This is a genomic window from Pseudomonas sp. P4_C8 (genome assembly GCF_056401975.1).
On record NZ_JBFUIH010000013.1, the window covers coordinates 1 to 112,500 of the forward strand.

General features: G+C 59.9%; 107 protein-coding genes, 3 pseudogenes and 1 riboswitch. Of the genes and pseudogenes, 58 read left to right on the forward strand and 52 right to left on the reverse strand.

Translation table 11 applies throughout. The features are described 5' to 3' along the window. Positions 1–277 precede the first annotated feature (277 nt). The 3 genes and pseudogenes from AC1DWM_RS10385 to AC1DWM_RS10395 all read left to right on the forward strand — a co-directional run. Positions 278–523, forward strand: a pseudogene (locus AC1DWM_RS10385) (thymidylate synthase); the annotation flags it as partial. 163 nt (positions 524–686) lie between these two features. Next, positions 687–947, forward strand: a pseudogene (locus tag AC1DWM_RS10390) (thymidylate synthase); the annotation flags it as partial. A gap of 179 nt (positions 948–1,126) precedes the next feature. Then, positions 1,127–1,966 (forward strand): hypothetical protein, encoded by an 840-nt coding sequence (locus AC1DWM_RS10395; protein WP_223517935.1) that lies wholly within the window; start codon positions 1,127–1,129, stop codon positions 1,964–1,966. A 20-nt stretch (positions 1,967–1,986) separates the two neighbouring features. Here AC1DWM_RS10395 and cadR read toward each other — a convergent pair whose 3' ends face one another. Continuing rightward, positions 1,987–2,436 carry a Cd(II)/Pb(II)-responsive transcriptional regulator gene (gene cadR, locus AC1DWM_RS10400; RefSeq protein ID WP_477795142.1) on the reverse strand — a complete coding sequence of 150 codons (450 nt, stop codon included), beginning with the start codon at positions 2,434–2,436 and terminating at the stop codon, positions 1,987–1,989. 85 nt (positions 2,437–2,521) lie between these two features. On the opposite strand from cadR, the gene AC1DWM_RS10405 reads away from it, so the two are divergent. The 8 genes from AC1DWM_RS10405 to AC1DWM_RS10440 all read left to right on the forward strand — a co-directional run bounded on the left by AC1DWM_RS10405 (position 2,522) and on the right by AC1DWM_RS10440 (position 12,090). Further along, positions 2,522–4,783, forward strand: coding sequence for a heavy metal translocating P-type ATPase (locus AC1DWM_RS10405; protein WP_477795143.1), 2,262 nt, complete (start codon positions 2,522–2,524; stop codon positions 4,781–4,783). A 16-nt stretch (positions 4,784–4,799) separates the two neighbouring features. Next, entirely contained in the window at positions 4,800–5,663 is an 864-nt protein-coding gene (locus tag AC1DWM_RS10410; RefSeq protein ID WP_477795144.1) for a LysR family transcriptional regulator, read from the forward strand. Positions 5,664–5,883: 220 nt separating this feature from the next. After that, positions 5,884–6,960, forward strand: a complete 1,077-nt coding sequence (locus tag AC1DWM_RS10415; protein WP_477795145.1) for a putative 2-aminoethylphosphonate ABC transporter ATP-binding protein — start codon at positions 5,884–5,886, stop codon at positions 6,958–6,960. Further along, positions 6,960–8,684, forward strand: a complete 1,725-nt coding sequence (locus AC1DWM_RS10420; RefSeq protein ID WP_477795146.1) for a putative 2-aminoethylphosphonate ABC transporter permease subunit — start codon at positions 6,960–6,962, stop codon at positions 8,682–8,684. Before AC1DWM_RS10415 ends, AC1DWM_RS10420 begins: the two co-directional genes overlap by 1 nt. 51 nt (positions 8,685–8,735) lie before the next feature. Continuing rightward, positions 8,736–9,761 carry a putative 2-aminoethylphosphonate ABC transporter substrate-binding protein gene (locus tag AC1DWM_RS10425; protein ID WP_477795147.1) on the forward strand — a complete coding sequence of 342 codons (1,026 nt, stop codon included), beginning with the start codon at positions 8,736–8,738 and terminating at the stop codon, positions 9,759–9,761. Positions 9,762–9,880: 119 nt separating this feature from the next. Then, complete coding sequence (locus AC1DWM_RS10430; RefSeq protein WP_477795148.1) at positions 9,881–11,014, forward strand: TIGR03364 family FAD-dependent oxidoreductase; 1,134 nt, start codon at positions 9,881–9,883, stop codon at positions 11,012–11,014. Continuing rightward, positions 11,014–11,580, forward strand: a complete 567-nt coding sequence (locus AC1DWM_RS10435) for a phosphonate degradation HD-domain oxygenase (protein WP_477795149.1) — start codon at positions 11,014–11,016, stop codon at positions 11,578–11,580. Before AC1DWM_RS10430 ends, AC1DWM_RS10435 begins: the two co-directional genes overlap by 1 nt. An 84-nt stretch (positions 11,581–11,664) precedes the next feature. Next, positions 11,665–12,090 carry a hypothetical protein gene (locus AC1DWM_RS10440; protein ID WP_477795150.1) on the forward strand — a complete coding sequence of 142 codons (426 nt, stop codon included), beginning with the start codon at positions 11,665–11,667 and terminating at the stop codon, positions 12,088–12,090. A gap of 128 nt (positions 12,091–12,218) precedes the next feature. On the opposite strand, the gene AC1DWM_RS10445 is transcribed toward AC1DWM_RS10440, so the two are convergent. Together AC1DWM_RS10445 and AC1DWM_RS10450 are read right to left on the reverse strand one after the other, a co-directional pair. Next, positions 12,219–13,595 carry a GTPase/DUF3482 domain-containing protein gene (locus tag AC1DWM_RS10445; protein ID WP_477795151.1) on the reverse strand — a complete coding sequence of 459 codons (1,377 nt, stop codon included), beginning with the start codon at positions 13,593–13,595 and terminating at the stop codon, positions 12,219–12,221. Further along, a complete protein-coding gene (locus AC1DWM_RS10450) occupies positions 13,588–14,967 on the reverse strand; it encodes a DUF2868 domain-containing protein (RefSeq protein ID WP_477795152.1) in 1,380 nt (459 codons plus the stop codon). Before AC1DWM_RS10450 ends, AC1DWM_RS10445 begins: the two co-directional genes overlap by 8 nt. An 85-nt stretch (positions 14,968–15,052) precedes the next feature. On the opposite strand from AC1DWM_RS10450, the gene AC1DWM_RS10455 reads away from it, so the two are divergent. Beyond that, the gene (locus AC1DWM_RS10455) at positions 15,053–15,565 is read left to right on the forward strand and encodes a dihydrofolate reductase (protein ID WP_223517956.1); all 513 of its coding nucleotides are present in this window, start codon (positions 15,053–15,055) and stop codon (positions 15,563–15,565) included. Between the two features lie 123 nt (positions 15,566–15,688). Here the strand turns inward: AC1DWM_RS10455 and AC1DWM_RS10460 are convergent, their stop codons facing one another. Then, positions 15,689–17,080 (reverse strand): L-cystine transporter, encoded by a 1,392-nt coding sequence (locus AC1DWM_RS10460; RefSeq protein WP_477795153.1) that lies wholly within the window; start codon positions 17,078–17,080, stop codon positions 15,689–15,691. Between the two features lie 242 nt (positions 17,081–17,322). Here AC1DWM_RS10460 and AC1DWM_RS10465 point away from each other — a divergent pair, with 242 nt between their 5' ends. Next, positions 17,323–18,378 (forward strand): HAD family hydrolase, encoded by a 1,056-nt coding sequence (locus tag AC1DWM_RS10465; protein WP_223517960.1) that lies wholly within the window; start codon positions 17,323–17,325, stop codon positions 18,376–18,378. A 186-nt stretch (positions 18,379–18,564) separates the two neighbouring features. Here the strand turns inward: AC1DWM_RS10465 and ilvD are convergent, their stop codons facing one another. From ilvD to AC1DWM_RS10490, 5 genes are all read right to left on the reverse strand, one after another. Continuing rightward, positions 18,565–20,406 (reverse strand): dihydroxy-acid dehydratase, encoded by a 1,842-nt coding sequence (gene ilvD, locus AC1DWM_RS10470; protein ID WP_477795154.1) that lies wholly within the window; start codon positions 20,404–20,406, stop codon positions 18,565–18,567. Positions 20,407–20,664: 258 nt separating this feature from the next. Beyond that, complete coding sequence (locus AC1DWM_RS10475) at positions 20,665–21,876, reverse strand: MFS transporter (RefSeq protein ID WP_477795155.1); 1,212 nt, start codon at positions 21,874–21,876, stop codon at positions 20,665–20,667. Beyond that, positions 21,869–22,846 (reverse strand): diiron oxygenase, encoded by a 978-nt coding sequence (locus AC1DWM_RS10480; protein ID WP_477795156.1) that lies wholly within the window; start codon positions 22,844–22,846, stop codon positions 21,869–21,871. The genes AC1DWM_RS10475 and AC1DWM_RS10480 overlap by 8 nt, the downstream gene beginning before the upstream one ends. After that, positions 22,843–23,922: a SagB family peptide dehydrogenase gene (locus tag AC1DWM_RS10485; protein WP_223518206.1), complete on the reverse strand. Its 1,080-nt coding sequence runs from the start codon at positions 23,920–23,922 to the stop codon at positions 22,843–22,845. Before AC1DWM_RS10485 ends, AC1DWM_RS10480 begins: the two co-directional genes overlap by 4 nt. A gap of 423 nt (positions 23,923–24,345) precedes the next feature. After that, positions 24,346–25,542, reverse strand: a complete 1,197-nt coding sequence (locus AC1DWM_RS10490; protein ID WP_223517968.1) for a class I SAM-dependent rRNA methyltransferase — start codon at positions 25,540–25,542, stop codon at positions 24,346–24,348. 230 nt (positions 25,543–25,772) lie between these two features. Between AC1DWM_RS10490 and AC1DWM_RS10495 the strand changes: the two genes are divergently transcribed. Further along, positions 25,773–26,588, forward strand: a complete 816-nt coding sequence (locus AC1DWM_RS10495; protein WP_223518208.1) for an HDOD domain-containing protein — start codon at positions 25,773–25,775, stop codon at positions 26,586–26,588. A gap of 28 nt (positions 26,589–26,616) precedes the next feature. Further along, the gene (gene mutM, locus AC1DWM_RS10500) at positions 26,617–27,429 is read left to right on the forward strand and encodes a bifunctional DNA-formamidopyrimidine glycosylase/DNA-(apurinic or apyrimidinic site) lyase (protein WP_223517970.1); all 813 of its coding nucleotides are present in this window, start codon (positions 26,617–26,619) and stop codon (positions 27,427–27,429) included. A 184-nt stretch (positions 27,430–27,613) separates the two neighbouring features. Here mutM and AC1DWM_RS10505 read toward each other — a convergent pair whose 3' ends face one another. The 5 genes from AC1DWM_RS10505 to AC1DWM_RS10525 form a co-directional block, all read right to left on the reverse strand. After that, positions 27,614–27,865, reverse strand: a complete 252-nt coding sequence (locus AC1DWM_RS10505) for a YfhL family 4Fe-4S dicluster ferredoxin (protein WP_223517972.1) — start codon at positions 27,863–27,865, stop codon at positions 27,614–27,616. 102 nt (positions 27,866–27,967) lie between these two features. Beyond that, entirely contained in the window at positions 27,968–28,447 is a 480-nt protein-coding gene (coaD, locus tag AC1DWM_RS10510; RefSeq protein WP_007945531.1) for a pantetheine-phosphate adenylyltransferase, read from the reverse strand. A gap of 115 nt (positions 28,448–28,562) precedes the next feature. Continuing rightward, positions 28,563–30,158: a GMC family oxidoreductase gene (locus AC1DWM_RS10515; RefSeq protein ID WP_477795157.1), complete on the reverse strand. Its 1,596-nt coding sequence runs from the start codon at positions 30,156–30,158 to the stop codon at positions 28,563–28,565. 126 nt (positions 30,159–30,284) lie between these two features. Continuing rightward, entirely contained in the window at positions 30,285–30,830 is a 546-nt protein-coding gene (locus tag AC1DWM_RS10520; RefSeq protein ID WP_477795158.1) for a twin-arginine translocation pathway signal protein, read from the reverse strand. 28 nt (positions 30,831–30,858) lie between these two features. Continuing rightward, positions 30,859–32,289 carry a coniferyl aldehyde dehydrogenase gene (locus AC1DWM_RS10525; RefSeq protein WP_477795159.1) on the reverse strand — a complete coding sequence of 477 codons (1,431 nt, stop codon included), beginning with the start codon at positions 32,287–32,289 and terminating at the stop codon, positions 30,859–30,861. Positions 32,290–32,435: 146 nt separating this feature from the next. Here AC1DWM_RS10525 and AC1DWM_RS10530 point away from each other — a divergent pair, with 146 nt between their 5' ends. After that, positions 32,436–33,107: a TetR/AcrR family transcriptional regulator gene (locus tag AC1DWM_RS10530; RefSeq protein WP_477795160.1), complete on the forward strand. Its 672-nt coding sequence runs from the start codon at positions 32,436–32,438 to the stop codon at positions 33,105–33,107. Between the two features lie 33 nt (positions 33,108–33,140). Continuing rightward, positions 33,141–33,995, forward strand: coding sequence for a sulfurtransferase (locus tag AC1DWM_RS10535; RefSeq protein ID WP_477795161.1), 855 nt, complete (start codon positions 33,141–33,143; stop codon positions 33,993–33,995). Between the two features lie 144 nt (positions 33,996–34,139). On the opposite strand, the gene AC1DWM_RS10540 is transcribed toward AC1DWM_RS10535, so the two are convergent. The 4 genes from AC1DWM_RS10540 to AC1DWM_RS10555 are packed head-to-tail and all read right to left on the reverse strand — an operon-like array spanning position 34,140 to position 38,640. Continuing rightward, entirely contained in the window at positions 34,140–35,135 is a 996-nt protein-coding gene (locus AC1DWM_RS10540) for a hydrolase (protein WP_477795162.1), read from the reverse strand. A gap of 55 nt (positions 35,136–35,190) precedes the next feature. Further along, a complete protein-coding gene (gene rsmD, locus AC1DWM_RS10545) occupies positions 35,191–35,802 on the reverse strand; it encodes a 16S rRNA (guanine(966)-N(2))-methyltransferase RsmD (protein ID WP_140664229.1) in 612 nt (203 codons plus the stop codon). Further along, positions 35,802–37,292 (reverse strand): M16 family metallopeptidase, encoded by a 1,491-nt coding sequence (locus tag AC1DWM_RS10550; protein WP_223517991.1) that lies wholly within the window; start codon positions 37,290–37,292, stop codon positions 35,802–35,804. The genes rsmD and AC1DWM_RS10550 overlap by 1 nt, the downstream gene beginning before the upstream one ends. Further along, on the reverse strand, positions 37,285–38,640 hold the full coding sequence (locus tag AC1DWM_RS10555; protein ID WP_223517993.1) for a M16 family metallopeptidase: 1,356 nt from the start codon (positions 38,638–38,640) through the stop codon (positions 37,285–37,287). Before AC1DWM_RS10555 ends, AC1DWM_RS10550 begins: the two co-directional genes overlap by 8 nt. Positions 38,641–38,984: 344 nt before the next feature. Here AC1DWM_RS10555 and ftsY point away from each other — a divergent pair, with 344 nt between their 5' ends. From ftsY to rpoH, 4 genes are all read left to right on the forward strand, one after another. Next, complete coding sequence (gene ftsY / locus AC1DWM_RS10560; protein ID WP_477795163.1) at positions 38,985–40,559, forward strand: signal recognition particle-docking protein FtsY; 1,575 nt, start codon at positions 38,985–38,987, stop codon at positions 40,557–40,559. Further along, a complete protein-coding gene (gene ftsE / locus AC1DWM_RS10565) occupies positions 40,556–41,227 on the forward strand; it encodes a cell division ATP-binding protein FtsE (RefSeq protein WP_007945516.1) in 672 nt (223 codons plus the stop codon). The genes ftsY and ftsE overlap by 4 nt, the downstream gene beginning before the upstream one ends. After that, positions 41,224–42,249 (forward strand): permease-like cell division protein FtsX, encoded by a 1,026-nt coding sequence (gene ftsX / locus AC1DWM_RS10570; RefSeq protein WP_223517999.1) that lies wholly within the window; start codon positions 41,224–41,226, stop codon positions 42,247–42,249. Before ftsE ends, ftsX begins: the two co-directional genes overlap by 4 nt. Before the next feature lie 112 nt (positions 42,250–42,361). After that, positions 42,362–43,216: an RNA polymerase sigma factor RpoH gene (rpoH, locus tag AC1DWM_RS10575; RefSeq protein ID WP_007897890.1), complete on the forward strand. Its 855-nt coding sequence runs from the start codon at positions 42,362–42,364 to the stop codon at positions 43,214–43,216. A 101-nt stretch (positions 43,217–43,317) separates the two neighbouring features. On the opposite strand, the gene mtgA is transcribed toward rpoH, so the two are convergent. Further along, the gene (gene mtgA / locus AC1DWM_RS10580; protein ID WP_223518003.1) at positions 43,318–44,040 is read right to left on the reverse strand and encodes a monofunctional biosynthetic peptidoglycan transglycosylase; all 723 of its coding nucleotides are present in this window, start codon (positions 44,038–44,040) and stop codon (positions 43,318–43,320) included. 74 nt (positions 44,041–44,114) lie between these two features. Here mtgA and AC1DWM_RS10585 point away from each other — a divergent pair, with 74 nt between their 5' ends. The 4 genes from AC1DWM_RS10585 (at position 44,115) to trmB (ending at position 46,367) form a co-directional block, all read left to right on the forward strand. Further along, positions 44,115–44,486: a DUF423 domain-containing protein gene (locus AC1DWM_RS10585; protein ID WP_477795164.1), complete on the forward strand. Its 372-nt coding sequence runs from the start codon at positions 44,115–44,117 to the stop codon at positions 44,484–44,486. Between the two features lie 90 nt (positions 44,487–44,576). Then, a complete protein-coding gene (gene thiS, locus AC1DWM_RS10590; protein WP_008026157.1) occupies positions 44,577–44,777 on the forward strand; it encodes a sulfur carrier protein ThiS in 201 nt (66 codons plus the stop codon). Between the two features lie 60 nt (positions 44,778–44,837). Then, positions 44,838–45,632 (forward strand): thiazole synthase, encoded by a 795-nt coding sequence (locus AC1DWM_RS10595; protein ID WP_150767690.1) that lies wholly within the window; start codon positions 44,838–44,840, stop codon positions 45,630–45,632. A 9-nt stretch (positions 45,633–45,641) separates the two neighbouring features. Beyond that, complete coding sequence (gene trmB / locus AC1DWM_RS10600) at positions 45,642–46,367, forward strand: tRNA (guanosine(46)-N7)-methyltransferase TrmB (RefSeq protein ID WP_007945510.1); 726 nt, start codon at positions 45,642–45,644, stop codon at positions 46,365–46,367. Positions 46,368–46,492: 125 nt separating this feature from the next. Here trmB and AC1DWM_RS10605 read toward each other — a convergent pair whose 3' ends face one another. The 10 genes from AC1DWM_RS10605 to AC1DWM_RS10650 form a co-directional block, all read right to left on the reverse strand. Continuing rightward, positions 46,493–46,816, reverse strand: a complete 324-nt coding sequence (locus AC1DWM_RS10605; protein WP_007945509.1) for a DUF3392 domain-containing protein — start codon at positions 46,814–46,816, stop codon at positions 46,493–46,495. A gap of 22 nt (positions 46,817–46,838) precedes the next feature. Beyond that, positions 46,839–48,044 (reverse strand): radical SAM family heme chaperone HemW, encoded by a 1,206-nt coding sequence (gene hemW, locus AC1DWM_RS10610; RefSeq protein WP_223518011.1) that lies wholly within the window; start codon positions 48,042–48,044, stop codon positions 46,839–46,841. Beyond that, positions 48,041–48,637: an RdgB/HAM1 family non-canonical purine NTP pyrophosphatase gene (gene rdgB, locus AC1DWM_RS10615; RefSeq protein WP_477795165.1), complete on the reverse strand. Its 597-nt coding sequence runs from the start codon at positions 48,635–48,637 to the stop codon at positions 48,041–48,043. The genes hemW and rdgB overlap by 4 nt, the downstream gene beginning before the upstream one ends. Beyond that, the gene (locus AC1DWM_RS10620) at positions 48,634–49,068 is read right to left on the reverse strand and encodes a DUF4426 domain-containing protein (protein ID WP_223518017.1); all 435 of its coding nucleotides are present in this window, start codon (positions 49,066–49,068) and stop codon (positions 48,634–48,636) included. The genes rdgB and AC1DWM_RS10620 overlap by 4 nt, the downstream gene beginning before the upstream one ends. Before the next feature lie 26 nt (positions 49,069–49,094). Beyond that, positions 49,095–49,715 carry a methionine biosynthesis protein MetW gene (metW, locus tag AC1DWM_RS10625; protein WP_223518019.1) on the reverse strand — a complete coding sequence of 207 codons (621 nt, stop codon included), beginning with the start codon at positions 49,713–49,715 and terminating at the stop codon, positions 49,095–49,097. 7 nt (positions 49,716–49,722) lie between these two features. After that, positions 49,723–50,862, reverse strand: coding sequence for a homoserine O-succinyltransferase MetX (metX, locus tag AC1DWM_RS10630; protein ID WP_477795166.1), 1,140 nt, complete (start codon positions 50,860–50,862; stop codon positions 49,723–49,725). 183 nt (positions 50,863–51,045) lie between these two features. Next, positions 51,046–51,342 (reverse strand): DUF167 domain-containing protein, encoded by a 297-nt coding sequence (locus AC1DWM_RS10635; protein ID WP_149659730.1) that lies wholly within the window; start codon positions 51,340–51,342, stop codon positions 51,046–51,048. Continuing rightward, positions 51,342–51,929: a YggT family protein gene (locus tag AC1DWM_RS10640; protein WP_223518023.1), complete on the reverse strand. Its 588-nt coding sequence runs from the start codon at positions 51,927–51,929 to the stop codon at positions 51,342–51,344. Before AC1DWM_RS10640 ends, AC1DWM_RS10635 begins: the two co-directional genes overlap by 1 nt. Before the next feature lie 24 nt (positions 51,930–51,953). Continuing rightward, complete coding sequence (gene proC, locus AC1DWM_RS10645; protein ID WP_223518026.1) at positions 51,954–52,772, reverse strand: pyrroline-5-carboxylate reductase; 819 nt, start codon at positions 52,770–52,772, stop codon at positions 51,954–51,956. 35 nt (positions 52,773–52,807) lie between these two features. After that, complete coding sequence (locus AC1DWM_RS10650; protein WP_477795167.1) at positions 52,808–53,494, reverse strand: YggS family pyridoxal phosphate-dependent enzyme; 687 nt, start codon at positions 53,492–53,494, stop codon at positions 52,808–52,810. Between the two features lie 57 nt (positions 53,495–53,551). Between AC1DWM_RS10650 and AC1DWM_RS10655 the strand changes: the two genes are divergently transcribed. Beyond that, positions 53,552–54,586 (forward strand): type IV pilus twitching motility protein PilT, encoded by a 1,035-nt coding sequence (locus AC1DWM_RS10655; protein WP_223518047.1) that lies wholly within the window; start codon positions 53,552–53,554, stop codon positions 54,584–54,586. A gap of 142 nt (positions 54,587–54,728) precedes the next feature. Here AC1DWM_RS10655 and AC1DWM_RS10660 read toward each other — a convergent pair whose 3' ends face one another. After that, positions 54,729–55,346, reverse strand: a complete 618-nt coding sequence (locus AC1DWM_RS10660; protein ID WP_223518210.1) for a C40 family peptidase — start codon at positions 55,344–55,346, stop codon at positions 54,729–54,731. A 250-nt stretch (positions 55,347–55,596) separates the two neighbouring features. Between AC1DWM_RS10660 and AC1DWM_RS10665 the strand changes: the two genes are divergently transcribed. Further along, positions 55,597–56,028 carry an NINE protein gene (locus AC1DWM_RS10665; RefSeq protein WP_223518048.1) on the forward strand — a complete coding sequence of 144 codons (432 nt, stop codon included), beginning with the start codon at positions 55,597–55,599 and terminating at the stop codon, positions 56,026–56,028. Positions 56,029–56,115: 87 nt separating this feature from the next. On the opposite strand, the gene AC1DWM_RS10670 is transcribed toward AC1DWM_RS10665, so the two are convergent. From AC1DWM_RS10670 to gshB, 7 genes are all read right to left on the reverse strand, one after another. Continuing rightward, complete coding sequence (locus tag AC1DWM_RS10670) at positions 56,116–57,387, reverse strand: dihydroorotase (RefSeq protein ID WP_452628506.1); 1,272 nt, start codon at positions 57,385–57,387, stop codon at positions 56,116–56,118. After that, positions 57,384–58,403, reverse strand: a complete 1,020-nt coding sequence (locus AC1DWM_RS10675; RefSeq protein ID WP_223518052.1) for an aspartate carbamoyltransferase catalytic subunit — start codon at positions 58,401–58,403, stop codon at positions 57,384–57,386. Before AC1DWM_RS10675 ends, AC1DWM_RS10670 begins: the two co-directional genes overlap by 4 nt. A 26-nt stretch (positions 58,404–58,429) precedes the next feature. Beyond that, complete coding sequence (pyrR, locus tag AC1DWM_RS10680; protein ID WP_223518055.1) at positions 58,430–58,933, reverse strand: bifunctional pyr operon transcriptional regulator/uracil phosphoribosyltransferase PyrR; 504 nt, start codon at positions 58,931–58,933, stop codon at positions 58,430–58,432. A gap of 98 nt (positions 58,934–59,031) precedes the next feature. Then, positions 59,032–59,469 (reverse strand): Holliday junction resolvase RuvX, encoded by a 438-nt coding sequence (gene ruvX / locus AC1DWM_RS10685; protein ID WP_003195067.1) that lies wholly within the window; start codon positions 59,467–59,469, stop codon positions 59,032–59,034. Then, positions 59,469–60,041: a YqgE/AlgH family protein gene (locus AC1DWM_RS10690; RefSeq protein ID WP_223518058.1), complete on the reverse strand. Its 573-nt coding sequence runs from the start codon at positions 60,039–60,041 to the stop codon at positions 59,469–59,471. The genes ruvX and AC1DWM_RS10690 overlap by 1 nt, the downstream gene beginning before the upstream one ends. Before the next feature lie 150 nt (positions 60,042–60,191). Next, positions 60,192–61,091: a TonB family protein gene (locus tag AC1DWM_RS10695; protein ID WP_477795168.1), complete on the reverse strand. Its 900-nt coding sequence runs from the start codon at positions 61,089–61,091 to the stop codon at positions 60,192–60,194. Positions 61,092–61,168: 77 nt separating this feature from the next. Then, entirely contained in the window at positions 61,169–62,122 is a 954-nt protein-coding gene (gshB, locus tag AC1DWM_RS10700) for a glutathione synthase (protein ID WP_223518061.1), read from the reverse strand. Between the two features lie 223 nt (positions 62,123–62,345). On the opposite strand from gshB, the gene pilG reads away from it, so the two are divergent. From pilG to AC1DWM_RS10730, 6 genes are all read left to right on the forward strand, one after another. Next, complete coding sequence (gene pilG / locus AC1DWM_RS10705) at positions 62,346–62,750, forward strand: twitching motility response regulator PilG (RefSeq protein ID WP_223518062.1); 405 nt, start codon at positions 62,346–62,348, stop codon at positions 62,748–62,750. Between the two features lie 57 nt (positions 62,751–62,807). After that, entirely contained in the window at positions 62,808–63,173 is a 366-nt protein-coding gene (gene pilH, locus AC1DWM_RS10710; protein WP_007897961.1) for a twitching motility response regulator PilH, read from the forward strand. Between the two features lie 10 nt (positions 63,174–63,183). Then, entirely contained in the window at positions 63,184–63,717 is a 534-nt protein-coding gene (locus AC1DWM_RS10715; RefSeq protein WP_477795169.1) for a chemotaxis protein CheW, read from the forward strand. 138 nt (positions 63,718–63,855) lie between these two features. Further along, complete coding sequence (locus AC1DWM_RS10720) at positions 63,856–65,913, forward strand: methyl-accepting chemotaxis protein (protein WP_223518065.1); 2,058 nt, start codon at positions 63,856–63,858, stop codon at positions 65,911–65,913. 49 nt (positions 65,914–65,962) lie between these two features. Continuing rightward, the gene (locus AC1DWM_RS10725; RefSeq protein WP_477795170.1) at positions 65,963–71,860 is read left to right on the forward strand and encodes an Hpt domain-containing protein; all 5,898 of its coding nucleotides are present in this window, start codon (positions 65,963–65,965) and stop codon (positions 71,858–71,860) included. After that, the gene (locus tag AC1DWM_RS10730) at positions 71,853–72,320 is read left to right on the forward strand and encodes a chemotaxis protein CheW (RefSeq protein WP_477795171.1); all 468 of its coding nucleotides are present in this window, start codon (positions 71,853–71,855) and stop codon (positions 72,318–72,320) included. The genes AC1DWM_RS10725 and AC1DWM_RS10730 overlap by 8 nt, the downstream gene beginning before the upstream one ends. A gap of 115 nt (positions 72,321–72,435) precedes the next feature. Here the strand turns inward: AC1DWM_RS10730 and AC1DWM_RS10735 are convergent, their stop codons facing one another. Further along, entirely contained in the window at positions 72,436–72,822 is a 387-nt protein-coding gene (locus AC1DWM_RS10735) for a DUF6124 family protein (protein WP_477795172.1), read from the reverse strand. A gap of 664 nt (positions 72,823–73,486) precedes the next feature. Between AC1DWM_RS10735 and mdcA the strand changes: the two genes are divergently transcribed. The 9 genes from mdcA to madM all read left to right on the forward strand — a co-directional run bounded on the left by mdcA (position 73,487) and on the right by madM (position 80,771). After that, complete coding sequence (gene mdcA, locus AC1DWM_RS10740; protein WP_223518071.1) at positions 73,487–75,157, forward strand: malonate decarboxylase subunit alpha; 1,671 nt, start codon at positions 73,487–73,489, stop codon at positions 75,155–75,157. Next, positions 75,157–76,047, forward strand: coding sequence for a triphosphoribosyl-dephospho-CoA synthase (locus AC1DWM_RS10745; RefSeq protein ID WP_223518074.1), 891 nt, complete (start codon positions 75,157–75,159; stop codon positions 76,045–76,047). Before mdcA ends, AC1DWM_RS10745 begins: the two co-directional genes overlap by 1 nt. Beyond that, positions 76,047–76,346 (forward strand): malonate decarboxylase subunit delta, encoded by a 300-nt coding sequence (locus tag AC1DWM_RS10750; RefSeq protein WP_223518077.1) that lies wholly within the window; start codon positions 76,047–76,049, stop codon positions 76,344–76,346. Before AC1DWM_RS10745 ends, AC1DWM_RS10750 begins: the two co-directional genes overlap by 1 nt. Continuing rightward, positions 76,339–77,202 (forward strand): biotin-independent malonate decarboxylase subunit beta, encoded by an 864-nt coding sequence (locus AC1DWM_RS10755; protein ID WP_477795173.1) that lies wholly within the window; start codon positions 76,339–76,341, stop codon positions 77,200–77,202. The genes AC1DWM_RS10750 and AC1DWM_RS10755 overlap by 8 nt, the downstream gene beginning before the upstream one ends. Then, positions 77,199–78,002: a biotin-independent malonate decarboxylase subunit gamma gene (gene mdcE / locus AC1DWM_RS10760; protein WP_477795174.1), complete on the forward strand. Its 804-nt coding sequence runs from the start codon at positions 77,199–77,201 to the stop codon at positions 78,000–78,002. Before AC1DWM_RS10755 ends, mdcE begins: the two co-directional genes overlap by 4 nt. Next, on the forward strand, positions 77,996–78,616 hold the full coding sequence (locus AC1DWM_RS10765; protein WP_477795175.1) for a malonate decarboxylase holo-ACP synthase: 621 nt from the start codon (positions 77,996–77,998) through the stop codon (positions 78,614–78,616). The genes mdcE and AC1DWM_RS10765 overlap by 7 nt, the downstream gene beginning before the upstream one ends. Then, entirely contained in the window at positions 78,613–79,524 is a 912-nt protein-coding gene (gene mdcH, locus AC1DWM_RS10770; RefSeq protein WP_223518086.1) for a malonate decarboxylase subunit epsilon, read from the forward strand. Before AC1DWM_RS10765 ends, mdcH begins: the two co-directional genes overlap by 4 nt. A 64-nt stretch (positions 79,525–79,588) precedes the next feature. Then, positions 79,589–80,005 (forward strand): malonate transporter subunit MadL, encoded by a 417-nt coding sequence (gene madL, locus AC1DWM_RS10775; RefSeq protein WP_223518088.1) that lies wholly within the window; start codon positions 79,589–79,591, stop codon positions 80,003–80,005. Position 80,006: 1 nt separating this feature from the next. Next, positions 80,007–80,771, forward strand: coding sequence for a malonate transporter subunit MadM (madM, locus tag AC1DWM_RS10780; RefSeq protein ID WP_223518091.1), 765 nt, complete (start codon positions 80,007–80,009; stop codon positions 80,769–80,771). A gap of 113 nt (positions 80,772–80,884) precedes the next feature. Here madM and AC1DWM_RS10785 read toward each other — a convergent pair whose 3' ends face one another. Then, positions 80,885–81,799 (reverse strand): LysR family transcriptional regulator, encoded by a 915-nt coding sequence (locus tag AC1DWM_RS10785; protein WP_477795176.1) that lies wholly within the window; start codon positions 81,797–81,799, stop codon positions 80,885–80,887. A gap of 183 nt (positions 81,800–81,982) precedes the next feature. Between AC1DWM_RS10785 and trhA the strand changes: the two genes are divergently transcribed. After that, positions 81,983–82,600, forward strand: a complete 618-nt coding sequence (gene trhA / locus AC1DWM_RS10790) for a PAQR family membrane homeostasis protein TrhA (protein ID WP_223518097.1) — start codon at positions 81,983–81,985, stop codon at positions 82,598–82,600. Between the two features lie 18 nt (positions 82,601–82,618). Here trhA and AC1DWM_RS10795 read toward each other — a convergent pair whose 3' ends face one another. Beyond that, positions 82,619–83,536, reverse strand: a complete 918-nt coding sequence (locus AC1DWM_RS10795; RefSeq protein WP_477795177.1) for a LysR family transcriptional regulator — start codon at positions 83,534–83,536, stop codon at positions 82,619–82,621. Positions 83,537–83,645: 109 nt separating this feature from the next. Here AC1DWM_RS10795 and AC1DWM_RS10800 point away from each other — a divergent pair, with 109 nt between their 5' ends. Genes AC1DWM_RS10800 through AC1DWM_RS10810 form a run of 3 tightly spaced genes read left to right on the forward strand, consistent with a single transcriptional unit; the run spans position 83,646 to position 86,205 of the window. Further along, a complete protein-coding gene (locus AC1DWM_RS10800) occupies positions 83,646–84,887 on the forward strand; it encodes a D-amino acid dehydrogenase (RefSeq protein ID WP_477795178.1) in 1,242 nt (413 codons plus the stop codon). Between the two features lie 27 nt (positions 84,888–84,914). Next, a complete protein-coding gene (locus AC1DWM_RS10805; RefSeq protein WP_477795179.1) occupies positions 84,915–85,265 on the forward strand; it encodes a RidA family protein in 351 nt (116 codons plus the stop codon). Between the two features lie 37 nt (positions 85,266–85,302). Next, on the forward strand, positions 85,303–86,205 hold the full coding sequence (locus AC1DWM_RS10810; protein WP_477795180.1) for a transporter substrate-binding domain-containing protein: 903 nt from the start codon (positions 85,303–85,305) through the stop codon (positions 86,203–86,205). 4 nt (positions 86,206–86,209) lie between these two features. On the opposite strand, the gene AC1DWM_RS10815 is transcribed toward AC1DWM_RS10810, so the two are convergent. Together AC1DWM_RS10815 and AC1DWM_RS10820 are read right to left on the reverse strand one after the other, a co-directional pair. Beyond that, positions 86,210–86,929 carry a 16S rRNA (uracil(1498)-N(3))-methyltransferase gene (locus AC1DWM_RS10815; RefSeq protein WP_452628485.1) on the reverse strand — a complete coding sequence of 240 codons (720 nt, stop codon included), beginning with the start codon at positions 86,927–86,929 and terminating at the stop codon, positions 86,210–86,212. A 152-nt stretch (positions 86,930–87,081) separates the two neighbouring features. Next, positions 87,082–88,488: an adenosylmethionine--8-amino-7-oxononanoate transaminase gene (locus AC1DWM_RS10820; RefSeq protein WP_223518123.1), complete on the reverse strand. Its 1,407-nt coding sequence runs from the start codon at positions 88,486–88,488 to the stop codon at positions 87,082–87,084. A 223-nt stretch (positions 88,489–88,711) separates the two neighbouring features. Between AC1DWM_RS10820 and AC1DWM_RS10825 the strand changes: the two genes are divergently transcribed. The 3 genes from AC1DWM_RS10825 to AC1DWM_RS10835 all read left to right on the forward strand — a co-directional run bounded on the left by AC1DWM_RS10825 (position 88,712) and on the right by AC1DWM_RS10835 (position 91,880). Beyond that, on the forward strand, positions 88,712–90,436 hold the full coding sequence (locus tag AC1DWM_RS10825; RefSeq protein WP_223518125.1) for a flavin monoamine oxidase family protein: 1,725 nt from the start codon (positions 88,712–88,714) through the stop codon (positions 90,434–90,436). Between the two features lie 263 nt (positions 90,437–90,699). Further along, on the forward strand, positions 90,700–91,251 hold the full coding sequence (locus AC1DWM_RS10830) for a cytochrome b (protein ID WP_223518128.1): 552 nt from the start codon (positions 90,700–90,702) through the stop codon (positions 91,249–91,251). Between the two features lie 32 nt (positions 91,252–91,283). Beyond that, on the forward strand, positions 91,284–91,880 hold the full coding sequence (locus AC1DWM_RS10835; protein WP_223518131.1) for a YceI family protein: 597 nt from the start codon (positions 91,284–91,286) through the stop codon (positions 91,878–91,880). Positions 91,881–92,046: 166 nt separating this feature from the next. On the opposite strand, the gene AC1DWM_RS10840 is transcribed toward AC1DWM_RS10835, so the two are convergent. The 4 genes from AC1DWM_RS10840 to ahcY all read right to left on the reverse strand — a co-directional run bounded on the left by AC1DWM_RS10840 (position 92,047) and on the right by ahcY (position 97,508). Continuing rightward, the gene (locus AC1DWM_RS10840; RefSeq protein WP_223518134.1) at positions 92,047–93,921 is read right to left on the reverse strand and encodes an RNA helicase RhlE2; all 1,875 of its coding nucleotides are present in this window, start codon (positions 93,919–93,921) and stop codon (positions 92,047–92,049) included. A gap of 223 nt (positions 93,922–94,144) precedes the next feature. Then, entirely contained in the window at positions 94,145–94,960 is an 816-nt protein-coding gene (locus tag AC1DWM_RS10845) for a substrate-binding periplasmic protein (protein WP_223518137.1), read from the reverse strand. A 124-nt stretch (positions 94,961–95,084) separates the two neighbouring features. Further along, entirely contained in the window at positions 95,085–95,930 is an 846-nt protein-coding gene (gene metF / locus AC1DWM_RS10850; protein WP_477795181.1) for a methylenetetrahydrofolate reductase [NAD(P)H], read from the reverse strand. 168 nt (positions 95,931–96,098) lie between these two features. Further along, a complete protein-coding gene (ahcY, locus tag AC1DWM_RS10855; protein ID WP_452628479.1) occupies positions 96,099–97,508 on the reverse strand; it encodes an adenosylhomocysteinase in 1,410 nt (469 codons plus the stop codon). 23 nt (positions 97,509–97,531) lie between these two features. Further along, a riboswitch (S-adenosyl-L-homocysteine riboswitch) is annotated at positions 97,532–97,634 on the reverse strand. A 198-nt stretch (positions 97,635–97,832) separates the two neighbouring features. On the opposite strand from ahcY, the gene AC1DWM_RS10860 reads away from it, so the two are divergent. Beyond that, positions 97,833–98,237 (forward strand): acyl-CoA thioesterase, encoded by a 405-nt coding sequence (locus AC1DWM_RS10860; RefSeq protein ID WP_317849413.1) that lies wholly within the window; start codon positions 97,833–97,835, stop codon positions 98,235–98,237. Positions 98,238–98,419: 182 nt separating this feature from the next. Beyond that, entirely contained in the window at positions 98,420–99,304 is an 885-nt protein-coding gene (locus AC1DWM_RS10865) for a formate/nitrite transporter family protein (RefSeq protein WP_223518145.1), read from the forward strand. A 101-nt stretch (positions 99,305–99,405) separates the two neighbouring features. On the opposite strand, the pseudogene AC1DWM_RS10870 reads toward AC1DWM_RS10865, so the two are convergent. Next, a pseudogene (locus tag AC1DWM_RS10870) lies at positions 99,406–99,498 on the reverse strand (hypothetical protein); the annotation flags it as partial. A gap of 182 nt (positions 99,499–99,680) precedes the next feature. Between AC1DWM_RS10870 and AC1DWM_RS10875 the strand changes: the two are divergent. Both AC1DWM_RS10875 and AC1DWM_RS10880 read left to right on the forward strand, forming a co-directional pair. Further along, on the forward strand, positions 99,681–100,514 hold the full coding sequence (locus tag AC1DWM_RS10875) for an EamA family transporter (protein ID WP_477795182.1): 834 nt from the start codon (positions 99,681–99,683) through the stop codon (positions 100,512–100,514). A gap of 40 nt (positions 100,515–100,554) precedes the next feature. Continuing rightward, on the forward strand, positions 100,555–100,938 hold the full coding sequence (locus tag AC1DWM_RS10880; RefSeq protein WP_223518161.1) for an MAPEG family protein: 384 nt from the start codon (positions 100,555–100,557) through the stop codon (positions 100,936–100,938). 127 nt (positions 100,939–101,065) lie between these two features. Here AC1DWM_RS10880 and mltA read toward each other — a convergent pair whose 3' ends face one another. After that, on the reverse strand, positions 101,066–102,250 hold the full coding sequence (gene mltA, locus AC1DWM_RS10885; protein WP_477795183.1) for a murein transglycosylase A: 1,185 nt from the start codon (positions 102,248–102,250) through the stop codon (positions 101,066–101,068). 128 nt (positions 102,251–102,378) lie between these two features. Between mltA and AC1DWM_RS10890 the strand changes: the two genes are divergently transcribed. Then, a complete protein-coding gene (locus AC1DWM_RS10890; RefSeq protein ID WP_223518166.1) occupies positions 102,379–102,828 on the forward strand; it encodes a c-type cytochrome in 450 nt (149 codons plus the stop codon). Between the two features lie 62 nt (positions 102,829–102,890). Here the strand turns inward: AC1DWM_RS10890 and AC1DWM_RS10895 are convergent, their stop codons facing one another. The 4 genes from AC1DWM_RS10895 to AC1DWM_RS10910 form a co-directional block, all read right to left on the reverse strand. Beyond that, complete coding sequence (locus tag AC1DWM_RS10895; RefSeq protein ID WP_223518167.1) at positions 102,891–103,286, reverse strand: DUF1090 domain-containing protein; 396 nt, start codon at positions 103,284–103,286, stop codon at positions 102,891–102,893. 98 nt (positions 103,287–103,384) lie between these two features. Beyond that, positions 103,385–105,058, reverse strand: a complete 1,674-nt coding sequence (ligB, locus tag AC1DWM_RS10900) for an NAD-dependent DNA ligase LigB (protein ID WP_477795184.1) — start codon at positions 105,056–105,058, stop codon at positions 103,385–103,387. 278 nt (positions 105,059–105,336) lie between these two features. Next, the gene (gene metK / locus AC1DWM_RS10905; RefSeq protein WP_223518173.1) at positions 105,337–106,527 is read right to left on the reverse strand and encodes a methionine adenosyltransferase; all 1,191 of its coding nucleotides are present in this window, start codon (positions 106,525–106,527) and stop codon (positions 105,337–105,339) included. An 18-nt stretch (positions 106,528–106,545) separates the two neighbouring features. After that, entirely contained in the window at positions 106,546–107,541 is a 996-nt protein-coding gene (locus tag AC1DWM_RS10910) for an ArsR/SmtB family transcription factor (RefSeq protein WP_223518176.1), read from the reverse strand. A 273-nt stretch (positions 107,542–107,814) separates the two neighbouring features. Here AC1DWM_RS10910 and tkt point away from each other — a divergent pair, with 273 nt between their 5' ends. From tkt to AC1DWM_RS10930, 4 genes are all read left to right on the forward strand, one after another. Then, positions 107,815–109,812, forward strand: a complete 1,998-nt coding sequence (tkt, locus tag AC1DWM_RS10915; RefSeq protein ID WP_223518179.1) for a transketolase — start codon at positions 107,815–107,817, stop codon at positions 109,810–109,812. A 177-nt stretch (positions 109,813–109,989) separates the two neighbouring features. Beyond that, positions 109,990–111,039, forward strand: coding sequence for an erythrose-4-phosphate dehydrogenase (gene epd, locus AC1DWM_RS10920; protein ID WP_477795185.1), 1,050 nt, complete (start codon positions 109,990–109,992; stop codon positions 111,037–111,039). Positions 111,040–111,056: 17 nt separating this feature from the next. Next, a complete protein-coding gene (locus tag AC1DWM_RS10925; protein WP_192416742.1) occupies positions 111,057–112,220 on the forward strand; it encodes a phosphoglycerate kinase in 1,164 nt (387 codons plus the stop codon). A 34-nt stretch (positions 112,221–112,254) separates the two neighbouring features. Beyond that, positions 112,255–112,476: a hypothetical protein gene (locus AC1DWM_RS10930; RefSeq protein ID WP_477795186.1), complete on the forward strand. Its 222-nt coding sequence runs from the start codon at positions 112,255–112,257 to the stop codon at positions 112,474–112,476. The last annotated feature ends 24 nt before the right edge of the window (positions 112,477–112,500 follow it).

Below are 112,500 nucleotides of genomic sequence, written 5' to 3' on the forward strand. Positions count from 1 at the left end.
GTATCAGCCGGAATGGCTGGAGTTGATCGAACCGGGCGATTTCTCGCTTGAGGGTTATCAGCACCATGCGCCGATGACCGCGCCAATGGCGGTCTAAAGAACGACCGCAAATTCTGTAGGAGCCGAGCTTGCTCGCGATGGCGGTTTGTCAGACACATMAATGTTGAATGTGCTGCCTCCATCGCGAGCAAGCTCGGCTCCTACAGGGTTATGTGGTGGTTTTAGTGGCCGTGACTACGGCCAACATGCGAATGCTTAACCTCCGTCGCTACAACCCACGCCGCGCGGGTTCACCTATTTCATTGGTGACGCGCACGTCTACGAAAACCATTTGGACATGCTCAACGAACAGCTCAAGCGCGAGCCGTTCCCGATGCCGAAACTGGTGATCAGTGATCGTGGGCCGGAATTCGCCAAGACCGGTGAGTATCAGCCGGAATGGCTGGAGTTGATCGAACCGGGCGATTTCTCGCTTGAGGGTTATCAGCACCATGCGCCGATGACCGCGCCAATGGCGGTCTAAAGAACGACCGCAAATTCTGTAGGAGCCGAGCTTGCTCGCGATGGCGGTTTGTCAGACACATCAATGTTGAATGTGCTGCCTCCATCGCGAGCAAGCTTGGCTCCTACAGGGTTATGTGGTGGTTTTAGTGGCCATGACTACGGCCAACATGCGAATGCTCAACCTCCGTCGCTACAACCCACGCCGCTGGTTCACCTATTTCATTGGTGATGCCCACGTCTACGAAAACCATTTGGACATGCTCAACGAACAGCTCAAGCGCGAGCCGTTCCCGATGCCGAAACTGGTGATCAGTGATCGAGTGCCGGAGTTTGCCAAGACGGGTGAGTATCAGCCGGAATGGCTGGAGTTGATCGAGCCGGGCGATTTCTCGCTGGAAGGTTATGAGCACCATGCGCCAATGACGGCGCCGATGGCGGTCTGAAGGTCTCTCATGGGGGGCGAGCAAGCCCCCGCATTGGGCCGGTAGAGCTCAACAGATTGGTGCGAGGCGCTTGCCTTCATTTCGAATTGATCTAGTTGAACTGTCATTGTTGACAGTTTTCGATCCTGGCACTGCATGTTCCACTGAGGCCTCGTTTACCAGCCAGTAATGGAGGATTTATGGAAAACACGCGTGCTTCCTCGACTGATGGTTTTGTTTTTTTGGCGCCCGAGCCGTTCAACCCTGAACTGACTCGGACGTCTGTCGATAATCAAAACCCAGCCGCGCTTCAACCCCCTCTGATCATGTATTACCGTAAAAGCGAGGATAAATATTTCGGGTTTGGCGCCTCGCCTGATGCCGTGATTATCCCCCGGGAAATGATCGGGGAGGTCACGTACCGCGATTCGATAACGACTTGGATCAGCCTGTCGCCATCAGAAGTGCAGATCGGTGATGAAATTCGGGTGGACTGGACACCGATGGACGGCTCTCCGGTATTTCGGTCGGAGCCAAGGAAGGTTGATAGCAATGAAGGCTTTATGCGCGTTGCTATACCAGACGACGTGCTCATCGGGTTTGAAGGTAAAAGAGTCGAGGTCATCTACGTCCATCTTCCGCAAGCGGGCGGTGCGTTACCCTCGCCCTCGCGGTACGTCTATGTCGCGCCCGAGCTGGGCGACAAGCCGTATGTGCAGGTGGAGGGTGTGGTTGATGGTGTTCTGGATACGTCCGCTCACCCTAACGGAGTTGAGGTGAGCATTGGTCCGATTGAAAACATGCGTGATTACAATGCAATAGAGGTCTTGTGGGATGTGGACGGTTATTACAGGCAGCGTCTGCGTGGTATGACGGTCAATCCGCAGGAGGTCATGAGCTTTCATATTGCCCCGGCCGTCTATAAGCCCTTTGTTGGCAAGCGCGTAACCGTGGTTTACCAGATTTACCTAGGTGCAGAACTGGCTTCCCACTTTATCTGGACCGTGAATTCGCGCCGCGTGAGCTTCGTATTAAGCTAAACCAACAGCCAGGTTTTCCATCAATGTCCATGACTGCGGCCGACATGGGAGTGCTCCACCTCGGTCGCAGCAACCCCGCCACTCACCTCCAACCGCTGCAAAATCCCGCACTGATCGATCTCCGGCCCTTCGCCACAGCGTTGGCGCAGGTCGAGCAGTTGCGTCTGCAAGGCCAATAACCCATCGATCCGCGCTTTGACGTGATGAATATGCTCGTCGATCAACGCATTCACGCTTTCACACTGATCCTGCGGGCTGTCGCGCAATGCCAGCAGGCTGCGGATTTCTTCCAGGGTCATGTCGAGGGTGCGGCAGTTGCGGATGAAGGTCAGGCGTTCGGCGTGGGCCTGGGTGTAGACGCGGTAGTTGCCGTCGCTGCGGGCCGGCTCCGGCAGCAGGTTTTCGCGCTCGTAGAAGCGGATGGTTTCCACGGCGCAGTCCGTGAGTCTGGCCAGTTCTCCGATCTTCATGATGGCAATCTCCAAATGGGTGCTTGACCCTATAGTGGCTACAGGGTCTTTACTTGGCAACAGGCACTTTCATGGACGCGACCCGATGAGCGATTCCCGACACACCCATACACACGAGGCTGGGCACGATCACAGCCACAAGCTACAGCCTGTGCAGAAGCATGAGCATGGCGGCCACGGCGATTCTTGCTGTTCCGCCAAAGTGGCGGCACCGTCGCTGATCAAGTTGAGCGAAACGCCAACGGCCGGTGCGCGGCTGAGCAGCTTCCGCATCGACGCGATGGACTGCCCGACCGAGCAGACGCTGATCCAGAACAAACTCGGCAAGCTCGCGGGTGTGCAGCAGCTGGAATTCAACCTGATCAACCGGGTGTTGGGCGTGACCCACGATCTGCCGAATACCGCGCCGATCATCGAGGCGATCAAGTCGCTGGGCATGGTTGCCGAGCCGATGGAGCAAGGCGTCGAAGCGCCCGCTCCAGCGCCGGAGAAAAAACCGTGGTGGCCATTGGCGCTGTCCGGTGTGGGAGCGCTGGCCGCCGAAGTGATCCACTTCACCAATGCCGCGCCCAACTGGGTGGTGGCGGTCATCGCGCTGGTCTCGATCCTCAGTGGAGGACTGACCACGTACAAAAAGGGCTGGATCGCCCTGAAAAACCTCAACCTGAACATCAACGCGCTGATGAGCATCGCCGTGACCGGCGCAATCCTGATCGGGCAATGGCCGGAAGCGGCGATGGTGATGTTCCTGTTCACCGTGGCCGAGCTGATCGAAGCCAAATCCCTGGACCGTGCGCGTAACGCCATCAGCGGCTTGATGCAAATGACCCCGGAACAGGCCACGGTGCAGTTGGCCGACGGCAGCTGGGTAGAACAGGACGTCAAAACCATCGAGCTCGGCGCGCGAGTGCGGGTACGGCCCGGTGAGCGGATTGGTCTGGACGGTGAAGTGGTCTCGGGCAGTTCGACCATCGATCAGGCGCCGATCACTGGCGAAAGCCTGCCGGTGGAGAAAACCGTCGGCGACAAGGTGTTCGCCGGCACCATCAATCAGGCTGGGTCTTTGGAATACAGCGTGACCGCAGCGGCCAACAATTCGACGCTGGCGCGGATCATCCATGCCGTGGAACAAGCTCAAGGAGCGCGAGCGCCCACTCAGCGTTTCGTTGACCAGTTTTCGAAAATCTATACACCTGTGGTGTTCGTACTGGCCTTGGCTGTCGCGGTGATTGCGCCGTTGTTCATGGGCGCAGTCTGGTTTGACTGGATCTATCGCGCGCTGGTGTTGCTGGTGGTCGCTTGCCCGTGCGCTTTGGTTATATCCACCCCGGTCACCATCGTCAGCGGCCTCGCGGCAGCGGCGCGCAAAGGGATTTTGGTGAAGGGCGGCGTCTATCTGGAGGGCGGTTACAAGCTCGATTACCTGGCCCTGGACAAGACCGGCACGATCACCCACGGCAAACCGGTGCAGACCGATTATTTATCGCTCGATCCAACGGCTGACGAATCCGCCCCGGCGATTGCCGCAGCACTGGCCGGTCGCTCGGACCACCCGGTGTCGCTGGCCATCGCCAACGCGGCTGTGGATAAACAATTCGCGCCGCTGATTGTGGATAACTTCGAAGCGCTGGCCGGTCGCGGTGTGCGCGGCGACATCAATGGCCAGACTTACCACTTGGGCAACCATCGCCTGGTGGAAGAGCTGAACCTCTGCTCGCCGGCGCTGGAAGAGAAGCTGTTTGCGTTGGAAAAACAGGGCAAGTCTGTGGTGCTGCTGCTCGATACGTCCGGCCCGCTGGCCCTGTTCGCCGTGGCGGACACAGTGAAAGAATCCAGCCGCGAAGCGATCCGGCAATTGCACGACCTGGGCATCAAAACCCTGATGCTCACCGGCGACAACGTCCACACCGCTCAAGCAATTGCCGCGCAAGTCGGCATCGACGAGGCCAAGGGTGACCTGCTGCCGACCGACAAACTGCAAGCCATCGAAGCCCTTTATGCACAGGGTCATCACGTCGGCATGGTCGGCGATGGCATCAACGACGCACCGGCACTGGCGCGGGCCGAAATCGGTTTCGCCATGGCCGCGGCCGGCACTGACACCGCCATCGAAACCGCCGATGTGGCCCTGATGGACGACGACCTGCGCAAGATTCCGGCGTTCATCCGGTTGTCGCGGCAGACCTCCAGCATCCTGAAACAGAACATCGCCCTCGCTTTGGTCATCAAGGCGATCTTTCTTGGGGTAACCTTCGCCGGGATCGCCACCATGTGGATGGCGGTGTTCGCCGACATGGGCGTGAGCCTGTTGGTGGTGTTCAACGGTTTGCGCCTGCTGCGTAAATAGATGAAGAGGGAAGGGTGTGCTGAGTGCCGAGCTGAAGGCGTTTTATATGGTGGCCCGCCTGGGCAGCATTACCCTGGCGGCGAAGAAGCTCGGCCTGAGCCAACCGACGGTGACAACGCAGATCCGCAACCTGGAAAGTCAGTACTCAGTTGAGCTGTTCTACCGTGGCGGTCGTCGACTCAGCGTCAGCGATGAAGGCGCGCGGCTGCTGCCGATGGTCAAGGCGTTGTTGCAGCAGGAATCCGACATCGAGTTTTTTCTGCGCAACAGCGGTCAGGTGCAGGGCACGCTGCGTATCGCGGCCACGGCGCCGTATTACATCCTTGATTTGGTGAAGACCTTCCGCGAGCGTTTGCCGCAGGTGGAAGTGTCGGTAGAAATCGGCAACTCCCAGCAAGTGCTCGAAGCGCTGGAGGATTACCGGGTGGATGTCGCGGCGTCGTCGCAATTGCTCGACGATGCGCGACTGATTCGTCGAGTACTCGGCAGCGATCCGCTGGTGCTGGCGGTGCATCGTAATCATCCGCTGGCGGTGCACGATCATGTGCCGCTCAGTGCGCTGGCCGGGCATACGTTGTTGATGCGGGAGTCGGGATCGACCACTCGGCGATTGACCGAAGAGTTGTTGGCCAGCGCCGGGGTGAGTTTCGGGCCGTTGCTGGAGATTGGCAGCCGTGAATCGATCCGGGAGGCGGTGCTGCGCAACATCGGCATCAGCATCATTGCCCGGCAGGAAGTGCCGCATGATCCGCAATTGCGGGTGCTGACCATCGAAAATGCGCCGCAGATTCCGGAGTATCTGTACTGCCTCAAGGAACGCAAAGGTGCGCGGCTGCCGGCGGCGTTTCTGGGGTTGGCGCAGGAAATGGCTCCGGCCTGAGATCTGCGGTGACGGTGCTGGCCTCTTCGCTGGCAAGCCAGCTCCTACAGGGGAACGCGATACCTGTAGGAGCTGGCTTGCCAGCGAAGAGGCCAGGCCAGACGACACATCACTCAACCAAAATTCCTGAATACCACTATCAGCCATTTTTGCCTCACTGCCACATGACGGACGCATTACATCCCTAGGATGGCCTTCATCTGCTAGATGAGGCCTGTCCATGAACCACTCGAACGCAACTGCCCTGACCAACCCCGGCGCCCCGATGAAGGTGCGCGGCGTGCAGAAACGCTTTGGCGCCTTTACCGCGCTGGATAACGTTTCCCTCGACGTGGCGGCCGGGGAGCTGGTGTGTCTGCTGGGCCCATCGGGTTGTGGCAAAACCACCTTGCTGCGCTGCATCGCCGGTCTGGAAAAGCAGGACAGTGGCGAGTTGTACCTGGGTGATCGCGACGTTTCCCACCTGGCTCCTCAGGCGCGGGACTATGGCATTCTCTTCCAGTCCTACGCGCTGTTCCCCAATCTCACCGTCGAAGCGAACATTGCCTACGGCCTCGCCGGCAGCGGCCGCGATGAAGTGCGCAAGCGTGTCGGTCAGATGCTGGAACTGGTCGGCCTGATCGGCAGTGAGAAAAAGTACCCCGGCCAATTGTCTGGCGGCCAACAGCAGCGTGTTGCACTGGCTCGGGCCTTGGCGCCAGCACCGTCGTTACTGCTGCTGGACGAACCTATGTCGGCACTCGACGCCCGGGTTCGCGAGCATCTGTGTACCGAGTTGCGCCAACTGCAACGCAACCTCGGCATCACCACCCTGATGGTCACGCACAATCAGGACGAAGCCATGCTGATGGCCGACCGCATCGCGGTGATGAACAACGGCAAGGTCGAGCAGTACGCCACGCCGCAGGAAATCTATGACCGCCCGGCGACACCGTTTGTGGCGGAGTTCGTCGGTCAGGGCAACTGGCTGCCATTCCAGCGCAGCAGCGACAGCCACGCCCAAGTCGGCGGGTTGAACATGCGCCTGGCGAATGGCAGCGCGAAAACCGCGTCGGGCCGGTTGTTCTGCCGCCCGGAGGCAATCAACGTCAACCCGCTGGTGCATGAAGAAAACCTGTTCCCGGCCAGGGTTCGCGAAATCACCTTCCTCGGCAATCGCTGCCGCATGAGCTTCGAACTCGACCAATTGCCGGGTCACCCGTTGTTGGCGGAACTGGCGCCGGAAGCCATACCGCGCCTTGGCGCCCAGCAGATCATGGTCGCCTTGCCGCCTCGCAGCTTGCAGGTGTTTGCCTGATGAGCGCGAACATCGCGCTGCCGATACCGCACAAGCAGGTTCGGCAGACCTCCCGCGTTGAAATCGGCGACCGGGTGTTCGTGGTGGGCGGCAAAGTGCTGCTGCTGGTATTGCTCGGCGTCGCTGTGTTGATGCCTTTGCTGGCGATCTTCTGGCGCGGGTTCAGTTCAGAAGCCGGGCAGGGCGGTGGTCTGGTGGCCGCACGGGAGTTGGTGACCAGCGAGAATTTCCACTGGCTGTTGGGTAATAGCCTCAAGGTTTCCCTCAGCGTCGCGTCGATTGTCGTACCGCTGGCTTATCTATTTGCCTACGCCTTGCAACGCACATTGATTCCCGGTAAAGGCATCTGGCGCGGAATTTCGCTGCTGCCATTGATGGCGCCGTCGATGCTGCCGGGTATTGCGCTGGTTTACCTGTTCGGCAATCAGGGCCTGTTGCGCGGTCTGCTCTCGGACAATATCTACGGCTTCTGGGGGATTGTTCTGGGTGAGGTGATCTACACCTTCCCACACGCCTTGATGATTTTACTGTCGGCGCTGTCCTTGGCGGATGCGCGACTGTTCGATGCAGCGTCCAGCATGGGTGCGAGTCCGGCGAAAGCCTTCCGCAGCATCACCTGGCCGGCGACGCGTCAGGCCGTGTTCGCCGCGTTTTGCCTGGTGTTCACGTTGACCATCACCGACTTCGGTGTGCCCGTGGTAGTCGGTGGCGATTATCAAGTGCTGGCGTTGGAAGCCTACAAAGCGGTGGTCGGTCAGCAGCAGTTCGGTCGCGGCGCGTTGATCGGTATGGTCCTGCTGCTGCCGGCGTTGTTCAGCTTCGGCGTCGATGCGTGGTTGCGCCGACGTCACGGCGATTCCATGAGCGGTCGTGCCCAAGTCTTCAAACCCGGGCCATCGAAACTGCGCGACGGTTGCTACCTGGCCATCGTGTTGCTGATCTGCGCGGCGTTGCTGCTGGTGTTCGGCATGGCGGTGTTCTCATCCTTGGTCAAGTTCTGGCCGTACAACCTGTCGCTGTCGCTCAACCATTACCAGTTCAACGACACGGCGGGTGGCGGCTGGCTGGCCTACGGCAACAGCGTGAAGATGGCCCTGTGCACGGCGCTGATCGGCAGCGTGCTGATCTTCACCGGCGCTTACCTGATGGAAAAAACCAAAGGTCAGCGCAGACTCAATCTAACCCTGCGCATGCTCAGTTTCGTACCGATGGCGGTGCCGGGGCTGGTGTTGGGCCTGGGTTATGTCTTCTTCTTCAACCTCAACGGCAACCCGTTGCATGTGCTCTACGGGACCATGACCCTGCTGGTGGTCTGCACCATTGCTCACTATTTGACCACCGCGCAGATGACCGCGACCACCGCGCTGCGTCAGCTCGACGCCGAGTTCGAAGCCGCCGCGCTGTCGCTCAAGGCGCCGCTGTATCGGCATTACCTGCGGGTCACTGTGCCGATCTGCCTGCCGGCGCTGCTGGACATCGTGCGCTACCTGTTCGTCTCGGCCATGACCACCGTCTCGGCGGCGATCTTCCTTTACAGCCCCGACACCATCCTCGCGGCGGTGGCGGTGCTGAACATGGACGACGCCGGCAATGTCGGCGGTGCGGCAGCGATGTCGACCCTGATTCTGATCACCTCGGCGGGTGTGTCCCTGCTGCTGGCCTGGGCTTCGCGCGGTTTGTTGCGTCGCTCCCAGGCCTGGCGGCAAACGGCGCCCGGCAATTGATTCGCTGCTCCTAAAACCGAAAGCCCTTCAACTCAAAAACAGGAAAAGATCATGTTCAAGCCCCTGGCCCTGGCCGCTGCTGTCCTCACTGCTTTCAGCCTGAACGCCTTCGCGGCGCAAACCGAGTTGACGGTGTACACCGCCCTCGAAGCCGAACAACTGAAGACCTACAAAGAAGCTTTCGAAAAGGCCAACCCGGACGTCGAGATCAAGTGGGTGCGTGATTCCACCGGCATCATCACCGCCAAGTTGCTGGCCGAAAAAGCCCGCCCACAAGCCGACGCAGTCTGGGGGCTGGCCGCTTCGAGCCTGGCGATCCTCGATCAACAAGGCATGCTGCAAAGCTACGCGCCGAAGGACCTGGGCAAGATCGGCGGCAACTATCGCGACGCCGCCAACCCGCCAGCCTGGGTCGGCATGGACGTCTGGGCCGCAACCATTTGCTTCAACACCGTCGAAGCCGAGAAGCAGGGCCTGACCAAACCGGTGAGCTGGCAGGACCTGACCAAGCCTGAGTACAAAGGAAAGATTGTCATGCCCAACCCGGCCTCGTCCGGCACCGGTTTCCTCGACGTCAGCGCCTGGCTGCAAACCTTCGGCGAGAAGCAGGGCTGGGCGTACATGGACGGTCTGCACCAGAACATCGGCCAGTACGTTCACTCCGGTTCCAAACCTTGCAAACTGGCGGCCGCTGGCGAATTCCCGATCGGTATTTCGTTTGAATACCCGGCTGTTCAGTTGAAGCGTCAAGGCGCGCCACTGGACATCATCCTGCCGAAAGAAGGCCTGGGCTGGGAGATCGAAGCGACCGCCGTGATCAAGGGCACACCGCATGAAGAGGCGGCGAAGAAGCTGGCTGACTTCTCTGCAAGCCCGGAGGCCATGGAGCTCTACAAAGAGAACTTCGCTGTTCTCGCCCAACCCGGGATTGCCAAGCCGCAAACCGAATTGCCGGCCGATTATGAGCAGCGTTTGATCAAGAACGACTTTGCCTGGGCCTCGAAAAACCGCGACGAGATCCTGACCGAATGGCGCAAGCGCTATGACGGCAAGTCCGAGAAAGTGGCGGCCAAGTAAGATCTCCATTGGCTGGCAGGGCCCCTTCGCCGGCAAGCCTCGCTCCTACAGGGATACGCGTTCCCCTGTAGGAGCGAGGCTTGCCCGCGAAGGCGGCTTCGAATTCAGGACAATTCTCCATGACAAAACACAACGACATGCTGATCGTCGGCGCCGGCATCCTCGGCCTGTCCCACGCCTACGCCGCCGCCAGACGCGGTCTCAAAGTCACGGTTTTCGAACGCAGCGAAACGCCATTGGGCGCCTCGGTGCGCAATTTCGGCCAGGCCCTCGTCACCGGCCAGCCACCGGGCCAGATGCTCGAACTGGCCAAGGCCAGCCGTGAGATCTGGGGCCAATGGGCGCAACTTGCCGGCCTGCAACTCAAACGCAACGGTTCGTACCTGTTCGCCCGCACCGAAGTGGAAGAACACCTGCTGGAAGCCTTTTGCGCCGGTCGCGCCGTGGAGCACGGTTACCGTGTCGAGCTACTGCGCGGCGCTGCACTGCGTGATCTGTACGGCGGCCAGTTCATCCACCACCGCGCTGCATTGCACGGGATGGACGATCAGCAACTGTATTCCCGCGAGGCGATTCCGGCGCTGATTGATTACCTGCGCCACGAACTCGGCGTCACCTTTCACTTTTCGACCCTGGTCCGCGACATCGAGCCGGGCCGCTTGCACAGCACTGCCGGCACCTTCAGCGCCGAGCAGATCATCCTGTGCTCCGGCCACGATTATCAGACGTTGCTGGCCGAGCCGATTGCCGCACTCAACCCGCAAATCTGCCGTCTGCAAATGCTCCGCGCCCGCCCGCAAATCAACCTCAACCTGCAACATGCGTTGCTCACCGGTTTGAGTTGCGTGCACTACGGCGCTTTCGCCGATCTGCCGGAAGCGGCGGCGGTGCAGGCGCAGATTCTGCGAGACGAGCCACATCTGCATGACAACGGCATTCACTTGCTGATCAGTCCCACGCCCTATGGCGAATTGATCATCGGCGACTCTCACCACTACGGCAGCGATCCCTCGCCGTTCAACGCTGAGCAAGTCGACAACTGGATGATCGAACTGGCCGAGCAGACGCTGGGTTGCAAGTTACAAGTGGTCGAGCGCTGGCAGGGTGTTTATGGATCACGCGGGCCGGGGCCGTTTTCGTTCCTGCGACCGACACCGGGATTGAGCGTGGCGCTGATGCACACCGGAGTCGGCATGAGCGTCGGGCCAGCGATGGCTGAACGTAATGTGGCGACTTTGTTGGGAGAGCGTTGATGAGTAACCACGAACAGGTGATCGCCGAGGTGTTCGGTCTGTACGAACGCTTTGGCGACAGCGACTACATTGGCGAACCAGTGTCACAGATCGAGCACATGTCCCAGGCGGCGCAACTGGCGATGGCCGAAGGCTTCGATGATGAAGTGGTGCTGGCCGCGTTTTTTCACGACATCGGGCACATCTGCGCAGAAAGCGCCAAGAACATGGGCGGCTTCGGCGTGGTCAGCCACGAGCGGCTGGGCGCCGACTACTTGCGCCGAGCCGGTTTCAGCGAGCGCATGGCGCGACTGGTGGAATACCACGTGCAGGCCAAGCGTTACCTGACGTTGAAGGAGCCTGGGTACTACCAGCGCTTGAGTGAAGCCAGCCGCCGCACGCTGGAGTATCAGGGCGGGGTGATGACACCTGCCGAGGCTGAAGCCTTCGAGCAAGATCCGCTGTGCGAGATCAGTTTGCGCATGCGCCAGTGGGATGAGTTGGCCAAAGAGATGCACGTGCCGCTGATTGATCTCGACATTTTGAAGCGCAAGGCTGCCGGTCTGTTGTCCCTCAAAGTGAGTTGACTTGTCCCACGTGCGATAGAGAACGGGCGTATGGACCGTAGGGCCGAGTAGGTCCAGGCTGATCTTTTCGACAGGAGCGCATGGATGCGTTATCTAAAAGTCATCGCACAGGATCAAAGCGGTAGCGGCCGGGCCGATACGCTGCATGTTCACTTTTATGAAGATGAACAGCTGCAGCGCGAAGCAACACAGGCGGACCTGCTGGTGCTCAAGCGCTTGGGCACGACCTATTTGAAATGTGCCTGGTACAACGCAGGCAAAGGTGAGGCGCGGCATCTACGAATTTTTGCTGAAAACACGACTGGCGACAGTACGCCGGAAACGGTGCGTCTGCATTTTCATGAAGGGACGGTCATTGCGTATAAAGCAGCTGTCCGTGATCTTGATAACGATGGGGATTTCGAAGTGATATTGAGTTCGGATGTGGATAACGATGGCCGGGCGGATCGCACGGATCGAAGGCGAGTCAGTTCGTTGGTGCGCGAATTTTTGAAGAGTGGTTGGTGGTGATCTGAAACCGAGTCACGGCCATCGCGAGCAGGCTCGCTCCCACAGGGGGTGTGCGTCGTTGCACAGATCCAATGTAGGAGCGAGCCTGCTCGCGATGGGGCCAGCCCAAACACCACAAGCATCAAGGCTCACAACTGCTGCGCCAACACCTCAATCTGCTCCTGCCGCTCCGCCTGATTCAATTTCGCCTGTGGATTCAGCGACGACCACTGCGGATGCGCCCGAGCCTTGTTCAGGGCCTCGGGCAATTTGCCTTCGCGCCAGGTCTTGTCCTGCGGCGTGGCGACCTGAATGCTGTCCATTGCCGCGTGCCCACGCGCATTCAGGGCCTGTAGCAGTTGGCGCTGACGCAATGCCAACAATCGCAGCACGATGTCATCGATGGTCAGTTCTCGTTGGCCTTTGATCTTGCCCATTAACCGGCTGCCATAGCTGCGCGCGGTTTGCAGTGCGCCACCGGCGATCGCGCCGGCCAGTGCTGCTGCGCCAAGTGTCAGGCCGCCCACCAGCAAGTCGACTCCGGCCCCGGCTGCCGCGCCAGCCGCGATCCCGCTGCCGACCCGCACACCGAGCTGTTTCAGGGTTTCCGGGTTGAACAGATCATTGCCCCAACGGCCATCGAGCAGTGGCAGATCACTGGCCGCTGCATCCTGTGGGCGAAATGCGTAAAGCTTGAGCAGCGCTTCAACGCAACGTTGTTCGCGCTGGCGTACGGCTTTGTGCAGTTCGCTGATGGCGTGCTGTTCCTGCTCCGCATCGCTGGCCACGCTGCGCCGGCAGGCGGCGCAATCAATCAGCAACTCGGCAATCAGCCGCACCGCGCTTTGCTGACGGGCCAGGCGCTGGGCCTGTTGATCTGCGATCAATCGCTCAAGCTGTTCACGGGAATTTTCCAGCAGTAGCGCGAGGCTTTCATAGAGGCGACGTTCGCCATCTTCCGGCGGTGCGACGCTGTCGAAACGCACCAGGGCATGCAAGCCCAGACGCGCCAATGCTTCACGCCAATCTGGCTCACGGTGGTGAGCGCTGCTGACGAAATTCAGCACCGGCAGCAGTGGTTTGCCGCAACTGGCCAGCACCTGTAGTTCGTCGCGGTACTTGGCCAGCACCGGTTCGCGGGCATCGATCACGTAGAGGCCGGCATCGCAGGTGAGCAGTTGCCGCAACACTTTGGCTTCCTGCTCAAAGCGCTGCCGCGCTTCACTGCCCTCAAGAAATCGCGCCAGGCGTGCCGGGCCGTCGAGGCGTTCGCCGGGACGCTCCAGGCGCTCGAGGTAGTCGAGCAGGGCGATGGCGTCTTCCAGGCCAGGCGTGTCATAGAGGTCGAGCAACGGCTCGCCATCCACCGACAAGCGTGCGCCTTCGACGTGGCGCGTGGTACTGGGGCGATGGGACACTTCGCCGAATCCGACATCACGGGTCAGCGTGCGCAGCAATGAGGTTTTGCCGACGTTGGTGTGGCCGACCACGGCCAGCTTCAACGGTGCCTTCCAGGCGTTAGTCATGACCGGTCTCCAGCCAGTTCAGCGGTGCGCAATCGGCGAAAGGCAGCTCCAATTGTTGCAACGCCACATGCCAGTCGCCCAGTCGTTCCGCGTCCAGCGCTTCACCGGGTGGCGCTTGGAGCAGCCAGACGCGGGTGGCGCCAGCATTGCGCGCCAGTTCGGCGATCAGCGCGAGGCTGCCACGGTCCGGCGAGCGACGTGGGTCGCAAGCGATGACCAGACGCGCGGGTGGAAAGCGGCTCAATTGTTCGAGGAGTCGGTTGCGTGATTCGCGGCTGTCGAGAACGCCGGCGTTGCCCACGGTTTTCGGCAGTTGCGGCGGCCATGGAAGTTGATCGTCCAGTTCGATGGCCACCAGCAGGGCGCCGTCGCTTTGCTGGTCGGTGACACCGCGTTCCACGCGATGAAGTTGCTCTGGCGCAGCATCGCTGATGCCCAGGCGTTCGCTGGTGGGCATCAATCGTTCGCGCAGTTGGGCATAGCCGGGCAGGTTCAGATCCAGATGCAATTTCGCTTGGCCGGTTTTCCAGCGCCACCGGCAAAACAGCATCAGCAGCAAACGCGGCAGCACCCCGTAGATCAGCAGGACACCCACCAGCCATGCAGCCCAGGCCTGTCGAGCGCTTTCGATGTTGAGCGCGGCATCGCCGCTGGCGCGGATCATCTCCACGGTGGGCACGCTGAAGCCGAGCACGGCCGGCAACACGCCGAGGGCCTGAGTCATGGCGACGAAGGTGTCAGCGCTCAAAATGGTGGTTTCCCAGACGAAGCCGTAGCGCCGGGTGGCCATCAACGTCAGCAGAATCGCCAGTGCGCTGAGCATCGCCAACAGCCACAGACCGTTGACCAGCATGCCGATGGCCCAGCGATTGAGTTTCTGTCGTTGCAACAACAGCAATAGGGCCGGGGCCAGTTGCGCGGCTTTGGCATCGCGGGCCAGTTTTTCGCTGAGCCACAACCATAAGCGTCCGAGGGTGGCGCCGTTTTCGCCGGCGAAGATCAGGCTCAGCGCCCAGCTCAGCAATAGAATCAGGTTCAGCCCGAGCAGACTGCCCAAGGCCCAGAACACGTTCACCGGGGTCTGCCCGTCGCCCATTGCGGCAAAGGCCAGACCGGCGCCGCTGACCACGGCCAGCACCGCCATCACGATCAGCGCCAGTCGCGCGCCCTGCAGCCAATGTTGCAGGGCGCTGGCCAAACCATCGCGTTCGGCCAGCCATACGGCGCGACGTTGAATCCGTGTCGGCAGGTCACCGCCGGCGCTGCGGGCCAGTCGGTTGGCTTCCAGGTCTTCCAGGGGGCCGGCGTGCTCTTCACGCAGGCGCACGGTTTCGGTCAGCCAGAGATTTTGCAGTCCAGTCAGTTCAGTCACGCGCGATCCCATCGCTCCATAGAGCTGTGAGCATAACCGCTGTGGCGCTTATCGGGGTACGGATGGCTCTGGTATCCTCGTCGGCATGACTAAATCACTCCCCCTCAGCCTGATCGCAGCCCTCGGTGAAAACCGCGTGATCGGCGTCGACAACAGCATGCCCTGGCACTTGCCGGGGGACTTCAAATATTTCAAGGCCACCACCCTCGGCAAGCCGATCATCATGGGTCGCAAGACCTGGGATTCCCTCGGGCGTCCACTGCCGGGCCGGCTGAACATCGTGGTCAGCCGTCAAGTGGATCTGGTGCTGGAAGGCGCCGAGGTTTACCCGTCGCTGGAAGCTGCGGTAGTTCGCGCCGAAGAATGGGCGAAGGAGCAGGGCGTCGATGAGCTGATGTTGATAGGCGGTGCGCAGTTGTATGCGCAGGGGATGGCGCAGGCGGATCGGTTGTATCTGACGCGCGTGGCGCTGAGCCCGGACGGGGATGCGTGGTTTCCGGAGTTTGATTTGACGGAGTGGAAGTTGGTGTCGATCACTGAAAACCCGGCGGTGGATGACAAGCCAGCGTACAACTTCGAAGTCTGGGAAAAAGCCTAAAAGCATCGCGAGCAAGCTCGGCTCCTACAGGGTCAAGTGGTGTTCACACAATGTGTGTTTCACCTCAAAACCCTGTAGGAGCCGGGCTTGCCCGCGAAGAGGCCCGCCCAGCCGCCACAAGACTTAAGCGTGAGCCAACTCCGGATGCTCATCCGCATCCAGCAACTCTTTATCAGTCTGCTGCATGATCTGGCTGGTAATCGCCCCCGCCGTCATCGAACCACTGACATTCAGCGCCGTCCGCCCCATATCAATCAGCGGCTCGACCGAAATCAGCAACGCCACCAGTGACACCGGCAAGCCCATCGCCGGCAGCACGATCAGTGCGGCAAACGTCGCGCCACCGCCCACGCCCGCCACACCGGCCGAGCTCAGCGTCACAATCGCCACCAGCGTCGCAATCCACAGTGGGTCCATGGGGTTAATGCCCACGGTCGGCGCCACCATGACCGCCAACATCGCCGGGTACAGACCGGCACAGCCATTCTGGCCAATGGTCGCGCCGAACGACGCGGCAAAACTGGCGATGGACTGAGGAATGCCCAAACGGCTGGTCTGCGCTTCAATGCTCAACGGAATCGTCGCCGCGCTCGATCGGCTGGTAAAGGCAAACGTCAGCACCGGCCAGACCTTGCGGAAGAACCGCAACGGGTTGATCCCGGCTGCCGACACCAGCACGCCATGGACCACAAACATCAAGCCCAGGCCGATGTAGGACACCACGACAAAACTGCCGAGCTTGATGATGTCTTGCAGGTTGGAGCCGGCAACCACTTTGGTCATCAGTGCCAACACGCCGTACGGGGTCAGCTTCATTACCAGACGCACCAAGCGCATCACCCAGGCTTGCAGGGTGTCGATGGCGTTGATCACTTTCTGACCTTTCTCGACGTCATCCTTCAGCAATTGCAAGGCGGCGACCCCGAGGAACGCAGCAAAAATCACCACGCTGATGATCGAAGTCGGCTTGGCCCGAGCCAGATCGGCAAACGGGTTTTGCGGAATGAACGAGAGCAGCAGTTGCGGCACGTTCAGGTCGGCGACCTTGCCGGCGTAGTCGCTCTGGATGGTTTGCAGGCGCGCCAGTTCCTGGGTGCCGGCCACCAGGCCTTCAGCGGTCAAGCCAAACAGGTTGGTCAAACCGATACCGATCAACGCCGCAAGGGTGGTGGTGAACAGCAGCGTGCCGATGGTCAGGAAGCTGATCTTGCCCAGGGACGACGCGTTGTGCAGACGGGCCACGGCGCTGAGGATCGAGGCGAACACCAGCGGGATTACGATCATTTGCAGCAGCTGCACGTAACCGTTGCCCACCAGATCGAACCAGCCGATCGAGGCTTTCAGTACCGGGTTGCCAGCACCGTAAACGGTGTGCAGAGACACACCGAACACCACGCCCAGCACCAGGGCGAGCAGGACTTTTTTCGCCAGGCTCCAGGTGGTGTGACGGGTTTGTGCCAGGCCAAACAGCAGGGCGAGGAACACCAGCAGATTGAGAATCAGCGGCAGATTCATAAGGACTCCAATAAGACTTGTGCTGGCTGCCTTCCTAGACAGCTGCGAACCGGGAATCCTAACAGCTTGATATCTAATGAATTAATACCGAAAACAGAGGTTAACTGTCGTTTTTGGAATAAGGGCGCGTCGCTTACAGAGATGCAGCTGGCGCAATAGGTACGCTAACGGTCGCTGACAGACGAGGACTGTCACACATATTTGTTAGCGTCGACGTCTTTCACATTCAGGGAGAATCGTCGATGAAACTCGTACCAAAATTACTGGCTGCAGCACTTTGCCTGGGCCTTGCCGGCCAGGTACTCGCCACCGACTTGAAACACTGGCCGGCCGATCAGGCCAAGGCGCTGGACGCAATGATTGCCGCCAACGCCAACAAAGGTAACTACGCGGTGTTCGACATGGACAACACCAGTTACCGCTACGACCTGGAAGAATCGCTGCTGCCGTTCATGGAGAACAAGGGCCTGATCACCCGCGACAAACTGGACCCCTCCCTGAAGCTGATTCCGTTCAAAGACACCGCCGACCACAAGGAAAGCCTGTTCAGCTACTACTACCGTCTCTGTGAAATCGACGACATGGTGTGCTACCCATGGGTCGCCCAGGTGTTCTCCGGTTTCACCCTCAAAGAACTCAAAGGTTATGTCGATGAGTTGATGGCGTCCGGCAAACCGGTGCCGGCCACTTACTACGAAGGCGACGTCGTCAAAAAACTCGACGTCAACCCGCCGAAAATCTTCACCGGCCAGAAAGAGCTGTACAACAAACTGATGGAGAACGGCATCGAGGTCTACGTGATGACCGCCGCCTCTGAAGAGCTGGTGCGCATGGTCGCCTCCGATCCGAAGTACGGCTACAACGTCAAACCGCAGAACGTCATCGGCGTGAGCCTGTTGCTCAAGGACCCGAAGTCCGGCGAACTGACCACCGCGCGCAAACAGATCACTGCTGGCAAGTATGACGAGAAGGCTAACCTCGGTCTCGAACTGACCCCGTACCTGTGGACCCCGGCGACCTGGATGGCCGGTAAACAGGCGGCGATCCTGACCTACATCGATCAGTGGAAAAAACCCGTGCTGGTCGGCGGCGACACCCCGAGCAGCGACGGTTACATGCTGTTCCACAGCGTCGACGTGAACAAGGGCGGCATCCACTTGTGGGTCAATCGCAAAGACAAATACATGACCCAGATTAACGGCATGATGGCCACAAACGCCGCGGCCCAAGCTAAGGAAGGGCTGGAGGTTACGGCGGACAAGAACTGGGTGATCGTGAAGCCGGAAGAAATCCAGTAAGCACCGAAGTCCTAATGTAGGAGTGAGCCTGCTCGCGATAACGGAGTGTCTGTCACCATAGATGTTGCCTGACACTCCGTTATCGCGAGCAGGCTCGCTCCTACAGTTGATCTCCGGTGTTAGGAGGATTTTGGTCAAAAAAATGCCCCGCACTTGGCGGGGCATTTTTTGTTCGAGGGTTAAGTATTACAGCCCGTCGAGCATCGCCTTGTTACGCACGGCACCCTTGTCGGCGCTGGTCGCCAGCAGGGCGTAGGCTTTCAGTGCGGTGGTCACCTTGCGTGGACGTTTTTCCACAGGCTTCCAGCCTTTCTGATCCTGCTCGGCGCGACGGCCAGCCATTTCTTCGTCACTGATCAACAGGTTGATCGAGCGGTTCGGAATGTCGATCAGCACTTTGTCGCCGTCCTGCACCAGACCAATTGCGCCACCGGCAGCTGCTTCTGGCGAAGCGTGGCCGATGGACAGGCCCGAGGTGCCGCCGGAGAAGCGGCCGTCGGTGAGCAGGGCGCAGGCTTTGCCCAGGCCTTTGGATTTCAGGTAGGACGTCGGGTACAGCATTTCCTGCATGCCCGGGCCGCCTTTCGGACCTTCGTAACGAATGATCACGATGTCGCCGGCCTTCACTTCGTCAGCGAGGATGCCGCGCACGGCGCTGTCCTGGCTTTCGAAGATCTTCGCGTTGCCTTCGAAGACGTGGATCGATTCGTCGACGCCAGCGGTTTTCACCACGCAGCCGTCCAGCGCAATGTTGCCGTACAGAACGGCCAGGCCGCCTTCTTTCGAGTAAGCGTGCTCGACACTGCGGATGCAGCCGTTTTCACGGTCGTCATCCAGGGTTTCCCAACGGGTCGACTGGCTGAACGCGGTTTGCGTCGGAATGCCTGCCGGGCCGGCCTTGAAAAAGTGATGCACCGCTTCATCGTTGGTCTGGGTGATGTCCCACTTGGCAATGCCTTCGGCCAGGGTCTTGCTGTGCACGGTCGGCAGGTCGGTGTGCAGCAACCCGCCACGGGCCAGCGAGCCGAGGATGCTGAAGATCCCGCCGGCACGGTGAACGTCTTCCATGTGGTACTTCTGGATGTTCGGCGCGACTTTGCACAGTTGCGGAACGTGACGGGACAGACGGTCGATGTCGCGCAGGTCGAAATCGATCTCGGCTTCCTGGGCCGCGGCCAGCAAGTGCAGGATGGTGTTGGTGGAGCCGCCCATGGCGATGTCCAGCGTCATGGCGTTTTCAAACGCCTTGAAGTTGGCAATGTTGCGCGGCAGTACCGATTCGTCGTTCTCGCCGTAGTAACGCTTGCACAGTTCGACGATGGTGCGGCCAGCTTGCAGGAACAATTGCTCGCGGTCGCTGTGGGTGGCCAGGGTCGAACCGTTGCCCGGCAATGCCAGGCCCAGGGCTTCAACCAGGCAGTTCATCGAGTTTGCGGTGAACATGCCGGAGCACGAACCGCACGTCGGGCAGGCGCTGCGCTCGTACTCAGCGACTTTCTCGTCAGAAGCGCTGGAGTCGGCGGCGATCACCATGGCGTCGACGAGGTCGAGACCGTGGCTGGCCAGTTTGGTCTTGCCGGCTTCCATCGGGCCGCCGGAGACGAAGATCACCGGGATGTTCAGGCGCAGGGACGCCATCAGCATGCCTGGGGTGATCTTGTCGCAGTTGGAGATACAGACGATGGCGTCGGCGCAGTGGGCGTTGACCATGTACTCGACGGAGTCGGCGATGATCTCGCGGCTCGGCAGCGAATACAGCATGCCGTCGTGGCCCATGGCGATGCCGTCATCGACAGCAATGGTGTTGAATTCTTTGGCGACACCGCCAGCGCGCTCGATTTCGCGGGCGACCAGTTGGCCCAGGTCCTTGAGGTGGACGTGGCCCGGTACGAACTGGGTGAAGGAGTTGGCAATGGCGATGATCGGCTTTTTGAAGTCGTCATCTTTCATCCCCGTGGCGCGCCACAATGCGCGGGCACCGGCCATGTTGCGGCCGTGGGTGGATGTTTTCGAGCGGTAATCAGGCATGAAGCACTCCGGGCGGCTAATCAGGTATCAAAAGGGAAGTGAGCTTCTATTGACGTCTGGAACACTCAGAAATGGCCGTGTGTCCGGAAGTTGCCGATAACTTTGCGGGATCGCCGCGCGCTTCAGCTTGAGCTCATAAACCCGCCGGGGGATGACTGGCGATGAATGTCGCGATTCTACACGGCTGGCGTCAGGAGGGAATGCCGGGAAGCGTGTATCCAGTGCAGACGGAGCGTGCGGGATGACGACTGGCACGTATCACCCCGTATTGAGTGCTTGTTGAGTCTTGTGATTGATCACTGCGTTCACTCCAAGCCCTGCAACGCTCAGTGTCAGAAAGCCCAGAGCCAGCGTCGTGGTCAGGTTTTCGGGCATCAAATTGATTACCGAACTGGTCACACCGCCGAACATGAAAATCAGCATGCCCCCGACTGAGGTGGAGGCCCCGGCATTTTCCGGGTAGAGACTCATGGCTATGGAGTTTGCGATTGGTCTGGCAATGGTGGTACCCATGGTGCAAACCAGCATGGAGATCAACACCGTCGCCGCAGAAAGACCGAACTGGCGAGTCAGCCACAGCATGAGCCCGCCTGAAACGACGATCAGGCCCAGGCCGATAACGATCTGGGTGTTGGCTTGCAGGTATCGATGCAACACGCTGGCTAATACCCCTCCGAATACGTACGCCACGCCATATAGCAGCAACGCCCAGGCGAATTCATACGGCGAGAGCGCCAGACGCTCCATGAAGATGATGGGTGAAGAAACGATGAACGAAAAATGGCAGGCGAAGGCCAGAGCCGAAATCAACCAGTAACCCATGAAACGTACATCCGAACATAAGCGCCAATAGGCTCTGAAAAACCCCGTGTGTGCTGCGCTACGGACAGGCGAGACTTGCTTGAGTAACCGGTAGGCGCCGACCCAGGCAACAACCGCCAGTGCAATGAATACATAAAAACTGCCTTGCCAGCCAAGGCACGATTGCAGCCAGGTTCCCAGCAGGGGCGAAATTGAAATGAACACCCCGCCCCCCGTCACCATCCAGATCCTGATGCGCTCCCGTTCACGCCCGACGAACAGATCCTGGATCAGTGCCTGCGACAATGAAAATGACCCGCAACCAATCGCCTGAACCATGCGAAACCCCAGAAACCAGCGGTAGTCGCTGGCGAGCACGCAGCCAACCGTTCCAATTGCCGCGATGGCAATACCCCCCAGCAGCAGTTTCTTGCGTCCCCACGCATCCGACAATGGCCCGACCAGCATCACGGACAGTGCCAGACTGATGGCGAACACGCTGACGGACAGGGAAATCTCGGACGGTGAGGTCTGGAAGTAGCCAGCCAGATCGGGAAAGGACGGGAGCACGACGTCGAGGGGGAAAACACCCAGCAGCGTCATGGTCATCAACAGAATGATGGTGGCCCGCCGTTTTTTGACGTGGGCTATATCGTTTTCTTTATTCATCAAGAAGCCCGGCTCTGGTGAAGAGTTGCCGGTTGTAAGGCAGGTCGAAGAATCCTGCTTTTTTCAGGGCGCTCAGGGTGGCGCTGACGCCCGAGCGGGCCCGTTGCAGGGTGGCTTGCGCGTCGGACAGTCCTTCGATGATTTCCAGGCAGGCTGTCTCGCCGAGGCCGACAAAGCGAAGGCTCGCCCTCAGCCAGCGCTCATCGACTTCAAAGAAAACCCGAATGAGCTCCGGCAGCAGGCCAGCGCAGAACAGGCGTTGTGCGCTGGTCAGGTGCAGCCACAGATAATGGAACACTTCGCAGAAATAGCGACTGTGTCGCGCCTCGTCGGCGAGGTGGTCCCTGAGCATTTCCTGAACGCCGTCCACCAACGCATCGCGACAGATGTCGAGCAGATCCTTGGCGATGATTGTCTCGGAGACGAAGCCGGTGAGGAACCAGGCCAGTGGCTTGTGCCTGTCAGGTGTGCGCTCGAGCAGGGCGTTCAGTCGGATGATTCGCTGCGGCATGACGGGCCGATCGAAAATGCCGTAGAACGCGGCAATCTGTTCGGCGAGGCCATTGGAAACGAGGGCGTGATACCCCTCGTCGGTGTAAAGCTGCAGCGCGGCGTTTTTCATCCGCTGTGGAATGCTCACACCGAGTTCGTCATGGACGATGGTTTCGACAGATCGGTTGACGATGCGGTGTTCGAGCAAGGTGGTGTAGTCGAGGAAATACACCAGATGATTGGCCGATAGTCGATGAGTGATCGACCGGCTGGCGTCTTTGACTGCCGGGTGACTCAAATAAGACAGGAAGGCCGGCGGGAACCAATGCCGGGTTTCCAGTTGCTGTTCAATATCAGGCGGCAATAAATAGGTGTGCTTGCTGGTTCGCACGGCGGCGCGGTTATCCCAGTCGCCGAGGGTGAAGCGATCGGCCCAGCCGGTGGGAAGCGTTGCTTGTTCAAGGAGCGAGTCCGTCATGATTGGGAATCCTGACGGCTTAGCAGCGCTTTCAATTCCTTGCACAGCGCCTCCCCGTCGCTCTTGCCGCAACCGACAAAAAACAAAGGCTGTTCCGGGCTGTCATTGAGGCCCAGCAGCGTTTCGACCCGATCGTCTGTCAGCGCTCCGGTCAGCCAGGTGTTCAATCCCAGCGCGGTGGCCACCAACTGGAAGGTCTGGGAAATATGCCCGGCTTCTACATAGGCCATTCGATAAGCGCGCGAGTGTTCATATTTCCACCATAGTTTGTCGAATCGACTGGTGATGAACAGGCCCACCGGCAGGTTATTAATGAAGTGTTGCCCGCACAGCAGTTGACCCAATGGCCGGCAGGGCAGTGGATTGACGAAGCTCAACGCATGCTCGGTTGGATGGTAGGCATAGAGCCCGGGCTTCAGGCCGCTGACATTTTGTACAAGAAGGAAGCCTTCACAAGCGTTCAGCCCACCCCCGGAAGGACTGGTACGCCGGGCGTCGAGTCCTTCGGCAATGCTTTCGTCGATGTCGTCTTCACGTTCTCGCAAGTAGCCCAGGGACAAGTAAAGCAGCGTGCTGACCGCTTCGAATGAGAGCGTGTCCCCGGTGAAGGTTCGGCAGGTTTTTCGGTCGATCAGGGTGTTAGCCAGAGTGCTTTCCGGCAGCCATGAAGGTTTCGGCAGCGTAATCAACTCGTCTGCCAGGCGTTCCGCCAGTCGCGTGTCTGGGATCGGTGTGGCCAGGACTTCGCTGCAATGATTCAGATATTCTCTGGACCATTCATGAATATCTTGTGGGGTGTGTTGGCAGGGAATGTTCTTGGTGCCGATATGGAATATTTTCGACAGATCATCCCAGCCCCACTCAATAGCAGAAGGTGTTGCTGTGGTCAGTATTCCTGCTTCAAGAAGTTGCATGTCTATGCTGTTTTTATTATTGAATCTGTTCGGTTTGTTGATAAGTTCTGCCAGTCGGATTGAATGCTCAAGATCCAACTCATACTGTTTGTGGTTTTTGTAATCCCACACTATTTGGCCTGGCGTGCGAGGAAGTATGAAGAGGTAAGGGTTTATCTGCATGATGGGTGGTTCACTCTGGAGTTTTCATAGATAACGCTGGGTAGCCGGCACTCCCCAGCGCTTCATTTACTTAACGGGCTTTTGGCGCAACCAGAAAAGCCAGGTTGGCGATGTTGTTAGCTTCCAGAGTAATTGCTTTCATTTTTGGAACTCCTTGTAATTGATAGTGATCGTCACTCCAATGTGACAACTCAATCATAGTTACTAATGCGCTCTTATCAAGGAGAGATTGAGTAGGAATGTTCTAGTAGTTTTGTCGGATGAATCGAGAGTGTGAATGAGTTTTGTAAGGCGTATTCTTTAAAATCAAAAACACAGAGAAACGTCCTGCAAGTCACCAGGACTGCAAGTGTAGGAAGTTGTAGGGTTGAATATCAGATAATAGAACGGGGAGCCGATCGGCTCCCCGTCAAACCGGCGTAATCAGCTGTTTGGCAGCAGGCGGCAGGTGATGCTCTTGATGTAGCGAGTCTCGGCGATGGCCGGGTGAACCGGGTGGTCCGGGCCCTGACCGCCACGCTCCAGTAGCTGGATATTGCGGTCCAGGTGGCGGGCGCTGGTCAGCAGGATGTTTTGCAGGTCATCTTCGGGCAGGTGCATCGAGCACGAAGCACTCACCAGGATGCCGTCCTTGCTGAGCAGGCGCATGGCTTGCTCGTTCAGGCGGCGGTAGGCGCCTTCACCGTTCTTCATGTCTTTCTTGCGTTTGATGAAGGCCGGAGGGTCGGCCACGATCACGTCGAAACGTTCTTCGCTGGCTTTGAGCTCTTTCAGGGCTTCGAACACGTCGCCTTCAATGCAGGTCATTTTGTCGGCGAAACCGTTCAGCGTGGCGTTACGCTCGACGCCGTCGAGGGCGAAGGCTGAAGCATCGACGCAGAATACTTCACTGGCGCCAAACGCGGCAGCTTGCACACCCCAGCCACCGATGTAGCTGTACAGGTCCAGCACGCGTTTGCCTTTGGCATACGGGGCCAGGCGTGCGCGGTTCATGCGGTGGTCGTAGAACCAGCCGGTTTTCTGGCCTTGCATGACCGGTGCTTCGAATTTCACGCCGTTTTCTTCCAGCGCCACCCACTCCGGTACCAGGCCGAACACGGTTTCGACGTAGCGGTTGAGGCCTTCGGCATCACGGGCGGCGGAGTCATTCTTGAACAGAATGCCGCTTGGCTTGAGCACTTGGGTCAACGCGGCAATCACGTCTTCTTTATGGGCTTCCATGGTCGCCGAGGCGATCTGCACCACCAGGATGTCGCCGAAACGGTCGACCACCAGACCTGGCAGCAGGTCGGAGTCGCCGTAGACCAGACGATAGAACGGCTTGTCGAACAGACGATCGCGCAGCGACAGGGCGACGTTGATGCGGTGAACTAGCAACGACTTGTCCAGCGGCAACTTGATGTCGCGCGACAACAGACGGGCGCAGATCAGGTTGTTCGGGCTCATGGCAACGATGCCCAGCGGCTTGCCGCCGGCGGCTTCGAGGATCGCCTGGTCACCAGCCTTGAAACCGTGCAAAGGAGTGGCGGCTACATCGATTTCGTTACTGTAGACCCACAAGTGGCCATTTCGCAGGCGACGGTCGGCGTTGGCTTTGAGGCGCAGGCTAGGCAGGGACATGACGTCGCTCCGGAAAAAAGAGCGGGAGTATAGCGTGTTGCGCAAGGCCACGGTTTGGCGGATAGACATGCGGTGAAGGCCACGGGCGGAGATGAAACTTCAGCAGATGCACCGTCCAAGGTGTCGGATCCAAATTTTAGAAGCTAGAATCTGCGCCTGACCCAGAGTGTGTACATATGTCCCAAGAGCTGACTACCGAACAGATTCAACAGTCCCTGCAAGGCATCAGCGTGCCCGCCCAGCCGCAAATCATGGTGGATTTGCAGATGGAGCAGTACATGCCCGACCCGGACCTGGAAGTGATCGCGAAGCTGATCTCCCAAGACCCGGGCCTCTCTGGCGCTTTGCTGAAAATCGTCAACTCGCCGTATTACGGATTGAGCAACAAGATCGCCTCGATCCAGCGTGCGGTGAACCTGCTGGGCAGCCGTTCAATTATCAACCTGATCAACGCGCAGTCGATCAAGGGTGAGATGAATGACGACACCATTGTCACGTTGAACCGCTTCTGGGATACGGCTCAAGACGTGGCGATGACCTGCCTGACGCTGGCCAAGCGCATTGGCGCTCAGGCCGGCGATGAAGCGTACGCCCTGGGGTTGTTCCACGATTGCGGTGTGCCGTTGATGCTTCAGCGTTTCCCGCAATACATGACGGTTCTGGAAGAGGCGTATGCTAACGCCAGTACCGAATGCCGGGTGGTGGACACTGAGAACCGGGCGTTTAACACCAACCATGCGGTGGTGGGTTACTACACCGCCAAGTCCTGGCGTCTGCCGGATCATGTGACCGCCGCTATCGCCAATCACCACAATGCGTTGGCGATCTTCAGCGATGAGTCGTCGCGCAATGCCCAGCTCAAGAACCTGCTGGCGATCCTCAAGATGGCCGAACACATTTGTGCGTCTTATCGGGTATTGGGTAACCAGGCCGAAGACCACGAGTGGAACAGCATCGGGCATCTGGTGCTCGATTATGTCGGCCTCTCGGACTATGACTTCGAGACGCTCAAGCAAACGATTCGCGACCTCGGCACTCACCGCTGAGTGTTGGATAGCCTGATTCGAGAGCAACATGCCTGAACTGCCAGAAGTCGAAACCACCCGCCGCGGGATTGCGCCGCACCTGGAAGGCCAACGGGTCAGCCGAGTGATCGTGCGTGACCGGCGCTTGCGCTGGCCGATTCCGGAAGACCTTGACGTGCGGCTGTCCGGGCAGCGCATCGTGCTGGTGGAAAGGCGCGCGAAGTACCTGTTGATCAATGCCGAAGTCGGCACGCTGATTAGCCATTTGGGTATGTCGGGGAATTTAAGGCTGGTGGAAGCCGGCCTGCCGGCGGCCAAGCATGAGCATGTGGACATCGAACTGGAGTCCGGCCTGGCGCTGCGTTACACCGACCCGCGACGGTTTGGCGCGATGCTCTGGAGTCTCGACCCGTATAACCACGAATTGCTGATTCGCCTGGGACCGGAACCGTTGACCGACCTGTTCGACGGCGAGCGCTTGTTCCAGCAGTCTCGCGGGCGCTCCATGGCGGTCAAGCCGTTCATCATGGATAACGCGGTGGTGGTGGGCGTCGGCAATATCTACGCGACCGAAGCGCTATTCGCCGCCGGCATCGATCCGCGCCGCGAAGCCAAGAGCATTTCCCGGGCGCGTTATTTGAAACTGGCGATCGAGATCAAACGCATCCTGGCCGCTGCCATCGAGCGCGGCGGCACCACGTTGCGCGACTTTATCGGGGGAGACGGCCAGCCGGGTTACTTCCAGCAGGAACTGTTCGTGTACGGCCGAGGCCATGAGCCCTGCAAGGTCTGCGGCACGGAACTGCGGGATGTGAAACTCGGGCAGCGCGCCAGCGTCTTTTGCCCTCGCTGTCAGAGCTGAGAGTTCCTGCGGTCTATAGTCAGTGTTCTCTCTGCCTGGCGTAAGGACGCAGTTGCATCTTTGGCGTGGCTGATGGCCTCTTCGCTGGCAAGCCAGCTCCTACAAGGGAAATACGGTCTAATGTAGGAGCGAGCYKGCTCCGRGCGGCGTTCCGACGAAGGCGTCAGGWCCGGCAGCTAAAATCTCAAGCCTTACCGGTAATCTTCCGGTACTTCTCCATCAACTCGTCTGCAGTCTCCGGATGCGCTTCGTCCAGAGGAATGCAATCCACCGGGCACACTTGCTGGCACTGAGGTTCGTCGTAGTGGCCGACACACTGCGTGCACAGGTTCGGGTCGATCACGTAGATCTCTTCGCCTTGGGAAATGGCGGCGTTCGGGCACTCGGGTTCGCAGACGTCGCAATTGATGCAATCGTCGGTGATGATCAGGGACATGCTAACTCCAGCCAGGGCGGCAGGCCCAGGCGCAATAAACCAATGCGCACAATTGTGCCGCATTGGCGCCTGTAGTGCACGCAGGCGCCGATTAAGCGGTCGTTACTTCTTGAAGCGTTCGGTGAGGGCGTCGGCCACCGCAGGGTGGACGAACTTGGTGATATCGCCGCCAAGCGCTGCGATTTCACGGACCAGCGTCGAGGAAATGAACGAATAACGCTCGGACGGTGTGAGAAAAAGGCTTTCCACATCCGGTGCCAGTTGGCGGTTCATGTTGGCCAGCTGGAATTCGTATTCGAAGTCCGACACTGCGCGCAAACCACGCAAGAACACGTTGGCATTCTTCTCTTTGGCGAAGTGCGCGAGCAGCGTCGAGAAACCGACGACTTCAACGTTCGGCAGATGTTTAGTGACCTCGCGGGCCAGCTCCACGCGTTGTTCCAGAGGAAACAACGGGTTTTTCTTGGGGCTGGCGGCAACGGCAATGATCACATGATCGAACAGGCGCGCGGCGCGTTCGACCAAGTCGCCATGGCCCTTGGTAATAGGGTCGAAGGTACCTGGGTACAACACTCGGTTCATCGCGTCGTCCTGGCGGGAGTCCGTTGGGGAGTCGGATGGTATCGCAGCCTTCCCGGTCGGCCAAGTCGCCTGTTGGGTAAGAAAGCACTATAGACGATAAGAATATTCCCCCTTTTCATGGATTTTTTAAACGCTCGGCCAGTGAAGTGGCCAGTTGTGCCGTCAGCCCATAGATCGACAATTGCGGGTTTGCGCCAATGCTGGTGGGAAACAGCGAGCCATCATGGACTGACAGGTTGCTGAGCTGGTGATGACGGCCGAGGCTGTCGGTGACGGCGTTTTTCGGGTCTTCACCCATCGCACAACCGCCCATCACGTGGGCGCTGCCCAAGCGAGTGCGATACAACTCAAGGCTCAAACCATCGATCAGCGAGCGCGCTTCGGCCAGGGATTTCACGTAGCGAGCATCGGCGTGCATCGGCATCACCGCTTTGGCGCCACCGGCGAACTGGATCTCGGCCATGCTGTGGAAGGCTCGGCGCAAGCCTTCCCAGGTGTAGGGCGAGACTTGATAGTCGAGCACGGGCGTATTGTCGCTACGCAGTTCGACACTGCCGCCGGGGCTGTCCGGGTGGAAACCGTCGCGCAGCAACGCGAGCATGGCGTGGGTATGGGGTAGATGCTCCATGTGCTGGGCGTTTTCCTTGCCAAAACCGCCGAGCAGGGTTGTTGCCAATGCCGGGTGCAGGGGCGGCACTTCAAGTTTGTAGGACATCTTGCCGGTGGTGCCGTCCTGCCATTGGAAATGGTCGGAATAGATCGACTGCGGCGCGCCGTAGAACGGGTTGATCACCTCGTCGAACAGCCCGGCGGACATGTTCACCAAATGCAGGAACGTGCGTTTGCCCAGGCGTTTGTGCGGATCCGGTGCGTCAGAGCGCAAGAGAAGCCCCGGGCTGTTGATCCCGCCACCGGCCAGTACGTAGTGTCGTGCCTTGACCGTGATCGTGCGGCCGGTCGGCGCGACGCAACGGTCGTCCATCGCCACACAGTGCAAACCAGTGACTTTGCCGTCCTTGATCGACAGTTTTTCCGCGCGGGTCAGATACAACAGCTCGCCGCCTTTTTCCAGCGTTGCCGGAATGGTCGTGACCAGCATCGATTGCTTGGCGTTGGTCGGGCAGCCCATGCCGCAATAGCCGAGGTTCCAGCAACCGCGTACGTTGCGCGGGATGACGTGCCAGCTGTAGCCGAGTTTTTCACAGCCTTTGCGGATCACGTCGTTGTTGGCGTTGGGTGGCACCATCCACGGTGCGACGCCGAGACGTTGTTCCATTTTCTCGAACCACGGCGCCATTTCGGCTGGAGTGTGGCCTTTGACATCGTGTTCCTTGGCCCAGTGTTCAAGCGTTTGGGCTGGCGTGCGAAAGCTGGACGTCCAGTTGATCAGCGTGGTGCCACCCACCGCCCGACCCTGAAGGATGGTAATCGCGCCATCCTTGCTCATCCGCCCGATCCCTTCCTGGTAGAGGCTGGTGTAGGCCGGGCCTTCGAGCATCTTGAAGTCGCTGCTGGTCTTGAGCGGGCCTTCTTCGATCAGCAGCACCTTGTAGCCGGCTGCGCTGAGGATTTCAGCCGTGGTACCACCGCCAGCACCGCTGCCGATGATCGCCACGTCCGCTTCGAGGGTCAGGTCTTGGGTCAGTTGCGAGCCATTGTAGGTTTTCCAGCCACGGGACAGGCCTTCTCGGAACGGATCGGGTACAGGCATTCTCAGGTTCTCTTGTAGTTATTTTTTGGGTGTTCTTCCGGGCGCTATCGCGAGCAGGCTAGCTCCCACAGGGGGTACGCGATCCCTTGTGGGAGCGAGCCTGCTCGCGATAGGGTCGACTCGGTTTCAGACTGTGGGCGGCCCGGGATACCCGCAGTGCGCCCACGATTCCGCCCGGCTGTACCACGCCATCATCACCAGTTGCAGCAACGAGCTATGCCCCATGCGCAACAAGCCCAACGAGCTGTTTTCCCATCGATCAAGGAAGTGCCGGATGTCATCAGCGCTGGCGTTTTCCCAGCTGCCCCAGATGCCGGTCAGCGGTCCGCGAGTCACGGCCATCCCCAGCACATCGAACAATTGCTGGGTCAGCTTGAGCATTTCTGGTGACAGGTGATTCAGGCTGTTATCCAGGCTGTGCAAGGTCTGGTCGACCGAGGCCGACATTTTTTCGGCCGTGACAGCACCTTCGAGCATCACCGGGATCAGTGCCCGCAAAAACAGCAGGTCGCCGCTACGCAGCAGCGTGAAGCCGGTCGCCGGAGTGCTCGACGAGCAGCCGCTGAGGCTCGCGCCCAATCCGGCCGTGGCCAGAAAGGCGCTCGCGCCGAGGCTGAATTTCAGCAGGCCGCGCCGTGACAGCGCGGGTGTGTCGGTCAAGCTTGGGTTCATTATTGTTGTTACCCGGTGTTGGTGATCGTTAGCGGATAAACAGCTTCTGGATCAGTTTCTGAATGGATTTTCCGTACGGCGGGTAGATCAGCTTCGATGCGTTGAAGCGCTGTTTGATCAACACACCTTTGGCCTTGCTGAAGGTGAGGAAGCCTTCGTGGCCGTGGTAATGGCCCATGCCCGAGGCGCCGATGCCACCAAACGGCATGTCGTCCTGAGCGACGTGCAGCAGGGTGTCATTGAGGCAGACACCCCCGGAGTGGGTTTCGTGGAGCACGCGGTTTTGTTCGCGCTTGTCGTAGCCGAAGTAATACAGCGCCAGTGGGCGAGGGCGTTGGTTGATGTAGGCAAACGCCTCGTCCAGATTCTTGTACGGCACGATGGGCAGCAGGGGACCGAAGATTTCGTCCTGCATCACCGTCATGTCGTCAGTGACGTTGAGCAGCAGGCTGTGGCTCATGCGACGGCCCTGCCCCTGATCGAACAGCGGAATCAACTGCGCCCCTTTACTGGTGGCATCTGTGATGTAGCCGTTGAGACGCGCCAGTTGCCGCTCGTTGATGATGGCGGTGTAGTCCGGGTTGTCCGCCAGTGTCGGATAAAAACCGCGAATCACTTGGCGATAGGCGTCGATGAAACCGTCTACACGGTCTTGCGGCACCAGTACGTAATCCGGGGCCACGCAGGTTTGCCCGGCATTCAGGGTCTTGCCGAAGGCGATACGTTCGGCTGCGTCTTTGAGTGGCACATCGTGGGACACGATGGCCGGGGACTTGCCGCCGAGTTCGAGGGTCACCGGGGTGAGGTTCTCGGCCGCCGCACGCATCACGTGTTTGCCGATGCTGGTGGCACCGGTGAATAGCAGGTGATCGAAAGGCAGGCGAGAGAACGCTACGCCGATATCGGCTTCGCCCAGCACGACGCTTACCAGATCTTGTGGGAAGACCCGAGCGAGCAATTCCTTGAGCAGCAAACCGGTGGCCGGAGTCGATTCGCTGAGTTTGAGCATCACCCGATTACCGGCCGACAGCGCGCCCACCAATGGGCCGATGGCCAGATACAGCGGGTAGTTCCACGGCACGATCACGCCGACCACGCCCAACGGTTGGTAAACAACTTTGGCCGCCGCCGGCTGAAAAGCGATGCCCACCTTGCGCCGCGAGTCCTTCATCCAGCCTTTGAGGCGCTGGCTGGCGTAATGAATGCCGTGAAGGCTGGGCATTATCTCGGCTAGCAGTGTTTCATCGGCGCTGCGGTGGCTGAAATCCTGGCTGATGGCCTCGATCAACGCCTGGCGTTCGCTGTTCAACAGGTCGCGCAATGCCTTGAGCCATTGCTGGCGCTGTGCGGCCGGCGGCATCGGGTTGGCGGCGTAAGCGGCGCGTTGTGCGTCGAACAGGGTTTGCAGTTCTTCCAGAGACTGATTCAGGTTCTGAAGGTAGGCGATGTCAGCAGTCATTGTCGGCTCCGGATTAATTGTAATGAAGGCCTTTTTAGAGTCTATACTCTAGAAAGTCAAATGACATCCTCGAACAGCTTTGTTTTATCCACTCGCTGATAGGTCGTAAGATGCCCGTCATCGCACTCTGAATTTAAGCTCAAGCCATGGCCCCTAGGATAAAAACCAGCGAGCGCATCGTGCAGAACAGCCTGGAGCTGTTCAATCAGCAGGGTGAGCGCAGTATCAGCACCAACCACATTGCTGCCCACATGGATATTTCACCGGGCAACCTGTACTACCACTTCCCCAACAAGCAGGCGATCATCGCCGTGCTGTTCAGTGAGTACGAAAGCCTGGTGGACAGCTTTTTGCGCCCACCTCAGGGGCGTGCGTCCACAGTGGACGACAAGCGCTTCTACCTTCAGGAACTGCTGGCGGCCATGTGGCGCTACCGGTTTTTGCACCGCGATCTCGAGCACTTGCTCGACAGCGATCCGGAACTCGCTGCCCGGTATCGGCGGTTTTCCCAGCGTTGCCTGATCCATGGCACGCACATCTACGCGGCCTTCGTCGAAGCAGGCATCCTGCAAATGGACAAGGTGCAGATCGAGTCCCTGACGCTCAATGCGTGGATCATCCTGACGTCCTGGGTGCGGTTTCTGTGCACCACGCGGGAAAACTCCAATCACCTGAGTGAGCAAGCCATCAAACGGGGCGTGTATCAGGTGCTGGTGCTTGAGGCCGGTTTCGTGACGGATCAGTCTCGCGATGCAGTGAACGCGTTGTACGAAGAGTTTTACGTGCCGCTGGCCCAAGCCCTTGAAGAAGTGCATTAGGATTTAAAACCGACTTAGTCACAGGAGCCCGCTATGCCCATTGCGCAACTGATCAGCCCGCAAGCACTGGACCTGAAAAAGGACGAGCCGGGATTGGTGATTCTGGATTGTCGTTTTGCCCTCGAAGACCCGGATTATGGCCAGCGCAGCTATGCCGAAGGGCACATCGCCGGGTCGAAGTTTGCCGATCTTGAGCGTGATTTGAGTGGGCCGGTGGTCAAGGGCGTGACGGGGCGTCATCCGCTGCCTGACGCTGAAGCGTTGGTCGAACGACTGCAAGCCTGGGGCATCAACGGCGACAGCGAAGTGGTTTTGTACGATGACGGCCCGGGTGCCTACGCGGCGCGGGCCTGGTGGTTGCTGGTATGGCTGGGCAAGCGTGACGGTGTGTTTATTTTGGACGGCGGGCTCAAGGCCTGGCACGCGGCAGGTTTGCCGCTGAGCCTGGATGCATGCGACACCAAACGCGGCACCTTTACCGGAACCCCGGACAACGCGCTGATCTTGAGCGCCAAACAACTTCAGTTGCGTCTCGGCCAGCCGGCGCTGACCTTGCTGGACGCCCGCGCCTTGCCGCGTTTCAAAGGCGAAGTGGAGCCGATTGATCCGATTGCCGGGCACATTCCGGGGGCGCAATGTGCGGCGTTCAATGAGAACCTGGGCAGCGATGGACGATTCCTGCCGGCTGATCAGCTCAAGCAGCGATTTGCCACGAAACTCGGTGATCGTTCGCCAACCGATCTGGTGGCGTATTGCGGTTCAGGCGTGACGGCGTGCCATAACCTGTTCGCGCTGTGTCTGGCGGGTTATCCGTTGGGTTCGTTGTATGCCGGATCGTGGAGCGAGTGGATCAACGATCCCGCGCACGGCATCGCCACTGGCGAATAACGCAAATCCCCCACTGTGGGAGCGAGCCTGCTCGCGATAGCGGTGTACCAGTCAACATCTCAGCTGAATGACACATCGCTATCGCGAGCAGGCTCGCTCCCACACTGGTGCTCATCTCCGGCCTTGATCGATGTCTTTGGCCTACTATCGACCCGCGGCTGCCAGCCACTGCGGGATGCGCCGTTCCAGGTAATAACCCGGTTGCCTGAACGAGCCATCGACGAAACCAACATGCCCACCTTTGGCTTGTAATTCGAGTTGCGTGCAGGCGGACAGTTCGTCGGCTTGCGGCAGGCTGTGGGGGAAGACGAAGGGGTCGTCGGCCGCCTGAATGATCAGAGTCGGTGTGCGTATCTCACCAAGGAAATAACGACTTGAGGCGCGGCGATAGTAATCCTCGGCATCGATAAAACCATTCAACGGTGCCGTGACCCGGCCATCGAAATCCCAGAAGGTGCGCATGTTCTCCAGCGAACCGAGTGCCGCCAATGCCGCCAGGCCATCTTCGCGTCCGTCATGTTGAAACTTGCGTTGTTTGTTCTTGATGTAGGCGAGCATCTCGCGCATGAAATGCGCCTGGTAGACCCTGGAAAAGCCCTGGCCGATACGATCGGCACAGTGGTCCAGGCGAAACGGCACAGACACCGCCACCGCACCGGCCACGCCGCTGTCACTGCCGGACTCACCCAAGTACTTGAGCAAGACATTGCCGCCCAGGGAATAGCCCACCACATAAAGTGGCGCTAAGGGGCGTTTGGCCCGCAGGTGCCTGATGACTTCGGCCAGATCTTCGCTGGCACCGGAATGGTAGCTGCGGGCCAACAGGTTCGGCTCGCCCGAACAGCCGCGCCAGTTCAGCGCGACACTGGCCCAGCTTTGGGCGGCGAGTGCCTTTTGCACGCCGGCCACATAAGGTGAATTCGACGACCCCGTCAGTCCGTGCAGCACCAGCACCAACGGTGCCGCCGCGCTGTGTGGGCCATGCCAGTCAAGGTCGAGAAAGTCGCCGTCATCGAGCCACAAGCGTTCGCGCTCGCGTTCAATGTGCGTGGTTTTGCGCCATAGCGGTCCCCACAAGGTTTGCAAGTGCGGGTTGCCCAGGCCCAAGGCGGGGGTGAAGCGGTCTGGCGGATGGGACACGATTACTCTCGATGCAGCGGTGCGCAACGGGTGCGCACCTTTTCAGGCCGGTCGATTAACCGGCGATCTCTGCCATACGTTGCCACAATGCGTAGTAAACCCGCCCGGATTTCTGCTCGCGGTGCAGGCGCCAGTTGCCTGGCAAGCCGAGGGACGACGGCGCGTTCTCGCTTTCGGTGTAGATCCAGGCCTCGTTGGCCAGCCACTGACGCTCTTCCAGCAGCGTGCAGACGCTTGGCAGCAGGTTCTGGTTAAACGGCGGGTCGAGGAACACCAGGTCGTAGGCCGTGGCTGTCTGGGTTTCCAGGTAGCGCAGGGCATCGGCTGTCTGAATCTGGCCGGTAGTGCAGCGCAGTGTGCCCAGATGCTCCTTGATGCTGGCGACCGCGATGTTGCTGGCATCCAGCGCCTGGCCCATGGCCGCGCCACGGGACAGGGCTTCCAGAAACAGTGCGCCGCTGCCGGCGAACGGGTCCAGCACCTTGGCGCCCGCAACATAAGGCGCGAGCCAGTTGAACAGGGTTTCACGCACCCGGTCTGGCGTCGGGCGCAAGCCCGGGGCATCAGGGAAGCTCAGCTTTCGGCTGCCCCATTCGCCGCCAATGATGCGCAGTTGATTCACGCCGTTATGGACGTTGTGAACAGGTTTTTTAGGACGCGTGGCCATTAATGCTCCGGAACCCCGAGCGGCTGCTCGGCAGGTTTATCAGATGGGGCCGGTAACGGCTTTTGTGGCACGGTCGGGCCAGCGCTGACGATGACCATTTTGTCCGTGCTCAAGTGTTTGTTCAGTGCGGTTTTGACCTGCTCGACGGTCAGGCTCTGGGACTCACGCATGAAATCATCCAGATAACTGAGCGGCAGGTTGTAGAACCCCATGGCGCCCAATTGGCCGACGATATCGGCGTTACTGGCGGTGGACAGCGGGAAGCTGCCGGCCAGTTCACGCTTGGCGTCATCGAGTTCTTTTTGCGTCGGGCCGGTTTTAAGGTAGTCGGCCAGCACGTCCTGTACCAGTTTCAGCGTGCCTTCGCTCATTTCGGCGCGAGTCTGCAGGTTGATCATGAACGGGCCGCGCGCCTGCATCGGGGTGAAACCCGAGTACACGCCGTACGCCAGTCCGCGTTTCTCGCGCACTTCGCTCATCAGGCGGGTGCCGAAACCACCGCCGCCGAGGATCTGGTTGCCCATGGACAGTGCGGCGTAGTCCGGATCATCACGGTCGATGCCCAGTTGCGCAAGCATCAGGTTGGTTTGCTTGGACGGGAACTCGATGTGGCCGACGCTGGCTTTGGGGGCTTCCGGCTGCGCGATCTTCGTCAGTGCCGGGCCTTTTGGCAGCGCGCTGGAGACCTGCGCGGCAATCGCCTCCGCCTCGGCGCGGGACAGGTCACCGACCAGCGCAATCACCACGTTGCCAGCCGCATAGGCTTTCTCGTGGAACGCCTTCAACTGAGCTTGGGTGATCGCTGGAACGGATTTCGCCGTACCGTCACTGGCATGGGCGTAAGGGTGATCACCGTACAAACGGTTCATCAGCTCCAGGCTCGCCAGTTTGCCGGGGTTTTGCTTCTGGTATTCGAAGCCGGCGAGCATCTGGTTCTTGATGCGTGCGAAGGAGTCGGCCGGGAAGGTCGGTTTGCCAATGACTTCAGAGAACAACTTCAGGGCCGGTTCACGCTTGTCCACGGCACTGAGGCTACGCAATGAAACCAGTGCCATGTCTTTGAATGCACCGTTGCCAAAGTCAGCGCCCAGGCCTTCGAAGCCCTCAGCGATGGCGCCGGCATCTTTGCCGGCCACACCTTCGTTGAGCATCGCGTTGGTCAACGTGGCGAGGCCCGCTGCATCGCCGTCCTGGCTGCTGCCAGCGGCGAAGATCAGGCGCATGTCGAACATCGGCAGCTCGCGGGCTTCGACGAACATAACCTTGGCGCCTTCGGCGGTGTTCCAGGTCTGTACGTCAAGGGCGCGGTGGCTCGGTGCCTTGCCGTCGAGTTCCGCCAGCGATTGCAGCTTCTGACTGGACTTGGCTTTGTCCAGTGCTTCGCTGGCTTTGGACTCATTGCTTTTGGAAAGGTAAAAGGCAGCGGAGCCGATCAGTGCGACAGTGACCAAGCCGATCAGGGCCAGACGTGGTTTTTTACGCTCACTCATGAGTCGTCTCCAGTGGCAGTACATGGGCGACGCTGAGACGTTCGCGGGTGAAATACAGCTTGGCGGCTTTCTGGATGTCTTGCGGCGTTACGCTTTCCAGGTCGGCCAGTTCGGTGTCCATCAGCTTCCACGACAGGCCGACAGTTTCCAGTTGGCCGATGGAAGTGGCCTGGCTGGTGATCGAGTCGCGCTCGAAGACCAGTCCGGCAATCACCTGAGCCCGTACGCGTTCCAGTTCTTCGGCGGACGGTGCGGTGGTTTTCAACTGTTCAAGCAGCTTCCACAGACCGGCTTCAGCCTGGGCCATGGTTTTCTTTTTCTGGGTGTTGGGTGAAGCCGACAAGGTGAACAGACTGTCGCCGCGGGTGTAGGCGTCGTAGCTCGACGAACCGCCAGACACCAACTCTTCGCCGCGTTCCAGTTGCGTCGGGATACGACCGCTGTAGCCGCCGTCCAGCAGGGCCGAGATCAGGCGCAAGGCGTTTACCGAGCGTTTGTCTTCGGCGGTGGCGATGCTCGGCACGTTGAAGCCCAGCATCAGGCTCGGCAATTGGGTTTGCACATGCAGGGTGATCAGGCGTTCGCCGGGTTCGGCCAGTTCCAGGGGGATTTTCGCCGGGGGTACATCGCGTTTGGCGATGGGACCAAAATAACGCTGGGCCAAGACTTTGACCTCGTCCGGGGTTACGTCACCGACCACCACCAGCGTGGCGTTGTTCGGCACGTACCAGGATTGGTACCAGTGGCGCAGATCTTCAACTTTCATGCGGTCCAGGTCGACCATCCAGCCGATGGTCGGCGTGTGGTAACCGCTGGCCGGGTAAGCCATCGCCTTGAAGCGTTCGTAGGCCTTGGACGTCGGCTTGTCGTCGGTGCGCAGGCGACGTTCTTCTTTAATGACCTCGATTTCGCGGGCGAACTCGTCACTCGGCAGACGCAGGCTGGCCATGCGGTCTGCTTCCAGCTCGAAGGCCACGCCCAGACGATCGCGGGCCAGCACTTGATAGTAAGCCGTGAAGTCGTCGCTGGTGAACGCGTTCTCTTCAGCGCCGAGGTCGCGCAGGATCAGCGAGGCTTCACCGGGGCCGACTTTCTCGCTGCCCTTGAACATCATGTGCTCGAGGGCATGGGAAAGACCGGTCTGCCCCGGTGTTTCGTAGCTGGAACCGACCTTGTACCAGACCTGGGAAACCACCACCGGCGCACGATGGTCTTCGCGCACGATAACTTTCAGGCCGTTATCGAGAGTGAATTCGTGGGTGGGTTGTGGATCGGCAGCGAAGGCTGACAGTGGCAGGCAAACTGTGCTGAGCAGCAGGCCAGCAGCGCGGCGGGCTAGAGCATTCATTCTTTTTTAAACCTGTTGGGCTGCCTGCTTGGTCTTAGCGTCAGCGGGCGAGAGGGTGCTAGGATACTGATCCGTTTTACTGGCGGCCACGCCTATCAGGCCTTTGATCGGTCAGCAGGTTGTTTGGGTTTGCGACGCAAGCTTTGAGTTTGATAGCTAAACTCTGTGTTTTCGCCGACGATGCCGTTCCAGTCCTTCGAATTAGTCGACCTTTGAGGTGCGTTTTTCACCTCGACAAAATGTTGCGGGTGAACAAGCTGGATCAATCGCAGTCTGTTCTGCATCGAATATTTATTTGCCGGGGCGCCCTTGGGCGCGCCGCTACTGTGAGATAGCCGTCCTCCATGTTTGGTTCCAACGACGACAAGAAAGCCCCAGCTGCGGCTGGCGAGAAGAAAAGCCTGTTCGGATGGCTGCGCAAAAAGCCGCAGGAACCCGTCGTCGAACAGCCACAGCCACTTCCTGAGCCCACGCCGGCACCGGTTATAGAAGAAGCGCTCGCGCCGACTGTCTTGCCCATCGCCGAACCGGTGCTGCAACCGGTGGTCGAGCCTGATCTCGTTGCCGAAGTCGTTACCCAAGCGTCCCTGACACCGATTGCCGAACCCTGGCTGACGTTGCCGGTGGCCGAAGAGCCAGTGGCATTCGTTGAAGATGAATTGGCGCCGCACATTACGCCGCCGATTCCTGCTCCGGCCGCGTTTGCGCCTGAGCCCGTTCAGGTTCCGGTGGTTGAACCGGTTGTAGCACCAGTCGTTGTGGCTGCGCCTGAGCCGGTTGTTGCGCCAGTCGTCGTGGCTGCGCCTGAACCGGTTGTAGCACCAGTTGTAGTGGCCGAGCCTGAGCCGGTTGTTGCAGAGCCTGTGGTTCCTGCTTTCATTGCTCCGGTTGCTCCGGTTGCTCCGGTTGCTCCGGTAGTGCAGGCACCTGCACCGGTCGTCGCTCCCGTTGAAACGCCCGTCGAGTCGCCGCGTACAGAAGAATCCAAAGCCGGTTTCTTCGCCCGCCTAAAGCAAGGCCTGTCCAAGACCAGCGCCAGCATCGGCGAAGGCATGGCCAGCTTGTTTCTGGGCAGAAAGGCCATCGATGACGAGCTGCTCGAAGACCTCGAAACCCGTCTGCTGACCGCCGACGTTGGCGTCGAAGCCACGTCGGTGATCATCCAGCGCCTGACCCAAAAGGTCGCACGCAAGGAGCTGGCCGACTCCGATGCACTGTACAAGTCTCTGCAAGCCGAGCTGGCCGCCATGCTCAAACCTGTCGAGCAACCGCTGAAAATCACCTCGCAGAACAAGCCGTTCGTGATTCTGGTGGTGGGCGTCAACGGCGCCGGCAAGACCACCACCATCGGTAAACTGGCGAAGAAGCTGCAGCTTGAAGGCAAGAAAGTCATGCTCGCGGCCGGTGACACCTTCCGCGCCGCAGCGGTCGAGCAATTGCAGGTCTGGGGCGAACGCAACAAGATCCCGGTCATCGCCCAGCACACCGGCGCCGACTCGGCATCGGTTATCTTTGATGCCGTTCAGGCGGCCAAGGCCCGCGGCATTGATGTACTGATCGCCGACACCGCCGGTCGACTGCACACCAAAGACAATTTGATGGAAGAACTGAAAAAAGTTCGCCGGGTCATCGGCAAGCTTGACGCCGACGCGCCGCACGAAGTGCTGTTGGTGCTCGATGCCGGCACCGGCCAGAACGCCATCAACCAGGCCAAACAATTCAACCAGACCGTCGCACTGACTGGCCTGGCGCTGACCAAGCTCGACGGCACCGCCAAGGGTGGGGTGATTTTTGCCCTGGCCAAGCAGTTTGGCCTGCCGATCCGCTATATCGGCGTCGGTGAAGGCATCGACGATTTGCGTACCTTTGAAGCAGAACCCTTTGTCCAGGCACTGTTTGCCGAGCGGGAGCGTTCATGATTCGTTTCGAACAGGTCGGTAAACGCTACCCGAACGGTCACGTCGGCTTGCATGAGCTGAGCTTTCGAGTCCGTCGGGGCGAATTCTTGTTTGTAACCGGGCATTCCGGCGCCGGTAAAAGCACCTTGTTGCGTCTATTGCTGGCGATGGAGCGTCCGACCACTGGAAAATTGCTGTTGGCCGGCCAGGACCTCGCCACCATCAGCAGCGCGCAGATTCCTTATCTTCGCCGGCAGATCGGCGTGGTTTTCCAGAATCACCAATTGCTGTTTGATCGCACGGTGTTCAACAACGTCGCGCTGCCCTTGCAGATCCTTGGCCTGTCGAAGGCCGAGATCGTCAAGCGCGTGGATTCGGCCCTGGAGCGAGTGGCGCTGTCGGACAAAACCGATTTGTACCCCGGCGACCTGTCCACCGGTCAGCAACAGCGCGTCGGCATTGCCCGCGCCATCGTTCATCGGCCGGCCTTGCTGCTGGCGGATGAGCCGACCGGTAACCTCGACCCGCGTCTGGCCGCCGAAATCATGGGCGTGTTCGAAGACATCAATCGCTTGGGTACCAGTGTGCTGATCGCCAGTCACGACCTGGCGCTGATCGCCCGTATGCGCCACCGCATGCTGACGCTGCAGCGTGGTCGATTGATTGGCGACGGGGAGGCTGCCGAATGAGTGCGACACGCAGCCCCAAAGTTTCCGAACGCGTAGCCCCGAAGGCTGCCGATCCGCAACCGCAAAAGAAAAAACACGACGACGATGACGACGGCCCGGACTTCGCCACGTTGTTCCGCGCCTGGGTCGAAAGCCATCGCGCGAGTCTGCTGGACAGCTTGCGTCGCTTGGGCAAGCAGCCCATAGGCAGCTTTTTCACCTGCATGGTGATGGCCGTTGCTCTGAGTTTGCCGATGGGGCTGTCACTTTTGCTGAGTAACGTCGAGCGGCTGGGCGGTTCCTGGCAGCGTGCGGCGCAAATTTCCCTGTACCTGCAATTGGAAGCCAGCCCCGCTGAGGGCGAGTCGTTGCGCGAGCAGATCAAAGGCATGCCGGGCGTAGCGGATGCGCAATATGTCGGTCGCGATCAGGCGCTGGAAGAGTTTCAGCAGCAGTCCGGCTTGGGCGACGCGCTCAAGGAATTGCCGGAAAACCCGTTGCCTGGCGTGGTTCTGGTGACGCCGAAGGAAGTCGACAAGCCTGCGCTTGAAGCATTAAGACAAAAACTTTCCGAGCTGCCGAAGGTACAACAGGCGCAACTTGATCTAGTCTGGGTCGAGCGTCTGGCCGCCATCCTCAAGCTGGGCGACCGTTTTGTCTTCGGTCTGACCGTGCTGCTGGTTTCTGCATTACTTTTGGTGATAGGCAATACCATTCGTCTTCATATTGAAAACCGCCGCACAGAGATAGAAGTGATTAAACTCGTCGGCGGCACTGACAGCTATGTGCGCAGACCCTTTCTGTATATGGGCGCACTTTATGGCTTCGGTGCGGGGATGCTGTCCTGGGGTGTACTGGCGTTTGGCTTGAACTGGCTGAATGAATCGGTGGTTGGGCTGGCCGGTTTGTACGGCAGTGATTTTGCGCTGGCCGGAGTGCCAGCTGCCGACGGTCTGTCTCTCTTGCTTGGCGCGGTGCTGTTGGGGTATATCGGTGCATGGATTGCAGTCGCACGCCACCTGAGGGAGCTTGCGCCTAAGTAGTATCATTTTGCTCGTATTGACCTTTCAGCGTTTATGGGAACTTGTCTTTCGGTTTCCGGTCAATTTTCGCAGTGCTGAACTGCACGAGTTTGTAAGTGGGAGGTTTTTTCGCATGACCAATTCTTTGCAACCTGCATATGCTCTGGTCCCGGGTGCGAACCTGGAGGCCTATGTGCACACCGTGAACAGCATTCCATTGCTGACGCCGGAGCAGGAGCGTGAACTGGCCGAGAGTCTCTATTATGAGCAGGATTTGGGGGCGGCTCGGCAGATGGTGCTCGCCCACCTGCGTTTTGTCGTACATATCGCCCGTAGCTATTCCGGCTACGGTCTGGCTCAGGCTGACCTGATTCAGGAAGGCAACGTCGGCCTGATGAAGGCGGTCAAGCGCTTCAACCCGGAAATGGGTGTGCGTCTGGTTTCGTTCGCGGTGCACTGGATCAAGGCGGAAATCCACGAGTTCATCCTGCGCAACTGGCGCATCGTGAAAGTCGCGACCACCAAGGCTCAGCGCAAGTTGTTCTTCAACCTGCGCAGCCAGAAGAAGCGTCTGGCCTGGTTGAATAACGAGGAAGTCCACCGTGTGGCGGAAAGCCTCGGCGTAGAGCCGCGGGAAGTCCGTGAGATGGAAAGTCGCCTGACTGGCCATGACATGGCCTTCGACCCGGCCGCGGAAGCGGACGACGACAGTGCTTTCCAGTCGCCAGCCAACTATCTGGAAGACCACCGGTACGACCCGGCCCGTCAACTGGAAGATGCTGACTGGAGCGACAACTCCAACCACAACCTGCACGAAGCACTGGAAGTGCTGGACGACCGCAGCCGTGACATCCTTTATCAGCGCTGGTTGGCTGAAGAGAAAGCCACGCTGCACGACCTGGCGCAGAAGTACAACGTGTCGGCCGAGCGTATCCGTCAGCTCGAGAAGAGCGCGATGAACAAGCTCAAGTTGTCGATTGCGGCATAACCTGCGAACCGGCAAAAAAAAACGCCCCGATCATTGATCGGGGCGTTTTTGTGTGTGCCCAATATTTTTGCCACACCACAGCCCCCTGTAGGGGCGTCGAGTTATTGAGACCAAGGTGCCCGGCGCGAATCATTGAGGCCAACCAGATAACTGTCACCCCCCAACTGACTCATCTGCCGCCGAATCCAGCCTGCACGTCGTGCGACGTAGTTGGTCGGATGGCTCGCGCTCCACACTCGCGGGTTGGGCAATACGGCGGCCAGCAAGCTCGATTGCTGACGACTAAGGCTTTTAGCGCTCACACCAAAGTGATGCCGTGCCGCAGCCTCTGCCCCAAACACGCCGTCATCCCACTCGACGCTGTTGAGATACACCTCAAGAATCCGCTGTTTGGGCCAGAACACTTCGATCAATCCGGTAAACCAGGCTTCCAGGCCTTTGCGCAACCAACTGCGGCCAGACCACAGGAACAGATTTTTCGACACTTGCTGGCTCAGCGTGCTGGCACCGCGAATCGAACCGCCCAGTTCGTTATGAGCCAGTGCCGCCTGAATCGCGCCGAAGTCAAAGCCCCAGTGTTCAGGGAATTTCTGATCCTCACCGGCAATCACCGCGACTTTCAGGTCATCGGAGATTTCATCCCATGGCTTCCAGGTCCGTTGCAGGTCAATCGGCTCGCCGTCGAACCAGGATTCGATCTTGCGTTCGACCATCAACGCCGTTCCCGGCGGCGGCACCACGCGAAAAATCAGCACCAGCAATACGCTGCCACCCGCGAACCAGAGCACGGCCTTTGTGAATCGTCGCAAAAATATACGCAGCATAGAGATGGCTTGGCCGAACCCGTTGAGCGGGCCATTATACAGACCCTGTTGATCGAGTCTGACTGGAGTTCTTCATGCTGCGTGGCTTTTTGATGCTGGCCGCTTTCTTCGGTTTCACCGGCGTTGCCTTGGGCGCGTTCGCCGCACATGGCCTGAAAAACCGTCTGACCCCCGAGTACCTGGCGATATTCCACACCGGCGTCACCTACCATCTGGTGCACGCCCTGGCATTGCTGGGCGTGGCGCTGCTGGCTACGCAGATTCCAGGGCGTTTGATCACGTGGGCCGGGGCCTCGTTTGCCATCGGCATCCTGCTGTTTTCCGGCAGTCTGTACCTGCTGACCCTGACCGGCGTCAGCAAGCTGGGGATCGTCACGCCCTTCGGCGGGCTCGCATTCCTGGTGGGCTGGGTGTGCCTGGGGCTTGCCGCTTGGCGGTTGAGCTGACCGGGTGGTCCATTTCATGACGAATGGCTTGGGTCGCCAAGACTGATCGGGCTAGAATGCCAGCCCCTAAAAATGATGGCGGCATTCGGTATGCGCATTCAGTTGAACGGCGAATCCCTTGAACTGCCCGACGGTGAAACCGTTGCGGCCCTGCTGACCCGTCTGGAACTGACCGGACGCCGGGTGGCGGTTGAACTCAATCTGGATATCGTCCCGCGCAGTCAGCATGCCGACACCACGCTGAACGATGGCGACAGCGTCGAAGTGGTCCACGCCATCGGCGGCGGCTAGCCGTGCAGCCCGCCAGGGCACAGAATTCTGCAAGAACCTCACCCCTACAGAGGATTTCCCATGAGCATCGTTCGTAGCGACAAGCCCTTCGTCCTGGCCGGTCGTACTTACCAGTCGCGTTTGCTGGTAGGCACCGGCAAGTACCGCGACATGGAAGAAACCCGCCTGGCTATCGAAGCCTCGGGTGCCGAGATCGTCACGTTCGCGGTGCGCCGCACCAACCTCGGCCAGAACCCGGGCGAACCGAACCTGCTCGAAGTCCTGTCGCCGGATCGCTACACTTTCCTGCCTAACACCGCTGGTTGCTTCGATGCTACCGAGGCTGTGCGCACCTGCCGCCTGGCCCGTGAGCTGCTCGGCGGCCACAATCTGGTGAAGCTGGAAGTGCTGGCCGACCAGAAAACCCTGTTCCCCAACGTGATCGAAACCCTCAAGGCCGCCGAAGTGCTGGTCAAGGAAGGTTTCGATGTGATGGTCTACACCAGCGATGACCCGATCATTGCCCGTCAACTGGCGGAAATCGGCTGCATTGCGGTCATGCCGCTGGCCGGCCTGATCGGCACGGGCCTGGGGATCTGCAACCCGTACAACCTGCAGATCATCCTCGAAGAAGCCAAGATTCCTGTGCTGGTGGATGCCGGTGTCGGCACCGCTTCCGATGCCACCATCGCCATGGAACTGGGCTGCGAAGCGGTGCTGATGAACTCGGCCATCGCCCATGCCCAGCAGCCGGTCATGATGGCTGAAGCCATGAAACACGCCATCGTTGCAGGTCGCCTGGCCTACCTCGCCGGCCGCATGCCGAAAAAACTCTATGCCAGCGCCTCCTCGCCGCTGGATGGTCTGATCAAGTAAGAGCCATTGATGACTGAATCAAACGACACGCCAATCCAGACGGAAGAAGGCGAAGAACGCCAACACCGCCGCATCAAGAGTTTTGTGATGCGCGCCGGGCGCATGACTGAAGGCCAGCAAAAAGGTCTGGAGCAGGGCACGCCGCTGTTCGTGCTGCCGTTGGCCGACGCGCCGGTGGACTTCGATCAGGTGTTCGGCCGTTCGGCGCCGCGCTCGCTGGAAATCGGTTTCGGCATGGGCCATTCGCTGCTGGAAATGGCAGCGGCCTCGCCGGAACAGGATTTCATTGGCGTGGAAGTTCACCGTCCAGGTGTTGGCGCGCTGCTCAATGGTGTGCTGACACAGGGCCTGACTAACCTGCGGGTTTATGATTGCGACGCGATTGAAGTGCTCAATCGCTGCATCGCCGACAACAGCCTCGATCGCCTGATGCTGTTTTTCCCGGACCCGTGGCACAAGAGCCGTCACCACAAGCGCCGTATCGTTCAGGCGTCATTCGCCGAATTGGTGCGCAGCAAGTTGAAGGTCGGCGGTGTGCTGCACATGGCCACCGACTGGGAACCGTACGCCGAGTACATGCTGGAAGTGATGAACGTCGCCCCGGGCTATCGCAACCTTGCCGAAGACGGCAAGTGCGTCCCGCGTCCGACTGAACGCCCGATCACCAAGTTCGAACGCCGCGGCGAACGTCTTGGGCATGGCGTGTGGGACCTGAAGTTCGAAAAACAGTCCTGAGCTTAAAATCTGTAGGAGCCGAGCTTGCTCGCGATGAGGCCATAACATTCAACATGTATGCTGACTGTTAAACCGCCATCGCGAGCAAGCTCGGCTCCTACAGTTGTTTTGGGTGTAGCCAAAGTTCAGCGGCGGTCGGCGACGACACCGATGAGCACCAGCACCACTAACAACACCGGAGCAAGGCTGTAGTTGTTGAACTGACCCAGGCCTTTGACGATCCACGGCGTGGCGTAGATCAACGCGGCGCCGCTGCCGATCAAGCACAGCAGGGCCATCAGCGGGACGCGCAGGGCGCCGGCAATGCTGCCCAGGCGTTGCTCGACCCAGCCTTTGAAATCCGAACCGAACAGCACCAGCAGGCAGCCCACCAAGGCCAGGGCGATTTCCGATAAGTTGCTGCGGCTCCAGCGGGACACAGTGGCGAGCAGGTCGAGTATCAAATCCATTCGTTTTCCCTTAGGGCTGAAATCAGCTCAGAAATTTTTGCAGCAAGTCATTGAGAAACAGCTGTCCGCGCTCGGTGGCCGCCAGACGTGACGGTTCGACCTGCAACAAGCCACTTTGTTCGGCTTCGCGGCGGTGTTCGGCGAGGCTTTCCAGGCTCAGCCCGGTGCGTTCTGGATAGAGCCGCGATTCGACACCCTCGGTCAGGCGCAGCGCGTTCATCAAGAACTCGAACGGCATCTCATCGTTGGTCAGTGCTTTCTCACCCGCCTTGAAGCTTTTGGCCGGGTTGAGGTAATCCTTCGGCAAACGCGTCTTCCAGGTACGCACGATGCGCCCGTCCGGATGGCTGAGTTTGCCGTGGGCGCCGGCGCCAATGCCGATGAAGTCGCCGAAGCTCCAGTAATTGAGGTTGTGCCGCGCCGGGCGACCGGGCTGGGCGTAAGCCGAGACTTCGTATTGCGCGTAACCGTGTTCGGCCAGCAGCGCCTGCCCCGCTTCCTGAATGTCCCACAACGTGTCGTCTTCCGGCAGCGTCGGCGGCTGGTTCCAGAACACCGTGTTCGGCTCCAGCGTCAGCTGATACCAAGACAGATGGGTCGGCTTCAAGGCGATGGCCTGGCGCAGGTCGCTCAGCGCATCGTCCAGCGACTGGTCGGGCAAACCGTGCATCAAGTCCAGATTGAAGTTATCGAACCCGGCCAGACGCGCCATGCCGGCGGCACGCACTGCTTCGTCACCGTTGTGAATCCGCCCCAATGCCTTGAGTTTTTCTTCCTGAAAGCTCTGGATTCCGATCGACAGGCGATTGATACCCAAGGCGCGATAAGCAACAAACTTCTCTTGCTCGAACGTCCCCGGATTGGCTTCCAGGGTGATTTCGATGTCGCTGGCAAACGGAATGCGCTGTTCAACACCTTTGAGCAAACGGCCCAAGGCTTCGGCGCTGAACAGGCTTGGTGTGCCTCCGCCAAAGAAAATCGAACTCAGCTCACGGCCATACACCGCGTGCAGGTCCTGATCGAGGTCGGCCAGTAATGCGTCGACGTACTCCTCTTCCGGCAGCACCGGGCTGGCGGTGTGGGAGTTGAAGTCGCAATAAGGGCATTTGCGCACACACCACGGGATGTGGATGTACAACGCCAAGGGCGGCAACACGGGCAGTGCCGCCCGTGGCGATTGGGCGTCGCCGCCGAAGATCAGCGGTGACGCGGATGAGTCGTGAGTCATTTCAAGCCCAGACGCTGGCGCAGCAGATCCATTGCACGGGCGCGGTGGCTGATGAGGTTCTTGTCGCTCGGGCTCAGTTCGGCGCTGGAGCAATCGCGCTCCGGTACCCAGAACAGCGGATCGTAACCAAACCCGTGTTCGCCACTGGCGGCAGGCAGGATACGCCCGTGCCACAGGCCTTCGCAGAGGATCGGTAGCGGATCGTCGGCGTGACGGACCAGTGCCAGGACGCAGACGAACTGCGCGCCGCGCTCGGTTTCTGGTACGTCTTTCAAGGCGTCGAGCAACTTGGCGTTGTTCGCCGCATCGCCCTGACCATCCGCATAACGAGCCGAATAGATCCCTGGCGCACCGCCGAGGAAATCCACCGCCAGCCCGGAATCGTCAGCCAGCGCCGGCAAGCCGGAAATGCGCGCAGCATTGCGGGCCTTGAGGATGGCATTTTCGACGAACGACAGGCCGGTTTCTTCAGGCTCGACAGTGCTGAACTCGCCGATCGAGCGCAGTTGCACCGAGTTGCCGAGCATGGCCTGGAGTTCCTTGAGTTTGCCGGCGTTATGGCTGGCCAGTACGAGCTGTGTAAAGTTGATCATTGGCCGGGGAAGAGCTCTTGGTTGAAATTGATGGTGTTGATTTTGTCACCGATCTGCACCTTTATGTCGAAGGTGCGGATTTCCGGCTGGTCCACCGGGTATTGGGCGATGTAGTAAATCGCGCCCTGATCGGTGATCTGTCTGAAGTTCAGCGGCACGCTTTGGCTGGTCAGGTCTTTGACCGTGCCGGTCACCGATGCCATCAGTGGTTTGCCTTCTTTGATCACAGACACATTGATTACGCCCTGATTCTTGCTGCGAATCAGCTCGTTCGTTTTGGCGATGTCCGGTGTCAGGTACGTCGAGTTGAAGGTGTTGTAGTACACCTTCACGTCACCAAATGTTTGTTCGCGCTTGGGATTGATCGCGTCAGCGGCAAAAGCGGTGACGCTCAGGCAGGCAGTGAGTAAAAACAGCGCTAGACGAACCATGATCGTTCTCCTCGAAATGTGGCGGGTCAGACCGCGACCTTGTGGTCTGCAAGTCCTGGGCTGCTGACGCGGTAAATACCGATCTCGCCTAACAGATTAGGCCATAGCTTGCTGGCCCACCCGTGCCGATGCTGTTGATCCACGGCCAGCCGATCAATGACCTTGGCTTCACGTTCGCGGCACAAGGCTTCAAAGTCCGCAAAAGTGCAGAAGTGGATGTTCGGCGTGTTGTACCAGGTGTACGGCAGGAACTCGGAAACCGGCATCCGGCCCTTGCTCGCCAGGTACCAGCGGCAGCGCCAGTGACCGAAGTTGGGGAAGGTGATGATGCATTGGCGGCCGACCCGCAACATTTCTTCGAGGATCTTGTCCGGGTAGTGCACCGCTTGCAGTGCCTGGGTCATGACCACGACGTCGAAGCTGTTGCTGGCAAAGTTGCCCAGGCCCTTGTCCAGGTCCTGCTCGATGACGTTGATGCCCTTGGCCACGCACTCGGCAATGTTGTCCGGGTCGTTTTCCAGGCCATAGCCGGTCACTTGCTTGTTGTCGCGCAGCCAGGTCAGCAGTTCACCATCACCGCAGCCGAGGTCAAGCACGCGGCTGCCGGCGGGGATCCATTCCTGGATGATTTCCAGATCAGCTCTCATGGCTTTCTCACAACGTAATGCGGTTCATGTAATTGCTGAACGCCTGCAAGTAACGCGGGATCGGAATCAGGAAGGCGTCATGGCCTTGCGGAGCATCGATCTCGAGGTAGCAGACGTCTTTCTTGGCGGCCATCAACGCGTCCACCAATTCCCGCGAACGGGCAGGGGAGAAGCGCCAGTCGGTGGTGAAAGACATCACGCAGAACTTGGCTTGAGCGTTGGCGAAGGTTTTCGCCAGATCATCGTCGAAGTTCGCTGCCGGGTCGAAGTAGTCCAGCGCTTTGGTCATCAGCAAATAAGTGTTGGCGTCGAACCGCCCGGAGAACTCTTCGCCCTGATAGCGCAGGTAGCTTTCGACCTGGAACTCGACGCTGTGGAAGTCGTAGTTGAGCTTTTCGCTTTTGAGGCCCCGGCCGAATTTCTCGCCCATGGAGTCGTCGGACAGGTAGGTGATGTGCCCGACCATCCGCGCCAGCATCAAGCCGCGCTTGGGGATCACGCCCGCTTCCTGGAACGAACCGCCGTGAAACTCGGGGTCGGTAAGGATGGCCTGGCGTGCCACTTCGTTGAAGGCGATGTTCTGCGCCGACAGCTTGGGGGCCGAGGCGATGGCCAGGCAATGCCGAATGCGCTCCGGGTAGGTGATGCTCCATTGCATCGCCTGCATGCCCCCGAGGCTGCCGCCAATCACCGCTGCCCATTGGCTGATGCCGATGCGGTCGGCCAGACGCGCCTGGCTGTGCACCCAGTCTTCCACGGTCAACACCGGGAAATCGGCGCCGAACGGCTTGCCGGTGTCCGGGTTGATGCTGCTTGGGCCAGTAGAGCCGTTACAACCGCCGAGATTGTTCAGGCTGACCACGAAGAATTTGTTGGTGTCGATCGGTTTGCCGGGGCCGATGCAACTGTCCCACCAACCGGGTTTACGGTCGTCGGGGCTGTGAAAACCGGCAGCGTGATGGTGACCGGACAGCGCGTGGCAAATCAGCACGGCGTTGCTCGCCGTGGCGTTCAGCGTGCCGTAGGTTTCGTAGATCAAGTCATACGCTGGAAGCGAACGCCCGCAGGCCAGGGCCAGGGGGTCGCTGAAGTGCGCCACTTGCGGCGTCACCAGACCAACAGAATCGTGGGGAAAGGCAGTTGGCATCGACCCTGCTCTCGTTGAAATGAGGCGTAAGTCTAAAGACCGGTGGGGTTAGCGGCAAGCAAAGGGCGGGCCTGATTTCATTCAGACAGACCGAGGTGCGGCCATCGCGGGCAAGCCCTGCTCCTACAGGGGAATGCATGCCTCTGTGGGAGCGTGGCTTGCCCGCGATGAACGATGACGCGGTCAGCCTGCGGGACGCACCAGATCAGGCAACTCCGGCAGCTTCTTGGGCGAACAAATCCGCACTCGTTTCTGCCGGTTCAACTCACCGCTGATCAAACTGACCTGGCTCTTGGACACCCCAAAGGCCTTGGCCAGAAACGCCATCAGATACGCATTGGCCTTGCCTTCAACCGGCGGCGCGGTCAGGCGGATCTTCAGGCGATCCCCGTGCAGCCCGCAGAAATCATCACTGCGGGCCGCCGGTTGCAGGTGACACTCCAGAATCAGGTCGTCACCGTCCCAGCGAAAGTAGCTCATCAGATCAAGCCGAGCAGCCCTGGCTGCATGCCGGCGAAGTACGCAAGGCGCGGGATCAGCCAGCTTTGCAGCAGCTGGATCACGATGAACGCAAAGATCGGCGAAATGTCGAGACCGCCCAGGTTCGGGATGATCCGGCGGAACGGCGCGAGTACCGGTTCAGTGATTTGCGCGACCAGCTCTGCGCCCGGATTGTGGCTGCCCGGAGCGACCCAGGACAGAATCACACTGATGATCATCGCGTAGAACAGAATGTTCAAAAACAGCGAGAACAGCGCGATCAGTGCCCAAGGCACGAGTAGCACGAAGTCGACCATGAAGCCTTTGAGCGCCAGGATGACCACGATCAGCACCATCTGCAGGATCAGCGCCAGCACCAGCGACGACATGTCCAGCCCGAACATGCTCGGGATGACCCGGCGCAGTGGCTTGAGCAGCGGTTGCGTGGCTTTGACGATGAACTGACAGAGCGGGTTGTAAAAATTCGCCCGAACCAGTTGCAGGATGAAGCGCATCAGTACGATCAGCAGGTACAGGCTGCCAAGGGTTTTAATGATGAAAATGGCAGCGTCATTGAGTCCGAGCATCTTTGATTCCTTTGTAAGAGCTGATTAGCGACCGAGTTGCTCAGCCATCTCGGCCGAGCGATGCGCGGCAGCGCCGAGTGCTGTTTCGACCAGGGCTTCGAAGCCACCGGCCTGGAACGACTTGATCGCGGCTTCCGTGGTGCCCGCAGGCGACGTTACACGACGACGCAGTTCGGCGGCATCGACATCGCTGGCGACCGCCATGTGTGCGGCGCCCAGCGCGGTTTGCAGGGTCAGTTGTGCGGCGATGTCCGCCGGCAGGCCGAGTTTCACGCCGGCGGCGGTCATGGCTTCGATCAGCAGGAAAAAGTACGCCGGCCCTGAGCCGGACACTGCGGTGACTGCGTCCAGTTGCTGCTCTTCGTTCAGCCACAGCGCAATGCCGACGGCGGACAGCAGCTCTTGCGCCTGTTGGCGCTGCTCGGCGTTCACTTCGGCGGTGGCATACAAACCGCTCACGCCCTGACGCAGCAGCGCCGGGGTGTTGGGCATGCAGCGCACGATCGGCTGGGCGCCGAGCCAGTTGTTCATGCTGGCGCAGGTGATGCCTGCGGCAATCGACACCACCAGTTGATTCGGCTTCAGGCTCGGGCGAATCGCTTCGCACACAGCTTTCATCGCCTGGGGTTTGACCGCCAATACGACGACGTTGGCATCCTGGATGGCGTCGGCGTTGTCGGCGAAGACTTCGATGCCATGTTCGGCTGCCACTTTGGTGCGGGTTTCAACGCCCGGATCGCTGGCGCGGATTTGCGAGGCGTCCAGACCTTTGGCGCGCAGGCCGCCGATCAGGCTGGCGGCCATGTTGCCGGCACCGATAAAGGCAATACGAGTTTTGCTCATGTCAGGTCCTTATAAAGAGAGGTGTCAGCCATTGTTTATGGTTGACCGTAGTCGCGGGCACCAAACAGGGCCGTACCGATGCGGACCCATGTAGCGCCTTGGGCGATGGCCGACTCAAGGTCGTGGCTCATGCCCATGGAAAGTGTGTCGAGCGGCAGGTTCAGGCTGGCTTGCAGGCTTTGCACGGCAGCAAAAGCGGCATCCTGTTCGGCGCGATCATCCGTCGGCTCGGGAATCGCCATCAATCCGCGCAACGTGAGGCGTGGCAATTCGCTGATGGCATTGGCCAGAGCCGGCAGGTCGGCCGGAGTGCAACCGGATTTGCTGGCTTCACCGCTGACGTTGACCTGAATGCAGATGTTCAGGGGCGGCAAATCGGTTGGTCGTTGTTCGGACAGGCGTTGTGCGATTTTCAACCGATCCACGGAGTGCACCCAAGCGAAGTGCTCGGCGATAGCGCGAGTCTTGTTCGATTGAATGGGGCCGATGAAGTGCCAGATCAAGGGCAGGTCGGCCAATTCGAGCTGTTTGCCCAAGGCCTCCTGCAGGTAGTTCTCGCCAAAATCGCGCAAGCCGGCGGCGTACGCTTCACGCAGGGCCTCGGCGGGTTTGGTCTTGCTTACGGCCAGCAGCTGAACGCTGTGCTCATCGCGCTGGGCGGCCAGGGCGGCGGCACGGATGCGTGAACTTACCTGAGCAATGTTGTCTGCTATCGTGGACATTCAATGTGCGCCAGCGGTCTGAAGGTTCGCGGCATTCTACTGGAATTGAGGGGCGCTATGGATATCACTGAGCTGCTGGCTTTCAGCGCTAAACAGGGCGCGTCCGACCTGCACTTGTCCGCCGGCCTGCCCCCGATGATCCGCGTCGATGGCGATGTGCGACGCATCAACGTGCCGGCCCTGGACCACAAACAGGTACAAGCGCTGATCTACGACATCATGAACGACACCCAGCGGGTGGACTTCGAGAAACACCTGGAAACCGATTTCTCCTTTGAAGTGCCCGGTGTGGCGCGTTTCCGGGTTAACGCCTTTAACCAGAATCGTGGCGCAGGCGCCGTGTTCCGGACCATTCCATCGAAGGTCCTGAGCATGGATGACCTCGGTATGGGTGAGGTGTTTCGCAAGATTACCGAGGCGCCGCGCGGGCTGGTGCTGGTGACCGGCCCGACCGGCTCCGGCAAGTCCACCACCCTGGCAGCGATGATCGATTACCTGAACAACCATCGCCATCACCACATCCTCACGATCGAAGACCCGATCGAATTCGTCCACGAATCGCGCAAATGCCTGATCAACCAGCGCGAAGTCCATCGCGATACGCGCAGCTTTGCGACGGCCTTGCGCTCGGCGCTGCGTGAAGACCCGGACGTGATTCTGGTGGGGGAGATGCGTGACCTGGAGACCATTCGCCTGGCGCTGACCGCCGCCGAGACCGGGCATCTGGTGTTCGGCACGCTGCACACCACGTCAGCGGCGAAAACCATCGACCGGGTGGTGGATGTGTTTCCGGGGGATGAAAAGTCGATGGTACGTTCGATGCTTTCCGAGTCGCTACTGGCGGTGGTGTCGCAGACACTGGTGAAAAAGATCGGCGGCGGGCGGATCGCGGCGCACGAGATCATGCTCGGGACATCGGCGATTCGTAACCTGATCCGCGAAGACAAGGTCGCGCAGATGTACTCGTCGATTCAGACCGGTGGGAACCTGGGGATGCAGACGCTGGATATGTGCTTGAAGGAATTGGTGGCCAAGGGCTTGATCAGTCGCGAGCATGCGCGGGAGAAAGCGCGGTCGCCGGATAATTTTTGACGGGGATGTTGATTGATCGTTCCCACGCTCCGCGTGGGAATGCCTCAATGGACGCTCTGCGTCCGCTGTTGGGACGCGGAGCGTCCCGGGCTGCGTTCCCACGCAGAGCGTGGGAACGATCAACAAATATCAGGTACTTAAATCAGCGCTGAGCGACGCGCATCTGGTTCGGCTCTTTAGGCAGAACCCGCTTGGCAACCACGTAATGTTTTTCCCAGTACGGCTTTTTCAGCGTATCGATGCTCACCGACTTGCCACGACGTGGTGCGTGGATGAAGCGGTCGTTGCCCAGGTAGATGGCAACGTGATTGACCCGACGGCTCTTGATGTTGAAGAAAATCAGGTCGCCCGGTTTCAGGTCGTCGCGATCGATTTTCTCGCCATGACCGCTGGCCATGGCATTGGAGGTGCGCGGCAGGTCAAACGTGGTGTCGTTGAACGCATATTTCACCAGGCCACTACAGTCGAACCCTTTACTTGGGCTACTGCCGCCCCAACGATAAGGAGTACCGAGGACGTTTACGGCGCGGCTCAGCACGTTGCTGCTTTCCTTGCTCGCCATTGGCGGTACAAGTTTGCTGTTGTCGCTCAGCTGGGTCGAATCTTGTGCAGTTTTTTTGTTTTTGCTGGAGGGAGCAGAAACATGGGATTTTGGGGTGTAACCATTAACGTTTGGAAGACGTTGCTCACGATTGGTGGCGTGGGCGGCCAGTGGCATCAAAAGGCAAATGGTTAGCCATGTCTTGAAAAATGGACGCATTAGGCAGGGCTCGAATGGGTGAACGCGCAACTTTATAACAGCTTTTTTTGCCCTTCCGAGGCCGTTGGTCGATTCAACATGGTGGCCATTGGAACCAAACAAGCGGCAGATTGCCGCAATTGTCGGACAGAAGTCAGGCGCTATAAGGCTTTGACGGGAGCCACGGTAGCATTTGCCATACGTCGGCAGCCTGTAAAAAAGTCACAAAGATTTAAACAATATTTATCTATCGTGTGAGTCGAGGTCCTTAATGAACAGCTATCAACAGTCCGCCGCACATCACGATACGCACAGCAAAGTGATTGGTTATTTGCTGTGGATTTTCGGTTTTACCGGCGCTCACCGCTTCTATTACGGCAAACCGGTGACTGGGACGATCTGGTTCTTCACCTTTGGCTTGCTGGGGATTGGCTGGCTGATCGACCTGTTTCTGATCCCGGCTATGGACCGTGAAGCTGACCTTCGGTTCACCGCAGGGCCTATCGAATACAACGTGGCTTGGATTCTGCTGACGTTTCTCGGGGTGTTCGGCGTACACCGGATGTATCAGGGGAAGTGGATCAGCGGGTTGCTGTACCTGGTGACGGGCGGGTTGTTCTTTGTCGGGGTGTTGTATGACTTCTGGACGCTGAATGACCAGGTATCCGTGCGCAACGCCCAGAACAGAGGCGCCTTCCAGTAAGCCATCGCTGGCAAGCCATGCTCCTACAGGGTGTTCATACACAATCCTGTAGGAGCAAAGCTTGCTCGCGATTGTAGCGACGCGGTATTACGCCTGGTGGCTAATCCGCCCATCCACCAAGGTGTAACGCACCACACCCGGCAGGGTATGCCCAATAAACGGACAGTTCTCACCCTTGGACAGCCAGTTCTCACCGGCCACAGTCGAAGCCGCCGGGTCGAACAGCACGATGTCCGCCGGCCCACCCACCGCCAGCTTGCCGGCCGGCAAACGCAGCGCCTCGGCAGGTCCTGCGCTCAAACGCGCCAGCAACGTCGGCAGATCCAGCAAACCATCCTCCACCAGCGTCATCGCCAGCGGCAACAGCAATTCAACGCTGCTGATGCCAGGCTCCGTGGCACCGAACGGCGCGAGTTTGGCATCGCGCTCGTGCGGTTGGTGATGGCTGGAGATGGCCGAGATCACGCCCGATTTCACCGCTTCACGCAGGCCGTCGCGGTCGGCGCGGGTACGCAGTGGCGGCTGGACGTGATAGAGGCTGCTGAAGTCGATCAGGGCTTCATCGGTCAGGATCAGCTGATACAACGCCACATCGGCGGTCACCGGCAGCCCACGGGCCTGGGCCTGAGCGATCAGGGCCACACCGCGAGCGCTGGTGAGTTGGCTGAAGTGCGCGCGCACGCCGCTCTGCTCGACCAGCAGCAGGTCCCGGGCCAGGGCCACGGTTTCAGCGGTTTCCGGAATGCCCGGCAAGCCAAGGAAGCTGGCAGTCGGGCCTTCGTGGGCTAAACCACCTTCGGCCAGATCATGGTCCTGCGAGTTGAATATCACCGTCAGGTCGAACGTCGCCGCGTATTCCAGCGCCCGGCATAGGGTGCGGGTGTTGCGGAAGCTCTCCAGGCCGTTGCCGAAGGCCACGCAACCGGCATCGCGCAGGGCAACGAGCTCTGCAAGCTGCTCGCCGTCCAGGCCTTTGCTCAGGGCGCCAATCGGGAACACTTTGGTGTTGCCGGCTTCGCGAGCACGGTCGAGGATCAGTTCGGCCACGGCCGAGGTGTCCAGCACCGGTTTGGTTTTCGGCGGGCAGCACAGGCTGGTGACGCCACCGGCTGCGGCGGCGCGGGTTTCACTGATGATTGAGCCTTTGCGGCTGTAGCCCGGCTCGCGCAGGGCGACGTTCAGGTCAACCAGCCCAGGGGCGGCCACCAGGCCTTGGGCGTCGAGGGTGTCGACGGCGACAAAACCGGCTGGAGCGGCGCCCAGGGCGACGATCTTGCAGGCTTCAATGTGGATGTCAGTCACTTTATCCAGCCCCGTGGCTGGATCAATCACGCGGGCGCCGAGAATACTGAGCTTCACTGGGCGTTCTCCTGCTCGAATTGGCCTTGCTCGAATTGACGTTGCGCAGTCTGCCCGCTCATGGCCATGGACAGCACGGCCATACGAATTGCAATACCGTAGGTGACCTGGTTGAGGATCACCGAGTGCGGACCGTCGGCCACCGCCGACTCAATTTCCACCCCGCGGTTGATCGGCCCCGGGTGCATGACGATGCAATCCGGCTTGGCCCCGGCCAGGCGTGCGGTGGTCAGGCCGAACAGGCGGTAGAACTCGCCTTCGCTTGGCAGCAGGCCGCCGGTCATGCGCTCGCGTTGCAGGCGCAGCATGATCACCACGTCGACGTCTTTCAGGCCTTCGGTCATGTCGGTGTAAACCTTCACGCCGTATTGCTCGATGCCGATCGGCAGCAGGGTTTTCGGCGCGATCACGCGGATGTCCGGGCAACCGAGGGTTTTCAGTGCCAGCATGTTCGAGCGCGCCACCCGCGAGTGCAGGATGTCACCGACGATGGCCACCGAGAGGTTTTCGAAACCGCCCTTGTGTCGACGGATGGTCAGCATGTCGAGCATGCCCTGCGTCGGGTGCGCGTGACGGCCGTCGCCGCCATTGATGATCGCTACTTGCGGGCACACATGCTCGGCGATGAAGTGCGCGGCACCGGAGTCACCGTGGCGCACGACAAACATGTCGGCGGCCATGGCTTCGAGGTTGCGAAGGGTGTCGAGCAGGGTTTCGCCCTTGCTGGCCGACGAGGTCGACACGTTCAGGGTGATCACGTCCGCCGACAACCGCTGGGCCGCCAGTTCAAAGGTGGTGCGGGTGCGGGTGGAGTTTTCGAAGAACACATTGCACACGGTCTTGCCGCGCAGCAACGGGACTTTCTTCACTGCCCGGGCGCCGACTTCGAGGAACGAGTCGGCGGTGTCGAGGATTTCCGTCAACAGCTCGCGGCGCAAACCGTCGAGCGAGAGGAAGTGGCGCAGCTGGCCCTGATCATTGAGCTGCAGCGGGCGCTTGGTATCTAGAGGCGTCATCGCGAGGGGACTCTCAATAGGGCGGATTAAAGGGCGAGGTCTTGCAATTCAAGCTTGAGCTCGGGGCCAGACAGTTTCACCCGCTCGTGGGCGGCCAGCGACAGCGTCGCGCCCACCACGTTCGGGCGGATCGGCAACTCGCTGGCGTCCAGGTCCAGCAGGCAGACCAGGGTTACGCTGGCCGGGCGGCCGTAGTCGAAGAGTTCGTTCAGGGCCGCGCGGATGGTCCGACCGCTCATGAGCACGTCGTCGATCAGTACCAGATGCTGGCCTTCGATTTCGAACGGTAGCGCAGACGGGCGAACCTGCGGGTGCAAGCCGCTCTGGCTGAAATCGTCGCGGTAGAAGGAAACATCCAGGGTGCCGAGCGGCGAGTCGCTGCCCAGTTCCTTGAGCAAGGCCTGGGCGACCCAGACGCCGCCGGTACGAATACCGATATAACGCGGTTCGCTGATGCCTCGTTTGGCCAGATGGGCGTCAAGCCGGATCGCCATCTGGCTGATCAGTTCGGCGGGATTGGGCAGGCTCATGATTGCTCCTTCTTGGGCCCGAGCCGATGCTGCTTGAGGGGTGGCTCGGGTTGTCGCTATAAAGAGTCGCTGGCAGCGGCTCTTGAGGATTCGTTGCTTCAGGACTCGAACAGTGCGGTGTTTTCGTCGAGCCAGCCTTGCAGCAGCAGGGCGGCGGCGATGGCGTCCACCGGGTTGTCGCGGTAACTGCCTTTTTGCCCGCCGCGATCACGTCGCTCGCCTTTGGCTTCAAACGTGGTCAGGCGTTCATCATGGGTATAGAAGGGCAGGTTGTAACGACCATTCAGGCGGCGGGCGAACTTTTCCGCGCGCAGGCACATGTCGCTCGGGGTGCCGTCCATGTTCAAGGGCAGGCCGACCACCACGGCGTCGGGTTTCCACTCTTTAATCAGGGCTTCGACCTGATTCCAGTCGGGAACGCCGTTCTGGGCCTTCAAGGTGCACAACTCGCGAGCCTGGCCGGTAATCACCTGGCCGACCGCGACGCCGATCTGTTTGGTGCCGTAGTCGAAACCCAAAATCAGGCGCAGGGCCATCAGGCGTGCCCCGCCTGGCTGGTGAGCAGGCTGAGGTTGACACCCAAATGCTTGGCCGCTGCTTCCAGGCGCAGCTCGCTGCTGGTGTTGAACAGGATGTCGGCGTCGAACGGGCAGGTCAGCCAGGCGTTCTGGGCCAGTTCGGCATCCAGCTGCCCGGCTTCCCAGCCCGCGTAACCCAAGGCGATCAGGCTTTTCGCCGGACCCACGCCGTCGGCGATGGCGAACAGCACGTCCTGAGAAGTAGACAAGGACAGCTCGTCTTCCAGATCAGCGGTCGCCTGATAGCTCTGCCCTTTGGGGTGCAGGACAAAGCCGCGATCCGTCTGCACCGGACCGCCCATGAAAATCGGCACATGCTGGCACAGCGCTGGCGGCTCGATATCCGGGCGCAGTTGCTCAAGGATGTCGGCCAGACTCAGGTCTAGCGGGCGGTTGATCACCAGCCCCATGGCACCATTGGCCGTGTGCTCGACAATGTAGGTCAATGTGTGCGCAAAGTTCGGGTCGGCCATGTGAGGCATGGCGATCAGGAATTGATGCTTGAGGTAGCTGGGGTCGACGTTTTTCATGAGCGATAGTGTGGCGTTGGAGGGGCGAACTGACAAGCTGGGGAATGGATGTTTGCGTGAGATTGATCTCCTGTAGGAGCTGGCTTGCCAGCGAAAGCGCTGTCGAAAACGCCTTCGCTGGCAAGCCAGCTCCTACAGGTCATATACCAGTCAGTTGCTGGAGAGTCTGTCCCCGCGCGCAAACCTCCACGTGCGGATGATTTCCAGGCGGTCGATGTCCGAAAGATCGCCGGTAAATGGCGCAAACGGTGCCGCGAGCCTCACGATCCGCTGCGCCGCCTGGTCCAGCAGCGGTTGCCCGGACGACTCCAGCACCAGCACTTCATAGAGCGAGCCATCGCTGTTGATCGAAACCATTAACCGCAAATTGCCGTAAATCTGTTTGCGTCGGGCTTCGTCTGGGTAATTGAGGTTGCCGATGCGCTCGACCTTCTTGCGCCATTCGTCCTTATACCAGGCGCCTTTGTCGCGCATGGTCGACGCCGCGCTCAAGCGGTGGATGCGCGGGCGTTTGGCGTACAACTGTTGTTCGTTGGCCAGTTCCGCTTCGAGGCTGGCGATGTCGCTGGACAGCTGGGAACTGTCGAAAGTCGGTGCAGCCACCGCGGGTTTGGTTTGCGGTTTGACCTCTTCATTCTTCGCTGCGGCTTTTTTCGGCTTCGGCGCGACTGTGGTCACGGCAGCCTTGGGTGCGGCTTCCTGAACTTCAGGCTTGGCGGCGGGCGGTGGCGTGACTTTTTGCACCTTGTTGTCCTGGAAGGGCGCAACCTCGGTGGTCTTGGGAATGGCCTTTTTATCCAGGGTGCCGCTACCCTGCTGATTTTCCTGGGCAAGGAAATCGGCTTTTTCGGGCTTCTTTTCGCTTTTGAAGGTGGCGAGGGTGATTTCCAGGGTTTTGCTGATTTGTTTGGGTTCGACCATCGTAAAGCCGACGCCCAACAGCAACGCCAGGTGAATCAACGCCGCAAGAAACAGGGTAAAACCGAGGCGATCGGCCGGGCGCACGCCACGATGGGCGAGTTCAACGGGCAGATCGGACGGGAGGGTCATGACAAAAAAACCAACATCGCGTTTTTCACAGGCCGCGGATGATAACGCAATGTTGGTGATTTCCTGGCTGTTCTATATCAACGAGCCTTGAGCTTCTGATCGATGGCATCCATCAGCAGGCCACCAATGTCGGTGCCAAAGGCATTGTCGATTTCGCGAATGCAGGTCGGGCTGGTGACGTTGATTTCGGTCAGGTGCTCGCCGATCACGTCCAGGCCCACAAACAACAGGCCTTTTTCGCGCAGGGTCGGGCCGACTTGCGCGGCGATCCAGCGATCCTTGTCGGTTAACGGTCGCGCCTCTCCGCGACCACCGGCCGCGAGGTTGCCGCGGGTTTCACCGGCGGCTGGAATCCGCGCCAGACAGTAATCCACCGGCTCGCCGTCGATCATCAGGATGCGTTTGTCACCGTCGACGATGGCCGGCAGATAACCCTGGATCATGATTTGCTGCTTGCCATGCAGAGTCAGGGTTTCGAGGATCACCGACAGGTTTGGATGGCCGGCGGTGTGACGGAAAATCGAGGAGCCGCCCATGCCGTCCAGCGGCTTGAGAATCACATCGCCGTGATGATCGGCGAATTCGCGCAGCACGTCAGGGCGGCGGCTGACCACGGTCGGCGGCGTGCACTGCGGGAACAGCGTGGCGAACAGCTTTTCGTTGCAGTCACGCAGGCTCTGCGGCTTGTTGACCACCAGCACGCCAGCGCGTTCGGCTTGCTCCAGCAGGTAGGTGGAGTAAACGAATTCCATGTCGAACGGCGGATCCTTGCGCATCAGGATCACGTCCAGATCGCTCAGCAGCGCATCGCTCTCGGCGCCCAGTTCGAACCATTTTTCCGGGTTGGCGAACACTTGCAGCGGACGCATCCGCGCGCGGGCCTGACCTTCGGCCTGGTACAAATCGCGCTGTTCCATGTAGAACAGTTCCCAGCCGCGCTTCTGCGCGGCCAGCAGCATGGCCAGCGAGCTATCCTTTTTATAGGAGATGCTGGCAATAGGATCCATGACAATCCCGACGCGAACGCTCATGGGTTTTTCCTCGAAAATGGCTGGTCCGAATGGACATGAAAAAGTGGCGTCAGAGTGGCGCTGAGTGTGTTCCCGGTCAAGGAAAAACCATCGCGCAAGCCGGCCGATAGATTGGTTTTTGAGACTGTGCTAAAAAGGCTGCCATGTCATGCTGGCCCTTGAGTATCAAGGGTTTCAAGCGCAAACGGACAATTTGTTTCGCAAAGGCGACGGTAGAGCATTTATGGATCAGCATTCCAGCGCCTTGAAGGTCATGGTGATCGACGATTCGAAGACGATTCGACGCACCGCCGAAACGCTGTTGAAGAATGTGGGTTGTGAAGTCATTACGGCCATCGACGGTTTCGATGCGCTGGCCAAGATTGCCGATAATCATCCCGGCATTATCTTTGTCGACATCATGATGCCGCGTCTGGATGGCTATCAGACCTGCGCGTTGATCAAGAACAACAGTGCGTTCAAGTCCACGCCAGTGATTATGCTGTCGTCCAAGGACGGGTTGTTCGACAAGGCCAAGGGGCGCATCGTCGGCTCCGACCAGTTTTTGACCAAGCCGTTCAGCAAGGAAGAACTGCTGAGCGCGATCCAGGCCCATGTTCCGGGCTTCGCCGCCGTTTTGCCGCAGTAGGACAAGCACAGTGACGCTCGGCCAGCGGGCCCGGCGTCGACAAGAATGGGGAAGACCATGGCACGTATTCTGATCGTCGATGATTCGCCGACCGAAATGTACAAACTGACCGGCATGCTGGAAAAGCACGGCCACGAAGTGTTGAAAGCCGAAAACGGTGCCGACGGCGTGGCCCTGGCCCGTCAGGAAAAACCCGACGCGGTGCTGATGGACATCGTCATGCCCGGCCTCAACGGTTTTCAGGCGACCCGCCAGCTGACCAAAGACCCGGAAACCGGGCACATCCCGGTGATCATCATCACCACCAAGGATCAGGAAACCGACAAGGTCTGGGGCACCCGCCAGGGCGCCAAGGACTACCTGACCAAGCCGGTTGATGAAGATACCCTGATCAAAACCCTGAACAACGTGTTGGCCGGTTGATCGTCCGGCCATGAGCGAGTCGCTGACGGCTTTCGAACTGCTGCTGCAGATCGACCAGCGTTGTCGTCTGCTGGCGGCGGATCTTCCATCGCAGCCGACCCGGCAGGACAGCTGGAGCGGCATCGGTTTTCGCTTGGGCGAGGATTGGTACGTCGCACCGATGGGCGAAGTCAGCGAAGTCCTGCATGAACCGCGGTTTACCCAGTTGCCGGGCGTCAAACCCTGGGTCAAAGGGGTGGCCAACCTGCGTGGGCGATTGTTGCCAATCATGGATTTGTACGGTTTCTTTGGCCACGAAGTCTCCGCGGCGCGCAAGCAGCGGCGGGTGTTGGTGGTGGAACATGACGAGGTGTTTGCCGGGTTGCTGGTCGACGAAGTCTTTGGCTTGCAGCACTTTGCCCAGGACAGCCTGGAACCGGCAGATCAGTGGAGTGGGCCAATGTCGGCGTTCGTCAAAGGCCGATTCCAGCGTGAGCAGACCTGGCAAGTGTTCAGCCCGTTTGCGTTGGCGCAGTCGCAAAGCTTTAGGCACGTCGCGATTTGACCCCGGCCCCTGTAGGAGCCGGGCTTGCCCGCGATGCAGACGACGCGGTTTTGCAGGCACACCGCGTAATCGTTCATCGCGGGCAAGCCTTGCTCCTACAAGGGCGAGTAGTGAATTGGGTAGGACAGGCGAGGACCGATGATAAAAGCAAAAACAGGTAAGCCAGAAGGAACGCGCAGCCGCTCGCAGATCGTCGCGCTGTTCATCGCGCTGATCGTGTTCATCATGCTGCTGTTCGCCAATTTCGCTTACCTCAACACCCAAGCCATGTACGACAAACAGTACATCGGCCATGCCGGTGAGCTGCGCGTACTGTCCCAGCGCATCGCTAAAAATGCCACCGAAGCCGCCGCCGGCAAAGCGGCTGCGTTCAAGTTGCTCAGCGATGCGCGCAATGACTTTGCGCTGCGTTGGGGTTACCTGAAGAAGGGCGACCCGGCCACTGGCCTGCCACCAGCGCCGTCCACGGTGCGCCCGGAAATGCGCGCCGTGCAGCTCGATTGGGAACGCTTGCTGAAAAACACCGACGCGATCCTCTCCAGCGAGCAGACCGTGCTGTCGCTGCATCAGGTCGCCGCGACCCTGGCCGAAACCGTGCCGCAGTTGCAGGTCGAGTACGAGAAAGTCGTCGAAATCCTCCTGCAACGTGGGGCGCCGGCCGGCCAGGTGGCGGTGGCCCAGCGTCAATCGCTGCTGGCCGAGCGTATTTTGGGCGCGGTGAACACCGTGCTGTCCGGCGATGAAAACTCGCAGCAGGCCGCCGATGCTTTCGGTCGCGATGCCGCGCGTTTCGGCCAGGTACTCAACGGCATGCTTCAGGGCAACGTGGCGCTGAGGATCAGCCAGGTCGAGGACCGCGATGCCCGCGCCCGGTTGAGCGAGATTTCCGAACTGTTCGAATTCGTCTCCGGCTCGGTGGATGAAATCCTCGAAACTTCGCCCGAACTGTTCAAGGTCCGCGAGTCAGCCACCAACATTTTCACCCTGTCGCAAACCCTGCTCGACGAAGCTTCGCACCTGGCCATCGGTTTCGAAAACCTCGCCGACGGGCGCAATGTCGACACCATCGGCGGTTACGTGCTGGGTCTGCTGGCGCTGGCATCGATCATCTTGATCGGCATGGTCATGGTGCGCGAAACCAACCGCCAACTTCGGGAAACTGCCGAGAAAAACGAACGCAACCAGACCGCGATCATGCGGCTTCTGGATGAAATTGCAGACCTGGCCGACGGCGACTTGACCGTTACCGCCTCGGTAACTGAAGACTTCACCGGGACCATCGCCGACTCGATCAACTACTCCGTGGACCAATTGCGCGACCTGGTGGCGACCATCAACCTCACTGCCGGCCAGGTGGCCGCCGCCGTGCAGGAAACCCAGGCCACCGCCATGCACTTGGCGCAGGCCTCTGAGCATCAGGCGCAGCAGATTTCCGAAGCCTCCACGGCTATCAACGACATGGCCCAGTCCATCGACCAAGTGTCGGCCAACGCCGCTGAATCTTCGGCGGTGGCCGAGCGCTCGGTGGAAATTGCCAACAAGGGCAACGAGGTGGTGCACAACACCATCCATGGCATGGACAACATTCGCGAGCAGATTCAGGACACCGCCAAGCGCATCAAGCGTCTGGGTGAGTCCTCGCAGGAAATCGGCGATATTGTCAGCCTGATCGATGACATTGCCGACCAGACCAACATCCTCGCGCTCAACGCGGCCATCCAGGCGTCGATGGCCGGTGACGCCGGGCGCGGTTTTGCGGTGGTGGCCGATGAAGTCCAGCGCCTGGCCGAGCGCTCGTCCGCCGCGACCCGGCAAATCGAAACCCTGGTGCGGGCGATCCAGACGGACACCAACGAAGCGGTGATTTCGATGGAGCAGACCACCACCGAAGTGGTGCGCGGTGCGCGTCTGGCGCAGGATGCCGGTGTGGCCCTGGAAGAAATCGAAGGCGTATCGAAGACCCTCGCCGCGTTGATCCAGAGTATTTCCAACGCGGCGCAGCAGCAAACCTCTTCGGCCGGGCAGATTTCCCTGACGATGAACGTGATTCAACAGATCACCTCGCAGACCTCGTCCGGCTCCACCGCCACTGCCGAGAGCATCGGCAATTTGGCGAAAATGGCCAGTCAGCTGCGGCGTTCGGTGTCTGGCTTCACCTTGCCGACCGTCAAGGCGCAGGCGGCAGACAAAGCGTGAACCGTCCACAGGCGTATGATTTTTGATTGGCGTAGGGACTGGAGTGGTTATGGGTAATCGGCACGACTATGTGGCCCTTGAGTGGGTCAAAGGCGAGATTGCCGAAACGCTGAAGCAGGCCCATCAAGCGATCGAAACCCTGCTTGATGACCCGCAGGCGTTGTACGCCTTGAGTGATTGCCTGGCGTACATCCATCAGGTTCACGGCAGTTTGCAGATGGTCGAATTCTACGGCGCGGCCCTGTTCGCCGAAGAGATGGAGCAGTTGACCCGCGCCTTGCAGCACAACCGCGTCAGCCACCGTGACGAGGCGCTTCACCTGTTGATGCAAGCCCTCGGGCAGCTGCCGATTTACCTCGACCGGGTGCAAGGTGCGCGCCGTGACCTACCCTTGGTGGTGTTGCCGCTGATCAACGATTTGCGCAGTGCCCGGGGAGAAACCCTGCTCTCGGAAACCAGCCTGTTCAGCCCGCAACTGGTGGAGCTGCCACCGCTGGACGAAGCGTCGCTGGCGCTGCTGGAGCCTGCGGACTTAGCCAATGTGCTACGCAAATTGCGCCAGATGTTGCAGATGGCGCTGGTCGGGTTGCTGCGAGAACAGGATGACGACACCCATTTTAATTATCTGGCCAAGGTTTTTTCACGCCTTGAAGGGTTATGCGCTGATGCGCCCCTGAGCCCGCTGTGGCAAGTCGCCTCGGCACTGGTCGAAGGCATGCGCACAGACGTGATCGCCAACAGCCCGGCGCTGCGCAGCCTGTTCAAGGACGCCGACAAAGAACTCAAGCGTTTGCTCGAACAAGGCATCCGCGGGATCAATCAACCGGCACCGCCGGAGCTGCTCAAGAGTTTGCTGTTCTACATTGCCAAGGCCGAACTTCCTACCGGGCAGATGCTGACCATGAAAGATCGCTACTCACTGGACGACGCGTTGCCTGACAGCGCGATGGTCGATGAAGAACGCGCACGTCTGGCCGGCCCCGACCGCGATGCCATGCGCTCGGTGCTGGCTGCGCTTTGTGAAGAGCTGGTGCGAGTCAAGGAGCGCCTGGACCTGTTCGTGCGCAGCGACCGCCAGCACATCTCGGACCTCGATAGCCTGTTGGCGCCGCTGCGGCAAATCGCCGACACCCTGGCGGTGCTGGGGTTTGGCCAGCCGCGCAAAGTCATCATCGATCAACTGGCGGTGGTGCTGAGCCTGGCTCAGGGCCAGCGCGAACCCAACGACGCGATCCTCATGGACGTCGCGGGCGCCTTGCTCTACGTCGAAGCCAATTTGGCCGGCATGATGGGCACGGTAGAGCCCGAGAGCCAGGAAGAAAGTCGCCTGCCGACCACCGACCTGACGCAGATCCATCAGATCGTCATCCGCGAAGCGCGCATCTGCCTGCAACAGGCCAAGGACATGATCGTCGACTACATCGACGCCGACTGGGATCGCCAGCATTTGCAGGCGTTGCCGGCCTTGCTGACCCAGGTGCGCGGCGCGTTGTCGATGATCCCGTTGAGCCGTGCGGCGAGCCTGATCGAAACCTGCAATCACTTCATTCGCGAGCACTTGCTGCTGGAGCTGGACCAGCCCGATTGGCAAGAGCTGGACAGCCTGGCCGACGTGGTCACCAGCATCGAATATTACCTGGAGCGCCTTGGCGACGATCCCGAAGCGCCGGGCGAACAACTGCTCGACGTTGCGGAAAAAAGCCTGGCGTCACTCGGGTTTTTCCCCAGCGAATTCCAGGTGCCAATGCTCGACGATGTGCTTAGCCCGAGTGAAGCCCTGGTCATGCAGGAGATGCAGGAACTCGATGACCCCGAGACCGTGCAGTCGCTGGCCGATGTGCTGGCCAGTCCCGTGTCTTCCGTCAATCCGCCTGCCCTGACCACACCGGGCAGCCTGTTGCCGCCGCCCGCCGGTGAAGAGCCGGTCGACGATGAGCTGCGCGAAGTCTTTCTCGAAGAGACCGATGAAGTCCTGGATATCCTCCAGGACTATTTACCGCGCTGGGCGGCCAACCCCGACGACAAGTCTGCCTTGAGCGAATTGCGCCGAGCCTTTCATACCTTGAAAGGCAGTGGCCGGATGGTCCGGGCGCTGGTGCTGGGCGAGCTGGCCTGGGCGGTGGAAAACCTGCTCAACCGCGTGCTGGAGGACAGCGTCGCGCCTGGGGCGGCCGTGCAACAACTGCTCACCGATGCACTGGATTTACTGCCGGAACTGGTGGCCGAATATGCTGGCAATGCTCAGCGCCAACGCAATGATGTCGACCTGCTGGCCGCACGCGCACATGCGCTAGCCAAGGGCGATGCGCCGGCCAGCGATGAAGATACCCAAGACGTGGCGGCCCTTGACCCGCTGTTGCTGGAGATCTTCCGCAAAGAAGCCGAAACCCATCTGGCCAGCCTCAACCGCTTTCTCGATCAGGCCGCCGAGCATGTGCCACTTCAGGCCAGCGACGAGTTGCAGCGGGCGTTGCACACACTTAAGGGCAGTGCCTCGATGGCCGGGGTCTTGCCGATTGCCGAGCTGGCGACGGCACTGGATCAACTGGCCCGCGAGTACAAGGCGCACCTGATCGCACTGGATTTGGACGAAGTCGAGCTGTTGCTGGAAGCCGAAGGGTTGTTCCGGCTCGGGTTGCGACAGCTCAAGTCGGACCCGTTGGCGCAGATACGCGGCGCCGGCCCATTGATCGAACACACCCGGTCGTTACTCGCCGAGCGTCTGCAAACCCTGTCGAGCACGCCCAATACCGCGCTGCGAACCAAGCGCGATCCGCAGTTGATCAACAACTTCCTGTCCCAGGGCATGGACATCCTGCTGGACGCCGAAAGCCTGTTGCAGCGCTGGCAGCAGCATCCTGGCGAGCGTCAGGAACTGACCGCGCTGCTCGACGAACTGACCACGCTCGGCGAAGTCGCGCACCTCGCCGATTTGCATCCGGTGGATGCGCTCTGCGAAGCCTTGCTCGACCTGTACGGCGCGGTGGAAGAGAGCAGCCTGGCGGTCAGCGAGCGGTTTTTCCATGAGGCGCAAAGTGCTCATGAAGCGCTGATCAACATGCTCGACGAACTGGCCGCCGGCCAGGAAATCACCCCGCAACCGGAACGTATCCGGGCCTTGCGCGGTTTGCTCGACGAAAGTCTGGATCCTTCGTCCATGGGCCTGATTCGCAGTGATGGCAGCCGTACCCTGAGTATCCGGGAGCTGGGCAGCGCCACCGCCGAGCTGGCGCAATCGGCGACCCAGGTTGAACTGGATGACGAAATCGTTTCGATCTTCCTCGAAGAAGCGATGGATATCCTCGAAAGTGCCGGCCACGCGCTGCAACGCTGGTTGAATGACCCGGACAACGCCGCACCGCTGTTGTCCTTGCAGCGGGATTTGCACACCCTCAAGGGCGGTGCGCGGATGGCCGAAGTCCAGCCGGTCGGCGACCTCGCCCATGAATTGGAAAGCCTTTACGAAGACTTGGTGGACCGCCGTTATAACCACAGTGAAACCCTGGTGCAGCTGCTGCAACAGAGCCATGACCGGCTCGCGGTGTTGCTTGAGCAGTTGCAGAATCAGCAATCGCTGGGGAACCCGGGCGAGCTGATCGAGGCGATTCGCGAGTTTCGTCAGGGCAATGCCAACGTCGCCGAAGTGGCGGAGCCCGAGCCGGTCAAGGATTCGCCGGGGCATGATCCCGAGTTGCTGGAGATCTTCCTCGAGGAAGGTTTCGACATCATCGAAAACTCCGGCGCCGCGCTCGTGCGCTGGCAAGCCGAACCGTCGAACCGACAAGAAATGGAAACCCTGCTGCGTGAACTGCACACGCTCAAGGGCGGTGCGCGAATGGTCGAAATCGCGCCTATTGGCGACCTTGCCCATGAGCTGGAGTTTCTCTACGAAAGCCTCTCGGCGGGCGCGCTGCAACCGAGCGAGGCGTTGTTTACGTTGTTGCAAAGCAGCCACGACCGGTTGGCGCAGATGCTCGATGCGACCCGCGCCGGGCAGCCCTTGCCGCCCGCTGACCAACTGATCGACGCGATCAAGAATTTCAGCCATCCGGCCGTGCTGCAACCGGCCGATGTGACGCCCGCTGCCAAGCCAGAGACGCCCGCGATACAAGCGGAAGCGGGCGCCGACATGGTCAAGGTCTCGGCTGAACTGCTCGATGACCTGGTCAACCTGGCCGGTGAAACTTCAATCTTCCGTGGCCGTATCGAACAGCAGGTCAACGATGCGCGGGTCACTCTGAGCGAGATGGAAACCACCATCGAGCGTATGCGCGACCAATTGCGCCGACTTGATACCGAAACCCAGGGCCGCATTCTCAGCCGCCAGCAAGTCGACGCCGAACGCCTGGGCTACGAAGAGTTCGACCCGCTGGAAATGGACCGCCACTCGCAATTGCAGCAACTGTCCCGGGCGCTGTTCGAATCGGCCTCTGATTTGCTCGATTTGAAGGAAACCCTCGACCGGCGCAACCAGGACGCGGAAAACCTGCTGCAACAGCAGGGCCGCATCAATACCGAGTTGCAAGAAGGACTGATGCGCACGCGCATGGTGCCGTTCGAGCGGATGCTGCCGCGTTTGAAGCGCATCGTTCGGCAGGTCTCCAGCGAACTGGGCAAGGACGTGGAGTTCATTGTCGGCAACGCTGAAGGCGAGATGGACCGCAACGTACTTGAACGCATGGCGCCGCCGCTGGAACACATGCTGCGCAATGCCGTGGACCACGGCCTGGAATCGGCCGAGGTGCGAATCGCGGCCGGCAAACCGGCCAAGGGGCGGATCACACTCGACTTGTCCCGCGAGGGCGGCGACATGATTTTCGACATCCGCGACGACGGTGCCGGCGTGCCGCTGGACGCGGTGCGACGCAAGGCGATCAAGCGCGGCTTGCTGGCCGCGGACGCCGATATCAGCGACCACGACGTGCTGCAGTTCATCCTGCAACCGGGGTTTTCCACGGCAGAGAAGATTACCCAGATTTCCGGACGCGGCGTCGGCATGGATGTGGTCCATGAAGAAGTTCGCCAGCTCGGCGGCACGATGGTTATCGACTCGGTGCCGGGGCAGGGCGTGCATTTCCGCATTCGTCTGCCGTTCACCGTCTCGGTCAACCGCGCGCTTATGGTGCAGTGCTTTGAAGATCAATATGCGATCCCGCTGAACACCATCGGCGGTATCGTCCGTGTGCTGCCCAACGAACTCGAAGGGCATTACCGACTCGATCCCCCAAGGTACAAGTACGCCGGGCAGGACTATGAGTTGTGCTACCTCGGCGAGTTGCTGAAAACCAGTTCCCGCCCGAAACTGCTGGGCCAAAGCCTGCCGTTGCCGGTGATGCTGGTGCAATGCAACGAGCGGCACATTGCGGTGCAGGTCGACTCCATGGCCGGCACCCGCGAGATCGTGGTGAAAAGCCTCGGCCCGCAGTTCGCAGCGGTGCAGGGCTTGTCCGGTGCGACGATTCTGGGCGATGGCCGGGTGGTGCTGATTCTTGATTTGCTGGCGCCGATCCGCGCCATGCAGGCGCCTGTGCCGCAGCAGGCGCTAACCCAGGACACCGAGGTCGAGCCACACAAGCCATTGCTAGTGCTGGTGGTCGATGACTCGGTGACCGTGCGCAAGGTCACCAGTCGTTTGCTCGAACGCCACGGCATGAATGTGCTGACCGCCAAGGACGGGGTCGACGCCATGCTGCTGCTCGAAGAACACATGCCGGACGTGATGCTGCTGGACATCGAGATGCCGCGCATGGACGGCTTTGAAGTCGCGACCCAGGTGCGCGCCGACGAGCGATTGCAGCACCTGCCGATCATCATGATCACTTCACGCACCGGCCAGAAACACCGCGACCGCGCAATGGCCATCGGCGTTAACGATTACCTCGGCAAGCCGTACCAGGAATCGGTGCTGCTGGAAAGCATCGCCCTGTGGAGCAAATCCCATGCTTGATGACCATTTTTACCAGCGCACCAACAACCTCACCGGCCTGTTGCTGCCCTTGGCCGACCGCAATCTGATCCTGCCCAACGTCGCGGTGGCGGAGCTGATCGACTATCAGCCGGGGGCGTTCGATCTGGATACGCCACCGTGGTATCTGGGGCTGGTGAAGTGGCGGGACCGGCAGATACCGTTGCTCAGTTTTGAGTCGGCTTGCGGTAATAAAGTCGTCATCGGCGAGCGCGCGAGGATTGTGATTCTCAATGCGCTGGGCGGGCGGCCGGCGTTGAAGTTCATTGCATTGCTGGTGCAGGGGATTCCTCGGTCGCACAAGCTGGACAGTCAGCTGAGCTATGTCGACGTGCCGTTGTGTTCGCTGGAGCAGGCGGCGGTGCAGGTGGGGGAGCAAGTTGCCAAAGTCCCTGACTTATTGGCACTGGAAGAACTGCTTGTAAGTGCTGGGTTGGTCTGACTGGCCCCATCGCGAGCAGGCTCGCTCCCACAGGGGTTTTGTGTACGCCGCAGATCCAATGTGGGAGCGAGCCTGCTCGCGATGGCGGCCTTCAATTCACCTCAAAACCTGACGGCTAAACCTTGGCCTGAGCCCGCATCTGCATCTGCAACGCTTCGTAATGGTCCAACGCCCGCTCCACCAACAACTGCACGCCATCCGCCATTCGGCTGATCGCCAAGGCGACCGAGCGGCGTGAGCCTTCCACATCGTCCGCCAGATCGGCAGCAATCGCGCTGATCGACAGCATGTCTTCGGAGGCGTTGGCCAGCAGGGCTTCGGCGTCGATGTCGGGGCATACAGTGAAGAGCTGGGACTTGTTACGGCGTCTAGATGGTTTGTCGCTAGCAGGGGGGAAGTAATGGGCGAAGGCGCGGTCGGCGGCTTCTTTGAGTTTTTCGGCTTCGAGGGATGCGTCGGAACCGGTGTCGGTTTCCGGGGGGTTGGGAGTGGCTTTGAACATAGTGAATCTCCATACAGGGTTGAAGCTGGCCCATTCGGTTTCCAAGCGAATGGGTGGCAGCTGTACGCGGTTGGAAACCCGGGGTACGGAGACCCGGCAGACCCTAAGGTCTTCCGCGCACAGCCGCCATAACGGAGTGCACACTTTAAAGGTGCGCAAGCATACGTTATGAAGGACGCTTTTGCGCCCCGTACTCATGGGGTTTCCAGCCCCGGTCGCTGAATTGTCAGCGACCCACAAACGATAAAGCTCAGCGCAAAACCCCACCAGTCAGCGGCTTCCGGCATTGCTGTAGGCAGCGCCGTCAGACTGCGTAGCCTCACACCCTTCCTGCGAACAAACTTTTAAACACAAAACCTCAATCGACCGGAAAAGGTTGAAGAGTCCCAAAAAGGGACTGAAAGGTCCTTTTTTGGGACTGATTCGCGTGCATCAGATGACCAGACTGTGATGCTACGGTGAATGTTCTGGCCCCATCGCGAGCAGGCTCACTCCTACAGGTTTTGTGTACGGCGCAAATCCAATGTAGGAGTGAGCCTGCTCGCGATGGCGTCCGCCCGGTCAACCATTACCCTGACCGTAACGATCCACCGCTCAGCTTGATTGATGCCCCCACCCAACACTCCTAAGGTGACTCCCACGAAAGCGAACCCGTGGAGTGGTCATGACAACAACAATATCCCCCGACTCGCGATGGACGCGCCGGCGTAGCGAAAAGCAGCGGCGTCTGGCGTTGGTCAAGGATCTGGCCGACGGTGTGGTCCTGCCCACCGACAAAATAGTCGCGGCGCTGGAGGCGCTTATCCTGCCCGGCGACCGCGTGGTGCTGGAGGGCAATAACCAGAAGCAGGCGGATTTCCTGTCCCGCTCACTGGTCAAGGCCGATCCCGCCAAGCTGCATGACCTGCACATGATCATGCCCAGCGTCGGCCGCGCCGAGCATCTGGACCTGTTCGAACGCGGCATCGCCCGCAAACTCGATTTCTCCTTTGCCGGCACGCAAAGCCTGCGTATCAGCCAGTTGCTGGAAGACGGCCTGTTGGAAATCGGCGCGATCCACACCTACATCGAGCTCTATGCGCGGCTGGTGGTCGACTTGATTCCCAACGTCGTGCTCTCGGCCGGTTTCATGGCCGACCGCGCCGGCAACATCTACACCGGCCCGAGCACCGAAGACACTCCCGCATTGATTGAACCGGCAGCCTTCAGCGATGGCATCGTCATCGTCCAGGTCAATCAATTGGTGGACGACGTGACGGACCTGCCTCGCGTCGACATCCCTGCGTCCTGGGTCGATTTTGTGGTGGTGGCCGACAAGCCGTTCTACATCGAACCGCTGTTCACCCGCGACCCACGGCACATCAAGCCCGTACACGTGCTGATGGCGATGATGGCGATCCGTGGCATCTACGAAAAACACAACGTTCAGTCGCTGAATCACGGTATCGGTTTCAACACCGCCGCCATCGAGTTGATCCTGCCGACCTACGGCGAATCCCTCGGATTGAAAGGCAAAATCTGCCGCAACTGGACGCTCAATCCGCACCCGACCTTGATCCCGGCGATCGAAAGCGGCTGGGTCGAAAGCGTGCATTGCTTCGGCACCGAATTGGGCATGGAAAACTACATCGCCGCCCGGCCAGACGTGTTCTTCACCGGCCGTGACGGCTCGCTGCGTTCCAACCGGATGTTCTGCCAACTGGCCGGGCAATACGCAGTGGATCTGTTCATCGGCGCGACCTTGCAAGTCGATGGCGACGGTCATTCCTCCACCGTGACACGCGGAAGGCTGGCCGGTTTCGGTGGGGCACCTAACATGGGCCACGACCCGCGCGGTCGCCGTCACGGCACGCCGGCCTGGCTCGACATGCGCCACGACGATGCGCCTGAAGCCTTGCTTGAACGCGGCAAAAAACTCGTGGTGCAAATGGTCGAGACGTTCCAGGAGGGTGGCAAACCGACCTTCGTCGAAACCCTCGACGCGATCGACGTGGCGAAGAAAAGCGGTATGCCGCTGGCGCCGATCATGATTTACGGCGACGACGTCACCCACCTGCTGACCGAAGAAGGCATCGCTTACTTGTACAAGGCGCGTTCGCTGGAAGAACGCCAGGCGATGATCGCCGCTGTCGCCGGGGTGACCGCCATTGGCCTGCGTCACAATCCGAAAGACACCGCGCGCATGCGCCGCGAAGGCCTGATCGCGTTGCCCGAAGACCTTGGCATCCGCCGCACCGACGCCACCCGCGAACTGCTTGCGGCCAAAAGCGTGGCTGATCTGGTCGAGTGGTCCGGTGGCCTCTACAACCCGCCCGCCAAGTTCAGGAGCTGGTAATGCACGCACTTAACCTGCAACCGAAAACCTTGACCCTGGCCGAGCGGCTGGCCGACCTGGCAGTGGATGCGCTGATCGACGAAGCGGACCTGTCGCCGAAACCGGCGCTGGTCGATCGTCGCGGCAACGGCGCCCACACCGATTTGCACCTGGGGCTGATGCACGCCTCGGCGCTGTCACTCTGGTCTGCGTTCAAGGAAATGGCCGAATCCGCTATCGAATGTGGCGAAATCGGTTTGCCGCTGCGCGAAGCGGTGGGGCGGATTGGCCGGGAAGGGGAGCAAGCGATGCTCGCCAACACGGGCGGTGTGAATACCCATCGCGGGGCGATCTGGGCCCTGGGCCTGTTGGTCACTGCTGCGGCGCTGGAGCCTGAATGCAGCGCGGCCAGTTCCATCACCTTGCGCGCCGCACGCCTGGCGTTACTCGACGACCGCTATGAGCCACGTTCCTTCAGCCACGGCGCCCAAGTCGCCCAGCGTTACGGCGCCCGTGGTGCCCGTGAAGAAGCGCAACTGGGTTTTCCTTCTGTGGTTCAACGGGCATTGCCGCAACTCAAGCACAGCCGCGCCGCCGGTCACGGTGAACAGAACGCCCGGCTCGATGCCTTGCTGGCAATCATGACCCGACTGGCCGACACCTGCGTGCTCTACCGCGCGGGCGAACAAGGTCTGCAAACCATGCAACTTGGCGCCCAGGCCGTGCTCGACGCGGGTGGCAGCGCCAGCCTCGCCGGTCGCCGCCGTTTGCATGAGTTGGATGAACAATTAATCGCTTTGAATGCCTCGCCCGGTGGTGCTGCCGACTTGCTCGCAGCCTGCCTGTTTATTGACCGTATCGAGTCGGGCGATGGCCTCATCCTCTGCCATTCAAGAAGGGAAGCGTTTTGATGGAAACTTTATCCTTTGAATTCCCCGCCGGGCAGCCGCCACGCGGTCGCACGCTGGTGGGCTGTGTCGGCTCGGGCGATCTGGAAGTGCTGATCGAACCGGGTCAGGCCGGCAAGCTGACCATCAACGTACAGACCTCGGTCAATGGCGCGCAGCAACGCTGGCAACATCTGTTCGCGCGTATGTTCGACGGTCAGACACCGCCAGCGATGGCGATTGATATCCACGATTTCGGCGCGACACCGGGCGTGGTGCGCTTGCGTCTGGAACAAGGCTTTGAGGAGATTGGCCATGACTGACAGCGCAGAACTCTTGCAGCCATACCTACAAAGACGCAGCTTCATCGAACTCGGCGCCCGGCAACGAGCGAAAGCCTTGCTCGACCCCGGCACGTTCCGCGAATTGCTCGACCCATTTCAGCGAGTTATGTCGCCGTGGCTTGAGCGCCAGGGCGTGGTACCGCAAGCCGATGACGGCGTAGTGATCGCCAAGGGCAGCATCGGTGGTTTGCCGATGGTCATCGCCGCCATCGAAGGTGCATTCCAGGGCGGCAGCCTCGGTGAAGTCGGCGGGGCGAAGATTGCTGGTGCGCTGGAATTGGCCGCTGAAGATAATCGCAACGGCATTCCAACCCGCGCCGTGCTGCTGCTGGAAACCGGCGGCGTGCGCTTGCAGGAAGCCAACCTTGGGTTGGCGGCGATTGCCGATATTCATGCAGCGATTGTCGACCTGCGCCAATACCAACCGGTAATTGGTGTGGTGGCCGGCAGCGTCGGCTGCTTTGGCGGGATGTCGATTGCCGCCGGGTTGTGCAGTTATTTGCTGGTGACCCAGGAAGCGCGCCTTGGCTTGAATGGCCCGCAAGTGATCGAACAAGAAGCCGGGCTTGAGGAATACGACTCCCGCGACCGTCCTTTCATCTGGAGCCTGACCGGTGGCGAACAGCGTTTCGCCAGCGGTTTGGTGGATCGTTATGCCGCCGATGATGTGGCGCAGATTCAGCAGCAGGTCAGTGAACTGCTGCAACAAGGTTTGCCGGCGCAACAACGCAGCCGTCAGGCGGATCTGTACCTGCAACGGCTGGCACGGCTGGACGCCACACCACAAATCGAACCGGCGACGGTTCGCGATCTGTATCAAGGAGCGCGCTCATGAGCACCTATTCGCTAAGAGGTTTGAACTGGTTCAACGCCTTGAGCGCAGGGGCCAAGCCGGTCGAAGGTTTGCCGGCTTCATTGAAGGTGGCCGATGGTGTGCTGGGTGATCAGCCTGTCCGGTTTATCGCGGTGGTGGCTGATCCGGACAACCGTTTTGTCCGTGCGCGTAACGGTGAAGTGGGACTGCTGGAAGGCTGGGGTTTGGCCAAGGCTGTGGATGAAGTCATTGCTGCTGACAGTGAAAAACCGCACAAACGCGCCTTGATCGCCATCGTCGATGTGCCGAGTCAGGCTTATGGCCGACGCGAAGAAGCCCTCGGCATTCACCAGGCATTGGCCGGGGCGGCAGACAGTTACGCCCGTGCGCGGTTGGCCGGTCATGCGGTGATTGGTTTGCTGGTGGGCAAGGCGATGTCCGGCGCGTTTCTGGCCCATGGGTATCAGGCCAATCGGCTGATTGCCCTGCGCGATCCAGGTGTAATGGTGCATGCGATGGGCAAGGCCTCGGCGGCGCGAGTGACCTTGCGCAGCGTTGAAGAACTGGAAGTGCTGGCCGCGAGCGTGCCGCCGATGGCCTATGACATCGACAGCTACGCCAGTCTCGGTTTGCTGTGGGAAACCCTGTCGGTGGAACAGATTGAGCAGCCGACTGCAGCCGATCTGGCGCGGGTGGCTGAATGCCTGAATCAGGCGATTGGCGATGTAGCCGCCAGCGGTCGCGATCTGAGCAGCCGCTTGGGTGCGAGCAATCGCGGGGCGTCGAGCAAGGTTCGCCAACTGTTGAGAGCGCAGTGGTGAACACGCTTATGGCCCACGATCTGCTCTGGGGAATGACCCCGGAGCAACTGCCGGTGGATGCGCCTGTGTGGGTGATCGACTCGCTCGGTGCGGGGCAGCCAGTGGTGGTTCGGCGTGCGGTTAGCGCGCCGGGTATGGTCGCGGTCGGCGTGCGTGGGCGCTTGCGTGAACAGCGTTTTGCAACGGTGATGTCGGTCGATGCGATTCAGCGGCGGGTCAAACCGGAAGACCTTTGTCACGTTTCGACGGATCGGGACTTGCCTGCAATACGCGCCCTCAATCGACTGCGGCCGATACTCAACGGCTGTGGTTGGGTGTGGGGTGTCAGCGGTAGCGCCGGGTTTGAATTGGCCAGCGGCTTTGTTGCCTTGCACGAGGGCAGTGATCTCGACTTGATCTTGCGCACCCCGCAAGCGCTGGAGCGTTCTCAGGCGCAGTCATTGGTGAAAATTCTGGATGCGGCTGTGTGCCCGGTGGACATGCAGTTGCAGACGCCGTTCGGCGCTGTGGCCCTGCGCGAATGGGCCGGTTCTGCAGGATGTGTATTGCTGAAAAACGCCACCGAAGCCTGTCTGGTGATCGATCCGTGGAACCCGCAGGAGCAAGCCGCGTGAGCAGTTTGCTGGTATTTCCCGGCCAGGGCGCGCAGCAGCCAGGCATGCTCCAGCGTTTGCCTCGCGAGACGCTGATCGAAGCGAGTGATGTGTTGGGCGAAGACACGTTGTTGCTGGATGGCGCCGAGGCCTTGAAGTCGACCCGTGCGGTTCAGCTTTGCCTGTTGATCGCCGGTGTCGCGGCGGCACGTCAGTTATCCATCGCGCCGGATTACGTGGCCGGATTGTCCATCGGCGCTTACCCGGCAGCGGTGGTGGCCGGTGCCTTGAGTTTCAGCGATGCGCTGCATCTGGTCAGCCTGCGTGGTGAGTTGATGCAGCAGGCTTATCCACAGGGCTACGGCATGACCGCGATCATCGGCCTGGAGTTGTCCACAGTGGAAGGCTTGCTGGCGCAGGTTCACAGCGTCGACACGCCGGTTTACCTGGCCAATATCAATGCCGATAACCAGATAGTGGTTGCCGGCAGCGACGGGGCGATGAACGCGGTGGCGACGCTGGCGAAACGTTGCGGTGCAGGTCTGGCCAAGCGGCTGGCGGTCAGCGTGCCGTCGCATTGTCCGCTGCTGGATGCGCCGGCTAAAACCCTGGCCGAAGCCTTTGCCAGGGTGCCGCTGAAAACGCCAACGTTGGGCTATCTCAGTGGCAGCCGCGCCCGGCCCATCATCAACGTCGAAGCCTTGCGCGACGACCTGGCTTTCAACATGTGCCGCGTCGTTGATTGGCGCGGCACCGTGCAAAGCGCTTACGAGCGCGGTGTACGTCTACAGATCGAACTGCCGCCCGGTGCGGTGCTGACCGGGCTGGCGCGCCGGGTGTTCGAGCAGGGCACCGTGATTGCCTTCGACGGTGCGCGGCTCGATACCTTGCAGGCGCTGTTGCGTGAGGAGGGAAGCCGCCAACCTTAGATCGCGACTCAGGCCTTCGAACAACAAAAACAACATTCGACGATGCATTTTGAGGACTACAACAATGATTATTTACGGTGTGGCGCTGTTGGCGATCTGTACGCTGGCGGGAGTGATCATGGGCGATGCGCTTGGCATGTTGCTGGGCGTTAAATCCAACGTTGGCGGGGTCGGGATCGCGATGATCTTGCTGATTTGCGCGCGGTTGTGGATGCAAAAACGCGGCGGCATGACCAAGGATTGCGAGATGGGCGTCGGCTTCTGGGGCGCCATGTACATTCCGGTGGTGGTCGCCATGGCCGCACAACAAAACGTGGTGACGGCCTTGCATGGCGGGCCAGTGGCGGTGCTCGCGGCGATCGGTTCGGTGGTGATCTGCGGCTGCACCATTGCCTTGATCAGCCGGACGCATAAAGGCGAACCCTTGCCCGATGAACCGGTGGACATTACCCCGGTCGGCACACCTGTAGGAGGTCGCTGATATGTGGGAACTCATCGAGAAAGGCCTGACCACCAACAGTCTGGTCACCGCGTTCGCGTTCGTTGGCGTGATCATGTGGGTGTCGGTTGTCTTGTCGAAGCGCCTGACATTCGGGCGGATTCACGGCTCGGCGATTGCCATTGTCATCGGATTGGTCCTGGCGTGGGTCGGAGGTACCCTGACGGGAGGGCAAAAAGGCCTGGCGGATTTGACCCTGTTTTCTGGCATTGGGTTGATGGGCGGCGCGATGTTGCGCGACTTTGCCATTGTCGCCACTGCATTCGAAGTTCAGGCCAGCGAAGCGAAAAAAGCCGGGTTGATTGGCGTGATCGCGCTACTGCTTGGCACGATATTGCCGTTCATTGTCGGCGCGTGCATGGCCTGGGCGTTTGGTTATCGTGATGCGATCAGCATGACCACCATCGGCGCGGGCGCGGTGACGTACATCGTCGGGCCGGTGACCGGGGCGGCGATTGGCGCCAGTTCCGATGTGATGGCGCTGTCGATTGCCACCGGGTTGATCAAGGCGATTCTGGTGATGGTCGGCACGCCCATGGCGGCACGCTGGATGGGGCTGGATAACCCGCGTTCGGCGATGGTGTTTGGCGGGTTGGCCGGGACGGTCAGCGGCGTGACGGCCGGGCTGGCGGCGACGGATCGGCGGTTGGTGCCTTATGGCGCGTTGACGGCGACGTTCCACACCGGGCTTGGCTGCTTGCTTGGGCCTTCGTTGTTGTACTTCATTGTTCGCGGGATTGTGGGTTAAACCGGTAGATCATCGCTGACTGTTCTGGCGCCTTCGCGGGCAAGCCTCGCTCCTACAGGATTTACGCGATCCCTGTAGGAGCTAGGCTTGCCCGCGATGGTCGCGACGCGGTCTCAGCTCTGCCTATTGGCGTACATCCGGCACTCCGCCAGCAGCGCCAGCAAGTTCGGATCGCGCTCCTTGGCCTTCAAGAACACCACCCCGATGTGCTGCTGCAACCGATAGCGTTCCTGCAACGGTATCAGCTTCACCCGGTTCTCATACACCGCCGCAATCCGCCCCGGCAGCAACGCATAACCCACCCCTGAGCTGACCATGCTCAGCAGGGTAAAGATGTCGTTGACCTGCATCGCCACCTTCGGCTCGAACCCCGCCTGCTTGAACACCCGATTACCGTCCTGGTGCGTGGCAAAGCCCTGGGTCAGGGTAATGAACGTCTCGTCGCGCACTTCGGCCAGGTCGACCTCGGCGCGTTGGGCAAACTTCGAATCCGCTGGCGTCGCGAGGAAGATGTCGTCGGAAAACAGCGGAATCTGCTCGCAGTCCGGGTCATTGACGCTCTCGTCCAGCGACACCAGGATCGCGTCGACTTCCATGTTCTTGAGCTTGTACAACAGGTCGAAGTTCGAACCGAGGATCAAGTCGATGTTGAGTTCGCTGCGGCGGATTTTCAGGCCCATGATCAGCTGCGGCACGGTCTTCACCGTCAGTGAGTACAGCGAGCCGAGCTTGAAGCGTTCAGCGGAAAAACCGGCGGCTTCGCGTGTCAGGCGCACGGTTTCGACCACGTCCTGAATCAGCTTCTGTGCTCGCTCTTCGAGCACATAGGCACTTTCCAGTGGCGTCAGGTTACGGCCCTCGTGTTTGAACAGCGGGCAGCGCAGGGCGCTTTCCAGGGAGTGGATCGCCCGGTGCACGCTGACGTTGCTGGTCTGCAACTCGGCGGCGGCGCGGGCGAGATTGCCGGTGCGCATAAAGGCCAGGAACACCTCGAGTTTTTTCAGGGTCAATTCTTCATCGATCAGCATGGCCCGGACTCTTATTCGAATGGCTCGATTGTGCACGCATGCGATGTTTTGTAGCAGCTATGTAGCAGCTGTCGAGTGAAACGAGGCTGCGATCTTTTGATCTTGAAAAAAGCGCAGCCTCGTTGCACTCGACAGCGCCTACAGTTTGCGCGATGTTGCATCAAATTTTGAGGTGAGCAACGCATGTATCACGGGGAACGATTGAACGCCTGGACGCATTTGGTCGGGGCGGTGGCAGCAACGGTCGGGGTGGTCTGGATGCTGGTCATCGCCAGCATGGACGGCAGTCCGTGGAAGATCGTCAGCGTGGCGATTTACGGTTTCACCTTGATGGTCCTGTACAGCGCCTCGACTGTTTACCACAGCGTGCGCGGGCGCAAGAAAGCGATCATGCAGAAGGTTGATCACTTTTCGATCTATCTGTTGATCGCCGGCAGTTACACACCGTTTTGTCTGGTGACCCTGCGCGGGCCGTGGGGCTGGACGCTGTTCGGAATTGTCTGGGGGCTGGCGCTGATCGGCATCCTGCAAGAGATCAAGCCGCGTTCCGAAGCACGGATTCTGTCGATCGTGATTTACGCGGTGATGGGCTGGATCGTGCTGGTAGCGGTCAAGCCGTTACTCGCGGCGTTGGGCACTGCGGGGTTTGCGTGGTTGGCGGCGGGCGGGATTTTGTACACCGTGGGCATTATCTTTTTTGCCCTGGACCATCGGCTGCGGCATGCGCACGGGATCTGGCATTTGTTTGTGATTGCCGGGAGCTTGCTGCACTTTGTGGCGATTTTCTTTTATGTCCTCTAAACCACCGCACTCCTACATTTAATCCTGCGCAGGGATCAAGCGATCCAGTTGTTCCTGGGCGCGGCGGCTGAACACTTGCAACAGATCATTCAAGGTGTGGGGCGGCGGTTCGGTGGCGCGGGTTACCGCGTACAGAGTGATAGGCAGCGGCGGGGTCAACGGGCGAATCGTCGTCGCGGCGGGGGAGGCGCCGAGTGCCGTGAATGGATCGATCACCGCCAATCCGGCGCCGGATTCCACCATCGCCCGGGCCAGTGAATAGGTCTGCACTGCGATGCGTATCCGGGGCGGCGGCTCCACCGCTTCGAGGTAACTGTCGAGTCGGGCCGCCAACGGGTCGGCGCTGGACAAACCAATCAGCGGAGCATCCGCCAGCGCCATCAACGGCAACGGTGTGCCTGCCTCCGCTGCCGACCAGTAACCGGCGGGCGCCAGCGCCACCAGAACGCCGGACGCTAGCGCCTGGGCCTTGAGCCCTGGATGATCCGGTCGTTGCAGGGTCAGGGCGACATCCACTTCGCGCATCAGCAGGTTCTGCACCAGTTCGCGGCTATGGGCGCTCGACAGTTCACAGGCGATGTCCGGGTAGCGCACGGTCCACTCGTGAATCGCCGGCGGCAGCAATGACAGGGCCAGCGCCGGGGTGGCGCCAATGCGCAGGCTATGGCCCGGCTCGCGGCGCAAGCTCTGGGCCAGGCGCCGCACGCCTTGCAGGCTTTCGGTGACCTTATCGACTTCACGCTCCAGCTCCAGCGCTTCCGGCGTTGCCTGCAATTTGCCGCGAACCCGCAAGAACAGAGGGAAACCCAGTTGCTGCTCGGCGTGCTGCAGCACCTTGGTCACCGCCGGCTGAGAGACGTGCAGCAATTGCGCGGCCGCACTGATCGACCCGGTCTGGCGGATCGCCTGGAAAATTTCGATATGACGAAGACGCATGGCAAGTCCATAACCTTTGTTTATGGGTTCGGCATCTTTATTCATTGTTCGCCGCCTGTCACCTGGCTCTAACCTCGGCCTCGCCTTCACAACGGTTTTAGGGACGGACATGGTTCAGCGTGCGTGCATTATCGGCGGTGGCGTGATTGGCCTTGCAACGGCGTATGCGCTAGTGCGCGACGGCTTCGAGGTGACGGTGGTCGAGGCCCGGGATTCGCTGGGCAGCGAAACCAGTTTCGCCAACGGCGGCCAGTTGTCCTATCGCTACGTGGCGCCACTGGCGGACGCCGGCGTGCCGTTACAGGCGATCGGCTGGATGCTGCGCGGCGACTCGCCATTGAAGCTACGTCCGCGTCTCGACCCGACGCAATGGCGCTGGATGGCATCGTTCCTCGCCGCGTGCCGCCATTCGGTCAACCGTGAGAACGCCGCGCATCTGCTGCGCCTGGCGCTGTTCAGCCAGAGCACACTGAAAACCTGGCGCGAAGACGATGGGCTGAGCGGTTTCCAATGGCGGCGCAATGGCAAACTGGTGACATTCCGCAACCCCGCCAGCTTCGGGAAAGCGCGACAAGGCCTGGCCGATCCGCAGCAACAGCAGGTGTTGTCTGCCGCCGAGTGTACGCAGCTGGAACCGGCGCTGGCCGATGCCCCTTTTGTCGGCGCGATCTATACGCCAGACGAAGAAGTCGGCGATTGCCATGGTTTTTGCCAACAACTGGCGGCGCGACTGAAGGCGTCCGGCCGTTGCGAATTTCGCCTGGGCCACGCCGTGACCGGCATTCACCACCGCAACGGCGCGGTCACCGCCATTGAGTTGGGTGCCGAGCTGTTGCCGGTCGAGCAGCTGGTAATTGCCGCCGGCCATCGCAGTCCGCTGCTGGCGCTGCCTGGCCTGCGGCTACCGCTCTATCCCCTGAAAGGTTACAGCCTGACGCTGCCGATCGGTGCCGAACACCGGGCGCCCGAGCTGAGCATCACCGACTACGACCGCAAGATCGTGTATGCGCGCATTGGTGAGCAATTGCGTGTGGCGGCGATGGTCGACATTGTCGGCTTCGACTCGGCCGTCGATCCCGAACGCTTGAGCCTGATCAAGCGCCAGGCCCGCGACACGTTCCCGAATGCCGGCGATTACGATGCCGCCGTGGAGTGGGCCGGCATGCGTCCAGCGACCCCCAGCGGAGTACCGCTGCTGGGCGCTACGGCCTACCGCAATCTGTGGCTCAATCTCGGTCATGGCGCGCTGGGTTTTACCCTGGCCTGTGGCAGCGGCCAGTTACTCAGTGAGCTGATCAGCCAGCGCCAGACTTCCATCGACCTGCTGGGTTTCAGCCACCCGGTCGCTTGAATTTCCCTGTCAGAAAAGGACCCCGTCATGACCATTGAACGTTTTCACAGCAACCCACGCCTGTCAGGCGCCGTGACCTTCGGCGAGCTGGTGTTTCTCTCCGGTCAGGTGTCGGGCGATGCCCTGGATGCCGCCGGTCAGACCCGCGAAGTACTGGCGAAAATCGACGCGTTGCTGGCCGAGGCCGGTAGCGACAAAGATCATTTGCTGAGCGCGACGATTTATCTGAAAGACATCAATGCCGATTTCTCGGCGATGAATGAAGCCTGGTCGGCCTGGCTGTCACCGGGACAGGCGCCGAGCCGCACCACGGTGCAGGCCGATCTGGCGCGCCCGCAAGTGTTGGTGGAAATCACCGTCACTGCGGCCCGCATCTGAACCCACCCGCATCCAACACCCACAACGGAGAATAACAATGCAAAAAATCACGTTGCTCGGCTGCACCCTCGGGCTGTTGCTCGGTAGTCAGGTTCAAGCCAATGAAGCGCCGCTGACCGGCACATTGGGCAAGATCGCCAATGCCAACAGCATCACCCTTGGGTATCGCGATGCGTCGGTGCCGTTTTCCTACGTGGGCGATCACACGGGGCAGCCGATGGGTTATTCAGTGGATCTGGCGAGCAAGATTGTCGAGCGCATCCGCCAGCAACTGACGCTGCCTGAGCTCAAGGTGAAATACACTCTGGTGACTTCCCAGACGCGGATTCCACTGGTGCAGAACGGCACCGTCGACCTCGAATGCGGCTCCACGGGCGTGACTGCCGAACGGCAGAAGCAAGTGGCGTTTTCCTACGGTTTCATCTACGTCAAAGGCCAGCTGCTGACGGCCAGGGACAGCGGGATCAAGAGTTTCGCCGACCTGCGCGGCAAGAACGTGGTGACCACCGCCGGCACCACCAACGAGCGTTTTCTGAAGAGCTACAACGTCGACAACAAGATCGACATGTTCGTGATCAGCGCCAAGGACCACGGCGAAGCCTTCCAGATGCTGCAGTCGGGTCGGGCGGCGGCGTTCTACATGGACGACGCGTTGCTTTATGGCGAACGTGCCAAGGCGCGGGATCCGCATAAATGGGTGGTGGTCGGCGAGGAACAATCGCGGGAAATCTACAGCTGCATGGTGCGCAAGGATGATCCGCAATTCCTCGCCTTGGTGAATGGCGCGTTGGCCGATCTGTACAGTTCGGGCGAGATCAATGGCATCTACCAGCGCTGGTTTGAACAGCCGATCCCGCCGAAGGGGTTGAACCTTGAGTTCCCGATGACCAGTGAACTCAAGGCGATCATCGTCAAGCCGACGAGCGATCCGGTGCAGTAAGGCGTCAGAAGTCGCCCCACAGTTGCTGCGCTACCGCCAGTGCCACCACTGGCGCGGTTTCGGTGCGCAGCACGCGAGGGCCGAGGCGGGCGGCGTGGAAACCGCTGGCTTTGGCCTGTTCGACTTCGGCGTCGGACAGCCCGCCTTCGGGGCCGATCAGAAACGCCAGGCTGGAAGGTTTGGCGTGACTGACCAACGGCTCCGCCACCGGATGTAGCACCAGTTTCAACTCGGCTTGTGCCTGTTTCAACCAGTCCGCCAAAAGCAGCGGTGGATGAATTACCGGCACCCGCGAACGCCCACATTGTTCACAGGCACTGATCGCCACTTGGCGCCAGTGCATCAGGCGCTTGTCGGCGCGCTCATCCTTCAACCGGACTTCGCAACGGTCGCTGAAGATCGGGGTGATTTCAGTGACGCCCAATTCGGTGGCTTTCTGAATCGCCCAGTCCATGCGCTCGCCGCGGGACAGGCCCTGGCCGAGATGGATCGCCAGCGGTGATTCAACCTGGCCGGCGAAGCTTTCATCGATCTGCACGACGACGCGTTTCTTGCCGACCTCCACCAGCGTGGCGCGAAACTCGTGGCCCGAACCGTCGAACAGCTGCAACGCATCGCCCTCGGCCATGCGCAGTACGCGGCTGATGTAATGGGCCTGGGCTTCGGGCAACTCGTGTTCGCCGGTGCTCAGGGGGGCGTCGATAAAGAAGCGGGACAGTCTCATGCGGGTTCTCTGAAAAGGGTCTAAAGCGTCTAAAGGTCGTGCCGACCTTATCGCTGGCAAGCCAGCTCCTACAACGACCGCGATCAACTGTAGGAGCTGGCTTGCCAGCGAAAGCGGCAGACCAGGCACCACAGAAGATCGGGTGAAATCAATCAGCCCGGATCACGGAATCCCGGGTGGAAGTCTTTCGGCACCGCAACGCTGACGCTGTTACGCGTCGCGATGTCGATGCCTTCGCTGGCCACCTCGGCCAGAAAGTCGATCTGCTCCGGCGTGATCACGTACGGCGGCAGGAAATACACCACGCTGCCCAACGGTCGTAGTAAAGCACCGCGTTCCAGTGCGTGCTGGAACACCTTCAAGCCACGACGTTCCTGCCACGGGTAGGCTTCTTTCGTAGCCTTGTCCTTGACCATCTCGATGGCCAGCACCATGCCGGTCTGTCGTACTTCCGAGACGTTCGGATGGTCGGCCAGGTGCGCGGTGGAGGAGGCCATGCGCTGGGCGAGCGCCTTGTTGTTCTCGATGACGTTGTCTTCTTCGAAGATATCCAGCGTTGCCAGTGCGGCGGCGCACGCCAACGGGTTGCCGGTGTAGCTGTGCGAATGCAGGAAGGCGCGCAGCGTCGGGTAGTCGTCGTAGAAGGCGCTGTAGACGTCTTCGGTCGTCACGCAGGCCGCCAACGGCAGGTAACCGCCGGTGAGGGCCTTGGACAGGCAGAGGAAATCCGGGCGGATGCCGGCCTGTTCGCAGGCGAACATCGTGCCGGTGCGGCCAAAGCCGACGGCGATTTCGTCGTGGATCAGGTGCACGCCGTAGCGGTCGCAGGCTTCGCGCAGCAGTTTGAGGTAAACCGGGTGGTACATGCGCATGCCGCCAGCGCCCTGGATCAGCGGTTCGACGATCACTGCCGCGACGCTGTCATGGTTCTCCGCCAGGGTCTGTTCCATGGCGGCGAACATGTTGCGCGAGTGTTCTTCCCAGCTCATGCCTTCGGGGCGCAGGTAGCAGTCGGGGCTCGGCACCTTGATGGTGTCCAGCAGCAGCGCCTTGTAGGTTTCGGTGAACAGCGGCACGTCGCCCACCGACATCGCCGCCATGGTTTCGCCGTGGTAGCTGTTGGTCAGGGTGACAAAGCGCTTCTTGTTCGGCTGGCCGCGGTTGAGCCAGTAGTGAAAGCTCATTTTCAGTGCGACTTCGATGCAGGACGAACCGTTATCGGCGTAGAAGCACCGGGTCAGGCCTTCCGGGGTCATCTTCACCAGCCGCTCGGACAGCTCGATCACCGGCTGATGGCTGAAGCCAGCGAGGATCACGTGCTCCAGCTGATCGACCTGATCCTTGATGCGCTGATTGATGCGCGGGTTGGCGTGGCCAAACACGTTGACCCACCAGGAGCTGACAGCGTCGAGGTAGCGCTTGCCTTCGAAGTCTTCCAGCCACACACCTTCCCCGCGTTTAATCGGGATCAGCGGTAGCTGTTCGTGGTCTTTCATCTGGGTGCAGGGATGCCACAACACCGCGAGATCGCGTTCCATCCACTGTTTATTCAGGCCCATTTTCTGTCTCCTCGAGGCTACCCGCGACGTAGGCGGGCAAACAATCGCGCAAGCCTATGCAATGCGTGGCTTGGGGACAACCCATTGTGTCGATTGAGCTACTTTGTATCGGTCGATAGACGCTGCTGGCAGGCGTCTGAAGCCTGACGTATCCTTCGCGGTTCCTGGAGTCGACTGACTCGTAAAAACTGTTTTTTCTTCATGTATTTCCGGAGTTCGCTGAATGTCTGTCGGTTGGCTGCGCGCCTGTGCGCTGGTGATGTTGGGGCTGTTCAGCGTGTCTGCGCTGGCCAAGGATAAAACCGTGATCGTGGTCGGTGGCGGGCTGTCTGGCCTGACCGCGGCTTACGAGCTGCAAAACAAAGGCTGGCAGGTCACGCTGCTGGAAGCCAAATCGAGCCTGGGCGGTCGCTCCGGCATGGCCACCAGCGAGTGGATCGGCAACGACAAGACTCAGCCGGTGCTGAACAAGTACGTGTCGACCTTCAAGCTGAGCACCACGCCAGCCCCTGAATTCGTGCGGACTCCAGGCTACCTGATCGATGGTGAGTATTTCACCGCCGCCGATCTGGCGACCAAGCAGCCAGCCACTGCCGAAGCGCTCAAGCGCTTCGAAAAAACCGTGGATGATCTGGCGCGCTCGATTGACGACCCGCAGAACCCGATTGCCAACAACACGCTGCACGCGCTGGATCAGATCACCGTGTCCAGCTGGCTCGACAAGCAGAACCTGCCAGCGACTGCTCGTCAGTTGGTGAATCAGCAGATTCGTACCCGCTATGACGAACCTTCGCGTTTGTCGCTGTTGTACTTCGCACAGCAGAGCCGTGTTTACCGTGGCACTTCCGATCGTGACCTGCGTGCTTCGCGACTGGTTGGCGGCAGCCCGGTACTGGCCCAGGCGTTCGTCAAACAACTGAAAACGATCAAGACCAACTCCCCGGTCTCTTCGATCACTCAGGACAAGGACGGCGTGACCGTCAAAGTGGGTAGCGTCGGCTATCAGGCTGATTACGTGGTATTGGCGGTGCCGTTGCGCGCACTGGGCAAGATCCAGATGACCCCGTCGCTGGATGCCCAGCACATGGGCGCCATCAAAGGCACCAACTACGGCTGGCGCGACCAGATCATGCTGAAGTTCAAGACGCCGGTGTGGGAATCCAAAGCGCGCATGTCCGGCGAGATTTTCAGCAATACAGGCCTGGGCATGTTGTGGATCGAGCCTGCCTTGAAGGGCGGCGCCAACGTGGTGATCAACCTGTCTGGCGACAACGCTCGTGTGATGCAGGCGTTCGGCGACAAGCAAATGGTCGATCAGGTGCTGATTCGCCTGCACGCCTTTTATCCACAGGCGCGTGGTTCTTTCACCGGTTATGAAATCCGCCGCTACAGCACCGACCCGTCGATGGGCGGCGCTTACCTGGCCTTTGGCCCGGGCCAGATCAGCAAATACTGGCGCCTGTGGGAGCGCCCGATTGAGCGCGTAGCGTTCGCCGGCGAACACACTGACACCTTGTACCCGGGCACTCTGGAAGGCGCATTGCGCACCGGCCAGCGTGCGGCCAGTCAGGTTGAAGACCTGGCGGCGGGCAAGTCGTTTGAGCCGGCGAAAGTGGCGACGGCAGCGGCGGCCGGCGCGGTGGCGGCGAAGAAAGGTAACTTCTTCAGCAACCTGTTCGGTGGTTCGGATGACGCCAAGAAGCCAGAGCCGGTCAAGGCACCTGAGCCTGTCACTCCACCAGCACCGGCTCCAGCTCCAGTAGCTGCACCGGCACCGGTCGAAGCACCGAAGCCTGCAACGCCAGTGAAAGCCGAGCCTGCCAAAAAGGCACCGGCTAAAGCTCCGGCGAAGAAGCCTGCAGCCAAAACCGAAGCCAAAAAGGCTCCGGTGAAGAAACCAGCGGCTAAACCCGCTGCGACACCGACAACGGTTACCAAGGCGCAGTAAGCGTCGGGATTAAAAAGACGCGGCAGAGATGCCGCGTTTTTTTATGGGTGAAGAAAACCAGTACCGGGAATCGAATAAACCCTGGGGCGCAGGTGTTCTTCTGTTGGACTTCATTTTTTCTCACGCAGTAGTCTTTAATCTTTCCTTAACACGCTCATTACAAGCTCCTGATCGTATTTCTCGAGATTTCAAAGCGAAAACTTCAGCTTTAATTCGATAGATAACCCGATAGTCTTTGGCCAGCACTTACAGGGATCTAGGCAATGCAGCTACGTAACTCTACCTCCCGCTACGGCTGGGTCAGCATTATCATGCACTGGGGCGTGGCACTGGCCGTATTCGGTTTATTCGCCCTCGGACTGTGGATGGTTGGCCTCGACTATTACGACCCATGGCGCAAAGACGGGCCGGATCTGCATAAGAGCATTGGTTTGATCTTGCTGGGCGTCATGGTGCTGCGGGTATTGTGGCGTTTCGTCAGCCCACCACCACCGACCTTGACCAGCTACAGTCGCATGACGCGTCTGGGTGCCCATTTCGGCCATGCCTTTCTGTATCTCTGCCTGTTCGCTGTAATGATTGCCGGTTACCTGATTTCCACCGCAGAAGGTGCCGGTATTCCGGTGTTTGACTGGTTTGAAGTGCCTGCCCTGATTTCCGGACTGCCGGACCAGGCAGATAACGCCGGTGCGATTCACCTCTACCTGGCGTGGGTGCTGGTAATTTTTTCCGGCCTCCATGCGTTGGCAGCATTGAAGCACCACTTTATCGACCGTGATGTGACCCTCAAGCGAATGCTGGGTCGCAAAGCCTGAAGTTCAACCTCGACTCCCTAGGAAAACAAAGCATGTTGAAAAAGACTCTCGCCGCTCTGGCAATCGGTTCTGCTCTGCTGTCCGCCAACGTAATGGCCGCTGACTACGTTGTCGACAAAACTGGCCAGCACGCCTTCGTCAACTTCAAGATCAGCCATCTGGGCTACAGCTTCATCACCGGTACCTTCAAGGACATCGACGGCAAGTTCAGCTTCGACGCTGCCAAGCCTGAAGACAGCAAGATCGAGTTCAATGTGAACACCGCCAGCGTTTTCTCCAACAATGCTGAGCGCGACAAGCACATAGCCGGCGATGATGATCTCCTGAACTCGGGCAAGTTTGCCAAAGCCACCTTCGTTTCCACCAGCGTCACACCAACGGGTAAAAATGCCGCTGGCAAAGACACTGCCGATGTGGCCGGCGACCTGACTATCCTGGGCGTGACCAAGCCAATCGTGGTCAAGGCTACTTTCCTGGGTGAAGGCAAGGATCCATGGGGCGGCTACCGTGCCGGTTTCGAGGGCACCTTCGACATCAAGCGTTCCGATTTCGGCAAGCAAAAAAACCTGGGTCCAGCGTCCGATGCGGTCGAGCTGTACGTGACGTTTGAAGGTGTGAAAGCGAAGTAATGCTGAGACGGTAGGAGCCGAGCTCGCTCGCGATAGCACTATTAGCAACACCTGCGAAACCGAGGTGAACCCATCGCGGGCAAGCCTTGCTCCTACAGTTTTACGTTAGTGCATAAAAAATGCCCCTGATCTCGCGATCAGGGGCATTTTTTATGGCAGCGATAAATCAGCGATTGCGGGTCAGCAACGCTGGTTTTTCGCCACGCGGACGGCCTGGCAATTGATCAAGTTGCTCAGGAGTCGGGAAACGATCGGTTTTCGACTCCTTGTGAATGATCTTCGGCGCTGGACTGCGCGGGTTTTGCACGGCGGGTTCCGAACGCGGCTGATCGTCACGAGCAGGGCGACGGTTGCGGCTTTCTTCGCGACGGGCCTGACCGTCACGTGGAGCGCCGCTGCGTGGGCCGCTGCGTTTGGCCGGCGGCGTGCCGGTGGTGGCGCCATCGCTGCTGCGCGGACCGCTTTGGCGACCCTGAGGCTTGCCGCCGGTGCGCGGAGCACCTGCGCCAGCAGCCGTGCCTTGTGCCGGAGCACCCGGACGGCGACCACGGCCCTGAGCCGGTTTGGCTTGCGGGACGTAATCAACGCGGTTACCGAAGTTATCGATATCGTCGTCCAGGAACTCGTCCGGAGCGCGGTCAGCAGCGGCGCGAGGGGCCGGGCGCTGTTGCTCGCGAGCCGGGGTGCCTTCGCGTGGCTTGTGTTCACGCGCCGGGCGATCGCCACGGCCAGTAGCGGCAGGTTTTTCCTTGCCGCCCTTGTCCTTGCCCTTGTCTTTACGACCGCCACCACCACCGGTGCCGTTCGGGCCGTCGCCGCGCGGGCCACGTGGGTTGCGCGGGTTACGCACATCCGGACGCTCGCGCACTTCTGGTTTCTCGGCTTCTACTGCACTTGAGTCGAAGCCCATCAGGTTGCCGTCGGCAATCTTCTGCTTGGTCATGCGCTCGATGCTTTTCAGCAACTTCTCTTCGTCCGGCGCGACCAGCGAGATCGCTTCGCCCGAACGACCGGCACGGCCAGTACGGCCAATGCGGTGAACGTAGTCTTCGTCGACGTTTGGCAGTTCGAAGTTGACCACGTGTGGCAACTGGTCGATGTCCAGGCCGCGAGCGGCGATGTCGGTGGCCACCAGAATGCGCACTTCACCGGCCTTGAAATCGGCCAGGGCTTTGGTGCGGGCGTTCTGGCTCTTGTTGCCGTGGATCGCGACGGCGCTGAGGCCGTGTTTGTCCAGGTACTCGGCCAAGCGGTTGGCGCCGTGCTTGGTGCGGGTGAACACCAGCACCTGTTCCCAGGCGCCAGCGGTGATCAGGTGGGCCAGCAGCGAACGCTTATGGTTGGCGGCCAGACGGAACACGCGCTGTTCGATACGCTCGACCGTGGTGTTCGGTGGCGTGACTTCGATGCGTTCCGGGTTGTGCAGCAGCTTGCCGGCGAGGTCGGTGATGTCCTTGGAGAACGTCGCCGAGAACAGCAGGTTCTGCCGTTTGGCTGGCAGACGGGCCAAAACCTTTTTCACGTCATGGACAAAGCCCATGTCGAGCATGCGGTCAGCTTCGTCGAGCACGAGGATTTCCACGTGGGACAAATCGACGCTGCCTTGGCCGGCGAGGTCGAGCAGGCGGCCAGGGCAGGCCACCAGTACGTCAACACCGCGGGACATGGCCTGAACCTGCGGGTTCATGCCAACGCCGCCGAAGATGCAGGCGCTGACGAACTTCAGGTCACGGGCATAGACCTTGAAGCTCTCGTGTACTTGAGCCGCGAGCTCGCGGGTCGGGGTCAGGACCAATACGCGCGGTTGGCGCGGGCCATGACGCTGGGATTTGTCCGGGTGACCGTTAGGGAACAACCGCTCCAGGATCGGAAGGGCGAAGCCACCGGTTTTACCAGTACCTGTCTGAGCCGCAACCATCAGGTCGCGACCTTGCAACACGGCGGGAATGGCCCGCTGTTGCACCGGAGTGGGCTCGGTATAGCCCGCTGCCTCGATGGCGCGGACTAAAGCCTCGGAGAGACCGAGGGAAGCAAAGGACATGAGTAATCCTGTTTTAGTTAGGGCTTGGCCCAATGGGAGTCTTGCCTGGCGCGAATGGCGTTTAAGAAGAACGCAATCCCGTCCGGTCCTGCTGGGCCTTGAAAGCTCGTCTGGAGCGCTCGCGCGGGCTGAAGAGCTGCGCTGTAGCGGGGTCAAGATGCCTTTAACAAGTCCGAGCGTCCGGGCGTGAGCCTGGCGGGAAGGCCGGAGTATAACAGAGCAATCACTGCGCGCCGCTTTCCTGCTGCTCAACGGTTTTTGCAGTGGTCGCGGTGGCGGTGTCGGCTTTAAGGGCGGCACCGGGTTCCGCGCCGTAACGGGCGCTCAGCTCCGCGTAGGCGGGTTCGCGCTTGAAGCGCTTGAGCTCGGCACCGAAACGTTGCACCAGCAAATCCATGCCCGCATTTTTACGTACTGCCAGAAACTGACTCTGGTGGCTGATGACGGTCGGGTTTTCAGTGATCTTGTCGCGGATACCCAATTCATCGAGCAAGTGCTGGCCGACCCGGCGATCAGTGATCAACAGGTCGATCCGCCCGCGTATCAGCTTGCCAAAGTTGGCTTCATGGGTCGGCGCCGGTTCACGGGTGAACAGCGGCGATTCGCTGAAGTCCTTGCTGTAGAGATAGCCCGGCGAGGTGCCGATGGTCAGGCCTTTCAGGTCGTTCAGGGTGCGAAACGGATAAGGCCGGTCGTTGGAATAGAACATCACGAACTCGACATCCGAGAGCGGTTCAATGGGATAGAGCAGGGTCGCGTCACGCTCATCGCTGTGGAAAATGTCCAGCACGCCATCCGCCTGGCCGGTTTCGAGCATCGACAGGCAGCGTTTCCACGGCAGGAACTGCCACTCCACTTCGATCCCCAGGCGTTTGAAGACGATGGCTGTGGTTTCGTAATCCAGCCCCAGGGCTTTGCCATTTTCCTCGTAGACGTAAGGCGCCCACGGCTCAGTGACAATGCGCAGCTTCTCGCCCCGGGCTGCGAAGCTCAGGCAAGTAAAAAGCAGCACTGTCAGACATTGCGAAATCAGGGGCATGGCTTGAGATTACGACGAGAAATCATAAAGAGCCAGAAACTGGATCCAGAAGCTCTCACACAAGACATATTCCATAAAAAAGGCCCTGGATTTCGCCAGAGCCTTTTCATGGTTTTGCACTGTTTCAGCGCGGCAACTTCAGGTTGTTCCACACTGCCAGGCTCGCTTCAGCCTGATTCAGTGTGTAGAAGTGCAGCCCCGGTGCGCCACCTTGTAACAGGCGTTCGCACATTTCGGTGATGACGTGCTCACCAAAGCCTTGAATGCTCTGGGTGTCGTCGCCGTAGGCTTCCAGCTGTTTGCGGATCCAGCGCGGGATTTCCGCGCCGCAGGCGTCAGAGAAACGCGCCAGTTTGCTGTAGTTGGTGATCGGCATGATCCCCGGCACGATCGGGATATTCACGCCCAACGCTCGTACACGCTCGACGAAGTAGAAGTAGCTGTCAGCGTTGAAGAAGTACTGGGTGATCGCACTGTCGGCGCCAGATTTAGCCTTGCGCACGAAATTGGCGATATCGTCTTCGTAATTACGCGCTTGCGGATGCATTTCCGGGTAAGCGGCGACTTCGATGTGGAAATGATCGCCGGTCTCTTCACGAATGAATTCGACCAGGTCGTTGGCGTGGCGCATTTCACCGCTGGCCATGCCCATGCCCGAAGGCAGGTCACCGCGCAGGGCAACGATACGCTTGATGCCGGCAGCCTTGTACTGGGCCAGCAGGCCGCGCAAGTCGTCCTTGCTGTCGCCCACGCAAGACATATGCGGTGCGGCAGGGACTTTGACTTCGCTTTCGAGCTGCAACACGGTGTTGAGGGTGCGATCACGGGTCGAACCGCCAGCGCCATAGGTGCAGGAGAAGAAATCGGGGTTATACGTAGCCAGCTGACGGGCAGTGGCGAGCAGCTTTTCATGCCCAGCGTCGGTCTTCGTAGGGAAGAACTCGAAGCTGTAGCGACGGTCTTGGGACATGGTCGTATCCTTGGAAACGCGAGAGCCAACGGTGTGTCCGTTACGACGCCTTCGCTGGCAAGCCAGCTCCTACAGGGATTGCGTCGTACGCGTTTCCTTTGTAGGAGCCGGCTTGCTGGCGAATCAGGCGATGCGGTGTATCAGAACACCGCGTCGCCGGTCAGCGAATCAGTAGCGGTAAGCGTGCGGCTTGAACGGACCTTCGACGGTCACGCCGATGTAGTCGGCCTGGGTCTTGGTCAGTTGAGTCACAACGCCGCCGAAACCGCGGACCATTTCCAGGGCCACTTCTTCGTCGAGTTTCTTCGGCAGTACTTCAACGGTCAGGCGCTCGGCTTTCTGGGCAGGCGACAGGTCGGCGTACTTCTGACCGAACAGGAAGATCTGTGCCAGCACCTGGTTGGCGAACGAACCGTCCATGATGCGGCTTGGGTGGCCAGTGGCGTTACCCAGGTTAACCAGACGGCCTTCGGCCAGCAGGATCAGGTAGTCGTCGTTCTGAGCGTCGAAAGCACCCGGGCCGGTACGGTGGATTTTGTGAACCTGTGGCTTCACTTCTTCCCACGCCCAGTTTTTACGCATGAAAGCGGTGTCGATTTCGTTGTCGAAGTGACCGATGTTGCATACAACAGCGCGCTTCTTCAGGGCTTTGAGCATGTTCGAGTCGCAAACATTGACGTTGCCGGTGGTGGTCACGATCAGGTCGATCTTGCCCAGCAGTGCTTTGTCGATGCTGGCTTCGGTGCCGTCGTTGATGCCGTCGATGAACGGCGAAACCAGCTCGTAGCCGTCCATGCAGGCTTGCATGGCGCAGATCGGGTCAACTTCGGAGACTTTAACGATCATGCCTTCCTGGCGCAGGGACTGAGCGGAGCCCTTGCCCACGTCACCGTAACCGATGACCAGCGCTTGCTTGCCGGACAGCAGGTGGTCAGTGCCGCGCTTGATCGCGTCGTTCAGGCTGTGACGGCAGCCGTACTTGTTGTCGTTCTTGCTCTTGGTCACAGAGTCGTTGACGTTGATGGCCGGGATTTTCAGCTCGCCCTTGGCCAGCATGTCCAGCAGGCGGTGAACGCCGGTGGTGGTTTCTTCAGTGACGCCGTGGACGCGGTCCAGGATCGCCGGGTATTTCTTGTGCAGCAGCTCGGTCAGGTCGCCGCCGTCGTCGAGGATCATGTTGGCATCCCAAGGCGCGCCATCCTTCAGGATGGTTTGCTCCAGGCACCACTCGTACTCTTCTTCAGTCTCGCCTTTCCAGGCGAAAACCGCGATGCCGGCAGCAGCGATAGCGGCAGCAGCCTGGTCTTGAGTCGAGAAAATGTTGCAGGACGACCAACGCACTTCGGCACCCAGGGCAACCAGGGTTTCGATCAGCACGGCAGTCTGAATGGTCATGTGGATGCAGCCGAGGATTTTCGCGCCTTTGAGCGGCTGCTCACCGGCGTATTTGCGGCGCAGACCCATCAGGGCAGGCATTTCGGATTCGGCGATGATGGTTTCGCGACGACCCCAGGCAGCCAGGGACATGTCGGCCACTTTGTAATCGTTAAAATCTGCAGGCGTGATAACAGCGCTCATGAAGAGCCTCCATTCGTAATGTATGCGAATGGGCGCCGTTGTGCGTTTAGTGTCTGGCTGATCACAGCCAAGCAACGCCCCATCCGAGCCTGACAGGTCGAACCTGCTGCAGCGCCCCTCGGACAGGTGGCGGGAAAACGGTATCAATGAATCGTTACCGTTTTGAAACGGTGGCGATTATAGCGGGCTATGCTGATCTTCCAAAGCGTTTCTGTCGGTCAATGTCTGAACGGTAATCGAGACCATAGTCTATGCGTAATAGAGCTCTAGCCCGGGCTCTGCCATGATGCCCCTCATCATTTCGCAAGACGCTCAGGAGTGAATATGAATTTCCACACCCGCAAATGGGTAAAACCTGAAGACCTCAACCCCAACGGCACGCTGTTCGGCGGCAGCCTGTTGCGCTGGATCGATGAAGAAGCGGCGATCTATGCCATCGTCCAGCTGGGCAACCAGCGCGTCGTCACCAAGTACATTTCCGAAATCAACTTCGTCAGCGCCTCGCGCCAGGGCGACATTATCGAGCTGGGCATCACCGCCACCGAGTTCGGTCGCACCTCGATTAGCCTGACGTGTGAAGTGCGTAACAAGATCACCCGCAAAAGCATCCTCACCGTGGAAAAGATGGTGTTCGTCAACTTGGGCGAAGACGGCTTACCGGCGCCGCATGGTCGTACCGAGATCAAATACGTCAAAGATCAGTTTCAGGATGATGTGGCCGGCTCGTAATGCGAGCCCTGTAGGAGCCGAGCTTGCTCGCGATGGGTTCACTTCGGTTTCGGCGGTGATGCGAATGACGCCATCGCGAGCAAGCTCGGCTCCTACAGGAGTGGTTTCGTTTATTCGAGTACTGAACAGCTCCGAACCACGCGTGTCGTACCTACATGACACGCCACCGGTTCCGGAACGCTATGGACACCCCAAAAGACGGCAAAACCCCGAACCTCTCGGCTGAAGAACAGCACGAAGTCGACAAAAACCAGCCACCCCGTGCGGCGGTGCTGCACGAAATCATCCGCACTCAAGGCGATCAGGAACTCGAGCGCAGTGTCGCTGCCCTGTGGTGGTCGGCGCTGGCCGCTGGCTTGACCATGGGCCTGTCGCTGATGGCCATGGGTTTGCTCAACTCACGATTGCCGGACGGCGAGCACTTCAAAGTGATCGCCAGTTTTGGCTACTGCGCCGGTTTTCTCGCGGTGATCCTCGCTCGTCAACAGTTGTTCACCGAAAACACCCTGACCGCCGTGCTGCCGGTCATGACCAAGCCCACATTCAACAACTTCGGTCGGTTGCTGCGCCTGTGGACGGTGGTGCTGGTGGGCAACCTGTGCGGTACGTTGCTGGTGGCTTATGTGATGCTGAACCTGCCGATTTTCGACAGCAAAACCGACCTGGCTTTTCTCGAAATCGGCCGCAAAGTCATGGAAAACCACACCGGCCAAATGTTCGCCAAGGGCATCGTCTCGGGCTGGATGATCGCCACCATGGTCTGGATGATTCCGTCCATGGAGAGCGCAAAGATGGGGATCATCATTCTTATCACCTACCTTATGGCGCTGGGTGATTTCACCCATATCGTGGTCGGCTCCGCCGAGGTGTCGTACCTGGTGTTTGCCGGCGAGTTGCCGTGGAAAGATTTCTGGCTGGTGTTCGCCGGGCCGACGCTGGCGGGGAATATCATTGGTGGCAGCTTTATCTTTGCTTTGATCAGCCATGCACAGATTCGCAGCGAGAGCGGGCCGCCGAAGAAAAGCGCGGATCAGGCACCTGATCCGCGCAAGCGCAAAGAGGCGTGAAGACAGGTGTACCGCGTCAACTTCTTCGCGATCTTGCTCGCTCCCACAGGAAATACGCTGTCCATGTGGGCGTGAGCCTGATCGATGATCAGCAGTTGCAGGCGAGCGACATCGGGCAACAGGCCCATGATGACGAGTTCAGTGGTGCCGATGCCGAACGCGGCAACGCCGAGGGCGAGCAAGGTCGCTGTGATCAGGCATACGCACGCCGATGTCCGCTCTCGGTGAGAGCGGGCATGGACAGAATTTATTGGAATTAGTCTGTGCGCAACTGAGTGCGGCGTGGTCGCTTGCAGTATAAACAGCTGCTGATCTATGGCGAATCAATTCTCCGGGCGCTTTGCGCAGGGAACAAAAACAAATAAAGGAGTGTGCCGTGCTTGCAACAGCACTGGTGTTAGTAGCGGCGCTGTTGCACGCGGCGTGGAATACCCTGATCAAATTCAGTGCGGAACGCTTGTTGGTAGTGGCCTGCATGGACAGCGTGGCGCTGTTGTTTGTCGCCGTGATGGTGCCGTTCTTGAGCGTGCCACCCAACGAAATCTGGCCGTGGATTCTGGCGTCGGCGGCGTTCGAATTGCTCTACCGTTACCTGCTGATCCAAGCGTATCGGGTCGGTGACCTTGGCCTGGTGTATCCGCTGATGCGTGGCTTGTCGCCGCTGGTGGTGCTGGCCTTGACGCTGATCTTTGCCGGGGAAGTGCTGACGAATCAGCAGATATTTGGAATTCTGTTGATCCCGTTCGGCATGGCGTGCCTGCTGTGGCAGGGCGGTGGTGGCGCGCGATTGCCATGGTCAATGCTGCCCGTGGTGGCACTGATCGGCTTGTGCATCGGTTGCTACACCTACATCGACGGTCAGGCGTTGCGGCGCTGGTCACATCCTCTGGACTATCTGGTCTGGGTCACGTTGTTCAGTGCCTGGCCATTCCCGTTGCTGGCGCTGGTGCGCAAGCGCCCGGCATTCAGATTGTTCTGGCGTGAACAGTGGCGGCTGGGGCTGGCGGTCGGATTCTGTGTGTTGTTCAGCTACGCTCTGGTGCTGTGGGCTATGCAGCTGGGCTCGATTGCCGAAGCGGCAGCGTTGCGTGAGATCAGCGTGATTCTGGTGGTGCTGTTCGGCATGCGTTACCTGAAAGAACCTTTTGGTCGACCACGACTGCTTGCGTGTGGACTGGTGATGATTGGCATATTGGTGATGAAGTTTTAACCGAAACCCGAATTCCTAAAACTGAAGAAAGGACTGCTCTATGACGGTTGCCCTGTGGTGCATTTTGATCGTGATTTTCCTGCCGTATATCGGCACGGGTGTCGCCAAGATCAGTGGCGGGTTCAGACTGAAAGACAACCATGATCCCCGGGATTTTCTCGACTCGCTGGAGGGTTTGGGCCGGCGTGCGTATGCAGCGCAACAGAACAGTTTTGAAGTGACCCCGGCGTTCGCCGCAGCGGTGATCGTGGCGCACCTGGCCGGCAATGCCGAACTGGTGACGATCAACGTGCTGTCGGTGTTATTTATCACCAGTCGATTGCTGTACATCATTTGCTATCTGGCGGACTGGGCGACTTTGCGGTCGTTGGTGTGGTTTGTCGGGATGGGGTTGATTGTCAGTTTCTTTGTGGTGTCGGTCTGACAAAACTTCAGTGATTTTTCTGGCCCCTTCGCGAGCAGGCTCGCTCCCACAGGGGCTGGTGGATCACTGAAGATCCATTGTGGGAGCGAGCCTGCTCGCGAAAGCTATCTAACCGGCACTACAGATCTCAGGGCTTAGTGTTGGTCGCATCAGCCACCTGAGGCACTTGCGGTAACGCCGCACCTTTAGGCCACAGCATCCAGATCTGCCCTTGCTGCTTCATGTCCCCGGCCAATTGCCCGGCCGCTTCACCTGTGCCCCAGAACAGGTCCGCACGGACCTCGCCGGCAATCGCGCCGCCGGTATCTTGAGCCGCCACCGGACGAACCAGTGCAGTGCCGTCCGGTTTAGTGGTGGATAGCCACAACAGGCTGCCCAGCGGAATCACCTTGCGGTCCACTGCCGCGCTATACCCCGCCGTCAACGGCACATTCAATGAGCCGCGAGGCCCTTCGTTGCTGTCCGGGTTGCGGGTGAAAAACACATAGCTGGGGTTGCTGGCAAGCAGCTCGGGAATGCGTGTCGGGTTGGCCTTGGCCCAGGTGCTGATCGCACCCATGGTCACGTCTTCTTTCTTCAGCTCGCCTTGCTCCACCAGCCAGCGCCCAATGGGCCGATACGGATGGCCGTTCTGGTCGGCGTAAGCGATGCGCAGTTGGCGACCGTCATCGAGCTGGATTCGCCCCGAACCCTGGATTTGCAGGAATTGCAGGTTCATCGGATCAGTCAGCCAGGCAACCACCGGCGCCTTGGCCCCTTTGGTCCCGATCGCTGCTGCATCGTCGTAAGGCTTGAGCACTCGCCCTTCAAGTCGACCGCGCAGGCGTTTGCCCTTGAGTTCCGGATAGAGGCTGTCCAGCGAGACAATGATCATGTCCTCGGGTACGCCATAGACCGGGATGTTTGCCGTCGTGGTTTGGGTCAGGCTGCCAGGGTAGACCGGCTCGTAGTAGCCGGTGATCAAACCATTGGGGTTGTCATTGGCGGCGCGCAGGCCATAGACATCCAGATTTTGTTTCAGAAAATTGCGGATATCAGGGGCGGTTTGCGACACGTTGGCGGAAGCCGCGCAGGTCGTGCCCCAGACCGGGTCGGCCTTGAGTCGGTTGCAGGCACTGCGCCACGAACCGAAACCGGCGACCAGGTCGTTATCGGATACCGTTGGCAGCGCTTCCCAAGTGGCTCTGGAATAGGTGGCCAGTGCGTGGGTTTTTGGCTTGTTGTTATCGCCGCCGGTGCAGCCGGCGAGTACGGCCACCATTGGAAGAGTCCACGCGAGGTGGTGACGCCATGCCTTGAAACGGCTGTTCATGGAGTAATTCCTTTGCCGGTCGCCTGAGTGCTCCATGCGCTCAAACAACCCGTATTGATAATAGGGCTATTGGTCTTTGTCGATGACACGAGGATACTGGCCGCCGTTTCCCGTGACCTGAAGCCACCATGATTTTTAAAAGACTTTCTGTTGTATTGCTGGCGTGCCTGATGTTGTCCGCTTGTGGCGGTGTCGACCCGAATTCGCCGCTGGGTCAGCGCAAAGCGATCTTCAAGCAGATGCTCCAAACCGGTGAAGACCTGGGCGGCATGTTGCGTGGTCGCATTGCGTTTGATGGCCCGAAATTCGCCAACGGTGCCGTGAAGCTCGATGCGCTGTCCCGTGAACCGTGGAAACATTTTCCACAGGTGCGTGAAGAAGATCACACCAGTGCCAAGGACAATGTCTGGCAACAGCAGACACGTTTTCAGGAAATGTCCCGCAACCTTGAAGCCGCCACCGGTGAATTGGTGATCGCCAGCCAGGTTCAGCCTTACAAGGCCAGCAACCTTGGGCCGGCGGTGCAGAAAGTTGAAGATGCCTGCAGTGCTTGCCATAAACAGTTTCGGGATCATTGATTCTCGCTTGGCTGGTCGATCGTTCCCCACGCAGAGCATGGGAGCGATCGCTGCAAAACGCCTTATTTATCCAACTCGTCGAGCGCATCCTGCAATTCCTTGCGGGACTCGGCGAGTTTGTCTTTTCGGTTGTTGATCTTCTCGGGGTCACCTTTCTTCATGGCTTTGTCGAGGTCTGCCTGACGCTTGCTGACTTCATGCTTGGCATTGAGGACTTTGTTTTCCCGTTCTTTCTTCAGCGAAGCATCGGTGCAATGAGCCGTGACTTCGCTCAGGGCGGTTTCCAGGCCTGCTTGCTGGTCGGCGTTGCCATGTGACTTGGCCAGTTCGATCTGGTTGATGATGCCCTGTTTCTTGGCCGCGCAGCCGGTCAACTCCGGTGCTTCTTCAGCCGCCATCAGTGGAGCGGCCAACACACTGCAAAGGGTCAGCAGGGCGAGCGGTGAAAGAAATTTCATAAAAGCTCCATGTGCAAAGGCAAGCGGGTCAGTGTGGCGATGGGCGTTTGAGCACATCGGCACCTAGGGGTTCCCGGGCTGCCGGGCATTGTCGGTCTCTAGAAACCGTCAATTCCGGCAACTCGTAATGTTTCACTCAAGGCCAGGACCTGCGGGTCGCGAAAAAATGCGCTCAGTTGGGCCGCACGTCCCGGGCCGATCCCGGCTTCAGCCTGCCATTGTTTGGTGTTTCGATTCGCCAGTTCCTGCCATGAATTGGCAAGCTGCGCCTGCCCCGTCGGAGGTAAACCCAAGGCTTTCAACCAACGACTGAAAGGACGCTGTCGAGCGCTGTTGAAACTGTTTAAAAGACGAGCACTGCTGCGTTCGCCGAAGCCGTTAATGGTAGCAAGCTCTTGAGCGTCGAAGGTCAACCAATCCAGAAGGCCATTCAGACGGCCTGTTTCTAAAAGTTTCTCCCATGTTCCGGGGCCTACATGGGGTAAGGCCAGCCCCTGCTTGCCACTGAGCCAGGCCAGTCGCGCAAGGAATTGGCTTTCGCACCCCGGTGTCGGCTTCCAGCAACTCAAAAGATGGAAGTCGGCTGCCAGCGGAACATTCAACTCGGGGCGTTCGGTGTTGCGCAGTACAACGCTGTCGAGCCTGGGAATGGTCAGTCCCGCCAAGCTGATGGACACCTGATCGCCGGGACGGATGTCCAGTTCCTCCCAGCGCCGCAGCGAGCTGACACTTACGCGCTTGATCTGCCGGTCATCGAGCGTCACTGGTGTCAGGTTCAGCACCGGTGTGATCCGACCGGTGCGCCCAATTTTGAACTCGACTGTTCGCACCTGCGCCAGCGCCTGAGCGAACGGGTATTTCCAGGCGACGGCCCAGTAGGGTGTTTTTGCTTGCCAGCGTTCGGCCGAGGGGCGCTGACTTTGGCGCAGGACGACACCGTCACTGGCAAACGGCAGGGACGAGCGATACCAGTGATCGCGCCAACGTTGCGCATCAGCCAATGTCTGGATCGGTTGGCTGTAGGGCGCAGTGCTCGGGAAGCCCAGCTCATCCAGAGTCGCGTTACGCTCGGGCAGATTGGCCGGGCCTTGTGGCCAGTCCCAGACAAACAGCCTGATGCCGGTGGCGTGTTCAGGGGTGATGGTCTTGCGGGCCATCAGGCCGGCCACGGTGGAGCGGGCATTGAGGCTACCGCTCTTGGCTTGTACGTGGTCAGTCAGATGCCAATAGAGTTCGCCTTGCACCAGCAAATCCACTGATTGGGCCAGTTGCCGAGGAATGCTGGGGATCAATCGTGCCGAGGTCGTCCAGTCCTGTCCGTTCACCCCGTCGCCACGGCTGATGGCTTGGTGTAGCAGGCCATCGCGATAGATCAAAGTCACGGCCACACCATCGACCTTGGGTTGTATCCAGAGGTCCTTGCGATCGCGCAGCCAGTTTTCCACGGCCTGTTCATCACGGAGTTTGTCCAGGCCAGTGTGGGCGATGGGATGGGCTGTCTGGCCACTGGCAGTGCGCAAGGGTTCGGGCGCACTGCCCAAGTCAAAACACTCACGCCATTCGATCAATTGCGCGCGGGACTGATCGTAGATGTCGTCGGCGACCAGTGAGCGTCCGCTCCGGTGATAGCGGTCGTCCCAACGGTCGATTTGTTTTTGCAGGGCGGTAATTTCGTCCAGGGCGCGGGCGGGTGGCCAGTCGGGGCAGTCGGCTGCGTTTGAGCTGAGGCAAAACCAGGTCAGGAAGAAAACGGAAAACAGGCGCAGAAGCATTGTGAGCGTCCTTGCTCAAGTGGAGTGCTTGAAGGCTAGTCAAAATTTTCAGGCGGGAAGGGTAGGTGTTTTGCCTGGTGTTTCAGGGCGACCGGGCTGGCCTCTTCGCGAGCAGGCTCGCTCCCACATTCAATCTGTGGCGTACACAAAACCCCTGTGGGAGCGACGGTTCGACGATTCGACCTGCTCGCGATGGCGGCGATACGGTGCAAAGCGAAAGACAATAAAAAGCCCCGCACGACGAACCGTGCAGGGCTTTGGGTACCGCCGGGGAAATCTTACAAACCGGCAGCCAGACGCAGGTCGTCGGCGCGGTCGGTTTTTTCCCAAGTGAACGTGGTGAATGTATCGTCGCCCACGGTCTTGGTGGCCGGGGTGCGACCAAAGTGGCCGTACGCAGCGGTTTCCTGATACATCGGGTGCAGCAGGTTGAGCATGGTGGTGATTGCGTATGGACGCAGGTCAAAAATTTCGCGAACCAGTTTGACGATTTTGTCGTCGCTGATTTTGCCGGTACCGAAGGTGTTCAACGAGATCGACGTAGGCTGAGCAACACCGATCGCGTAGGAAACCTGAATCTCGCAGCGCTCGGCCAGACCTGCAGCAACGATGTTCTTGGCCACGTAACGACCGGCGTAGGCGGCCGAACGGTCAACCTTCGATGGATCTTTACCGGAGAACGCGCCGCCGCCGTGACGGGCCATGCCGCCGTAGCTGTCGACGATGATCTTGCGACCGGTCAGGCCGCAGTCGCCAACCGGGCCGCCGATGATGAACTGGCCAGTCGGGTTGATGTGGAACTGGGTGTCCTTGCTCAGCAGTTCGGCAGGCAGTACGTGCTTGACGATCAGCTCCATCACGCCTTCGCGCAGGTCTTTGTACGACACGTCAGGGTTGTGCTGGGTCGACAGTACAACGGCGTCGATACCGACAACCTTGCCGCCTTCGTAACGGCAAGTCACTTGCGACTTGGCGTCCGGACGCAGCCAAGGCAGCAGGCCGGATTTACGGGCTTCGGCCTGGCGTTGAACCAGTTGGTGCGAGAAGGTGATCGGTGCTGGCATCAGCACGTCGGTTTCGTTGCTGGCGTAGCCGAACATCAGGCCCTGGTCGCCGGCGCCCTGGTCTTCAGGCTTGGCACGATCAACACCCTGGTTGATGTCGGGGGACTGCTTGCCGATGATGTTCATCACGCCGCAGGTCGCACCGTCAAAGCCGACATTGGAGCTGTTGTAGCCGATGTCGAGAATCACGTTACGGACGATGTCTTCCAGATCGACCCAGGCCGACGTGGTCACTTCACCGGCGATGATTGCAACGCCGGTTTTTACCAGGGTCTCGACCGCTACACGGGCGAACTTGTCTTCAGCAATGATGGCGTCCAGCACTGCATCGGAAATCTGGTCGGCGATTTTGTCCGGATGTCCTTCAGACACGGACTCGGAGGTGAAGAGGGAGTATTCGCTCATCTCGATGTTTTCCTGAATTTACCGATGGTGAGTGTCGCCAGTCGGTCGCTGAAAGTGGCGGACCTGGATCTGGAAACCATTACGTAAGCCTATATAGAGACTTTCCCCGGGAACGAGTCCCGCAGCGGTGGCCCAACGGGCCAAATCGTCCTGTTCAAACCCCATCCAGAGATCACCGCAGGCCTCCCTGGCCCAACTCTGGTTGTGGCTACATAACTCTGTCACGAGCAGGCTACCGCCCGGATGCAGCAGGTCGGCCATGTGCTTGAGCGCTTCGGCCGGCGCGGCGAAATGGTGCAGCACCATGTTCAGTACAACGCAATCGGCTTGAAGGCTTACACCGTTCAATGCATCGGCCAATTGCAGGCTGACGTTAGCCAGCTTTTCACGTTCACAGACCTGGCGGGCCAGTTCGAGCATCGCCGGGCTGTTGTCCAGCGCGGTGACTTCAGTGAAGCGGCGCGCCAGTTCCGGCAGAAACTCGCCGTCACCGGGGCCGACTTCAATGGCCGTGGCGCCTGTGCTGAAACTCAACTTGTCGAGCAAGGCCACCACGCTTTCGCGGTACTGCGGCAGGCCGGCGATCAAGTCTTGCTGGGCGCGAAATTTCTCCGCGACCCGTGAGAAAAAGTCCCGGCTGGCCGCCGCTCGTTGCCCATGCACCTGACCGATCCGCGATTGCACATCGGCCGGCAGGGTCAGGTTGTCCACTTCTTCCAGCAGCGCGGCGTGCAACTTGCCACCCAGCAGGTCGGTATGGGGCAGGGCGCGACGGTAGAAAATCGCGTTACCTTCACGGCGGGTCGCCACCAGGCCGGCCTGGGCCAATACCTTGAGGTGATGACTCATGCCGGACTGACCGATGCCGAAGATCTGCGCCAGTTCCAGTACGCCGAACGAATCGTTGGCCAGGGCACGCAATACATTCAGACGCAGAGGATCGCCGCCGGCCTTGCAGAGGGCCGCCAGCTCGTCGCAATTGTCATGTTGAATGGAAGGCACGGGTAAATTCATAGGGCCAGCAGTCTAGTGACGGGTAGAAATCCCTGCAAGAGCAATATCAAAAAGTTTTGATATTGCTCGATAGATGGCACTTCTCGACGTCAGGTTCAGTCAACAAACGGACAGCGGAAAGGTTTCACCCGTCGAAACCGTCGTTATCAAATGGAAAAACGCCTCCAGATGACTATCTGTCATTGCCCCGAGGCGGCCCGGTGAGGGAAAATGCTCGCCTTTTTTCCATTTCGTTTTATTCACTCTCGTTACAGAACCCGCAGGAGAACAGCGATGCCAAGCCGTCGTGAGCGTGCCAACGCCATTCGTGCCCTCAGCATGGATGCCGTGCAAAAAGCCAACAGCGGCCATCCCGGTGCCCCTATGGGTATGGCGGATATCGCCGAAGTACTTTGGCGTGACTACCTGAAGCACAACCCGAGCAATCCATCGTTCGCCGACCGTGACCGCTTCGTGCTGTCCAACGGTCACGGTTCGATGTTGATCTACTCGCTGCTGCACCTGACCGGCTACGACCTGTCGATCGATGACCTGAAGCAGTTCCGCCAATTGCACAGCCGCACCCCGGGCCATCCGGAACTCGGCTACACCCCGGGCGTTGAAACCACCACCGGTCCACTGGGCCAGGGCCTGGCCAACGCCGTGGGTTTTGCCCTGGCTGAAAAAGTCATGGCGGCGCAGTTCAACCGTCCTGGTCACAACATCGTCGACCACCACACCTATGTGTTCCTGGGTGATGGCTGCATGATGGAAGGCATCTCCCACGAAGTCAGTTCGCTGGCCGGTACTTTGGGCCTGGGCAAGCTGATCGCTTTCTACGATGACAACGGCATCTCCATCGATGGCGAAGTCGAAGGCTGGTTCACCGACGACACGCCAAAGCGTTTCGAAGCCTACAACTGGCAGGTGATCCGCAACGTCGACGGTCATGATCCGGAAGAGATCAAGACTGCAATCGAAACCGCGCGCAAAAGCGATCAGCCAACCCTGATCTGCTGCAAGACCACCATCGGTTTCGGTTCGCCGAACAAGCAAGGTAAAGAAGACTGCCACGGCGCCCCATTGGGTGACGCGGAAATCGCCTTGACCCGCGCTGCACTGAAGTGGAACCACGGTCCGTTCGAAATCCCGGCTGACATCTACGCCGAGTGGGACGCCAAGGAAGCCGGCAAAGCGACCGAAGCCGAGTGGGATCAGCGTTTCGCTGCTTACTCCGCTGCGTTCCCGACCGAAGCCAACGAACTGATCCGTCGTCTGAGCGGTGACCTGCCAGCCGACTTCAGCGAAAAGGCCGCCGCCTACATCGCCGAAGTGGCTGCCAAAGGCGAAACCATCGCCAGCCGTAAAGCCAGCCAGAATGCTCTGAATGCCTACGGTCCGATGTTGCCGGAATTCCTCGGCGGCTCGGCTGACCTGGCCGGCTCCAACCTGACCCTGTGGAAAGGTTGCAAAGGCGTCACCGCCGAAGACGCCAGCGGCAACTACATGTACTACGGCGTGCGCGAGTTCGGCATGACCGCCATCATGAACGGCGTTGCCTTGCACGGCGGCCTGGTGCCTTACGGCGCGACCTTCCTGATGTTCATGGAATACGCCCGCAACGCAGTGCGCATGTCGGCCCTGATGAAGCAGCGTGTGATCCACGTCTACACCCACGACTCCATCGGTCTGGGCGAAGACGGCCCGACTCACCAGCCAATCGAGCAACTGGCGAGCCTGCGTTGCACGCCGAACCTCGACACCTGGCGCCCGGCCGATGCCGTTGAATCGGCGGTGTGCTGGAAGTACGCGCTGGAGCGTAAAGACGGCCCGTCGGCGCTGATCTTCTCGCGTCAGAACCTGCAGCACCAAACCCGCAATGCGATCCAGATCGCCGAAATCGCCCGTGGCGGTTACGTGTTGAAGGACTGCATCGGTGAGCCTGAGCTGATCCTGATCTCCACTGGTTCCGAAGTGGGCCTGGCGGTTCAGGCTTACGACAAGCTGACCGAACAAGGTCATAAAGTGCGCGTTGTTTCGATGCCGTGCACCAGCGTGTTCGATGCTCAGGATGCTGGCTACAAGCAAGCGGTTCTGCCGTTGCAGGTCAGCGCCCGTATCGCCATCGAAGCCTCCCACGCGGACTACTGGTACAAGTACGTGGGCCTGGAAGGCCGCGTGATCGGCATGACCACCTACGGCGAGTCGGCGCCTGCGCCAGCCTTGTTCGAAGAGTTCGGCTTCACCCTGGAAAACATCCTGGGTCAGGCTGAAGAGCTGTTGGAAGACTAAGCACAACGCGGTGGTTTCATGACCACCGCAATCCCTTGTAGGAGCTGGCTTGCCAGCGAAGACGTCTGTGCAGCCAACGGCAATGCAGAGACTAATGGCCTCTTCGCTGGCAAGCCAGCTCCTACAGGGGTTGTGTTGTTAACGAGATTTCGTCTGACTGCGTCTATCGAGAACCCCATGCCTCAACCGCGTCCTTACAAAGTTGCACTCAACGGCTACGGCCGGATTGGTCGTTGCGTCTTGCGTGCGTTGTTTGAGCGAGGCGAAAAGGCCGGGTTTGAAATTGTCGCGATCAACGATCTGGCTGACATGGCCAGCATCGAATACCTGACACGCTTCGACTCCACTCACGGGCGTTTTCCCGGTGAAGTGAAAGTCGACGGCGATTGTCTGCATATTAATGGCGACTGCGTGAAGGTCCTGCGCAGTGCCACCCCCGAAGGCATCGATTGGGCGTCGCTGGGCGTCGATCTGGTGCTGGAATGCTCCGGCGCTTATCACACCCGTGAAGACGGCCAGCGGTTCCTCGACGCTGGCGCGCCACGTGTGCTGTTTTCCCAGCCGATGGCCAGCGAGGCGGATGTCGACGCCACCATCGTCTACGGCGTGAACCAGGATTGCCTGACCGGCAACGAACTGCTGGTGTCCAACGCGTCCTGCACCACCAACTGTGGCGTGCCGCTGTTGCGTCTGCTGGATCAGGCCATCGGTCTGGAATACGTGTCGATCACCACCATTCACTCGGCGATGAACGATCAGCCGGTCATTGATGCCTATCACCATGAAGACCTGCGCCGCACCCGTTCGGCGTTCCAGTCGGTGATTCCGGTGTCCACCGGTCTGGCGCGAGGCATCGAACGCCTGCTTCCGGAACTTGCCGGGCGAATTCAGGCCAAAGCCGTACGCGTGCCGACGGTTAACGTGTCTTGCCTCGATATTACGATGCAGACCGTCAGCGACACCGACGCCACCGAGGTCAACCGGATTCTGCGCGAGGCCGCCACTACTGGCCCGCTCAAAGGCTTGCTGGCCTATACCGAGTTGCCTCACGCCAGTTGTGATTTTAACCATGACCCACATTCGGCGATCGTCGATGCCAGTCAGACCCGAGTTTCCGGCCCACGGCTGGTGAACATCCTGGCCTGGTTCGACAACGAATGGGGTTTTGCCAACCGAATGCTGGACGTTGCAGAACACTATCTGCAAACAGCCATTAAAAAACCGTAACTCAGGAATTGCGACCCATGACCGTGTTGAAGATGTCCGACCTCGATCTGCAAGGTAAGCGCGTACTGATCCGCGAAGACCTCAACGTCCCAGTCAAGGACGGTGTTGTCACCAGCGATGCGCGAATCCTGGCCTCGCTGCCGACCATCAAGCTGGCCCTGGAGAAAGGCGCGGCCGTGATGGTCTGCTCGCACCTTGGCCGTCCGACCGAAGGTGAGTTCTCGGCTGAGAACAGCCTCAAGCCGGTCGCCGACTACCTGAGCAAGGCCCTGGGCCGCGAAGTGCCGCTGGTCGCTGACTATCTGGGCGGCGTCGACGTCAAAGCCGGCGACATCGTGCTGTTCGAAAACGTGCGCTTCAACAAAGGCGAGAAAAAGAACGCTGACGAACTGGCCCAGCAATACGCCGCCCTGTGCGACGTGTTCGTGATGGACGCCTTCGGCACTGCTCACCGTGCCGAGGGTTCGACCCACGGCGTGGCCAAGTTCGCCAAAGTGGCCGCCGCAGGCCCATTGCTGGCTGCCGAACTGGACGCACTGGGCAAAGCCCTCGGCGCCCCGGCTCAGCCAATGGCCGCCATCGTTGCCGGCTCCAAGGTCTCGACCAAGCTCGACGTACTGAACAGCCTGAGCCAGATCTGCAACCAGCTGATCGTCGGCGGCGGCATTGCCAACACCTTCCTGGCGGCTGCCGGTCACCCGGTTGGCAAATCACTGTACGAACCGGACCTGCTGGACACCGCTCGCGCCATCGCCGCCAAAGTCAGCGTGCCACTGCCGGTCGACGTAGTCGTTGCGAAGGAATTCGCCGAGAGCGCCACCGCGACCGTCAAGCTGATCGCTGATGTGGCCGCAGACGACATGATTCTGGACATCGGCCCACAGACCGCGGCGAATTTCGCCGAGCTGCTGAAGTCGTCCAAGACCATCCTGTGGAACGGCCCGGTGGGCGTGTTCGAATTCGACCAGTTCGGTAACGGCACCAAAGTGCTGGCCCAGGCCATCGCAGAAAGCTCGGCGTTCTCCATCGCTGGTGGCGGCGACACTCTGGCCGCCATCGATAAATATGGCGTGGCCGAGCAGATCTCCTACATTTCTACCGGTGGCGGCGCGTTCCTTGAATTCGTCGAAGGCAAGGTGCTGCCTGCCGTTGAAGTCCTGGAAAGCCGGGCCAAGGCCTGAGGCCGCGCATTTGACCAGGCAAAGGAGTGTTTACATGGTCAAGACGTTAACGCTGCTGATTGCAGCGGGCCTGCTGGCGGCTTGCGGGAGTAACCCGAAAGCCACGCCGGAGCCTGCGCCGCAGACCCAGGAAAAAGGCTGCTACCAGGCCGACTGGCAAGCGGAAACCAATCCTGTGCTCAACAAGCGTTCCGGGCCGGATGGCCTGGATAAATACGAGACACGGACACCCGCCAAGGAACAGGGCTGTCCTTGACGGGTCTGACTCATTACTCAGGGC

Coding starts and splice junctions, on each gene's coding strand:
- rdgB (WP_477795165.1), bottom strand. CDS start 48,637: ATGATCAACTTTACACAGCTCGTACTGGCCAGCCATAACGCCGGCAAA.
- mdcA (WP_223518071.1), top strand. CDS start 73,487: ATGACAACAACAATATCCCCCGACTCGCGATGGACGCGCCGGCGTAGC.
- AC1DWM_RS10490 (WP_223517968.1), bottom strand. CDS start 25,542: ATGTCCCTGCCTAGCCTGCGCCTCAAAGCCAACGCCGACCGTCGCCTG.
- AC1DWM_RS10425 (WP_477795147.1), top strand. CDS start 8,736: ATGTTCAAGCCCCTGGCCCTGGCCGCTGCTGTCCTCACTGCTTTCAGC.
- madL (WP_223518088.1), top strand. CDS start 79,589: ATGATTATTTACGGTGTGGCGCTGTTGGCGATCTGTACGCTGGCGGGA.
- AC1DWM_RS10720 (WP_223518065.1), top strand. CDS start 63,856: ATGATAAAAGCAAAAACAGGTAAGCCAGAAGGAACGCGCAGCCGCTCG.
- AC1DWM_RS10665 (WP_223518048.1), top strand. CDS start 55,597: ATGAACAGCTATCAACAGTCCGCCGCACATCACGATACGCACAGCAAA.
- AC1DWM_RS10715 (WP_477795169.1), top strand. CDS start 63,184: ATGAGCGAGTCGCTGACGGCTTTCGAACTGCTGCTGCAGATCGACCAG.
- AC1DWM_RS10430 (WP_477795148.1), top strand. CDS start 9,881: ATGACAAAACACAACGACATGCTGATCGTCGGCGCCGGCATCCTCGGC.
- hemW (WP_223518011.1), bottom strand. CDS start 48,044: ATGACTCACGACTCATCCGCGTCACCGCTGATCTTCGGCGGCGACGCC.
- AC1DWM_RS10755 (WP_477795173.1), top strand. CDS start 76,339: ATGACTGACAGCGCAGAACTCTTGCAGCCATACCTACAAAGACGCAGC.
- AC1DWM_RS10695 (WP_477795168.1), bottom strand. CDS start 61,091: ATGACCCTCCCGTCCGATCTGCCCGTTGAACTCGCCCATCGTGGCGTG.
- AC1DWM_RS10595 (WP_150767690.1), top strand. CDS start 44,838: ATGAGCATCGTTCGTAGCGACAAGCCCTTCGTCCTGGCCGGTCGTACT.
- AC1DWM_RS10795 (WP_477795177.1), bottom strand. CDS start 83,536: ATGCGTCTTCGTCATATCGAAATTTTCCAGGCGATCCGCCAGACCGGG.
- AC1DWM_RS10825 (WP_223518125.1), top strand. CDS start 88,712: ATGTCTGTCGGTTGGCTGCGCGCCTGTGCGCTGGTGATGTTGGGGCTG.
- AC1DWM_RS10635 (WP_149659730.1), bottom strand. CDS start 51,342: ATGAGCTACTTTCGCTGGGACGGTGACGACCTGATTCTGGAGTGTCAC.
- AC1DWM_RS10820 (WP_223518123.1), bottom strand. CDS start 88,488: ATGGGCCTGAATAAACAGTGGATGGAACGCGATCTCGCGGTGTTGTGG.
- AC1DWM_RS10655 (WP_223518047.1), top strand. CDS start 53,552: ATGGATATCACTGAGCTGCTGGCTTTCAGCGCTAAACAGGGCGCGTCC.
- pyrR (WP_223518055.1), bottom strand. CDS start 58,933: ATGAGCCTGCCCAATCCCGCCGAACTGATCAGCCAGATGGCGATCCGG.
- AC1DWM_RS10550 (WP_223517991.1), bottom strand. CDS start 37,292: ATGAGTGAGCGTAAAAAACCACGTCTGGCCCTGATCGGCTTGGTCACT.
- AC1DWM_RS10530 (WP_477795160.1), top strand. CDS start 32,436: ATGGCCCCTAGGATAAAAACCAGCGAGCGCATCGTGCAGAACAGCCTG.
- AC1DWM_RS10845 (WP_223518137.1), bottom strand. CDS start 94,960: ATGCCCCTGATTTCGCAATGTCTGACAGTGCTGCTTTTTACTTGCCTG.
- AC1DWM_RS10465 (WP_223517960.1), top strand. CDS start 17,323: ATGAAACTCGTACCAAAATTACTGGCTGCAGCACTTTGCCTGGGCCTT.
- AC1DWM_RS10525 (WP_477795159.1), bottom strand. CDS start 32,289: ATGACTGCTGACATCGCCTACCTTCAGAACCTGAATCAGTCTCTGGAA.
- AC1DWM_RS10785 (WP_477795176.1), bottom strand. CDS start 81,799: ATGCTGATCGATGAAGAATTGACCCTGAAAAAACTCGAGGTGTTCCTG.
- AC1DWM_RS10730 (WP_477795171.1), top strand. CDS start 71,853: ATGCTTGATGACCATTTTTACCAGCGCACCAACAACCTCACCGGCCTG.
- AC1DWM_RS10865 (WP_223518145.1), top strand. CDS start 98,420: ATGGACACCCCAAAAGACGGCAAAACCCCGAACCTCTCGGCTGAAGAA.
- AC1DWM_RS10555 (WP_223517993.1), bottom strand. CDS start 38,640: ATGAATGCTCTAGCCCGCCGCGCTGCTGGCCTGCTGCTCAGCACAGTT.
- mtgA (WP_223518003.1), bottom strand. CDS start 44,040: ATGCTGCGTATATTTTTGCGACGATTCACAAAGGCCGTGCTCTGGTTC.
- AC1DWM_RS10535 (WP_477795161.1), top strand. CDS start 33,141: ATGCCCATTGCGCAACTGATCAGCCCGCAAGCACTGGACCTGAAAAAG.
- AC1DWM_RS10890 (WP_223518166.1), top strand. CDS start 102,379: ATGATTTTTAAAAGACTTTCTGTTGTATTGCTGGCGTGCCTGATGTTG.
- AC1DWM_RS10910 (WP_223518176.1), bottom strand. CDS start 107,541: ATGAATTTACCCGTGCCTTCCATTCAACATGACAATTGCGACGAGCTG.
- AC1DWM_RS10690 (WP_223518058.1), bottom strand. CDS start 60,041: ATGAAAAACGTCGACCCCAGCTACCTCAAGCATCAATTCCTGATCGCC.
- mutM (WP_223517970.1), top strand. CDS start 26,617: ATGCCTGAACTGCCAGAAGTCGAAACCACCCGCCGCGGGATTGCGCCG.
- AC1DWM_RS10605 (WP_007945509.1), bottom strand. CDS start 46,816: ATGGATTTGATACTCGACCTGCTCGCCACTGTGTCCCGCTGGAGCCGC.
- AC1DWM_RS10725 (WP_477795170.1), top strand. CDS start 65,963: ATGGGTAATCGGCACGACTATGTGGCCCTTGAGTGGGTCAAAGGCGAG.
- tkt (WP_223518179.1), top strand. CDS start 107,815: ATGCCAAGCCGTCGTGAGCGTGCCAACGCCATTCGTGCCCTCAGCATG.
- AC1DWM_RS10735 (WP_477795172.1), bottom strand. CDS start 72,822: ATGTTCAAAGCCACTCCCAACCCCCCGGAAACCGACACCGGTTCCGAC.
- pilG (WP_223518062.1), top strand. CDS start 62,346: ATGGATCAGCATTCCAGCGCCTTGAAGGTCATGGTGATCGACGATTCG.
- AC1DWM_RS10860 (WP_317849413.1), top strand. CDS start 97,833: ATGAATTTCCACACCCGCAAATGGGTAAAACCTGAAGACCTCAACCCC.
- AC1DWM_RS10745 (WP_223518074.1), top strand. CDS start 75,157: ATGCACGCACTTAACCTGCAACCGAAAACCTTGACCCTGGCCGAGCGG.
- AC1DWM_RS10440 (WP_477795150.1), top strand. CDS start 11,665: ATGCGTTATCTAAAAGTCATCGCACAGGATCAAAGCGGTAGCGGCCGG.
- AC1DWM_RS10810 (WP_477795180.1), top strand. CDS start 85,303: ATGCAAAAAATCACGTTGCTCGGCTGCACCCTCGGGCTGTTGCTCGGT.
- AC1DWM_RS10485 (WP_223518206.1), bottom strand. CDS start 23,922: ATGCAGATAAACCCTTACCTCTTCATACTTCCTCGCACGCCAGGCCAA.
- AC1DWM_RS10475 (WP_477795155.1), bottom strand. CDS start 21,876: ATGAATAAAGAAAACGATATAGCCCACGTCAAAAAACGGCGGGCCACC.
- coaD (WP_007945531.1), bottom strand. CDS start 28,447: ATGAACCGAGTGTTGTACCCAGGTACCTTCGACCCTATTACCAAGGGC.
- AC1DWM_RS10800 (WP_477795178.1), top strand. CDS start 83,646: ATGGTTCAGCGTGCGTGCATTATCGGCGGTGGCGTGATTGGCCTTGCA.
- proC (WP_223518026.1), bottom strand. CDS start 52,772: ATGAGCAAAACTCGTATTGCCTTTATCGGTGCCGGCAACATGGCCGCC.
- AC1DWM_RS10660 (WP_223518210.1), bottom strand. CDS start 55,346: ATGCGTCCATTTTTCAAGACATGGCTAACCATTTGCCTTTTGATGCCA.
- AC1DWM_RS10835 (WP_223518131.1), top strand. CDS start 91,284: ATGTTGAAAAAGACTCTCGCCGCTCTGGCAATCGGTTCTGCTCTGCTG.
- AC1DWM_RS10620 (WP_223518017.1), bottom strand. CDS start 49,068: ATGGTTCGTCTAGCGCTGTTTTTACTCACTGCCTGCCTGAGCGTCACC.
- ftsY (WP_477795163.1), top strand. CDS start 38,985: ATGTTTGGTTCCAACGACGACAAGAAAGCCCCAGCTGCGGCTGGCGAG.
- AC1DWM_RS10930 (WP_477795186.1), top strand. CDS start 112,255: ATGGTCAAGACGTTAACGCTGCTGATTGCAGCGGGCCTGCTGGCGGCT.
- ligB (WP_477795184.1), bottom strand. CDS start 105,058: ATGCTTCTGCGCCTGTTTTCCGTTTTCTTCCTGACCTGGTTTTGCCTC.
- mdcE (WP_477795174.1), top strand. CDS start 77,199: ATGAGCACCTATTCGCTAAGAGGTTTGAACTGGTTCAACGCCTTGAGC.
- metF (WP_477795181.1), bottom strand. CDS start 95,930: ATGTCCCAAGACCGTCGCTACAGCTTCGAGTTCTTCCCTACGAAGACC.
- AC1DWM_RS10405 (WP_477795143.1), top strand. CDS start 2,522: ATGAGCGATTCCCGACACACCCATACACACGAGGCTGGGCACGATCAC.
- metW (WP_223518019.1), bottom strand. CDS start 49,715: ATGAGAGCTGATCTGGAAATCATCCAGGAATGGATCCCCGCCGGCAGC.
- ilvD (WP_477795154.1), bottom strand. CDS start 20,406: ATGCCTGATTACCGCTCGAAAACATCCACCCACGGCCGCAACATGGCC.
- mltA (WP_477795183.1), bottom strand. CDS start 102,250: ATGAACAGCCGTTTCAAGGCATGGCGTCACCACCTCGCGTGGACTCTT.
- AC1DWM_RS10460 (WP_477795153.1), bottom strand. CDS start 17,080: ATGAATCTGCCGCTGATTCTCAATCTGCTGGTGTTCCTCGCCCTGCTG.
- AC1DWM_RS10880 (WP_223518161.1), top strand. CDS start 100,555: ATGACGGTTGCCCTGTGGTGCATTTTGATCGTGATTTTCCTGCCGTAT.
- metX (WP_477795166.1), bottom strand. CDS start 50,862: ATGCCAACTGCCTTTCCCCACGATTCTGTTGGTCTGGTGACGCCGCAA.
- trhA (WP_223518097.1), top strand. CDS start 81,983: ATGTATCACGGGGAACGATTGAACGCCTGGACGCATTTGGTCGGGGCG.
- AC1DWM_RS10415 (WP_477795145.1), top strand. CDS start 5,884: ATGAACCACTCGAACGCAACTGCCCTGACCAACCCCGGCGCCCCGATG.
- AC1DWM_RS10925 (WP_192416742.1), top strand. CDS start 111,057: ATGACCGTGTTGAAGATGTCCGACCTCGATCTGCAAGGTAAGCGCGTA.
- AC1DWM_RS10505 (WP_223517972.1), bottom strand. CDS start 27,865: ATGTCCCTGATCATCACCGACGATTGCATCAATTGCGACGTCTGCGAA.
- ahcY (WP_452628479.1), bottom strand. CDS start 97,508: ATGAGCGCTGTTATCACGCCTGCAGATTTTAACGATTACAAAGTGGCC.
- AC1DWM_RS10515 (WP_477795157.1), bottom strand. CDS start 30,158: ATGCCTGTACCCGATCCGTTCCGAGAAGGCCTGTCCCGTGGCTGGAAA.
- AC1DWM_RS10805 (WP_477795179.1), top strand. CDS start 84,915: ATGACCATTGAACGTTTTCACAGCAACCCACGCCTGTCAGGCGCCGTG.
- thiS (WP_008026157.1), top strand. CDS start 44,577: ATGCGCATTCAGTTGAACGGCGAATCCCTTGAACTGCCCGACGGTGAA.
- AC1DWM_RS10815 (WP_452628485.1), bottom strand. CDS start 86,929: ATGAGACTGTCCCGCTTCTTTATCGACGCCCCCCTGAGCACCGGCGAA.
- rsmD (WP_140664229.1), bottom strand. CDS start 35,802: ATGGCCACGCGTCCTAAAAAACCTGTTCACAACGTCCATAACGGCGTG.
- AC1DWM_RS10395 (WP_223517935.1), top strand. CDS start 1,127: ATGGAAAACACGCGTGCTTCCTCGACTGATGGTTTTGTTTTTTTGGCG.
- ftsE (WP_007945516.1), top strand. CDS start 40,556: ATGATTCGTTTCGAACAGGTCGGTAAACGCTACCCGAACGGTCACGTC.
- gshB (WP_223518061.1), bottom strand. CDS start 62,122: ATGAGCGTTCGCGTCGGGATTGTCATGGATCCTATTGCCAGCATCTCC.
- trmB (WP_007945510.1), top strand. CDS start 45,642: ATGACTGAATCAAACGACACGCCAATCCAGACGGAAGAAGGCGAAGAA.
- AC1DWM_RS10895 (WP_223518167.1), bottom strand. CDS start 103,286: ATGAAATTTCTTTCACCGCTCGCCCTGCTGACCCTTTGCAGTGTGTTG.
- AC1DWM_RS10840 (WP_223518134.1), bottom strand. CDS start 93,921: ATGTCCTTTGCTTCCCTCGGTCTCTCCGAGGCTTTAGTCCGCGCCATC.
- cadR (WP_477795142.1), bottom strand. CDS start 2,436: ATGAAGATCGGAGAACTGGCCAGACTCACGGACTGCGCCGTGGAAACC.
- AC1DWM_RS10675 (WP_223518052.1), bottom strand. CDS start 58,403: ATGACGCCTCTAGATACCAAGCGCCCGCTGCAGCTCAATGATCAGGGC.
- ruvX (WP_003195067.1), bottom strand. CDS start 59,469: ATGGCCCTGCGCCTGATTTTGGGTTTCGACTACGGCACCAAACAGATC.
- AC1DWM_RS10455 (WP_223517956.1), top strand. CDS start 15,053: ATGACTAAATCACTCCCCCTCAGCCTGATCGCAGCCCTCGGTGAAAAC.
- AC1DWM_RS10830 (WP_223518128.1), top strand. CDS start 90,700: ATGCAGCTACGTAACTCTACCTCCCGCTACGGCTGGGTCAGCATTATC.
- AC1DWM_RS10520 (WP_477795158.1), bottom strand. CDS start 30,830: ATGAACCCAAGCTTGACCGACACACCCGCGCTGTCACGGCGCGGCCTG.
- AC1DWM_RS10750 (WP_223518077.1), top strand. CDS start 76,047: ATGGAAACTTTATCCTTTGAATTCCCCGCCGGGCAGCCGCCACGCGGT.
- rpoH (WP_007897890.1), top strand. CDS start 42,362: ATGACCAATTCTTTGCAACCTGCATATGCTCTGGTCCCGGGTGCGAAC.
- AC1DWM_RS10435 (WP_477795149.1), top strand. CDS start 11,014: ATGAGTAACCACGAACAGGTGATCGCCGAGGTGTTCGGTCTGTACGAA.
- pilH (WP_007897961.1), top strand. CDS start 62,808: ATGGCACGTATTCTGATCGTCGATGATTCGCCGACCGAAATGTACAAA.
- madM (WP_223518091.1), top strand. CDS start 80,007: ATGTGGGAACTCATCGAGAAAGGCCTGACCACCAACAGTCTGGTCACC.
- AC1DWM_RS10640 (WP_223518023.1), bottom strand. CDS start 51,929: ATGCTCGGACTCAATGACGCTGCCATTTTCATCATTAAAACCCTTGGC.
- AC1DWM_RS10650 (WP_477795167.1), bottom strand. CDS start 53,494: ATGTCCACGATAGCAGACAACATTGCTCAGGTAAGTTCACGCATCCGT.
- AC1DWM_RS10420 (WP_477795146.1), top strand. CDS start 6,960: ATGAGCGCGAACATCGCGCTGCCGATACCGCACAAGCAGGTTCGGCAG.
- AC1DWM_RS10480 (WP_477795156.1), bottom strand. CDS start 22,846: ATGACGGACTCGCTCCTTGAACAAGCAACGCTTCCCACCGGCTGGGCC.
- ftsX (WP_223517999.1), top strand. CDS start 41,224: ATGAGTGCGACACGCAGCCCCAAAGTTTCCGAACGCGTAGCCCCGAAG.
- AC1DWM_RS10445 (WP_477795151.1), bottom strand. CDS start 13,595: ATGACTAACGCCTGGAAGGCACCGTTGAAGCTGGCCGTGGTCGGCCAC.
- epd (WP_477795185.1), top strand. CDS start 109,990: ATGCCTCAACCGCGTCCTTACAAAGTTGCACTCAACGGCTACGGCCGG.
- AC1DWM_RS10585 (WP_477795164.1), top strand. CDS start 44,115: ATGCTGCGTGGCTTTTTGATGCTGGCCGCTTTCTTCGGTTTCACCGGC.
- metK (WP_223518173.1), bottom strand. CDS start 106,527: ATGAGCGAATACTCCCTCTTCACCTCCGAGTCCGTGTCTGAAGGACAT.